101 protein-coding genes and 9 pseudogenes (1 of these 110 only partly in view) are annotated in these 113,454 nt (G+C 69.7%); 59 read left to right on the forward strand and 51 right to left on the reverse strand.

What is annotated here, in order from left to right; all coding sequences use genetic code 11:
* Nucleotides 1-88 (forward strand): annotated as a pseudogene (locus ACFTZC_RS17980) (IS630 family transposase); the annotation flags it as partial.
* 296 nt (nt 89-384) lie between these two features.
* On the opposite strand, the gene ACFTZC_RS17985 reads toward ACFTZC_RS17980, so the two are convergent.
* The 4 genes from ACFTZC_RS17985 to ACFTZC_RS18000 all read right to left on the reverse strand — a co-directional run bounded on the left by ACFTZC_RS17985 (nt 385) and on the right by ACFTZC_RS18000 (nt 4,901).
* Nucleotides 385-831, reverse strand: coding sequence for a hypothetical protein (locus ACFTZC_RS17985; RefSeq protein WP_382890715.1), 447 nt, complete (start codon nt 829-831; stop codon nt 385-387).
* A 16-nt stretch (nt 832-847) separates the two neighbouring features.
* Nucleotides 848-1,594 carry a hypothetical protein gene (locus ACFTZC_RS17990; RefSeq protein WP_382890717.1) on the reverse strand — a complete coding sequence of 249 codons (747 nt, stop codon included), beginning with the start codon at nt 1,592-1,594 and terminating at the stop codon, nt 848-850.
* A 1,360-nt stretch (nt 1,595-2,954) separates the two neighbouring features.
* Nucleotides 2,955-3,266 (reverse strand): hypothetical protein, encoded by a 312-nt coding sequence (locus tag ACFTZC_RS17995; protein WP_382890719.1) that lies wholly within the window; start codon nt 3,264-3,266, stop codon nt 2,955-2,957.
* Nucleotides 3,267-4,484: 1,218 nt separating this feature from the next.
* Nucleotides 4,485-4,901, reverse strand: a complete 417-nt coding sequence (locus ACFTZC_RS18000; RefSeq protein WP_382890721.1) for a hypothetical protein — start codon at nt 4,899-4,901, stop codon at nt 4,485-4,487.
* 240 nt (nt 4,902-5,141) lie between these two features.
* Between ACFTZC_RS18000 and ACFTZC_RS18005 the strand changes: the two genes are divergently transcribed.
* Nucleotides 5,142-5,741, forward strand: a complete 600-nt coding sequence (locus ACFTZC_RS18005) for a TetR/AcrR family transcriptional regulator (RefSeq protein ID WP_382890722.1) — start codon at nt 5,142-5,144, stop codon at nt 5,739-5,741.
* Between the two features lie 243 nt (nt 5,742-5,984).
* Nucleotides 5,985-7,415, forward strand: a pseudogene (locus ACFTZC_RS18010) (MFS transporter); the annotation flags it as partial.
* A gap of 277 nt (nt 7,416-7,692) precedes the next feature.
* Here the strand turns inward: ACFTZC_RS18010 and ACFTZC_RS18015 are convergent.
* The 3 genes from ACFTZC_RS18015 to ACFTZC_RS18025 form a co-directional block, all read right to left on the reverse strand.
* Nucleotides 7,693-8,586: a carbohydrate ABC transporter permease gene (locus ACFTZC_RS18015; RefSeq protein WP_382890724.1), complete on the reverse strand. Its 894-nt coding sequence runs from the start codon at nt 8,584-8,586 to the stop codon at nt 7,693-7,695.
* On the reverse strand, nt 8,583-9,503 hold the full coding sequence (locus tag ACFTZC_RS18020; protein WP_382890727.1) for a carbohydrate ABC transporter permease: 921 nt from the start codon (nt 9,501-9,503) through the stop codon (nt 8,583-8,585). Before ACFTZC_RS18020 ends, ACFTZC_RS18015 begins: the two co-directional genes overlap by 4 nt.
* Before the next feature lie 93 nt (nt 9,504-9,596).
* On the reverse strand, nt 9,597-10,955 hold the full coding sequence (locus ACFTZC_RS18025; protein WP_382890730.1) for an ABC transporter substrate-binding protein: 1,359 nt from the start codon (nt 10,953-10,955) through the stop codon (nt 9,597-9,599).
* A gap of 771 nt (nt 10,956-11,726) precedes the next feature.
* Here ACFTZC_RS18025 and ACFTZC_RS18030 point away from each other — a divergent pair.
* Together ACFTZC_RS18030 and ACFTZC_RS18035 are read left to right on the forward strand one after the other, a co-directional pair.
* A complete protein-coding gene (locus ACFTZC_RS18030) occupies nt 11,727-12,674 on the forward strand; it encodes an alcohol dehydrogenase catalytic domain-containing protein (RefSeq protein WP_382890732.1) in 948 nt (315 codons plus the stop codon).
* 29 nt (nt 12,675-12,703) lie between these two features.
* Nucleotides 12,704-14,023, forward strand: coding sequence for an MFS transporter (locus tag ACFTZC_RS18035; protein ID WP_382890734.1), 1,320 nt, complete (start codon nt 12,704-12,706; stop codon nt 14,021-14,023).
* 97 nt (nt 14,024-14,120) lie between these two features.
* Here the strand turns inward: ACFTZC_RS18035 and ACFTZC_RS18040 are convergent, their stop codons facing one another.
* The 3 genes from ACFTZC_RS18040 to ACFTZC_RS18050 all read right to left on the reverse strand — a co-directional run bounded on the left by ACFTZC_RS18040 (nt 14,121) and on the right by ACFTZC_RS18050 (nt 16,749).
* Nucleotides 14,121-14,891: a GntR family transcriptional regulator gene (locus ACFTZC_RS18040; RefSeq protein WP_382890736.1), complete on the reverse strand. Its 771-nt coding sequence runs from the start codon at nt 14,889-14,891 to the stop codon at nt 14,121-14,123.
* 150 nt (nt 14,892-15,041) lie between these two features.
* Nucleotides 15,042-15,728, reverse strand: coding sequence for a DAK2 domain-containing protein (locus tag ACFTZC_RS18045; protein WP_382890738.1), 687 nt, complete (start codon nt 15,726-15,728; stop codon nt 15,042-15,044).
* Nucleotides 15,729-15,753: 25 nt separating this feature from the next.
* A complete protein-coding gene (locus ACFTZC_RS18050; RefSeq protein ID WP_382890740.1) occupies nt 15,754-16,749 on the reverse strand; it encodes a dihydroxyacetone kinase subunit DhaK in 996 nt (331 codons plus the stop codon).
* 155 nt (nt 16,750-16,904) lie between these two features.
* Here ACFTZC_RS18050 and ACFTZC_RS18055 point away from each other — a divergent pair, with 155 nt between their 5' ends.
* The gene (locus tag ACFTZC_RS18055) at nt 16,905-17,687 is read left to right on the forward strand and encodes a class I fructose-bisphosphate aldolase (protein ID WP_382890742.1); all 783 of its coding nucleotides are present in this window, start codon (nt 16,905-16,907) and stop codon (nt 17,685-17,687) included.
* A gap of 53 nt (nt 17,688-17,740) precedes the next feature.
* The gene (locus tag ACFTZC_RS18060) at nt 17,741-19,099 is read left to right on the forward strand and encodes an FGGY family carbohydrate kinase (RefSeq protein ID WP_382890744.1); all 1,359 of its coding nucleotides are present in this window, start codon (nt 17,741-17,743) and stop codon (nt 19,097-19,099) included.
* Nucleotides 19,100-19,380: 281 nt separating this feature from the next.
* On the opposite strand, the gene ACFTZC_RS18065 is transcribed toward ACFTZC_RS18060, so the two are convergent.
* The 5 genes and pseudogenes from ACFTZC_RS18065 to ACFTZC_RS18085 all read right to left on the reverse strand — a co-directional run bounded on the left by ACFTZC_RS18065 (nt 19,381) and on the right by ACFTZC_RS18085 (nt 22,908).
* On the reverse strand, nt 19,381-19,797 hold the full coding sequence (locus ACFTZC_RS18065) for a hypothetical protein (protein ID WP_382890746.1): 417 nt from the start codon (nt 19,795-19,797) through the stop codon (nt 19,381-19,383).
* A gap of 425 nt (nt 19,798-20,222) precedes the next feature.
* Nucleotides 20,223-20,539: pseudogene (rpsN, locus tag ACFTZC_RS18070) on the reverse strand (30S ribosomal protein S14).
* 6 nt (nt 20,540-20,545) lie between these two features.
* A pseudogene (locus ACFTZC_RS18075) lies at nt 20,546-20,653 on the reverse strand (50S ribosomal protein L28); the annotation flags it as partial.
* Between the two features lie 862 nt (nt 20,654-21,515).
* A complete protein-coding gene (locus ACFTZC_RS18080) occupies nt 21,516-21,656 on the reverse strand; it encodes a hypothetical protein (protein WP_382890748.1) in 141 nt (46 codons plus the stop codon).
* Nucleotides 21,657-21,909: 253 nt separating this feature from the next.
* A complete protein-coding gene (locus ACFTZC_RS18085) occupies nt 21,910-22,908 on the reverse strand; it encodes an AraC family transcriptional regulator (RefSeq protein ID WP_382890750.1) in 999 nt (332 codons plus the stop codon).
* Nucleotides 22,909-22,995: 87 nt separating this feature from the next.
* Between ACFTZC_RS18085 and ACFTZC_RS18090 the strand changes: the two genes are divergently transcribed.
* From ACFTZC_RS18090 to ACFTZC_RS18150, 13 genes are all read left to right on the forward strand, one after another.
* The gene (locus tag ACFTZC_RS18090; protein ID WP_382890752.1) at nt 22,996-24,255 is read left to right on the forward strand and encodes an MFS transporter; all 1,260 of its coding nucleotides are present in this window, start codon (nt 22,996-22,998) and stop codon (nt 24,253-24,255) included.
* A 646-nt stretch (nt 24,256-24,901) separates the two neighbouring features.
* Nucleotides 24,902-25,882 (forward strand): threonine/serine dehydratase, encoded by a 981-nt coding sequence (locus tag ACFTZC_RS18095; RefSeq protein WP_382890754.1) that lies wholly within the window; start codon nt 24,902-24,904, stop codon nt 25,880-25,882.
* A gap of 112 nt (nt 25,883-25,994) precedes the next feature.
* Complete coding sequence (locus tag ACFTZC_RS18100) at nt 25,995-26,915, forward strand: LysR family transcriptional regulator (RefSeq protein WP_382890756.1); 921 nt, start codon at nt 25,995-25,997, stop codon at nt 26,913-26,915.
* A 174-nt stretch (nt 26,916-27,089) separates the two neighbouring features.
* On the forward strand, nt 27,090-28,346 hold the full coding sequence (locus ACFTZC_RS18105) for a flavin-containing monooxygenase (protein WP_382890758.1): 1,257 nt from the start codon (nt 27,090-27,092) through the stop codon (nt 28,344-28,346).
* A 10-nt stretch (nt 28,347-28,356) separates the two neighbouring features.
* The gene (locus tag ACFTZC_RS18110) at nt 28,357-28,827 is read left to right on the forward strand and encodes a RidA family protein (protein ID WP_382890760.1); all 471 of its coding nucleotides are present in this window, start codon (nt 28,357-28,359) and stop codon (nt 28,825-28,827) included.
* Nucleotides 28,824-29,489: a DUF1028 domain-containing protein gene (locus tag ACFTZC_RS18115; protein WP_382890762.1), complete on the forward strand. Its 666-nt coding sequence runs from the start codon at nt 28,824-28,826 to the stop codon at nt 29,487-29,489. Before ACFTZC_RS18110 ends, ACFTZC_RS18115 begins: the two co-directional genes overlap by 4 nt.
* On the forward strand, nt 29,486-30,622 hold the full coding sequence (locus ACFTZC_RS18120) for a M20 family metallopeptidase (RefSeq protein ID WP_382890764.1): 1,137 nt from the start codon (nt 29,486-29,488) through the stop codon (nt 30,620-30,622). The genes ACFTZC_RS18115 and ACFTZC_RS18120 overlap by 4 nt, the downstream gene beginning before the upstream one ends.
* A gap of 260 nt (nt 30,623-30,882) precedes the next feature.
* Nucleotides 30,883-32,403 carry an ABC transporter substrate-binding protein gene (locus ACFTZC_RS18125; RefSeq protein ID WP_382890766.1) on the forward strand — a complete coding sequence of 507 codons (1,521 nt, stop codon included), beginning with the start codon at nt 30,883-30,885 and terminating at the stop codon, nt 32,401-32,403.
* 44 nt (nt 32,404-32,447) lie between these two features.
* A complete protein-coding gene (locus tag ACFTZC_RS18130; RefSeq protein ID WP_382890768.1) occupies nt 32,448-33,389 on the forward strand; it encodes an ABC transporter permease in 942 nt (313 codons plus the stop codon).
* A complete protein-coding gene (locus ACFTZC_RS18135; RefSeq protein ID WP_382890770.1) occupies nt 33,386-35,164 on the forward strand; it encodes an ATP-binding cassette domain-containing protein in 1,779 nt (592 codons plus the stop codon). Before ACFTZC_RS18130 ends, ACFTZC_RS18135 begins: the two co-directional genes overlap by 4 nt.
* Complete coding sequence (locus ACFTZC_RS18140) at nt 35,161-36,033, forward strand: ATP-binding cassette domain-containing protein (protein ID WP_382890772.1); 873 nt, start codon at nt 35,161-35,163, stop codon at nt 36,031-36,033. Before ACFTZC_RS18135 ends, ACFTZC_RS18140 begins: the two co-directional genes overlap by 4 nt.
* Nucleotides 36,034-36,089: 56 nt before the next feature.
* On the forward strand, nt 36,090-38,456 hold the full coding sequence (locus ACFTZC_RS18145; RefSeq protein ID WP_382890774.1) for a beta-glucosidase: 2,367 nt from the start codon (nt 36,090-36,092) through the stop codon (nt 38,454-38,456).
* 152 nt (nt 38,457-38,608) lie between these two features.
* Nucleotides 38,609-40,099, forward strand: a complete 1,491-nt coding sequence (locus ACFTZC_RS18150; protein WP_382890776.1) for a helix-turn-helix domain-containing protein — start codon at nt 38,609-38,611, stop codon at nt 40,097-40,099.
* Nucleotides 40,100-40,471: 372 nt separating this feature from the next.
* Here the strand turns inward: ACFTZC_RS18150 and ACFTZC_RS18155 are convergent, their stop codons facing one another.
* From ACFTZC_RS18155 to ACFTZC_RS18165, 3 genes are all read right to left on the reverse strand, one after another.
* Nucleotides 40,472-41,800 (reverse strand): MFS transporter, encoded by a 1,329-nt coding sequence (locus ACFTZC_RS18155; RefSeq protein ID WP_382890778.1) that lies wholly within the window; start codon nt 41,798-41,800, stop codon nt 40,472-40,474.
* A gap of 170 nt (nt 41,801-41,970) precedes the next feature.
* Nucleotides 41,971-42,426 (reverse strand): RpiB/LacA/LacB family sugar-phosphate isomerase, encoded by a 456-nt coding sequence (locus ACFTZC_RS18160; protein WP_382890780.1) that lies wholly within the window; start codon nt 42,424-42,426, stop codon nt 41,971-41,973.
* 64 nt (nt 42,427-42,490) lie between these two features.
* Nucleotides 42,491-43,486 carry a LacI family DNA-binding transcriptional regulator gene (locus ACFTZC_RS18165; protein WP_382890783.1) on the reverse strand — a complete coding sequence of 332 codons (996 nt, stop codon included), beginning with the start codon at nt 43,484-43,486 and terminating at the stop codon, nt 42,491-42,493.
* 280 nt (nt 43,487-43,766) lie between these two features.
* On the opposite strand from ACFTZC_RS18165, the gene ACFTZC_RS18170 reads away from it, so the two are divergent.
* Nucleotides 43,767-44,132, forward strand: coding sequence for a cupin domain-containing protein (locus ACFTZC_RS18170; RefSeq protein WP_382891059.1), 366 nt, complete (start codon nt 43,767-43,769; stop codon nt 44,130-44,132).
* Nucleotides 44,133-44,412: 280 nt separating this feature from the next.
* Here ACFTZC_RS18170 and ACFTZC_RS18175 read toward each other — a convergent pair whose 3' ends face one another.
* The gene (locus ACFTZC_RS18175; RefSeq protein ID WP_382890785.1) at nt 44,413-44,991 is read right to left on the reverse strand and encodes a TetR/AcrR family transcriptional regulator; all 579 of its coding nucleotides are present in this window, start codon (nt 44,989-44,991) and stop codon (nt 44,413-44,415) included.
* Nucleotides 44,992-45,282: 291 nt separating this feature from the next.
* Between ACFTZC_RS18175 and ACFTZC_RS18180 the strand changes: the two genes are divergently transcribed.
* Genes ACFTZC_RS18180 through ACFTZC_RS18195 form a run of 4 tightly spaced genes read left to right on the forward strand, consistent with a single transcriptional unit; the run spans nt 45,283 to nt 50,081 of the window.
* Entirely contained in the window at nt 45,283-45,855 is a 573-nt protein-coding gene (locus tag ACFTZC_RS18180; RefSeq protein ID WP_382890787.1) for a (2Fe-2S)-binding protein, read from the forward strand.
* Nucleotides 45,852-46,844, forward strand: coding sequence for an FAD binding domain-containing protein (locus ACFTZC_RS18185; protein WP_382890788.1), 993 nt, complete (start codon nt 45,852-45,854; stop codon nt 46,842-46,844). The genes ACFTZC_RS18180 and ACFTZC_RS18185 overlap by 4 nt, the downstream gene beginning before the upstream one ends.
* Nucleotides 46,841-48,958: a xanthine dehydrogenase family protein molybdopterin-binding subunit gene (locus ACFTZC_RS18190; protein WP_382890790.1), complete on the forward strand. Its 2,118-nt coding sequence runs from the start codon at nt 46,841-46,843 to the stop codon at nt 48,956-48,958. Before ACFTZC_RS18185 ends, ACFTZC_RS18190 begins: the two co-directional genes overlap by 4 nt.
* A complete protein-coding gene (locus ACFTZC_RS18195) occupies nt 48,951-50,081 on the forward strand; it encodes an XdhC family protein (protein ID WP_382890792.1) in 1,131 nt (376 codons plus the stop codon). The genes ACFTZC_RS18190 and ACFTZC_RS18195 overlap by 8 nt, the downstream gene beginning before the upstream one ends.
* A gap of 94 nt (nt 50,082-50,175) precedes the next feature.
* Here the strand turns inward: ACFTZC_RS18195 and aztA are convergent, their stop codons facing one another.
* Nucleotides 50,176-50,919, reverse strand: a complete 744-nt coding sequence (gene aztA / locus ACFTZC_RS18200; protein ID WP_382890794.1) for a zinc ABC transporter ATP-binding protein AztA — start codon at nt 50,917-50,919, stop codon at nt 50,176-50,178.
* A gap of 15 nt (nt 50,920-50,934) precedes the next feature.
* Between aztA and aztB the strand changes: the two genes are divergently transcribed.
* From aztB to ACFTZC_RS18225, 5 genes are all read left to right on the forward strand, one after another.
* Complete coding sequence (gene aztB / locus ACFTZC_RS18205) at nt 50,935-51,783, forward strand: zinc ABC transporter permease AztB (RefSeq protein ID WP_382890796.1); 849 nt, start codon at nt 50,935-50,937, stop codon at nt 51,781-51,783.
* Nucleotides 51,784-51,804: 21 nt separating this feature from the next.
* Nucleotides 51,805-53,040 (forward strand): hypothetical protein, encoded by a 1,236-nt coding sequence (locus ACFTZC_RS18210; RefSeq protein ID WP_382890798.1) that lies wholly within the window; start codon nt 51,805-51,807, stop codon nt 53,038-53,040.
* The gene (gene aztC / locus ACFTZC_RS18215) at nt 53,037-54,047 is read left to right on the forward strand and encodes a zinc ABC transporter substrate-binding protein AztC (RefSeq protein ID WP_382890800.1); all 1,011 of its coding nucleotides are present in this window, start codon (nt 53,037-53,039) and stop codon (nt 54,045-54,047) included. The genes ACFTZC_RS18210 and aztC overlap by 4 nt, the downstream gene beginning before the upstream one ends.
* 140 nt (nt 54,048-54,187) lie before the next feature.
* Complete coding sequence (gene aztD / locus ACFTZC_RS18220; protein ID WP_382890802.1) at nt 54,188-55,390, forward strand: zinc metallochaperone AztD; 1,203 nt, start codon at nt 54,188-54,190, stop codon at nt 55,388-55,390.
* A 270-nt stretch (nt 55,391-55,660) separates the two neighbouring features.
* The gene (locus ACFTZC_RS18225) at nt 55,661-56,689 is read left to right on the forward strand and encodes an alcohol dehydrogenase catalytic domain-containing protein (RefSeq protein ID WP_382890804.1); all 1,029 of its coding nucleotides are present in this window, start codon (nt 55,661-55,663) and stop codon (nt 56,687-56,689) included.
* 85 nt (nt 56,690-56,774) lie between these two features.
* Here ACFTZC_RS18225 and ACFTZC_RS18230 read toward each other — a convergent pair whose 3' ends face one another.
* Together ACFTZC_RS18230 and ACFTZC_RS18235 are read right to left on the reverse strand one after the other, a co-directional pair.
* On the reverse strand, nt 56,775-58,187 hold the full coding sequence (locus ACFTZC_RS18230; protein ID WP_382890806.1) for an MFS transporter: 1,413 nt from the start codon (nt 58,185-58,187) through the stop codon (nt 56,775-56,777).
* Nucleotides 58,188-58,327: 140 nt separating this feature from the next.
* A complete protein-coding gene (locus tag ACFTZC_RS18235; RefSeq protein WP_382890808.1) occupies nt 58,328-58,825 on the reverse strand; it encodes an RrF2 family transcriptional regulator in 498 nt (165 codons plus the stop codon).
* Nucleotides 58,826-58,965: 140 nt separating this feature from the next.
* Here ACFTZC_RS18235 and ACFTZC_RS18240 point away from each other — a divergent pair, with 140 nt between their 5' ends.
* The 3 genes from ACFTZC_RS18240 (at nt 58,966) to ACFTZC_RS18250 (ending at nt 61,111) form a co-directional block, all read left to right on the forward strand.
* The gene (locus ACFTZC_RS18240) at nt 58,966-60,084 is read left to right on the forward strand and encodes an NADH:flavin oxidoreductase (RefSeq protein ID WP_382890810.1); all 1,119 of its coding nucleotides are present in this window, start codon (nt 58,966-58,968) and stop codon (nt 60,082-60,084) included.
* A 209-nt stretch (nt 60,085-60,293) separates the two neighbouring features.
* Nucleotides 60,294-60,452, forward strand: a complete 159-nt coding sequence (locus ACFTZC_RS18245; protein ID WP_382890812.1) for a hypothetical protein — start codon at nt 60,294-60,296, stop codon at nt 60,450-60,452.
* A gap of 59 nt (nt 60,453-60,511) precedes the next feature.
* Nucleotides 60,512-61,111 carry a cadmium resistance transporter gene (locus ACFTZC_RS18250; RefSeq protein WP_382890814.1) on the forward strand — a complete coding sequence of 200 codons (600 nt, stop codon included), beginning with the start codon at nt 60,512-60,514 and terminating at the stop codon, nt 61,109-61,111.
* Nucleotides 61,112-61,324: 213 nt separating this feature from the next.
* Here ACFTZC_RS18250 and ACFTZC_RS18255 read toward each other — a convergent pair whose 3' ends face one another.
* Nucleotides 61,325-61,672, reverse strand: a complete 348-nt coding sequence (locus ACFTZC_RS18255; RefSeq protein WP_382890816.1) for a peptidase inhibitor family I36 protein — start codon at nt 61,670-61,672, stop codon at nt 61,325-61,327.
* Nucleotides 61,673-62,221: 549 nt separating this feature from the next.
* Between ACFTZC_RS18255 and ACFTZC_RS18260 the strand changes: the two genes are divergently transcribed.
* Complete coding sequence (locus ACFTZC_RS18260) at nt 62,222-63,151, forward strand: ADP-ribosylglycohydrolase family protein (RefSeq protein WP_382890818.1); 930 nt, start codon at nt 62,222-62,224, stop codon at nt 63,149-63,151.
* Between the two features lie 1,043 nt (nt 63,152-64,194).
* Here ACFTZC_RS18260 and ACFTZC_RS18265 read toward each other — a convergent pair.
* Nucleotides 64,195-64,515, reverse strand: coding sequence for a winged helix-turn-helix transcriptional regulator (locus tag ACFTZC_RS18265; protein WP_382890820.1), 321 nt, complete (start codon nt 64,513-64,515; stop codon nt 64,195-64,197).
* Nucleotides 64,516-64,658: 143 nt separating this feature from the next.
* Here ACFTZC_RS18265 and ACFTZC_RS18270 point away from each other — a divergent pair, with 143 nt between their 5' ends.
* Nucleotides 64,659-65,498, forward strand: a complete 840-nt coding sequence (locus ACFTZC_RS18270) for an SDR family oxidoreductase (RefSeq protein ID WP_382890822.1) — start codon at nt 64,659-64,661, stop codon at nt 65,496-65,498.
* A gap of 586 nt (nt 65,499-66,084) precedes the next feature.
* Here the strand turns inward: ACFTZC_RS18270 and ACFTZC_RS18275 are convergent.
* The 3 genes from ACFTZC_RS18275 to ACFTZC_RS18285 all read right to left on the reverse strand — a co-directional run bounded on the left by ACFTZC_RS18275 (nt 66,085) and on the right by ACFTZC_RS18285 (nt 66,880).
* Nucleotides 66,085-66,261 (reverse strand): hypothetical protein, encoded by a 177-nt coding sequence (locus tag ACFTZC_RS18275; RefSeq protein ID WP_382890824.1) that lies wholly within the window; start codon nt 66,259-66,261, stop codon nt 66,085-66,087.
* Nucleotides 66,262-66,322: 61 nt separating this feature from the next.
* On the reverse strand, nt 66,323-66,610 hold the full coding sequence (locus ACFTZC_RS18280; protein WP_382890826.1) for a hypothetical protein: 288 nt from the start codon (nt 66,608-66,610) through the stop codon (nt 66,323-66,325).
* A gap of 132 nt (nt 66,611-66,742) precedes the next feature.
* Nucleotides 66,743-66,880, reverse strand: a complete 138-nt coding sequence (locus ACFTZC_RS18285) for a hypothetical protein (protein WP_382890828.1) — start codon at nt 66,878-66,880, stop codon at nt 66,743-66,745.
* Between the two features lie 189 nt (nt 66,881-67,069).
* On the opposite strand from ACFTZC_RS18285, the gene ACFTZC_RS18290 reads away from it, so the two are divergent.
* The 3 genes from ACFTZC_RS18290 to ACFTZC_RS18300 all read left to right on the forward strand — a co-directional run bounded on the left by ACFTZC_RS18290 (nt 67,070) and on the right by ACFTZC_RS18300 (nt 69,085).
* Entirely contained in the window at nt 67,070-67,237 is a 168-nt protein-coding gene (locus tag ACFTZC_RS18290) for a hypothetical protein (protein ID WP_382890830.1), read from the forward strand.
* A gap of 203 nt (nt 67,238-67,440) precedes the next feature.
* Nucleotides 67,441-68,784 carry a hypothetical protein gene (locus ACFTZC_RS18295; RefSeq protein ID WP_382890831.1) on the forward strand — a complete coding sequence of 448 codons (1,344 nt, stop codon included), beginning with the start codon at nt 67,441-67,443 and terminating at the stop codon, nt 68,782-68,784.
* 118 nt (nt 68,785-68,902) lie between these two features.
* A complete protein-coding gene (locus ACFTZC_RS18300) occupies nt 68,903-69,085 on the forward strand; it encodes a hypothetical protein (RefSeq protein WP_382890832.1) in 183 nt (60 codons plus the stop codon).
* Between the two features lie 187 nt (nt 69,086-69,272).
* Here the strand turns inward: ACFTZC_RS18300 and ACFTZC_RS18305 are convergent, their stop codons facing one another.
* Entirely contained in the window at nt 69,273-70,055 is a 783-nt protein-coding gene (locus tag ACFTZC_RS18305) for an SDR family NAD(P)-dependent oxidoreductase (RefSeq protein WP_382890835.1), read from the reverse strand.
* Nucleotides 70,056-70,140: 85 nt separating this feature from the next.
* Here ACFTZC_RS18305 and ACFTZC_RS18310 point away from each other — a divergent pair, with 85 nt between their 5' ends.
* Together ACFTZC_RS18310 and ACFTZC_RS18315 are read left to right on the forward strand one after the other, a co-directional pair.
* Nucleotides 70,141-70,992, forward strand: a complete 852-nt coding sequence (locus ACFTZC_RS18310) for a helix-turn-helix transcriptional regulator (RefSeq protein WP_382890837.1) — start codon at nt 70,141-70,143, stop codon at nt 70,990-70,992.
* A gap of 143 nt (nt 70,993-71,135) precedes the next feature.
* Nucleotides 71,136-72,146, forward strand: coding sequence for a hypothetical protein (locus tag ACFTZC_RS18315; RefSeq protein WP_382890839.1), 1,011 nt, complete (start codon nt 71,136-71,138; stop codon nt 72,144-72,146).
* A 122-nt stretch (nt 72,147-72,268) separates the two neighbouring features.
* Here the strand turns inward: ACFTZC_RS18315 and ACFTZC_RS18320 are convergent, their stop codons facing one another.
* Nucleotides 72,269-73,435, reverse strand: coding sequence for a mandelate racemase/muconate lactonizing enzyme family protein (locus ACFTZC_RS18320; protein WP_382890841.1), 1,167 nt, complete (start codon nt 73,433-73,435; stop codon nt 72,269-72,271).
* A gap of 106 nt (nt 73,436-73,541) precedes the next feature.
* Here ACFTZC_RS18320 and ACFTZC_RS18325 point away from each other — a divergent pair, with 106 nt between their 5' ends.
* A complete protein-coding gene (locus tag ACFTZC_RS18325; protein ID WP_382890843.1) occupies nt 73,542-74,234 on the forward strand; it encodes a GntR family transcriptional regulator in 693 nt (230 codons plus the stop codon).
* A gap of 270 nt (nt 74,235-74,504) precedes the next feature.
* Here ACFTZC_RS18325 and ACFTZC_RS18330 read toward each other — a convergent pair whose 3' ends face one another.
* From ACFTZC_RS18330 to ACFTZC_RS18355, 6 genes are all read right to left on the reverse strand, one after another.
* Entirely contained in the window at nt 74,505-75,893 is a 1,389-nt protein-coding gene (locus tag ACFTZC_RS18330; protein ID WP_382890845.1) for an FAD-dependent oxidoreductase, read from the reverse strand.
* Between the two features lie 118 nt (nt 75,894-76,011).
* Complete coding sequence (locus ACFTZC_RS18335) at nt 76,012-76,278, reverse strand: hypothetical protein (RefSeq protein ID WP_382890847.1); 267 nt, start codon at nt 76,276-76,278, stop codon at nt 76,012-76,014.
* A gap of 616 nt (nt 76,279-76,894) precedes the next feature.
* Complete coding sequence (locus tag ACFTZC_RS18340) at nt 76,895-77,890, reverse strand: hypothetical protein (protein WP_382890849.1); 996 nt, start codon at nt 77,888-77,890, stop codon at nt 76,895-76,897.
* Nucleotides 77,891-78,274: 384 nt separating this feature from the next.
* Nucleotides 78,275-78,565, reverse strand: coding sequence for a hypothetical protein (locus ACFTZC_RS18345; protein WP_382890851.1), 291 nt, complete (start codon nt 78,563-78,565; stop codon nt 78,275-78,277).
* Nucleotides 78,562-78,885, reverse strand: coding sequence for a hypothetical protein (locus ACFTZC_RS18350; RefSeq protein WP_382890853.1), 324 nt, complete (start codon nt 78,883-78,885; stop codon nt 78,562-78,564). The genes ACFTZC_RS18345 and ACFTZC_RS18350 overlap by 4 nt, the downstream gene beginning before the upstream one ends.
* Nucleotides 78,886-79,133: 248 nt before the next feature.
* The gene (locus ACFTZC_RS18355; RefSeq protein WP_382890855.1) at nt 79,134-80,063 is read right to left on the reverse strand and encodes a Dyp-type peroxidase; all 930 of its coding nucleotides are present in this window, start codon (nt 80,061-80,063) and stop codon (nt 79,134-79,136) included.
* 451 nt (nt 80,064-80,514) lie between these two features.
* Between ACFTZC_RS18355 and ACFTZC_RS18360 the strand changes: the two genes are divergently transcribed.
* Complete coding sequence (locus ACFTZC_RS18360) at nt 80,515-81,174, forward strand: NAD(P)H-binding protein (protein WP_382890857.1); 660 nt, start codon at nt 80,515-80,517, stop codon at nt 81,172-81,174.
* Between the two features lie 41 nt (nt 81,175-81,215).
* Here the strand turns inward: ACFTZC_RS18360 and ACFTZC_RS18365 are convergent, their stop codons facing one another.
* Nucleotides 81,216-81,794: a TetR/AcrR family transcriptional regulator gene (locus ACFTZC_RS18365; RefSeq protein WP_382890859.1), complete on the reverse strand. Its 579-nt coding sequence runs from the start codon at nt 81,792-81,794 to the stop codon at nt 81,216-81,218.
* Between the two features lie 94 nt (nt 81,795-81,888).
* Here ACFTZC_RS18365 and ACFTZC_RS18370 point away from each other — a divergent pair, with 94 nt between their 5' ends.
* The 4 genes from ACFTZC_RS18370 to ACFTZC_RS18385 all read left to right on the forward strand — a co-directional run bounded on the left by ACFTZC_RS18370 (nt 81,889) and on the right by ACFTZC_RS18385 (nt 86,108).
* Nucleotides 81,889-82,566: a DsbA family protein gene (locus ACFTZC_RS18370; RefSeq protein ID WP_382890861.1), complete on the forward strand. Its 678-nt coding sequence runs from the start codon at nt 81,889-81,891 to the stop codon at nt 82,564-82,566.
* Nucleotides 82,563-83,741: a hypothetical protein gene (locus tag ACFTZC_RS18375; protein ID WP_382890863.1), complete on the forward strand. Its 1,179-nt coding sequence runs from the start codon at nt 82,563-82,565 to the stop codon at nt 83,739-83,741. Before ACFTZC_RS18370 ends, ACFTZC_RS18375 begins: the two co-directional genes overlap by 4 nt.
* Nucleotides 83,742-83,991: 250 nt before the next feature.
* Nucleotides 83,992-84,888, forward strand: coding sequence for a LysR family transcriptional regulator (locus ACFTZC_RS18380; RefSeq protein ID WP_382890865.1), 897 nt, complete (start codon nt 83,992-83,994; stop codon nt 84,886-84,888).
* A 239-nt stretch (nt 84,889-85,127) separates the two neighbouring features.
* Complete coding sequence (locus tag ACFTZC_RS18385) at nt 85,128-86,108, forward strand: aldo/keto reductase (RefSeq protein WP_382890867.1); 981 nt, start codon at nt 85,128-85,130, stop codon at nt 86,106-86,108.
* Between the two features lie 97 nt (nt 86,109-86,205).
* Here the strand turns inward: ACFTZC_RS18385 and ACFTZC_RS18390 are convergent, their stop codons facing one another.
* Entirely contained in the window at nt 86,206-86,610 is a 405-nt protein-coding gene (locus ACFTZC_RS18390; protein WP_382890869.1) for a TetR-like C-terminal domain-containing protein, read from the reverse strand.
* 17 nt (nt 86,611-86,627) lie between these two features.
* Between ACFTZC_RS18390 and ACFTZC_RS18395 the strand changes: the two genes are divergently transcribed.
* Nucleotides 86,628-86,942 carry a hypothetical protein gene (locus ACFTZC_RS18395; protein ID WP_382890872.1) on the forward strand — a complete coding sequence of 105 codons (315 nt, stop codon included), beginning with the start codon at nt 86,628-86,630 and terminating at the stop codon, nt 86,940-86,942.
* Nucleotides 86,943-87,057: 115 nt separating this feature from the next.
* Here ACFTZC_RS18395 and ACFTZC_RS18400 read toward each other — a convergent pair.
* The 10 genes and pseudogenes from ACFTZC_RS18400 to ACFTZC_RS18445 form a co-directional block, all read right to left on the reverse strand.
* A pseudogene (locus ACFTZC_RS18400) lies at nt 87,058-87,711 on the reverse strand (SDR family oxidoreductase); the annotation flags it as partial.
* Between the two features lie 212 nt (nt 87,712-87,923).
* The gene (locus ACFTZC_RS18405) at nt 87,924-88,832 is read right to left on the reverse strand and encodes a cyclase family protein (RefSeq protein WP_382890874.1); all 909 of its coding nucleotides are present in this window, start codon (nt 88,830-88,832) and stop codon (nt 87,924-87,926) included.
* Between the two features lie 276 nt (nt 88,833-89,108).
* Nucleotides 89,109-90,359 carry a cytochrome P450 gene (locus ACFTZC_RS18410; RefSeq protein WP_382890876.1) on the reverse strand — a complete coding sequence of 417 codons (1,251 nt, stop codon included), beginning with the start codon at nt 90,357-90,359 and terminating at the stop codon, nt 89,109-89,111.
* A gap of 189 nt (nt 90,360-90,548) precedes the next feature.
* Nucleotides 90,549-92,180: a CocE/NonD family hydrolase gene (locus ACFTZC_RS18415; RefSeq protein ID WP_382890878.1), complete on the reverse strand. Its 1,632-nt coding sequence runs from the start codon at nt 92,178-92,180 to the stop codon at nt 90,549-90,551.
* A gap of 61 nt (nt 92,181-92,241) precedes the next feature.
* Nucleotides 92,242-92,634 carry a hypothetical protein gene (locus tag ACFTZC_RS18420; protein ID WP_382890880.1) on the reverse strand — a complete coding sequence of 131 codons (393 nt, stop codon included), beginning with the start codon at nt 92,632-92,634 and terminating at the stop codon, nt 92,242-92,244.
* An 87-nt stretch (nt 92,635-92,721) separates the two neighbouring features.
* Complete coding sequence (locus ACFTZC_RS18425; RefSeq protein ID WP_382890882.1) at nt 92,722-93,417, reverse strand: sulfatase-like hydrolase/transferase; 696 nt, start codon at nt 93,415-93,417, stop codon at nt 92,722-92,724.
* A gap of 92 nt (nt 93,418-93,509) precedes the next feature.
* Nucleotides 93,510-93,773 (reverse strand): annotated as a pseudogene (locus ACFTZC_RS18430) (sulfatase-like hydrolase/transferase); the annotation flags it as partial.
* A gap of 54 nt (nt 93,774-93,827) precedes the next feature.
* Nucleotides 93,828-94,424 carry a formylglycine-generating enzyme family protein gene (locus ACFTZC_RS18435; protein ID WP_382890884.1) on the reverse strand — a complete coding sequence of 199 codons (597 nt, stop codon included), beginning with the start codon at nt 94,422-94,424 and terminating at the stop codon, nt 93,828-93,830.
* Nucleotides 94,425-94,809: 385 nt separating this feature from the next.
* The gene (locus ACFTZC_RS18440) at nt 94,810-95,784 is read right to left on the reverse strand and encodes a DMT family transporter (RefSeq protein ID WP_382890886.1); all 975 of its coding nucleotides are present in this window, start codon (nt 95,782-95,784) and stop codon (nt 94,810-94,812) included.
* 65 nt (nt 95,785-95,849) lie between these two features.
* Nucleotides 95,850-96,824, reverse strand: coding sequence for a zinc-binding alcohol dehydrogenase family protein (locus ACFTZC_RS18445; protein ID WP_382890888.1), 975 nt, complete (start codon nt 96,822-96,824; stop codon nt 95,850-95,852).
* 138 nt (nt 96,825-96,962) lie between these two features.
* Between ACFTZC_RS18445 and ACFTZC_RS18450 the strand changes: the two genes are divergently transcribed.
* Entirely contained in the window at nt 96,963-97,304 is a 342-nt protein-coding gene (locus ACFTZC_RS18450; RefSeq protein ID WP_382890889.1) for an ArsR/SmtB family transcription factor, read from the forward strand.
* A gap of 95 nt (nt 97,305-97,399) precedes the next feature.
* Here ACFTZC_RS18450 and ACFTZC_RS18455 read toward each other — a convergent pair whose 3' ends face one another.
* On the reverse strand, nt 97,400-97,819 hold the full coding sequence (locus ACFTZC_RS18455) for a PrpF domain-containing protein (RefSeq protein ID WP_382890891.1): 420 nt from the start codon (nt 97,817-97,819) through the stop codon (nt 97,400-97,402).
* Here ACFTZC_RS18455 and ACFTZC_RS18460 point away from each other — a divergent pair.
* The 4 genes and pseudogenes from ACFTZC_RS18460 to ACFTZC_RS18475 form a co-directional block, all read left to right on the forward strand.
* Nucleotides 97,767-98,393, forward strand: a pseudogene (locus ACFTZC_RS18460) (glycoside hydrolase family 3 protein); the annotation flags it as partial. The gene ACFTZC_RS18455 and the pseudogene ACFTZC_RS18460 overlap by 53 nt on opposite strands.
* 74 nt (nt 98,394-98,467) lie before the next feature.
* Nucleotides 98,468-99,541 carry a glycoside hydrolase family 3 C-terminal domain-containing protein gene (locus ACFTZC_RS18465; RefSeq protein ID WP_382890893.1) on the forward strand — a complete coding sequence of 358 codons (1,074 nt, stop codon included), beginning with the start codon at nt 98,468-98,470 and terminating at the stop codon, nt 99,539-99,541.
* Nucleotides 99,502-99,741: pseudogene (locus ACFTZC_RS18470) on the forward strand (fibronectin type III-like domain-contianing protein); the annotation flags it as partial. The gene ACFTZC_RS18465 and the pseudogene ACFTZC_RS18470, both read left to right, overlap by 40 nt.
* Nucleotides 99,742-100,279: 538 nt before the next feature.
* A pseudogene (locus ACFTZC_RS18475) lies at nt 100,280-100,489 on the forward strand (alpha/beta hydrolase fold domain-containing protein); the annotation flags it as partial.
* 80 nt (nt 100,490-100,569) lie between these two features.
* On the opposite strand, the gene ACFTZC_RS18480 reads toward ACFTZC_RS18475, so the two are convergent.
* On the reverse strand, nt 100,570-101,361 hold the full coding sequence (locus tag ACFTZC_RS18480) for an SDR family NAD(P)-dependent oxidoreductase (protein WP_382890895.1): 792 nt from the start codon (nt 101,359-101,361) through the stop codon (nt 100,570-100,572).
* A 191-nt stretch (nt 101,362-101,552) separates the two neighbouring features.
* Entirely contained in the window at nt 101,553-103,025 is a 1,473-nt protein-coding gene (locus ACFTZC_RS18485) for an MFS transporter (RefSeq protein ID WP_382890897.1), read from the reverse strand.
* A 275-nt stretch (nt 103,026-103,300) separates the two neighbouring features.
* Between ACFTZC_RS18485 and ACFTZC_RS18490 the strand changes: the two genes are divergently transcribed.
* The 6 genes from ACFTZC_RS18490 to ACFTZC_RS18515 all read left to right on the forward strand — a co-directional run bounded on the left by ACFTZC_RS18490 (nt 103,301) and on the right by ACFTZC_RS18515 (nt 111,192).
* Nucleotides 103,301-103,954 carry a TetR/AcrR family transcriptional regulator gene (locus tag ACFTZC_RS18490; protein WP_382890899.1) on the forward strand — a complete coding sequence of 218 codons (654 nt, stop codon included), beginning with the start codon at nt 103,301-103,303 and terminating at the stop codon, nt 103,952-103,954.
* A 634-nt stretch (nt 103,955-104,588) separates the two neighbouring features.
* On the forward strand, nt 104,589-105,854 hold the full coding sequence (locus ACFTZC_RS18495; protein WP_382890901.1) for a cytochrome P450: 1,266 nt from the start codon (nt 104,589-104,591) through the stop codon (nt 105,852-105,854).
* A 20-nt stretch (nt 105,855-105,874) separates the two neighbouring features.
* On the forward strand, nt 105,875-107,062 hold the full coding sequence (locus tag ACFTZC_RS18500) for an NAD(P)/FAD-dependent oxidoreductase (protein ID WP_382890903.1): 1,188 nt from the start codon (nt 105,875-105,877) through the stop codon (nt 107,060-107,062).
* Nucleotides 107,059-108,540, forward strand: a complete 1,482-nt coding sequence (locus ACFTZC_RS18505; RefSeq protein ID WP_382890905.1) for an aldehyde dehydrogenase — start codon at nt 107,059-107,061, stop codon at nt 108,538-108,540. Before ACFTZC_RS18500 ends, ACFTZC_RS18505 begins: the two co-directional genes overlap by 4 nt.
* A complete protein-coding gene (locus ACFTZC_RS18510; protein ID WP_382890907.1) occupies nt 108,537-109,610 on the forward strand; it encodes a zinc-binding dehydrogenase in 1,074 nt (357 codons plus the stop codon). Before ACFTZC_RS18505 ends, ACFTZC_RS18510 begins: the two co-directional genes overlap by 4 nt.
* A gap of 67 nt (nt 109,611-109,677) precedes the next feature.
* The gene (locus tag ACFTZC_RS18515; RefSeq protein ID WP_382890909.1) at nt 109,678-111,192 is read left to right on the forward strand and encodes an MDR family MFS transporter; all 1,515 of its coding nucleotides are present in this window, start codon (nt 109,678-109,680) and stop codon (nt 111,190-111,192) included.
* Between the two features lie 169 nt (nt 111,193-111,361).
* Here the strand turns inward: ACFTZC_RS18515 and ACFTZC_RS18520 are convergent, their stop codons facing one another.
* The gene (locus ACFTZC_RS18520; RefSeq protein WP_382890911.1) at nt 111,362-112,894 is read right to left on the reverse strand and encodes a carboxylesterase/lipase family protein; all 1,533 of its coding nucleotides are present in this window, start codon (nt 112,892-112,894) and stop codon (nt 111,362-111,364) included.
* A 125-nt stretch (nt 112,895-113,019) separates the two neighbouring features.
* Here ACFTZC_RS18520 and ACFTZC_RS18525 point away from each other — a divergent pair, with 125 nt between their 5' ends.
* A protein-coding gene (locus tag ACFTZC_RS18525) for a TetR family transcriptional regulator (RefSeq protein WP_382890913.1) crosses the window boundary here: on the forward strand, nt 113,020-113,454 show its 5' portion. The gene runs 162 nt beyond the window's last position; only the first 435 of its 597 coding nucleotides appear in the window; the start codon lies at nt 113,020-113,022; its stop codon lies off the right edge, out of view.

Consider the following 113,454-nt stretch of genomic DNA (forward strand, 5'->3'; position numbering starts at 1 on the left):
CCGCCGCGGCTTACGGCACATCCAGTACCGCAGCGACCTCATAGACGGCTGCCTCGCCGAGACCGGCCTGACCATCAGACCCACCTGAGCAACCCAGCGACATCACGAGTTCAACCTCAGTAACCGACCACGGCCACACCAGACGGGCCTGCACCGGGAGCGTCCGCCCCGAGTGCAGGCCCTCAGCGCTTCAGAGGACGCTGATCTGCGCGTCCGTGTTCCGCTGACCCGCTGTGCGGCTCCCGGCCGGAGGTGTCCGAGAGCTCCGTGGCCTGGGTACTCGGCAGGGTTCCGTACGCCGGCTGCTTCCGGCATGTGTGCAGCGATGCTTTCAGCAGCCCGACAGGACAGCCTCAGCCGTGACTGCCTGTGTCGCTGAGCGGCTCACGAGCGCAGGAAGACGAGGTTGAGTGCTGTGGCCTTGTCGACGGAGGCGTTGAGGTTGAACGGGATCCTGTCCCAGCCCTTCTCCAGCGAGTCGGTGGCCTTGATGACGTCGATGTCGATGATCTCGCTGTCACCCTCTTCGGCCTCCGTGGTGTACGCGAGGTAGAAGGGGACGGCGTGGCCACCGCCCACTTGCTGGGCGCCGTCGTTGAGATTCAGATCGGGTTGCTTGGACTCGTACACGCGTGACGGCTGTGCCCAGGCCAGGTGGAGGACCAGATTTGTCAGCGCGGCCCCCTCTTCCCGCATGTAGGCGAGATACCGGCCCGTCCCCTTCTCGTTCATGTTCAGGCCGCTGTGCACGAGGGTGTAGCCCGTAGGGACTTCACTGGCGGAGTCGAAGATCCAAAGACCGGTGATTCCTTTTTGCGCGTTCGTGGCCATGTGCTCCTCCTGGGTTTCAGGAACGGGGCTGGACGGTGAGGTGGATGTCTCTGCGCACGTCGGCACGGTCGGGCGAGGTGACCGTGACGGTGAAACTGTCCGGCGTGTCCCCGGCATACAGCGTTGTGGCAGGTGCCACACCGTTGTCATCGGTTCGGGAGGGGTACGTGGTCGCGCCGGTGCCGAACTCGGATCCGGTGGACCCATTGACGGTGAAGATGATGGGCAGCGTGCGCACAGCGACATCGTGGTCGGTGATGCGCACGTCGAGCTTGTGCGTGAATGAGCGGTCGGCCTGCGCTGCCTGATAGTCGGCATCTGAGTCCATCAGCTCCACCGACACCGTTGGAGAAGATGTCGGCACCGAGAAGTGGCGGGGGGTGGAGGCCGGTGAGGTCAGGCCGCTTCTGTGGGCGGTGGCGGTGAGGGTGTGCTGGCCCGGGGTCCAGTCGGAGCTTGGGGTGTAGGTCCAGGCGGTGCCGGTCACGGGCGCCTCAGTCGGCAAGGGCGTGTTCCCGTCGGCGAGGGTCACCTTCTCCACCTCAAGATCGGCCGTTCCGGTGACCTGCTGCCGCAACTCGGTCACCACCGCACCCTCCTCCGGAGAGATGATCACCGGAGCGGCCGGCGCCGACGACACCGAGAAGTGCCGGGGAGCTGAGGCCGGTGAGGTCAGGCCGCTTCTGTGGGCGGTGGCGGTGAGGGTGTGCTGGCCCGGGGCCCAGTCGGAGCTGGGGGTGTAGGTCCAGGCGGTGCCGGTCACGGGCGCCTCACCCGGCAAGGGCGTGTTCCCGTCGGCGAGGGTCACCTTCTTTGCCCAGGGATCGGCTGTGCCGGTGACCTGCTGCCGCAACTCGGTTGCCGCCGCACCCTCCGCCGGGGAGTCGATCACCGGAGCGGCCAGTACCGGTGGTATGACAACGTCGAAGGTCACGTAACTGGGTTTCGAATAAACGGGGCCATAGCCGTCATCGAACTGGGCGGTGTACCCAGCAGTGGCGGAGACGGTGTGGGAGCCTTCCGTCCAGTCCGTCGCCGGAGTGCACGTCCAGGTACCGCCGGAGACCGCATGGCTGCCGAGCGATTTGGCCCCATCCGTGAGGCTGACCCACTGGGCCGGGGAACCGGCCGTGCCGGTGACCGGTTCCCGTGGAGCGGTCGCCCTCGATTTCTCCTGTGGGGAATCGATCACCGCAGCGGGGGGATGAGGCGGGGTGTGCATCGCTTGCTCTTTCATGAGCGGTTTCCCTTGTCCGATGCTCCCGCGAGGGGAATGCGGCTGCGTTGGAGGTTGAGGCGCCTTCTGGGATTGAGCAGGGGTGCGCTGCCGTCGGTTCCGGCAGGTGGTCGCAAGGCGTGACCGCGGGCGTTGGTCCGGTCGCGGCGTCGTTCTCTACGCATCGCTGCCCGATGGATCGGCTCAGGTACAGGTCGCGGCCGGTCTGCAGGACGGTTCGGGAGTCGTCGCAGACCACGGCCCCGGCCGCGTGACACGGGGTGAGGAGGTCCCTCATCCCTGCGGGGACCTGGCAGGTCGCCTCGATGAATGAACAAGGCTCACGGTCAGGCCACTTCACATCACCCATGACCGCAAATCATAGGCGCGCGCACCCCAAGTCGCGGCGGAATCAAGGGGTTTGACGGATTTAGCTCCATGGCAGGCGCGTTTTGTGCGAACACCCGGCACCCGGAACTGGAGGCCGCCGTGAAGCTCGCCGGCTCCCTTCCGCCGTCCATGCCGAAAGCCTCCGGCCGACGCCGACGGGTGCGAGAGGGCCGTCGGCGCGATCGGTCCCTCGCACTTTCCCGCCCGCCTGACGCGCGACGACATCAATCCGGATCGCGCCACGCACGCCGACAACATCCGGGACAAACGAAGCGCACGACCCTGCCCCCACCTCGGTCAGCCCGATGCACGCGCCCGGTGGTGAGACACGGCGTACAGGGAAGCGCCCTTGCCCGCCCTGAGATTGATGCGAATGGCGATGATCACGCTGCCAAGACGTGAGCCAGCCGTGAGGCATCTTGTCGTTGAGACGGGTTGACAGACCGCATAATCCGTACGTCGGCCGCATCCAGGCCGGCACCGTCCAAGTCGGCGGCGATCTCCTCCAGAGACGTGATCACCGCCTCGCTCCACGTTCCGTACCCCGGGCCGCTGACGGGCCCGAAGTACGGGCCCGAAGTACGGGCCCGAAGTACGGGCCCCGCACATCGTGCACGGAGCGGGCGACGGCGCCCATCTGCCGGAAGAACACCGGCCACGCCGTACGCGGATAGGTTCCCAGGTCCTTAGGGGCCGGGACGCCGTCCAGGTGGGTCTGGATCATCCAGTCCCGGCCGATCACCTCGTGCGACCAGTCCAACGCGAGGACCTGCGGCATCAGCGGCGCGGTCACCGCTAGCCACGGCTGACTCGCGTACTCGTTACGCATCAGATGGCGCTCGCTGCGGAACTGGCGGGCCTCCTTCCGGTGCGACCCGCAGGATTACCGGTCGGTCCTGTCCGGCCAGGACCACGCGGTACACGTTGTTGTACCACTCGATGGTGGTGCCGATGAGGCTGGCGGCGACGATGCGCTTCAGATTGGCGGGTGTCGGGGGAGCAGATGCTGCGGAGGCCATGTGCGCCACTTCCTCGTGTGAGGTGGGGACGGGTACGTGTCGGCACACGGTAGAAACACGCAGGTCAGGCGCACATATGGCGGGGCAGCATAGTTCGAGGGTCAGCTATGCGTGCATGCAGCCACCATGACGGCTCAGGGAAGGGCGGTTCAGGGGCTCGAAGGCGGTCGAAACGAGTGCTGTCCGGGACGCGTAGTTCGGGCCGATTTGGCGGTGCGGTGCTGACTCTCGTGCTGACTTGGTGCTGACTACGCTCCGTTGAAGTAGGACCCCTTGGGGCTGATCGGCTCACGGCCCTTGCGTGGTGGCGACCTGGCCACGAGGCCGACCCGGCTTTGCCGGTCGGCTCCGCGGCACGGGCCGGAGAGCACTTGGCCATCCTCTTCACCACGAAACTCGAGCCCGCTGCACTGGACACCCTCCGGGAGTGGGTCGGCGAGTCGCGGATCACGTCGCTGCGGTTTGACGGGGAACCCCGGCGGGTGGCGAATGAAGGGACAAGGCAGGCCGGTCGGATCACCGGTTCTGCCCCGACAAAAGAAGTCCTCTATTGCTGGTCGCCCAGAAACCGGACAAGATCGGTTCGCGCCATGACGCTGGTCGCGTACGCGTGATTGTCACTCGGCGATGTCAACTCCGTACCTGGTCGGCTACTGCTTCGTCGGCGTGGCCCCTCTGTCGTGAGGTCGCAGCCGTTCGTGACAGGGCGGCTGGTGACTGGGCGGCGAGTCGACGTCACCGCGTACGGCGGCCGCCCGTCGATCTTGATCCGTACCGAAGCCCGGGGCCACGGGATCCCGTCCCGGCCTTCGGCCTGGATGTAGCCGCCGAACTCCTGGCTCTCCCCGCCGCTTCCTTCCGCGCCAGGACGTGCAGGTCGGGTCCGTACGCGGTGAGCGTTGCTCCGTTCCCGAAGCGCAGGTGCGTGCGCGCCGGACGACACCGAGGCTGTGATGCGGGATTGGCGGGGAGGTCGGCTCGGAAGGTGACGCTCAACAGCGGGGTTCGCTCGCGGTGGGCTCGCCCGGTCACCAGGACGACGCCCGGGCGATGACGGCAACCAGTTCGTTCTTGGCCGCTGCCGCCAGGAGCGCGTCGGGGTCCGATAAGGACACCTGCCCGCACAGCAGTACGTGGGAGGCGACAACGGGCAGCCCCAACCGCTTACCGGGCATTTTGGTCTCGCCCCGCCACGCCCTGATGTCGTCCCAGCCCTCGATGCCGCGCGGCTCGAACGCGATCAGGGGTGGCGGGCGCCCGTCGGGCATCTCCACGAACCCCAGGTGCGGCCTGTAGGCGCCCCCGCCCGCACCCTCGGTACCGGCGAGCGGGTCGGCGTAGATGGACACGGCGAGGGCTTTGACGCCTTCGCCGCTCCCCCCGTGTGTCGGCCGGTGTGCCTTGCGGCCGAGTTTGGAGGTGCTGAGGGTGGTGACGAGGAACACGTAACGGAGGTGGAGTTCCGGTTCCGTTTCAGGGGTAGGGTTCCGTTGTGCGTAGCGATGAGCCGTCACGGGACGGAGGGCCTCGATGGTCGAATCCGGACGTCAGACCTCATGTCAGGGCACCTTCGCCGTACCGGCGGCGGGCGCGAGCGCTGATGCGGTACTGGTCAGCGGCCGGGGCGAGTCGCGGTGAAGTCGGGCGATAACATCATCGGCTACAGGCCGGAGTAGGGGACGATCTTGCGTAGGGATGCATTCCGTAACCAGGAGCTCATTCTTCGGGCTGCCCGGGAAGTTCTCTCGACGCGAGGGGCGGACGCGGGGATGGATCTCATCGCTGCGGAGGCGGGTGTCGGAATCGGTACGCTGTACCGGCATTTCCCCAATCGCGATGCCATTCTCGATGCTCTGGTCAGGGCGATGTTCGACGATCTGCTGGTGGCTGCGGAGGACGCCCTCGCCAGAGGCGATGGAACTGGTCTTGAGATCTTTCTGCGTGCCATGTGCCAGTCCATGGCGGACCGGCACGGATATGCGGACCGGTTCGCCAAAAGCATCACGTCGGAAGTCGTTCCCAAGTTCTACCGTGCCATCGATGAACTCCTGGAGCAGGCGAAGGCCGCGCACCGCATCAGTCCCGATGTGACGTTGGCGGACCTGCGGGTGCTGATCTTCGGCATCCGTGGTGTCGTCGCGGCGACGGGGTCCTTCGTGCCGCAGGCCTGGGAACGGCATCTGGACATCCATCTCGCGGGTCTCCGGATGGAACCGGTACCCAGCCGCCACCCCAGTCTCACCGCGGAGCAACTCGCGGCGATCTTCGCCGAAGAAACCGCGTAGGGCGAAATCGTGCGGCCGGCAGGCGCACGGAGCTCATTCCTCTTGCGGCCGAACTTCCGCTGCGACCTGTGCCGTCCGTCAGCTCGGAACGGCGAAAGCTGAAGCAAGCACGCATCCGTAAATTCGAAGTATCTCCGCATTCACGCCTCCCGTCGGGCCGTCGCGGACCGTTCCGGTATTTTCCCTGGAGTATCAGCCATGGCAATTCCACCCCATGCGTCTTCCGATCAGCCATCGGAATCCATGAGCTCCACCGATGTGCGGGCTCCTGTCCACCCGGCGGAGTCGACCCCTTCCCGGCCCGGGAGCGGCAGGATCACCGCGGTCCTCGCCTTCGCCGGCATTGCCGTGTCGATGATGCAGACCATGTTGGTTCCCGTTCTCTCCCGCCTTCCCCAACTTCTGGACACCAGCGCGTCCAATGCGACCTGGGTGATGACCTCCACACTGCTGGCCGCCGCCGTGGCCAACCCGATCTTGGGCCGACTCGGCGACCTCTACGGCAAGCGCAAGATGCTGCTGGTCAGTCTTGCCATGATGGTGATCGGCTCGCTGATCTGCGCCACCACGTCCGAACTGGCGGTCATGGTGGCCGGCCGCACACTGCAGGGCTTCGCAGTGGGCGCCATCCCGCTTGGTATCAGTGTCATGCGGGACGAGCTGCCTCCCGAGCGCCTCGGATCTTCGATGGCGCTGATGAGCTCGTCCCTCGGGATCGGTGGCGCGGTCGGGCTGCCACTGGGTGCTCTGGTCGCCCAGTACACGAACTGGCACGTCCTCTTCTACGGTGCGGCCGGCACCAGCGCCCTCGCCATACTGCTGGTCCTCTTCACCGTGGCGGAATCGGCGTACCGGGCACCCGGTCGCTTCGATGTCCTTGGCTCGGTCGGACTCTCCGGCGGCCTGATCGCCTTGCTGCTGCCGCTTTCCAAGGGCAGCGTCTGGGGCTGGTCCAGCGCGACCACCCTGGGGCTGTTCGGTGCCGCCGTAGTGATCTTGTTGGTGTGGGGGTTGCTGGAACTGAGGCTGAGTGACCCCCTGGTTGACTTGCGCACCACCGTGCGCCGTCAGGTGCTACTCACCAACCTCGTCTCGGTCGTGGCCGGAGGTGCCCTTTTCGTCATATCCCTGACGCTGCCGACATTGCTGCAGATCCCCGCCGCCACCGGCTATGGACTGGGGCAGTCGATGGTCTCGGCCGGAGTTGCCATCATGCCGATGGGTATCGCCATGATGCTGATTTCTCCGTTCGCTGCCCGGCTGACCGCGGCTCGCAGCGCGAAGGCCACACTGATCCTCGGCCTCTGCGTGATCGTTCTTGGCTATGGTGCGGGCCTCGGTCTGATGAACACGGTGTGGCAGGTGGCACTGATCTCGGCGATCGTAGGCGCCGGTGTCGGCGCCGTCTACTCCTCCCTGCCAACCTTGATCATCGGGGCAGTGGATCCTTCTGAGACCGGAGCGGCCAACGGGCTGAACGCCCTGATGCGGTCGATCGGCACCGCAATCGCCAGCGCAGTGGTCGGCATGGTGCTGGCGAACCGGACGACGGTTTTCGAGGGGCATGCGCTGCCGAGCATGACGGGTTTCCACATCTCGTTCGCGATTGCGGCTGTCGCGGCGGTCCTCAGCCTTCCGCTCGCTGCTTTCCTTCCAGGTCGTCGTTCGAGGACAATAAAGCCGACCGTGATCGCCTGAAACGCGTCTGACGGTGCACTCGCCCATGCGGAAGGCGCACTACCGGGCTCAGATATGGCCGTAGTCGGCCAGTGTCGGCGGTGTTGTCTCGGCCTGACCCTTGCCCTGTAAGCGGCGCCGTCGGTCGGCAACGGGGAGTGTCGACACGCATGGCCGGCCCGGATGACCTCCGAGAGCGACGCGCCCTTCGGCGACTTGCGGAGCGGCGGCGCGACAGGCAGGCGGACGATCCCCCATACGGATGTCCGGTGGATTACTTGACCGCGCCGAAGAGGAGCCCCCTGACAAGGCTGCGCTGGCAGAGCCAGCCGAGGATCACGACGGGGATGCTGACGACGGTGGCCACGGCCGCGACCTGGGCGGTGTAGAGCTCTCCGAAGGAGAGAAACTTCTGCATGAACAGGGGGAGCGTGGAGGTGGTGGTGGTGAGGTTCACCGCGTAGAAGTACTCGTTCCACGAGAACACGCAGCACAGCAGGGCTGTCGACCACAGTCCGGGGCTGACCAGGGGCAGCACGATGCTGCGCATGACGCGCAGTCGGCCGGCGCCGTCCATGGAGGCGGCCTCCAGCACTTCCTGGGGCACTTCCTGGAGGAAGGAGCGGATCATCCAGACGGCCAGGGGGAGGTTCATCCCCAGGTGCAGGATGATCAGCACGCTGATGGTGTTGAGCATGTTCAGGTGCTGGGCGGCGATGTAGAGGGGGATGATGCCCGCGGCGACCGGCATCATCTTGGTGCTGATGAAGAAGAACAGCGCGTCCTGGGCCTTGCGGACCGGGCGGACGGACAGCGCGTAGGCCGCGGGGACCGCGAGCAGCAGGACGAGCAGGGTCGAGACCGCGGCGACCGCGAACGAGTTGCCCGCGTAGGCCCAGAAGCCGGCTCCGAACACGCCCTCGTAGTGCGCGAGGGTCGGCTTGAAGATCAGCTTGGGCGTGGGGGACGCCGCGTCGGTCTCCGTCTGGAAGCTCTTGAGGAGCATGTAGGCGATCGGGGAGAACAGCAGCAGGGACCCCAGCCAGCCGAGCACGGCCACCGGCCGGCGGGCTGTCTCCTTGTCCCGCTGCCGCGGCCTCCGGCGCACGGGGGCGGTCTCCACCGGAGCGGGTGCGGGCTTGCGGAGTGCGGTGGGCGTGGTGGTCATCGCCGTCCCTCCTGCTGGAAGATGCCGGACAGCAGACGCAGGGCCGGCAGGGCGAGCGCGATGGTCAGGGCCAGCGCGACCAGCCCGTAGGCCGAGGCGGTGCCGAAGTCGAAGGCGGTGAACGCCCGCACGTACACGTAGTACGTGATGTTGGTGGTGCCGTAGGCGGGGCCGCCCGCGGTGAGCAGGGCGATCTCGCCGAAGGTCTGGATGATGTTCATGCTCAGCAGCAGAGCCGTGAGTTCCAGGAAAGGCCTGAGGTGGGGCAGGATCACGGCCGTGAACTGCTGCCACCAGCCGGCGCCGTCGACCCGCGCCGCCTCCAACTGCTCCTCCGGCAGCGCCTGGAGCCCGGCGAGCAGGACGAGCATGGCGAACGGTGCCCACCGCCAGGACGTGATCATGCTGACGGACAGCATCGACTGCTCGCTGAGCCAGCTGACCCGCGGCAGTCCGACGAGGTCGGTGAGCCAGCCGAGCAGTCCGAACGACGGGTCGAACATGGCGCTGCGCCAGAACAGCGCGGCGGCCACCGGCATGATGAAGAACGGGGTGATGGCGAGCGTCCGGGCGATACCCCGTCCGGGGAACTTCTTCTGGAGCAGGATCGCGAGCAGCAGGCCGACGAAAATGCTGGCGAGGGTCGCTCCGCCGGTGAGGACGACGGTGTTCCAGATGGCCTTCCAGAACGTGCCGTCGGTGAACGTGGCCCGGTAGTTGCCGATCCCGGCGAAGCCTTCGCTGCCGGGGCTGAGCAGGTTCCAGTGCCGCAGTGAGTACCAGATCGTCATGACGAACGGGATCTGGGTGAGGGCGAGGGTGACCACGAGGGCGGGCAGCAGGGGGGCGCGCCGGCTCCACGACCCGCTCCGGGCCTTCGGACGGGCCGGGGCGGCCGGGTGGGTGAGGGCGGTCATGGGCCGCCTCCTTGTGAGGGTGTCGGAGAAGGGTTCGGACGGTGGGTTCCCGGGCGGTGCCACGGCGGTGGCCGCGGCACCGCCCGGAGCGGGCTACTTGAGGTATCCGGCCTTCTTGACCACGTCCTCGGTGTAGGCCTGGGACTTCTTCAGCGCCTGTTCCACGGTCTGGTCACCGCTGATGGCGCCCGCGACCTGCTGTGAGACGTAGTCGCCTATGTCGGTGAACTCGGGGATCTGGACGTACTGCACCCCGGTGTAGGGCACCTTGTCGACGGTCGGCTGCTGCGGGTTGGCAGCGTTGATCGACTTCAGTGTGAGGTCCGCGTAGGAGGAAGCGGCCTTCTGGTAGCCGGGGAGGGCGTAGGTCGAGGTACGCGAGCCGGGCGGGACGGAGTCCCAGCCGGACTTGGCCCCGGAGAGTCTGACGTACTCCTTGCTCGTCGCCCAGGAGATGAACTTCCAGGCGGCGTCCTTGTGCTTGCTGGAGCTGGTGATGCCCAGACCCCACGACCACAGCCAGCCCGAGGCATCCGTCCTGTTCACGGGTGCCGGCGCGAAGCCGAGGTTGTCCTTGACCTCGGCCGTGGCGTCCTGCAGCGCCGATCCGGCGAAGACCGTGTCGTCGTACCACATCGCGGTCTTGCCTTGGGTGATCTGCTGGAGGCAGCCCTCCCAGCCGTCCTTGGCGGCATCCTGCTGGCCGTGCGTACGCAGCAGGTCGACGTAGAACTTGACCGCTTCGGTGGTCCGGGGGGAGGTGAGCTGCGGCTTCCAGTTCTCGTCGAACCAGCGTCCGCCGAAGGTGTTGATGACCGTGGTCAGAGAAGCCAGGTTCTGGCCCCAACCGGGCAGCCCGCGCAGGCAGATGCCGGAGACCCCGGACTTCTTGTCGTCCATCTTCGCGGCGGCCGCCGCCACCTGATCCCAGGTCGGCTTCTCGGGGATGGTGACGCCGGCCTTCTGGGCGAGATCCTTGCGGTAGAAGAGGAAGGAGCTCGAACCGTAGAACGGTGCGGCGTAGAGCTTTCCGTCCGCCGAGACGATCTGCTTGATGGGCTTGAGCACGTCGCCCTCGTCCCAGGCGGTGTCCTTGGCGACGTAGTCGCCGAGCGGGACGATCCAGCCGTTCTTCGCCCAGATCGGCACCTCGTAGCTGCCGATCATGGCGACGTCGTACTGGCCGGCCTTGGTGGCGACGTCCTTGGTGACGGCCGGTCGCAGGTCGTTCTCGGGAAGAGTGGTGAACTTGACCTTGATTCCGGGGTTCTTCTTCTCGAAGTCGGAGATGAGGCTCTCGGCGGTCTTCATCTGAGGGTTCGCCGCGAGCGCCACGGTGATGGTGGTGTTGCCCGAGGCGTCCGTCCCGGCCGAGGGGTCGGAACAGGCGGCGACCGAGGTCAGCGCCCCGGCGGCGACGAGGGCCGTGATGACGTGTCTGGTGCGGTCCATGAAGTGCTCCCCGGAAATGGGCAGGGCTGGATGGGTGCGGATGTCCTCGGAGGGATCACGGGCTGGTCCCGGCGGACGGTCAGGGGAGGTGTCGAGTGCTGCCGGAGCGCCGAGCCTGAACGTCGACGTGTGCGGCGACGCCTTGTGTGATCACCGCGTGGTGAGCGGTTGGAGCCTGTGGATCTCGGTCGTGGCGAGTCCCGTGTGTTCCGAAGTGCTCGCGCGGGGCCGGCGGCGCGCCTCCCGGGGCGGGCCGGTGCCTCTGTCGTCGGTTGTGCTCATGGAGGCTCCATAAGGCGATCTCAGAGGCTTTGTACGTACAGGACGGTCAGTCCGAACAGGGTGGACTGTAGGCACTGGGTTTCCGGCACGTCAATAGGTCGTGACGGGGGTGCGAAACCGTGATGTGGCCGGGGTCGGGGGCCGGTTGGCGGCTCCTGTGCAAGGTGCCGCACGGGTCGGCTGCCACCGGTTGGCCCGATGTCGGACCTGTTGTCGACCGGTCTCGCCGTCATGGGCGACTCCATCAAGCCGAACCGGTGCCATCGCGAACGCGTACGGAACGACTGTCGCGAGCCAAAAAGATTGTACGTACAGTCCGGAATGTATGGACACAACGAGGAGGGCGGCTTACGGTGCTGGTTACGCCGGTGTGGGGACACCACCGGCGATCTGTCCGGCTGAGCCTCCTCGCTCAGCCCGAGCCGGTGAGAGGACGCGACGATGCGTGCTGTTGTTCTGGACGGTCGGAGATCCGCGGAGGTCCGACAGGTGCCCGATCCCGATCCGGGGCCCTGTGATCTGGTGATCGCGCCCGAGGTGGTGGGCATCTGCGGAACCGATCTCCACCTGGCCGTCGGCGACTACCCCACCGGCCGGTTCCCGGTCGTACCCGGGCACGAGTTCGCTGGGACCGTGGTGTCGGTGGGGTCCGCGGTCGCGGGGTTCGCGGTCGGCGACCGCGTCTGCGTGGACCCGAACGTCTCGTGCGGGGTGTGCGAGCAGTGTCGCGTCGGCGCCGTCAACCTGTGCCCCGACCTGGTGCCGATCGGGGTGAGCGTCGACGGGGCCTGCGCCGAACTGGTGCGGGTGCCCGCCAAGGTCACCTACCACCTGCCGGACGGGCTGGACTTCGCCACCGGCGCGCTGATCGAGCCCCTGGCCTGCGTGCTGCACGCGGCGTCGCGCGTTCGCCCGATGAAGGACCAGCGCGTGCTGGTCTACGGAGCCGGCTCGATCGGCCTGCTGGCCGTGACCTACGCCACGGCACAGGGCGCGCGGTCGGTCGGTGTGGTCGAGCCCAGCGCGGTGCGGCGGGGCGCGGCGGTGGAGTTCGGGGCGGATGCCGTGCATGCTCCTGGAGAGCGTTCCGGTCGGCACGATGTCGACCTGGTGATCGAGGCGAGCGGGCACCCGTCCGCGGTCGCGGACGCGCTGGACCGGTTGGCGAAGCGGGGCACGCTGCTGCAGATGGGCGTGGTCAGCCCGGAGGTCGCGATCGACCTCTTCGCCTACGACCTTTTCGACCGCGAGCTGTCCCTGGTCGGCTCGCAGTCCCTGGCGAACGCCTACCCGGACGCCGTCGAGGCGGTCGCGCGGCTGCCTCGGCTGGCCGAGCGCATGGTCACCCACACGTTCGGGCTGGAGGAGTACGGGGCGGCGCTGGAAGCGGCCCGCTCCGACACCGCCCGTAAAGTCCATCTCCTGCCCCAGCAGTGACACCGCACATCTCTCGATTGGCACCACAGATGTCCGCAACCACTACCACGGCCCCCGCCCGGCAGGACCTGATCGACCGACTCGGCCTGCCGCGGCCCCTGTTGTGGGGCTTCGTCGGCCTGCTGCTGTTCATGATCGGCGACGGTGTCGAGTCCGGCTACATCGCCCCCTACCTGCGTGACCATGGCGCGGACACGGCGACCAGAGCCGCTGTGGTCATCACCGTCTACGGCGCGGTGGTCACCGCCGGGTCGTGGCTGTCGGGCGCGCTGTCGGACGTGTGGGGCCCGCGCCGGGTCATGATGCTGGGCCTGGGCGTATGGGGCGCCATGGAGGTCGTCTTCCTGGCTGTCGCCCTTCCCTCCCAGAACTACCCGCTGATGCTGGTGGCGTACGGGCTGCGCGGCTTCGGGTACCCGTTCTTCGCCTACGGCTTCCTGGTGTGGGTCCTGGCCGGCAGTCCCGCACACCGGCTCGGGTCGGCGGTGGGCTGGTTCTACTTCGCCTTCACCGGAGGTCTGCCCACCCTGGGCTCGCTCCTGGCCAGCGGCAGTGAACCTCTCATCGGCGAGTACGCGACCCTGTGGCTCTCCCTCGTCCTCGTGGTGCTCGGCGGTGTCCTCGCTCTGGCCGGCATTCGCCGTGCCTCGGGCGGTGAACGCCTCGCGCCGCCGGAGGTGTCCACCCGGCGCAGCGTCGTCAACAGCGTCGCCATCATCTTCTCCCAGCCACGCATTGCGGTCGGCTGCCTGGTCCGGATCGTCAATACGGCACCGCAGTTCGGGTTCCTGGTCTTCCTGCCCGAAGTGTTCTCCGACGACCTGGGCTTCGGTACCGCGGGCTGGCTCCAGCTGGTGTTCGTGCTGGGTGCGGCGAACATCTTCGCCAACCTCTTCTTCGGTGTGCTCAGCGACCGCCTCGGCTGGCATCGCACCCTGCGCTGGTTCGGCTGCGTCGCGTCGGCCGTCAGTTCTCTATGCCTGTACTTCGTGCCCGCCCACGTCAGCGGCCAGTACGGGGTCGCGGTGCTCTGCGCGGCCCTGTACGGCGTCACCCTGGCCGGGTTCACGCCGATCTCCGTACTGATGTCGCTGATGGCCCCGGGACAGAAGGGCAACGCCATCGCGGTGCTCAACCTCGGCGCCGGGGCCGCGACCTTTGTCGGCCCACTGATCGTCGCGCTCTTCCTCGGGGCGATCGGCCCCGGCGGCGTCACCGTGGTCTTCGCCGTCCTCTATGTCCTGGCGGGTGTGGCCGTGCGCTGGCTGACGATCCCCGAAGAGTCCCAGCAGGCCGTCGCGGAGGGCAGGACGCTCCAGGACGCCATGGGTTCCACGCCCGGAACCTGACCCCCGAGCCCCGACCGGGGAACGCAGGCGACCGCCGTGCACAGAGCACGGCGGCCGCCTGCGCGTCGTCACCCGCGACAAGAGCGTGACCGGTCGGTCACGGGTTTCCGGTGGCGTCGACGTTGACCTCCAGGGGCACGATGTTGCTGCGCACCCAGGTGTCGTAGACATCGAAACGCTGCCCCGACGGAGTCCAGGAGGTGGAGCGGATGTGCAGGGTGGGCGTGGTCCGCTTGATGTCGAGCGCCGCGGCGATGTCGGCGGAGGGCGCGACGGCCCGTACGGAGCGGTGGGCGCCGCCCAGGGTGTAACCGGCGGCCGCGAGAGCCTGGCTGAGGGATGCCTGTCCGTCGAGGACCTCCGTGCTGGAGGCGAGGACGGGAACGAGGGCGGGTGGGCTGTAGTTGATGCTGTACAGGGCCGGTACACCGTTCAGGGCGCGTAGCCGGACGAGCTCGTAGCCGGGGGTGTTCTCGGCGATCTCAAGCGCGTGGCAGGCGAAGTCCGGCAGGATGGCGGGACCATGCCTGAGCACTCCGGTCGTGACGGAGTTGTTCTGGTGGCTGAGGGCGTTCTCCAGGAAGCCCTCGGGCTGCTGGATGGTCCAGCCCTCGTCCGCGGCGGGCGGCCGGGTGGCGAAGACCCCCCGGTTGGCGATCTTGGTCACCAGCCCCTGCGACTCCATCACCTGCAGCGCCTGACGGACCGTGGCCCGCGACAGGCCGAACTCCTTGCACAGGTCGTTCTCACTGGGCAGGCGCTGACCCTGGGGGATGTCACCATTGGCCAGACGCTGCTCCAGTGCGTCGACGAGCTGTTGGTAGTAAGGCGTCGACGACTGCCGGTCGATGCTCTTCAATGGCGTCACGTTAACGCTCCCTCCGCGTCACCCCGGCTGCGGCGGCCCGCAGGGGCTCCATCCTATCCGTCGTACGTACTGTCCGTACCGCGACGTCGATCTGCGGGAAAGATGGGTGGGGTACGGCTGTGCAGCCGTACCCCACCCATCTTTCCGGTGTCAGGCGCTGACCCAAGCGGTGTCCAGGGAACCGGTCGCGCCGGACTGGGCGGCTGAGGCGGCTTGCAGCACGATGGCCGCCGCAGCGGCGCCGGGGTCGAGCACACCGCGCGCCACTTCACCTACATAGCTGGCCCGGCCCCGCTTGGCGATCAGCCCGGCGGTGCCGCGTGCCCCCTCCACGGCGGCGTCGGCGGTGCGGGCCAGGGCGTCGGCGGCGTCGGTGTCCAGTGGCAGCAGGGATTCCAGGGTTCGGGCGGCCGGTACGAGCGCGTCGATCATCGTCTTGTGGCCGACCTCGGCCCCGCCGTACCGCTGGACGGTGGCCACGCCCACGCTCAAACCGGCCGAGAACTCGGCCAGGGTGGGTTCACCGGCACCGGAGCAGCGGGCGAGATCCCGGAAGAACATGCCGTACAACGGGCCGCTCGTGCCACCGGTTCCCAGAAAGCCGTGCGAGACGGCGGTCAGCCATCCCCGGTAGTCCTCGGGCGTCCCGGTGTCCGTGGCCTGCTTGGCGCGGCCCAGGGCGGAGGCGATGTTGTTGCCGAAGTCGCCGTCACCGGCGAGCCGGTCGAGACGGCCGAGGTCGTCGGCGCGGCCGCCTAGAAAGGCGTCGAAGAGGATCGCGGTCCAGCGGCTGCCGAAGCCGTCGGCCAGCGGGGTGTCGATACGGGTGTCGGTCATGGCGGGTCCTTTTCTTGTCGGCTCGTCACCAGGTCAGGGCGGGAGTGCGCACGGGGGCGTCCCACAGGGGCAGCAGGCTGTCGTCGGCGGGCAGCAGGGTCACGGACACACCGTGCATGTCGAGGGAGGTCACGTAGGATCCGGCCAGGGACCGGGCCACGGTGATGCCGAGGTCCTTCAGGCGGTGATGGGCGGCACGTGCGGCGACGGAGAGCTCCAGCGGGCTGGTTCCGCCGAGGCCGTTGACGATGGCGATCACCGAAGACCCGCGTGACAGACCCAGGGCCGACACCACGGGGTCGACGAGCCGCGCGACGAGGGTGTCGGCGTCGGCGAAGGGGATGCGACCGGTGCCTCGCTCGCCGTGGATGCCCACGCCGAGCTCAATCTCACCGTCCGGCAGGACGAACGCGGGCTCGTCCGCACCCGGGTGGGTGCCGGCTCGAAGCGCGAGGCTGAGCGTACGGGCGCGGCCCGCGACCCGGCGGCCCAGGGCGGCGACCTCCGCCAGATCGGCGCCGGCTTCGGCGGCCGCTCCGCAGATTTTCTCCACGGCCAGCACGGCCGCCGTGCCCCGCCTGCCCGGTCCGCCGTCGGCGCCGTCGGTGGCCAGATCGTCGTCGACGAGCACCACCTCCGTCTTCACGGACTCGTCCTCGGCGAGTTCTCCCGCGATCCGGAAGTTCAGCACGTCACCGGTGTAGTTCTTCACGATCTGCACCACGCCCCGGCCGGAGTCGGCCGCGATCGTCCCCAGGTGGACCTGGAGCGCCGTCGGGCTGGCGAACAGGGCGCCGGGCACCGCGACGTCGAGCATGCCGGCGCCGACGAACCCGGCATGCAGGGGCTCATGACCGGAGCCACCGCCGGAGACCAGGCCGACCTTGTCCCGGGCGGGCCTGCTGCGCGTGACGATGCCTGCCCGCGGGTCGTACGCGACCAGGTCGGGGTGGGTGAGGACGAGTCCTTCGAGGGCTTCCGCGGCCGCTTTTCCAGGGGTGTTGACGATGTGCCGGTGCATGGCGCCGTGCTCCTTCGCTCGGGTCTTGACCGGCCACACGCTAACGCTTACCGTTCGGACAGTACAGACTGTACGTACAATTTCTTGGCGTGCGGCAGCACCCCGTTTCACCAGGAAGAACTCACGCGTCACACGACGAGAGGGACCAGACAGCCATGTCCATGGAATATCGGATGCGCCGCACGCTCCCCAGCGACCGGGTCGCCATCATCATGCCCGTCGACCACGGCCTGATCTTCAACCGGATCGAGGGCCTGGAGACCCCCTCGGCGCCCTTCGCCACCTGGGGCGACAAGGACGTCACCGGCTTTATGATGACCCCGGGCCAGGTCAAGCAGACCGAAGGCTTCTTCGCCCGCAACCCGCACCTGACCCGGGTGCTCACCATCGACACCTACTACGACTACGCACAGCTCGACGGCGGCGGCTCCCACAGCCTGATCACCACCGTCGAAGAGGCTGTCCGCATGGGCGTAGACGCCGTCAAGATGCTCTTCCCCTGGAACATCTCCCGCGCCGAACAGGCCGCCCTCGCCAAGCGGGTCGGCGAAGTCGTCACCGCATGTGACGCCTGGGACATCCCCCTGGTCCTCGAACCGGTCCTCATGGGTGCCCCCCGCACCGAGGAGACCATCGTCGAGGAGGAGAAGATCGCCCGCATCGCCTATGACCTCGGCGCCCACATCATCAAGATCGCCTTCCCCGGCGAGGAGCGCACCCGGCGCCTCGTCGAGGAACTGAAGGTCCCCCTGGTCATCGCCGGCGGCCCGCTCACCGGCGAGCCCACCGAGACGGTCGACGACATCGCCCAGACCATCCGGGCCGGCGCTCGCGGCGTCATCGTCGGCCGCAACATCTGGCAGCGTGAGCCCGATGCCGCCGAGAAGGTCCTCTCCGAGGTCTCCGCCCTCACCCGCAGCGTCAGCTTCGACGACTGACGTCCTGACACCAGGGACATGAGCCGCAGCGTCGATCGAAGGAGATGAAAACCGTGGGACCCTCGTCGCAACGGGTGGATGCCGTCCTCGGCATCGACATCGGCAGCACGAACGTCAAGGTGGTGGCGCTCGACGCGGCCGGCCACGTGGTGGCCCGTGTGCGCCGCGCCACCCCCCGGCCCGCCGAGGACCCTTCGATCGACGCGGCACTGCTGTTCGACACCATCGAAGAGATGGCCCTGGCCGCCTGCGGTGACCACTACACCGTTACGGCGGCCTGCGCGGCGGGTGTGGGCGAGGACGGCGTCCTCGTCGACACCGCGCTCACCCCGCTCACCCGGGCCCTGGCCTGGTTCGACCCCCGCCGCACCGAACTCCTCCAGGCCCTGCGACCGGGTCTCGGGCCGGACGACGGCATCGGCACCTCCACCGACGCCGCCCGCACCATGATCGGCTGGGCCTGGGCCCGCAGCCTGCCCGGTACCGAGCGGGCGGCGTCGTGGGTCGCCCTCACCGACTACGTCGCCTGCCGCTGGAGCGACACCGCCTTCCTCAGCGACACCCTCGCCGCCCGTACCGGCGCCTGGCGCCCGCTGGCCCGCACCTGGCTCGACGCGCGCGTCGAGGCGACGCTCGGGTCCCTCGACCTGCTGCCCCCCGTCCTGCCCACCGGCACGACCGTCGGCGAACTCAGCTCCCGGCGTCTCACCGAGGCCGGTGTGCTGGCCCACGGAGCACTCGTCGTGGCGGGCGGGCACGACCACCCCGTCGGAGGCTGGGGAGTGGACCGACTCCACCCCGGAGCCGTCCTCGACTCCATGGGAACCGCCGAAGTCGTCGTGGCCCAGACCCCCGCGGCCCCCACCCCCGAGACCCAGGCCGTCGACGTCTCGCCCGGCATCCACAACCCCACGGGAGCAACCGTGCTCCGTGTGGAGGAACTCGCCCGCAACATCCAATGGGCCTCCCGCGACCCCGATGTCGCCCACGCCGTCAACCGGCTCATCTCCGGCAGCGCCGCCCCCGACAGCTGCCTGCACTCCCACGCCTTCCACCCCGGCGCTGCCGGCGGCCGACCGCCCAGTTACGCCCCCGACGCCCCGACCGAACCCCTCTCCCGCGCCTCGGCCGTACTCGGCGCACTGGCTTCACTCGGAGAGAACGCCATCACCGCAGTCCAGGCCCTCACCACGGCCCACGCCCCGGTCTACACGGCCGGCGGCTGGGCCCGCTCCCAGGGCTGGATCGACATCAAACGGGCCGTCACCGGCAGGGAGCCCCAGGTCATCGCGGAACCAGAAGTGACCGCCGTCGGAGCGGCCCTGCTCGCCGCACACGCGCTCGGCTGGAAACCCGACACCGCACGGGCACTCGGTACAAGTCCGAAAACACCCGCGAACACCGCGAGCTGACCTGGCGCACCGGCCGGCAACACGCCGGCCCCCGACCGGCTGCCGCGTCACGCGCACATCCTCCTGACGGCCGGACAGAGCGTGACGCGGCAGCCCACCCTCCTCCGGCGCCACTGGGTGAGCAGCAGATCGCGATCCAGGAAGGAGACGAGACCGGCGCGCCGCTCATCCGCCGGCGCGAACGGTCAAGGGAGAAGATACGAGAAGACCACCACCATCTACCTGGCCGGACTCCACACTGCAGGCATCTACCTCTGGTCCGACCGGTGATCCAATGGGGACTACGATCTGGCGATCTCTTGCCGGAGCTGGTGGGTAAAGCGACGCAGGAGGTCCAACGTCTCTCGGAACTCGGCCCGGCGGTCGTCGTTGCCGTCGGTGGGCCGGGTGCTCCAGACCCGATGCGCGAGAGCATCGGCGAGGTCGACGGTGTCGCCGGCACAGAGCAGGTAGAGGGCTGAGCGTGCTTCCTGCATCCGGTTCGCCAACTCGTTGGCTCCGGGACCGTCGTCACCCAGCTGTGTTTCCTTCAGGCGGTCCAGTAGCTGAACTACGGCCGTGTTGAAGCCGATCCCGGCCTTGAGCTTCTGTTCGCGGAGCCACATGCGGTCCTGTCTGCGCGCGGTGAACCACGAGCCGAACACCGCTCCTATGAGGCCGATAGCGGCCCCGATGGCCACGGACCAAATGTTCTCCACGGTCAGCTCCCCCCCCGACGTACAGCGCCGCCAGGCTACAGAAGGCGCCGGAGGCGCCGCGGTCACCCGTTGGCCACGCGTCCAACCGTCGGCTCGGCCCCTGCGGGCTGCTGCACCAGAGGCTGACAACTCGCCGGTGCGGCGGCCCGTATGGGGGCCGAGGAGTACGTGATGCAGGACGGCGACGTGGTGGAGTTCCGCTTGGGTCCATGCAGGCCACTACGTCACTGACCTGGGCCGTGCCGAGGGGCCGTTTCCCTGGGTGGGCCATCGACGTCCGGTCGTCGAGCGCGGTGAAGCGACGGGCCGGGTTGGCCCGGGACATGCCGGTCCTCGCCGCCAGGGCGGGCACCGCGCGGCGCGAGAGCCGGCCGAAATCCGCGGCGGAGGGGTGCGGCTGGGACCTTGGTGTCAGCGGAGTCCGGTCACCAGGAGGACTTGGTCCCCCCGGGCAGGAAGCCGGCGTGCGCCTGCTCCCGGGCGCGGACACTGGAGAGGCCGAACTTGCGCAGGTAGCCGCGGGGCGGCCGTCCACGCTGTCGCGGTGGCGCACACGGGTGGCGCTGGCGGTGACGCTGGCGTGGCGCGGCCGCCGCCGCAGCTCCGTCAGTGCGGCCCGGCGTTCGTCGCCGGTCGACGAGGGGTGGCGGATGCTCTCCTTGAGTTCGGCCCGCCGGGCGGCGTACCGCTCGACGGTCTCCTTGCGCTTCTCGTTCTGCGCGATCTTGCTCTTCTTCGCTATCGGACCTTCCCCCCCCCGCGCCCGGATTCGTGCCACGGCCGCCTCGATGCCGATCACGTCCACCGTCTTGATCGCCTTGGCGCTCAGAGTCAGGCGGACGTTGCGGCCCTCGCTCTGGACCGCCGAGAGGTCACAGCCGGGATGAACCCCTTCCGGCCGCAGGTGTCCTGGACGATGCAGGTGCCGCCGGGCCCGGTGTGCGGTGCCGGCAGCGTACGGAACCGGCACTGTGGTCCAGCGCGGGGGACGTGGCGTGGGCCGCCTGCGGAGTCGAGGACGTCCGACTCCGGGGTGATCAGTGCGAACTTCCTGTCGTCTCCGCGCCCGTGAGTGTCGCAGGCGAGCCCCGTGGGGGTGAGCGGATTCGCCGCGTCCGGGCGCGGCTTGGTGGCTGCGATGAGCTGGGCGACATCGACCAGTCCCGCAGTGGTGAGCGTGCCGTGGACACCCTGGTCCACGACACGCCTGCCGTCGGCGGTCACTCTGCTGCGGTGGGCCCGGTGCGGACGGTCCTTGATCTTCCCCAGCTCGGGCAGTTTGAGCTCGGCCCCGGAATGCGCGGGGAGGCCCTTACCCGCCTCGGCGCCGGGTCGGACAGGGCCCGCCGGTCGGCGGCGGTGAGCTTCGCGGCCGGTTATGGCTCGGCCGGACGACCTCTCCGGCTGAGAGTCACATGGTCGTTGACCGTCGTCTCACTGGCCCCGCGGTCGGCCGAGCGACATCGGCGGGGCGTTGTCTGCGCTCGCATCGGCGTCGGAGGCGGGGAGAGGGAGAAGAGAGGGCCCAAGCGCCGCTGCGAGGCCGTCGTCCTGCCCGTCGATCGGTACCGGCCACGTGCTGTGCGCCGAACGAGCGCCGCAACCGTCGGCGTAGCGGCGGGACCACTGGCCCTGGGCCCGGGCATGTCCTCGCCTGGGCCCAGGGACCGCCGTGCCGAGGGCGGCCGGATCAGCAGGCTCGGGGCAGGGGAGGCGGGTCAGCGGATGCAGACGGCGCGGCCGAGGAGGGCGACCGTGCCCGCGCTGGATTCGCCACCGGGTGGGATCACTTCGATGACCGGCCCCGAACAGGTGGTGTTCTGGTGGACGAGGGCGTACTCGTCGGTGAAGTTCCACACGCGGAACTTGTTCTTCTCCAGTGGCGCCTTCGGTGAAGGGCTACGGCGGCCCTCCGCTTCTGGCCCCCGAACTGCCCGCGACCCGGCTGAAGCCGAGGAGAAGGGCGTGCTGAGCTGCTCTTATATCGAGAACCTGGAGCAGTTGAGATACCTGTGCAGGCATTGCGTTTCGGGGCGGAGAGTAGTGGAACGGCTGCGAGCAGGAGGGCGCGGGTCCGCCGGGCAGCAGGCCTGTCGCCCGCCCCTCTCCGCGTCAGTTCCCCTCATCGGGAGCCTTGGAACGCGGAGTGTCTCTGCTGGCGCCGGGCGGCAGGCCCGTGACGCGCTTGTAGGCACGGCTGAAAGCCGCCTGAGAGGTGTAGCCGAGGCGTCGTGCCACCGACTGGATCGGCGACCTGTCCTCGGCCAGCCACTGGCCGGCGAGGAGCATCCGCAGCTCCGTGGCGTAACGGAGAGGCGGCATGCCGATCGTGGTGTGGAATCGGTCTGCGAAGACAGACCGGGAGACATTGCACTCGGCTGCCAGTTCCGCCACGGTCCAGTGATGCCCGGGCTGTCTGTGCAGGACCAGGATGGCGCGAGCCAGGCGGGGGTCACGCAACGCGGCCACGAGGCCGGAGGTGTTGTCGCATCCGCATTCGATCCAGCCCCGTACGATCATGGCCGCCGCCACCTCGGCCAGACGAGCGAGGATGCCGGCGAAGCCCACGCGTGCGGAGCAGAGTTCGCGCCTCATCGACGTGAGGATCGGCAGCAGCCCGGGGTAACGCTTCCCTCCGGCATCGACCAGCATGACGTGGGGCATCAGCCGGCTGAGGCCCTGCATTCCGCCGAGGTCGAACTCCATGGAGCCGGTGAAAAGGATCGTGCTGGGAGTCGGTTCGGTGCTCGGGCAGGCGTCCACGTCACTCACCGCGTTGCTGAGGGGAACCGCATCGAAGCTGTCCATGCCCAGGGCCGGTATGTCCGGACCGGAGAGCAGCTGATGGGACTCGCCGTGCGGCATGAATACGGCGTTGCCTGCCGAGAGCTCATGGAGAGTTCCGTCCTCCGTGCGCAGGACGGCGGAGCCGACGGCGAGGAAGTGGAAATAGGCACGGCCGGGCTCGGCTTCGAATCGGAGGCCGAACCGCGGGCCGACATGGACGCGACGATAGCGAACGCCGCGCAGCCGCATGCTGGTCAGCAGTTCGCTGATGAGGTCGGACGACAGGGCGAACTGCCCTGTGGCCCCACCCGGAGTCTCGGTCACATATTGCGGACTTTCTGTCATAGCTCATCCTGAAGTTCGCGTGCAGGCTTGACTCGAACGTCTCATGCGACTCAGGAGAAGTAAAAGTTGAGCAGCGATGTGTGCGGCACCGTGCCCGATACCAACCCCGGCGAAGCGGCCGATGCGGAACTGGTGCCGCCCGAGCAGGCCTCTTCGGCGTGGGCGGCGGTGTTCTCGCTGGCGATGGGTGTTTTCGGGCTGCTGACCGCGGAATATCTGCCGGCCAGCTTGTTGACTCCGATGGCCGCCGACCTAGGAGTGTCGGAAGCTTTGGCGGGGCAGGCGGTCACTGTCACGGCGGTGACAGCGATGCTTTCCGGGCTGTTGACGGCGAGCCTGACCCGGAGGCTCGACCGAAGGGTCGTGTTGCTCGGCTTTACCGTCCTGATGATCGTATCCAACCTGCTGGTGGCCGTAGCCGCCAACATGATGGTGCTGTTGCTGATGCGGATCCTGCTGGGTGTCGCACTCGGTGGCTTCTGGAGCATGGCGGCGGCGGTGGCGATGCGGCTGGTGCCCGCGGCTTTGGTTCCGCGTGCGGTATCGATCATCTTCAGTGGCATCGCGGTGGCGACCATCGTGGCGGTGCCGCTCGGCAGCTACCTCGGCGAGCTGTCCGGCTGGCGCAGCACCTTCCTCGCGGCAGCCGCACTCGGTGTGGTGACGTTGGTGTTCCAGTTGTTCGCGCTGCCCCGGATGGCGCCCCATGGCACGGCACGGCTGGGCACGTTGTGGGAGGTGCTGCGGCGCCCGGGCTTCGGGGTGGGCATCGCCGGGATGCTGCTGGTTCACATCGGGCATTACGCTCTTTTAACCTATATCAGGCCCGCTCTGGAGAATATGGTGAAAGTCGACGTCGACGAGTTGGCGCTGCTGTTGTTCGTCTTCGGAGTGGCGAACTTCGTGGGCACGCTGCTGGCCGGGTGGCTTCTGGAGATCAGCCTGCGGCTGACGCTGGCACTGATGCCGGCGCTGATGGGCGTTGCGGCACTGGGCCTGGCGCTGCTTCCCGCTGGGCGAGCCGGGTACGCGGTTCTGGTGGTCCTCTGGGGCCTGGCCTTTGGCGGTGTGTCGGTGGCATGGTCGAACTGGTCGACTCGCATGGTGCCTGACCAGGCGGAGAGCGCGGGCGGGCTCGTGGTGGTAGGTGTGCAGTCCGCTATCGCCGGCGGGGCTGCCGCGGGCGGTCTGATGTTCGGTATCGGCGGCGTCGTCACCGTATTCACCGTGTCCGGCGTCGTGTTGCTCGCCTCCGCGTTGCTGATCATGCTGCGGGTCGCAGCGCCCGGCAGCGCGCAGGGAGCTGATGCGTCGATGCGGTCCTGAGGGGTGCGGCCGACACGCGAGGACGCATGGCGGGGCCGCCGTCGTGCGCGGCCGATTCGGGGCGGGAACGGCTCACCGTTTTGACGCGGTGGGCAGCTACTCCTGCCGCTGGTCGGCCGACGTACCGGCGTAGGAGGCCAGGCCGTCGGCCATCCTGCGCGAAGCGCGTCAGGAACCACCACCACAAAGGCCTCGCAGCCCGGCCGCAGCAGCGACTGCGTCATCCAATCCGGACACCGTCGTATCCCGTCTGAGCCAGTGCCCCTCCCGGCAAGCTCTGCCCCGTCGCGCCGCCCAGCACGCACGCTCGCCGCGTTGGCCAAAAGCCCTGGTAGCTCCGCTGCAAGGTGGTCGTGCCGATGAGGCCGGCGGCGACAACGCGCTTGAACGAGCCGGGCGTTGGCGGAGCGGATGCCGAGGCAGTCAGGGTCACCACTTCCGGGCGGGGGTCGGGGACGATTTCGTGTCGCCGCACCGTAGAAATATGCAGGTCAGGATCGCCTGTGGTGGGACACCATAGTTCGTGGGTGAGGTTTGCGTGCAGGATCCATGTGAGCGGTCGTCGGACCGCGCAACCCGACGCCCGCACCGCAACTCCTGGGATGTGCCCAGGGAAACAGCATCCGTGGCGCTACGCTGCTGTGCCGTGCAGGAGACGCGTCTCGACACCGCTCGGATCCGGGCAGCCCGCCGGGTCATCGACCCGGTCTTTCTCGACACTCCGCTGTACCGCTGCGAGGCGCTGGAGCCCGGCCTCGGGTGCGCGGTGAGCATCAAGCTCGAAACGGCGAACCCGGTCCGCAGTTTCAAGGCCCGCGGCACCGAGGTGGTCGCGAGCCTGCTGGCCGGCGGTGCCTCGCGTGCCGTGGTGTGCGCGAGCGCGGGCAACCTGGGCCAGGCCCTCGCGTGGTCCGGTCGCGGCCGGGGGCTCGACGTCACCGTCGTGGCGTCCCGCTCCGCGACTCGGGCCAAGTTGGATCGTATCCGCGCCTGGGACGCCCGGCTGGAGCTGGTGGACGGCGACCACGAAACGGCTCGCGAGCGGGCCGCGGCCATCGCACGGTACGACGGCATCCGGCTGGTCGAGGACAGCCTGGACATCGAGACCTGCGAGGGCGCGGCGACCATCGGCCTGGAACTGGTGGACACCGCACCGTCGTTCGACACCGTCCTGATCGCTCTCGGTGGCGGGGCGCTGGCCACCGGCGTGGGGCATGTCGTGAAGGCCCTGGCGCCGGAGGTCGAGATGATCTGCGTCCAGCCGCTGGGCGCACCGGCGATGACCCACTCGTGGCGCCGACGACGTGTCGTCACCACCGACGCGACCGACACCATCGCCGACGGTGTGGCCGGCCGGTGTCCCATCCCCGCCGTCCTGGACAACCTCCTCCTGGTCGCCGATGACGCCGTGCTGGTCCAGGAGGCGTCGATCATCGCCGGTATGCGGATGCTCCTCGATCACGCCGGCCTCGTCGTCGAACCGTCGGCCGCGCTCGGTATCGCGGCGGTCCTCGAAGACCGTGACCGTTTCACCGGCCGGCATGTGGTCACCGTCGTGTGCGGCAGCAATGTCGACATGGACGCTTATCGCCGCTGGGTCGGCGCGGCTCCTGTCCCCAGGTCCTGACCATGGACGGCCAAGGTGGCGCCGCCGCCTCCACGGTGCCGATCGGGCAGACTGCCGTCGACACGGCGGAGGCAGGTCCCGACGCCGACCTGGGCATCGAGAGCGGGTAACCATGAGCAGCATCCCCCATGTGGGCTTCACCTTGGTGCAACTGCGCTATTTCGCCGCGGCGGCCGAACTCGGCAGCATGACCGCGGCGTCGCGGCAGCTCAATGTCTCCCAGTCGGCCGTGTCCACAGCCGTTGCCCAACTGGAGAAGGAACTCGGTGTCCAGCTGCTGCTGCGTCACCACGCCCGCGGCCTGACCCTGACCGCGGCCGGTGAGGACTTCCAGCGCGAGCTGCGCAGCTATCTGGAGCACACGGCCGAGCTGGTCGAGATGGCCAGAAACGCCGGCGAGGTGCTGACGGGCGACCTGTCGGTCGGTTGTTTCTCCACCCTGGGCCCCTTCGAACTGCCCCGCCTCGTCCGCGCGTGCGAGGCCCAGCATCCGGAGATCCGGATCTCGGTGATCGAGGCGGAGCACGCCGCCCTGAAGCAGAGCCTGCGCAGCGGAAAATGCGAGCTCGCCCTCATGTACGCCTACGACCTCGACGACGACATCGAGTATGTCGAGATCAAGTCGGTGGCCCCGTACGCGCTTGTCTCCGGCGGCCACCGGTTGGCCCGGCGTACCCGGATCTCGCTGCGGGAACTCGCGGACGAGCCGATGGTCCTGCTCGACCTCCCGCACAGCGGGAGGTACCTGGAACAACTCGTGCAGTCCGCGGGAGTCCGGCCGCAGGTACGGCACCGGAGCAGCGGGTTCGAGACGGTGCGCGCGATGGTCGGGAGCGGCATGGGCTGGTCGGTGCTCAACCAGCGGCCGGCCCACTCCCTGACGTACGACGGCGGGGAGGTGGTCACCCTCGAACTCGAAGAGCGCTTCGAGCCGCTGCCGATCGTCCTGGCGTCCGTGAAGGGCGTCCGGCTGACGCGTCGGGCGCGGGCCTTCATCGGTTCCGCGCGGCGGGCCGCACACGAGAGCCGCTGACCTCCCGAAACCACCGGTCGGGTGCCCGACACCCCGACCCCGGTCATCTGTGAAACAGATGACATGAAACGAAAACATCTGTTGGACAGGGGTTGTGGGCCTGTCCAAGGATGTCTCCTGCGATGCGAGGTCGACACGACACCGAGATGAACTGTCGCTGGAGTGGAGGCGTACATGCCGAGTGAAGAAACCGAAGTCGTCGTCGTCGGGGCGGGACAGGCCGGCGTGGCGATGAGCGAGCACCTGGGGTCCCACGGCGTACCCCACGTGGTCCTGGAGCGGCACCGCGTCGCGGAGCGCTGGCGTACGGAGCGGTGGGACTCCTTGGTCGCGAACGGGCCGGCGTGGCACGACCGGTTCCCCGGACTGGAGTTCCCCGACGTCGCCCCCGACGCCTTCGCCTCGAAGGAGCAGGTCGCCGACTACTTCGTCGCGTACGCCGAGAAGATCGGCGCCCCGGTCCGGTGCGGTGTCGAGGTGACCTCGGTACGCAAGCACGACGGCCGGCCCGGCTTCCGGGTCGAGACGTCGGAGGGCCCGATCGACGCGCGGTTCGTCGTGGCCGCGACCGGTCCGTTCCAGCGGCCCGTGTTCCCGCCCATCGTCCCGGACGGCGCCGTACCCGTGCAGACGCACTCCAGCGGCTACCGCAACCCGGACCAACTGCCCGGTGGCGCCGTCCTCGTGGTCGGCGCCGGCTCCTCGGGCGTCCAGATCGCCGACGAGCTGCGCCGCTCCGGTCGCCGGGTCCTCCTCTCCGTGGGGCCGCACGACCGTCCTCCCCGCCAGTACCGCGGACGCGACTTCTGCTGGTGGCTCGGTGTGCTCGGGCGCTGGGACGCGCAGACGCCCCCGCAGGGTGCCGAGCATGTCACCATCGCGGTCAGCGGCGCCCGTGGCGGCCACACCGTGGACTTCCGCGCCCTCGCCGCCGACGGCATCGAGCTGGTCGGCAGGACCACGTCCTACGACGACGGCATCCTGCGCTTCGCGCCGGATCTCGCCGCGAACATCGCGCTCGGCGACGAGAAGTACCTTGAGCTGCTGCGGGCGGCCGACGCGTACGTCGAGCGCAACGGGCTCGACCTCCCCGAGGAGCCGCAGGCCCATGTCCTCGGGGCGGCCCCGGAGTGTGTGACCGATCCGCGGCTGGAGCTCGATCTGGCCGGGGCCGGTGTCACCTCGATCGTCTGGGCGACCGGCTTCGCCGCCGACTACGGCTGGCTCGACGCCGACGTCTTCGACGAGGAGGGCCGGCCGGAGCAGCGGCGCGGGGTCTCCGCCGAGCCTGGCGTCTACTTCCTGGGGCTGCCCTGGCTGTCCCGCCGCGGGTCGAGCTTCATCTGGGGCGTGTGGCACGACGCCAGGTACGTCGCCGACCACATCGCGACGCAGCGTGGCTACCTCTCCTACACCGGTACCGACAACTGAGGAGCAGTTGATGATCTCCGCAAGCGAGGGCCGCGAGGTGAGGGCCCCGATCGTCGCCGGCGGGCACACCCGGGTCCGGCCGTTCAACACGCGTGACACCTATCCCGAGCAGAACCTTGACAACGACCTCTGCCAGGCCGTCGTCGCGGGCAGCACGGTGTACGTCCGGGGCCAGATCGGCCAGAACCTCGACACCAGCGAGTCGGTCGGCATCGGCGACGCCGGGGCGCAGGCCGAGCAGGCGATGGCGAACATCGCGATGCTGCTCGAAGAGGCGGGCAGCCGGATCGAGCACCTGGTCAAGCTCACCGTCTATCTGACCGATCCGCGCCACCGCGAGGTCGTGTACCGCACCATCGGCCGCTGGACCAAGGGCGTGCATCCCATCTCGACCGGCATCGTCGTCTCCGCCCTGGCCCGCCCGGAGTGGCTGTGCGAGATCGACGCGATCGCGGTGATCCCCGAGGAGGACCGGGCATGACGTTCTCCCTCGTCGTACGCGACGGCGACCGGTTCGGCATCGCCGTCAGCTCGTCCAGCCCCGCCGTCGCCGCCCGGGTGGCCCATCTGCGGCCCGGCGTGGGTGCCGCGGCCTCGCAGAACATCACCGACCCCACGCTCGGGACCAGGCTGCTGGAGCGGCTGGCCGAGCACGGTGACGCCGGACGGGCACTGAGCGAGGTCACCGAGGCGGCCGACACCATCGCGTACCGGCAGCTGACGGTGGTGGGCCGCACCGGCCCCGGGTTCGCCCACAGCGGCTCCCGTACGTTGGGCAAGCACGCCTCGGCCACGGCGGACGGCGCGGTGGCGGCGGGGAACATGCTGTGCGGCGAGCACATCCCCGGCGTCCTCCTCGATGCCTACGCGCAGGCCACGGGGGAGCTGGAGGAACGGCTGATCACCGCCCTGAAGGCCGCCGTCGACGCCGGTGGTGAGGAGGGCCCGGTGTTCTCCGCGGGCCTGGCGGTCGTCGCGGACGTGGGCTGGCGGGTGACCGACCTGCGGGTGGACTGGGCCGACGACCCCGTCGACCGGCTCGCCGAACTGCTCGGCGTGTGGCTGCCGCAGCGCGACGACTACGTGCGCCGCGGGCTCGATCCCTCCTCCGCACCGTCCTACGGCGTACCGGGCGACCTGTGACGGCGCCGCTGAAGGAGGCCGCCCGGCGCGAGATCGACCGGCATGCCGAGGAGCTGATCAGCCTCTCCGAGCGGCTGCACGCCGACCCGGAGACGGCATGGGAGGAGTACCGGGCGGCGGCGGCCGTACCGGAGCTGCTGGACCGGGCGGGGTTCGACGTCACGTCGTCCTACCTGGGCCTGGAGACGGCGTTCCTGGCCCGGTTCGGCAGCGGCCCCACCCGTATCGCCCTGTGCGCCGAGTACGACGCGCTGCCAGGCCTCGGGCACGCCTGCGGACACAACCTGATCGCGGCCTCCGCGGTGGGCGCCGCGCTCGGCCTGGCCGCCGTCGCCGACGACGCCGGCCTCACCGTCGAGGTGTACGGCACCCCCGCCGAGGAGGGCGGCGGAGGCAAGATCGAGATGCTGGACCGGGGCGCCTTCGCCGGCGTGGACCTGGCGATGATGGTGCACCCGGCGCCGGTCGACGTGGCGGAGGCCCGGCCGTTCGCGGTCAGCCACTCCAAGATCTCCTACACCGGGAAGTCCGCGCACGCCGCGGCCTACCCGGAGGCCGGGATCAACGCCGCCGACGCCTTCACGGTGGCCCAGGTCGCCATCGGGCTGCTGCGCCAGCAACTGCCGGCCTCGGCCCGGGTGCACGGTGTGGTGACCCACGCCGGGGACGCGCCCAACGCCATCCCGGAGCGCTCGACCGGCCGGTGGTACGTGCGGGCGGAGACGCTCGCCGAACTCGCCGAGCTGGAGCCGCGGGTCATGCGCGCCTTCGAGGCGGGCGCCCTGGCCACCGGGTGCGAACTGGCGGTCGAGCCGGAGAGCAGACCGTACGCGGAGTTCCGTACGGACGAGACCGCCCTCGGGCACTACCGGGCCAACGCCCTCGCCCTGGGCCGGGAGTTCGCGCCGCCCGGACAGGCGGCCCGCATGAACCGCGCCTCCACCGACATGGGCAACGTCTCCCAGGTGGTGCCGGCCATCCACCCCTACATCGGCATCGGCTCCCTGCCCGCCACCAACCACCAGCATGAGTTCGCGGCGTTCTGCGTGGGCGGCGGCGCCCGGCGCGCACTGCTCGACGGGGCGGTCGCACTGGCCTGGACCGGGGTGGACCGCGGCGCGCCGGCCGGGTAGGAGTAGTCCGCTCGGACATCTCGCCGCGGCCCTTTCGCCTCGGAAAGCAGCTCCGCAGCGCCATGCGGTGTGTTTTCTCCGAGAGGGCTTCGGTGTGATCCCTCTGCAATGCGATCCCTCTGCATCTGACAAACAGATGCCCATCATCGAAAAACTCGGCTTGATCGATTCTCGAATTCCCCTTTCAATGTTCCGAGAAGCGGACGTGACCCTTTGGCGAACGTGGGCCGAACGCACCGTCCTGGCACCGGGAGAAACCAATGAAGTACAGGAAACGAGGGGCGGCCACCGCCGCGCTCCTGGCGGTGATGCTTCTGCTGGCGGGATGCACGTCGGACGGAGCGGGGCGGGTACGCGATTCCTCGTCGCTGACCTTGGGCACGGTGGTGGACATCGCCTCCTACGACCCGGCGGAACTGCGGTTCGACGGCGAATTCCCTCAGCTGTGGTCTCCCGTGTACGACACATTGCTGCTGCGCCGTTCCGACAGTTCACTGGCGCCGAACCTGGCCACCGCGTGGTCGTACGACGCGAGGAAAACGACACTGTCCCTCACACTGCGTGACGGTGTGAAGTTCTCCGACGGCACGGTGTTCGACGCCGCCGCGGTGGCCGCCAACATCAAGCACTTCCGGGCGGGTACCGGCCACGACCACTACCTCTCCAATTCCATCGCCGAGGTGACCGCGGTCGACACCCGGCGCGTGGACATCCGGCTCAGCCGGCCCGACCCGACCCTGCTGAACAGCCTCAGCGGTTCGCTCGGCGCGATGGCCTCGCCGTCCGCCCTCGGCCGCGCCTCCCTCGCGACGGAGCCGGTCGGGACCGGCCCGTACCTGCTCGACCGCAGCCGCACGGTGCGCGGAGACCGGTACGTCTTCACCCGCAATCCCGACTACTGGAACGCGCGGGCGTGGCCCTACGACAAGATCGAGATGCGGGTCCTGTCCGACGTGAGCGCCCGGCTGAACGCGCTGACGACGGGGCAGATCGACGGCACCCGGCTGAACGTCGACGTGATGGACTACGCCGAGCGCAGCGGTGTCACGATCCATCCCAACCGGGTCGACTGGGTCGGACTGGCCATTCTGGACCGCAAGGGCCGCGTCGCGCCGGCGCTCGCCGACGTACGGGTCCGGCAGGCGATCAACATGGTCTTCGACCGGCAGGGCATGCTCGACGCGCTCGACCTGGGACAGGGCGCGGTCAGCGAACAGATCGTCGGAAGCAGGAGCCCGGCCTACGACCCGGCGCTCGACAACTCCTACCGCTACGACGTCGGGCGGGCACGGAAACTGATGGCGGAGGCCGGCTGGAGCAAGGGCTTCCGGATTCCGATGATGGACTACTCGCGCTACCGCATGTACCAGCCCTTCGTCGAACAGGCCCTGGCATCGATCAATATCGGCGTCGACTGGCACTCCCTGCCCGACGAGACGGCCGTCGACGCTCAATTCAGCGGCGAATACCCGATTCTCATCCTGGGACAGCAGGCGCCCACGTCGGCCTGGGACGGACTCGGCATCGCGTACGACAACGCGCTCAACGTCTTCAAGAGCTCCGATCCCGCGTTCAGCCGGCTCATGGAGAGCGCGCGTACGACGAGCGGGCAGCAGCAGGTGGCGGCGTTCAGGAAGGCCAACGCCTGGCTCGTCGAGAACGCGTGGTTCGCCCCCTGGTACCACCGCGACCTGATCTACGCCACGGCTCCGCGGACCACGGTCGAACCCGAGCCGGGTGTCGCCGGACCGCCGCTGCGTTCCTACGCCCCGGCGCGGTGAGCCGTCATGGCTCGACCGGTCACCCGAACGCAAGGACATGATCTGTGATCCGCTACCTCTGCAGGCGCCTCGCCTTCGGCGTCGCCCTGCTCGCGCTCGTCACGAGCGCCACGTTCTTCGCCGTGTTCGGCAGCAGCCACACGGTCGTCCGATCGCTGGTCGGTGAGCAGGCCACCGAACAGCAGATCGCCGCGCGCACCGCCGAGCTGGGCCTGGACCGGCCGGTGTGGGAGCAGTTCGGCGACTGGGTCGCGCATGCCGTCACCGGCGATCTCGGCACGTCGTACTTCACTTCCGAGCCGGTCACCCAGGCGATCGGCAACCGGCTGCCCGTCACGCTCACACTGATGATCTGCTCGATGGTGGTACTGGCCGTCGTGAGCGCGGTGCTGGGCGTCCTCGCCGCGGTCCGCCGGGGCGGTGTGGTGGACCGGACGCTGCAACTCGTCACCGAGACCCTGAGCGCCGTCCCGAAGTTCTGGCTCGCGCTGATGCTCGTCATCGCACTCGCCATCAACCTGAGGTTCTTCCCGGCCACCGGCTACGCTCCCCTCAGCGACGGCGTCGGCGCGTGGGCGCTCGGCATCGTCCTGCCGACCGCCGCCATCGTGCTGGGCGAACTCCGGATCACCTCGATGGTGCGCGGCGCCGTCTCCGACGAGCTGGAGAAACCCTACGTACGTACGCTGCGCTCGCGTGGGCTGTCCGAGGCCGAGGTCCTGTTCCGTCACGTACTGCGCAACGCGGCCCCGCCGTGGCTGTCGCTGCTCTCGATGAAGGTGGTGGCACTGTTCGGCGGCGTCGTCGTCATCGAGAAGGTCTTCGCCGTGCCCGGTGTCGGTTCGCTGGCGACCGCTGCGGCGACCAGCGGGGACATCCCCGTCCTCATGGGCGTGGTCGTCACGACCGTCGCCATCATCTTCGTCGTGTACCTGGTCTTCGACCTCGTACAGGCGTGGCTCAACCCGAAGGTTCGTCTGTCGTGAGCATCGAGACCACCGCGGCCACCACCGGGCAGCCCCGCCCCGGAGCGTTCCGCCGCTTCCTGTCCAATCCGCTGGGTGCCGGCAGCGCGATCGTGCTGCTCGCCGTCATCGCCGTGAGTGTGCTGGCTCCCTGGATCGCCCCCCACGATCCGACGACGCCCGCGCTCTCCCAGGTCAACTCCACACCGAACGCCACCTATCTGCTCGGCGGCGACAGCGCCGGCCGTGATGTGCTGAGCAGGCTGATCTGGGGCGGCCGGGCCACCCTGGCCGGCGCCGTCGTGGTCGTCGTGGTGGCCGCGCTCGTGGGCATCGTGACCGGTCTGCTGGCGGCCTACCTCGGGCGCTGGACGGACAGTCTGCTGACGTGGGTGTCCGAGACACTGCTGGCGATCCCGAGCCTGATCGTGCTGATCGCCCTGTACGGCGCGATCGGACCCAACGTGCCGGTCTCGATGACGGTGTTCGGGATCCTGATCTCGCCGTTCCTCTACCGCCTGGTGAGAGCCATGGCGCTGGAGGTGAAGAACGAGGCCTACGTCGAGGCCGCGCAGGTCTCCGGTGTCTCCCCGCTGCGCATCGTGTTCCGGCACATTCTCGTGGTCATCCGCGGCCCGATCATCGTGATGCTCGCCGACATCACGGCCACCGCGATCGGTATCCAGGCCAGCCTCGAATTCCTCGGACTCGGCAGTGTCAATTCCGTGACCTGGGGCTCCATGGTCCAGGACGCGTTCATCGAGATCTTCCGGACCCCGCTGAGCGTGGTCTGGCCGGGCCTGCTCCTCACCCTCACGGTCGGGTCCTTCGCCCTGCTGGGCAACGCCGTGCGCGACGCCCTCGTGCCGAGCGCCACGGTGTACCGGAAGAAGCGCGCCCGTGCTGTGTCCGCACCGACCGCCGCGACCGGCGAGACCGGCGGCGAAGCCGCCACCGAGCCGGTCGCCGACGCGCTCCTCGATGTCTCCGGGCTCACCGTCGCCTATCCGAACGGGGACGGGGTACGCACCGTCGTCGACGGTGTCTCGTTCGCGGTCCGGCGCGGCGAGGTGCTCGGTCTCGTGGGGGAGTCCGGATCGGGAAAGAGCCAGTGTGTGTTCTCCGTGCTCGGGCTGCTGCCGCCGCAGGCCGTCGTCAGCGCCGACCGGATCGCGTTCGACGGGAAGCGGACGACACCGGACACACTCGTCGGGCTGCGCGGACGGCGCATCGCCTACGTGCCGCAGGAGCCGATGAGCAACCTCGACCCGTTGTGCACCGTCGGTTCCCAGCTGACCGTACCCATGCGGCGGGTACTGGGCCTGAGCCGGGCACAGGCCCGCGAGCGGGCGCTGGAGCTGCTGGCACGGGTCGGCATCCCGGAGCCGGAGCGGGTGTTCACCCTGTATCCGCACCAGATATCGGGAGGCATGGCACAGCGTGTGCTCATCGCGGGCGCGGTGTCCACCGACCCGGATCTGATCGTCGCCGACGAGCCGACGACGGCGCTCGACGTCACCGTGCAGGCCGACATCCTGGACCTGCTGCGCGACCTGCGGCGCGAGCGCGACATGGGTCTGCTGCTGGTCACCCACAACTTCGGGGTCGTCGCCGACATCTGCGACCGGGTCGTCGTCATGCGCGGCGGAACCGTCGTCGAGCACGGCGACACACCGACCCTGTTCGCCGATCCGCAGCACGACTACACACGGGAGCTGCTCGACGCCTCCCTCGACGAGGCCGAGCCGCGCCACTACACGAGCCCGGTGACGCAGGCGGAAGGAGTGCGCTCGTGAACGGGACACAGCGGGACGGGGTGGTGGATGACGGGCTGCTCCTGGAGGTACGCGGGGCGACCGTCGAGTACCGGGTCCGCGGTGGCGGACGCCGCCCCACGCGCGTGCTCGACGACGTGTCCCTCACGGTCCGCCCCGGCGAGACCGTCGGGCTGGTGGGCGAGTCCGGCTCCGGCAAGTCCACCCTGGGGCGGGCCATTCTGGGGCTCGCTCCGCTCGCCGCGGGCGAGGTCCGGCTCGACGGCCGCGTGATCAGCGGCCTGACCGGCGCCGCCCGGCGCCGGCTCGCCGGTGACCTCCAGGTGGTGTTCCAGGACCCGCAAGGTTCGCTCAACCCGGCGATGACGGTCCGCGACATCGTGCTGGAGCCGGTCCTCGCCGCGGGCGCACGGCCGGCCGACGCCGAACGGGATCTCCGTACCCTCCTGGACCAGGTGAAGCTGCCCGCGGACGCCCTCGACCGCTATCCCGCGGAGTTCAGCGGCGGACAGCGCCAGCGCATCGCGATCGCCCGCGCGCTGGTCCGGCGGCCGAAGCTGATCGTCTGCGACGAGATCGTCAGCGCACTGGACCTCTCGACCCAGGCCCGGATCCTCGACCTGCTGGTGGAGATCCAGGAACAGACCGGTGTCGCGCTGCTGTTCACCTCGCACGACCTCGGCGTGATCCGCGCCGTCTCGCACCGGGTGGCCGTGCTCTTCCGCGGTCGCCTGCTCGAATTCGGCGACGTACGCGACGTGACCGGCGAGCCACGCGACCCTTACACCCGCCGTCTGCTCATGGCCGCCCCGGTCGCCGACCCGCAACGGCAGGGCGAGCGCCGCGCCGCCTACCGGGCCGAGTTCCCCCTCGTCACGCCGGGCCGGTGACCACTTCCCCTCCGGCCGGTCCCCCGGCCGGCGCACGACCTGTAGGAGACCCCGCAGTGCAGCCCGAGAACCAGCCCGTGCCGACGACCGACGAGCGGCTCGCCGCGCTCACCGAGGACGAGAAGATCCAGCTCGTCTCGGGCAACGGCATGTGGCGCACGAACTCCGTCCCGCGACTCGACGTGGCCTCGATCGTCATGGCCGACGGCCCCAACGGGCTGCGGTACTCCCGGGAGCAGGCGGCGGACGGACCCGGAGCGGGGGCCGACTTCGCCGACTTCATCAGCCTGGTCACGCGCCGCGGCGAAGCGGCTCCCGTCCAGCGCGGCCCCGAGCCCGCCACGTGCTTCCCGACCGCGTCCACGGTGGGCACGTCCTGGGACCCGCGGCTGGCGCGGGAACTCGGCAACGCGTTCGCCGCCGAGTGCCGCTCGTTCGGGGTCGGAGTCCTGCTCGGACCCGGCATGAACATCCGCAGGACACCGCTGGCGGGCCGGACATCCGAGTACTACTCCGAGGATCCGCTGCTCACCGGCGCCATGGTCACCGGTGTGACGCGGGGACTGCAGGAGCGTGGTGTCGGGGCGTGCATCAAACACTTCGCCGCCAACAACTCCGAGATCGAGCGCACCTCGATGGACTCCGTGATCGACGAGCGCGCCCTGCGCGACATCTACCTGCGGGCGTTCGAACGGGTGGTACGCGACGCCGAGCCGTGGATGGTGATGAGTTCCTACAACCGGCTGAACGGCCTGCAGGCGGCCCAGCATCCGTGGCTGCTCACCCAGGTGCTGCGGGACGAGTGGGGCTACGACGGCCTCGTCGTGTCGGACTGGCACGGCATCACCGACCGGCCCGCCTCCGTGCTCGCCGGCAACGACCTCGACATGCCGGAGAGCGCCCAGCGCATCGCCCGCCTGCGCGCGGCCGTGGAGTCCGGGGCGGTGCCCGGCGCCGCCCTCGACCGCTCCGCGGGCCGGGTCCTGCGACTCGTCGACCGGGTCACCGCCCACGCCGGCGAGCCGGCCCCGTTCGACACCGACGCCCACCACGCACTCGCCACCCGTATCGCACGCGCCGGCACCGTGCTGCTCGCCAACAACGGCGTGCTGCCTCTCGACGCCGACGCCACCACGGACGCGCTGGTCCTCGGTACGGGAGCGACCGAGCCCGTGATCCAGGGCTTCGGCAGCGCCCGTATGACGCCGACCCGGGTGGACGTCCCGCTGACGGAGATCGGACGGCGGACCGGCGGCCCCGTCCGCCACCTCGCCGGGGTCCCGGCCGGTGAGCACACCGGGACCGAACGACAGGCCGCGCTGGACGAGGCCACCGCGGCGGCGAAGACGTGCGGTGTCGCCATCGTGTTCGCCCACACCCCGCAGAACTCCGACGGCGAGAACGCGGACCGTGCCGACCTCGCGCTGGAGGCGGGCTACGACGAGCTCATCGCGGCGGTGGCGGCGGTCGCGCCGCGTACCGTCGTCGTCCTCACCGTCCCGGACGCCGTCACCATGCCCTGGCTCCCCGACGTCGACGCGGTCCTCGTCCCGTTCTACGCCGGGCAGGGGATGGGCTCGGCGGTGGCGTCGCTGCTCTACGGCGAGCACGCGCCCGCCGGCAAGCTCACGACGACCTTCCCGCGGCGGATCGCCGACATCCCCGCGTTCCTCGGCTATCCCGGCGAGGGCGGACGGCACGTCTACGTCGAAGGCTCCCTCGTCGGCTACCGGGGCTATGACGAGCGGGACATCGCTCCGCTGTTCCCCTTCGGCTTCGGGCTGTCGTACACGACGTTCGCGCTGTCGGACGTCACCGCCGACCGGGCCACGCTCTCGGACGGGGATTCCGTCGCCGTGTCCGTGCGGGTGCGCAACACCGGATCCCGCACCGGCGCCGAGGTGGTGCAGATCTACGCCCAGGCCGAGCACCCCCGGGTGCGGTCGGGCCCGCGGGAACTCGTCGGATTCGCCCGCGTCGAACTCTCCCCGGGCGAAGAACGTACGGTCACGATCCCCGTCGCCGCCGACGACCTCGCCCACTGGGACGTCACCCGGGCCCGCCGCGTACTGTCCGACGGCCCGGTGCGCCTCCTCGTCGGTACGTCCTCGCGGGACCTGCCGCACGCCGTCACCGTGCTGGCCCGCACCGACGTGCCCCGGTGGAAGCCGCTGCGCCGCGACACCGCTCCCGCCGCCGCCCTCGGCAATCCGGTCGCGCGCCGGGCCGTCGCCGGTCTGCTGGCCGGCCGTCTCGATGTCGACGCGGAGACGGCCGACGGGCTGCTGCAGGAGTGCCGGCGCTCGTTCGTGAACGTGTTCGACACCCTGGCGAACCGGTTCCGGCTGGTGCTGGACGAGGCGGAGATCGCCCAGGTGATCGCCGAGGTCGCGGACGAGGAGGCCGGCCGGGCCGGACGTTGATCCACACCACCTGTGTGTACGGCCGGGAGGCAGTACACACAGGTGGTGCCGGCCGCTGCCGTACCGCCACCTCCGCCGCGAGATCCTGTACGGGCCACGCATCGGCGTCCGGTGCGGTGGCGACACGTGACGGGGGCGGGAGGAGTACGGCGGTGGATGGTCAGGGAAGCGCGGGACGGCTCGACGAGCTGTTGCGCGAGGTGCGACGCCAGATGACCCGGGGAACCGGGCTGGAGCCGCGCGCGGTCGTGGACTGGCTCGGCCGGCAGACCCGTACGGAGGTCGCGCTGGTGGCGGGCACGGGCGTGGTGCAGGCCTCCACCGAGGGCTTCCCGCGCGGGCTGCCGGGCTCGATCGAGCCGCTGCTCGCGCGGCTCTCCGGAGGGCGGGCGGCCGCTGCCGCCACCGAGAGCGGATCGCTTCACATACGTCTCGAAGCACTCGGGACGCGGAGCCCGCGCCCCGTGCTGGTGGTGGCCGGCACCTCCGCGCCGACGCGGGACGCGGCGTCGCTGATCTCGCACGCGGCGAGCGTCATCACCCTGCTGGGCCAGGCGCGGGACGCCGACACGACGTTCCACGGCTACCAGTACAAGGCGCGTCAGCTGCGATTCGCGGTGCTCAGCGCCCTGTTGGCGGGAGACCTCACCCTGGCCCGCCGCATGACGACCGGTGCGGTCCCGGCACTTCTGGACGCCGACCGGCTGCGCGTCTACCTGCTGCACTGTCCGACGGAGGACCGGGACCGGCTCGTCCAGCTCCATCAGGACCGCTCGGGCTATCACGGTACGGGCCTGATGGCGCACTGCCCCGCGTTCAAGGAGCACCTCATCTGCCTGGTCACCGAGGACGCGGAGACCGGCGGTCCACACGACCAGGGCACCGTGCTGCGCCGGCTGGTGCGCGAGAACTCCGGGTACGCGCTGGGCATCAGCGGCCCGTACCCGCTCGACTCGACGGCCGAGGCGTACGGCCAGGCCCTGCATGCCCTGGCCGCCGCGCGTACCACGCCCGAGCGGGTGGCCGCCTACCTCGGCCAGGCGCACCTGGTGCGGCTGCTGCCCCGTCAGGCCGCCCTCGCCTGGGCGAGTACCTTCCTGCTGCCACTGGACTCCGTGCCGAAGCCGACCCTCGACATCACGCGTCTCGCCGTGACCTTCCCGCGCTCCGCCGTGGCCCGGCTGCTGGACATCAGCCGCAACACGGTCACCAGCCACCTCAAGCGGGTGGAGACAACTCTCGGGCTGGACCTGGGGGATGTCCGCACCCGTGCCGTACTCGACCTGGCCTTCGCCCTGACCGGTACGCGGTCCGCCGGTGAGAGCGCCGACCGGGAACCGCTTCCGGCCCCGGCGCTGGACGACGTGCTCGGCACTCACCCGGCGCGCACCTGGGCGCGGGCCTTCCTGCACCCCCTTCAGGACACCTCCCGCCGGGACCTGCGCACCACCGTGCGGACCTGGATCGACGCGAACACCGACGCCCAGCGCACCGCCGGGCGCCTCGGTGTCAGCCGCAACACGGTCAGGGCCCATCTGCGGGCCGCCGAGGGCCTGCTCGGCCGCGACCTGCTCACCACCGGTTCGGGCATCCATGACGTCGTCCACGCCCTGCACATCACCCGGGCCCACCCCGCGGACTGATTGAGCACCGTGCACACCCCGGGGCCGGCCTTGCGCACCGTGCACCGTTGCCGCAGGGATATGACGCTTCTAGCGTTGTCCACGCCGCGGTTCAGCGCCGCTGGTCACCGGTCGGCCGGGGGGAACGCCGGGAGCGACGGGTCCGGCGCGACGACGGCCTGCATCACAGGGGAATGCAGGCCGTCGTCGTCCTACGGAGACGCGTGGCGGGCCAGCTCGGCGGCCAGGCGCCGCAGGACCGTGCGGTTGGCGCGCCGCGTCGCGGCCCGGACGACGGGCGCCGGCAGACGGTCGGCGAGAGGGGCGCGCGTTCAGGCGTACGTGAACGACACCTGGCTGCCCGCCGAGCGCACCTTGCTGCCCGATGCGAGGTCAGGCGCGGCGTTCCTCGGCGACCAGGGCGAGTACACGCTCGCGCTCGTCGCGGCCCCAGGTCTCCTTGGTGGCGAGAATTCCGACGAGGCCGATCACGGCGGCGCCGAGGTAGAGCAGGGCGGCGCCCGGCCAGCCGAAGGCGCCCACCAGGGCGGCGGCGAGGAGTGGCGCGAAGCCGCCGACGGCTGCGGCGAGTTGGTAGCCGAGCGAGGCTCCCGAGGTGCGGGTGGCGGTGCGGAACTGCTCGGTCAGCAGGGAACCCTGTGTCCCCGTGAGCGAGGCGTGGATGAGCCCGATTCCGATGATGAACACGGCCACGACCGCTATTGGTTGGCCGGTGTTGGTGAGCAGATACATCGGGAACGCGAAGAGGATCGCTGCCGTGCAGCCCGCGATGTAGAGGGGGCGCCGTCCGATGCGGTCGGTGAGCGTGCCGGCGAGGAAGGTGACCGCGATGGCCAGGATACTGGCGGCGGTGATGGCGCCGAGAGCGACGGGGCGCAGATCGGGGTCGCGTTCGGTGAGGTAGTTGAGCAGGTAGGTCGCGGTGGAGTAGTACGCGAAGGATTCGACGACGCGCAGGGCGATCACCCGCAGGATGCTCCGCCAGTCGTTGCGGAGGGTCGCGAGGAGGGGGTTCTTCTCGGTCGTGCCGCTGGCCTGGGCTTCCTGGAACTCGGGGGATTCGGAGAGCCGGGAGCGCACGATCAGCGCGACGATGACGAGGACGGCGCTGAGCAGGAAGGGAGTTCGCCACTGCCAGTCGCCGTCGAGTGTGGCGCTCCAGGCGAATACGCCGCTGGCGAGGGCGATGCCCAGGGGGTTGCCGGACTGGGGGATCGCGGCGAACATCCCGCGGCGGTGCCACGGGGCGTGTTCGTAGGCCATGGTGATCGCCCCGCCCCATTCGGCGCCGAACGCCAGGCCCTGGATCATGCGGATCGCCACGAGCAGGATCGGTGCGACCACACCGGCCTGCTCGTAGGTCGGCAGCACACCGATGAGGAAGGTCGCGGCGCCCATGACGATCATGGCGGCGACCAGGACGGGCTTGCGGCCGAGCTTGTCGGCGAAGTAGCCGCCGATCGCGCCGCCGAGCGGGCGCATGACGAAGCCGACCGCGAGAGTGGCGAACGACAGGAGTGTGCCGACGAACCGGTCGCTCTCGGGGAAGAAGACGGCTCCGAAATAGAGCGCGGACGCGGTTCCGTAGGCGATGAAGTCGTAGTTCTCGACGCTGGTGCCGACGGCCGCGGCGACCGCGGTCTTGACGCGGTCCTTCGTGCCGAGCACGCTTCGCCGTCCGGCAACGGTGCTGGTGGACATGGGGATTCTCCTTGCGGGTGGTCTCCGGATCGCGGGTGTGTGATGCGGGAGTCCCGGGCCGGCAGGGCCGGGCTTCCTTTCCGGTGATTCCGGGTATGCCGGGGCGACGCACGGCGGCGTTCGGCGGCGTCGTACGGAGGGGATGCGCGGGAGCCGGCCCGCCGGCGGTGTCAGGCCGGCGGTGTCAGTGTGTCGAGCGCGTTGAGCTTGGTGACCCTGCGGCGGGTGTCCTCGTCGTCGTCGAAGGTGGCGGCGAGGAACTCGCGGACGATGTCCGGCACGAGCGCGTGCGGTACGAGCCAGGCGCCCATGGCGATGGCGTTGGCGTCGTCGTGCTCGACGGCCTGGTGGGCGGAGTAGGGCTCGTGGGCCAGACCGCAGCGGATGCCGGGCAGTTTGTTCGCGGCCATGACGGCGCCCTGACCGGTGCCGCACACGAGCACGGCCCGGTCCGCGGTTCCGGCGAGCACCGGGTCGCAGGTGGCCCGGGTGATGTCGGGGAAGTCGACGGGGTCGGAGCTGTCGGTGCCGCAGTCGACGATCTCGTGCCCGAGGTCCTCGATCGCCCGGCGCACGGCCGCTTTGAGCGGGTACCCGGCATGGTCTGCTCCGAGGGCTACCTTCATCGGCTGATCCTTTCGAAGGGGGTTTCGTCTCTGTCGGCGTCGTCCACGACGGTGCCGCGCGTGCTCATCGGACGCCTCCCCGTGACCGGTCGGCGAAGGAGGTGGCGACGCGTTGCCCGGATGCCGGGCGACCGGCGAGGAGGTCGACCAGTCCGCGCACGCCGAGGCGGCCGATCGACGACGCGTCGTTGCGGACCGCGCTGATGGGCGGCGCCGCGAACTCGAACCAGTCGAGGTCGTCGAAGGAGACGACCTCGACGCGGGCGGCCCCCTCCACACCGAGCCGCTCGCGCAGCGCGCGCACGGCCCCGAGGGTGGTCAGGCCGTTCGCGCCGAAGACGGCGGTGAAGGGGACGCCCCGGTCGATGACGCGGCCCATCGCCTCGGCCGCGCCCTCGGCCAGGAAGTCACCGGCGTCGAGCAGCCTGTCGTCGGTGCTGATCCCGTGCTTCTCACGTCCGGCGAGGTAGGCGGCGCGGCGTTCCGCGCCCGTGGAGATCGTGTCGGGGCCGCCGATGAACGCCACGTCGCGGTGGCCGCGCTGCCGCAGCCAGGCCAGGACATGGCCGACGCCCTCCGCGTTGTCGGTGCCGTACAGCGGGGCGTCGACGCCCTCGACCGTACGGTTGAGGAAGACGAGCGGCAGCCCGGAGGCAAGGGTGGCCGCGAGCTGCGGCGAGACCGTGCCCTGCGGGGAGAACAGCAGGCCGTCGATGCGCTGCGAGGCGAAGGTCCGCAGGTAGGCGTCGGCCTGTGCGGCGTCCTCGTTCGCGTTGGCCAGCAGCACGGTGTAGCCGTGCTGCCGCGCCTCCTGCTCCGCGGCGTGGGCGAGTTCGGAGAAGAACGGGTTGCGGATGTCCGATACGAGCAGCCCCAGCACATCGGTACGGGAACGCCGCAGCGACCGGGCGGGGCCGTTGGCGATGTAGCCCAGCTCGGCCGCGGCGGCGAGAACGCGGGACCGGGAGTCGGGCGAGGTCTGGCTGCTGCCGCTGAGCACCCGGGACGCGGTACCCAGCGAGACCCCGGCCCGTGCCGCGACGTCCTTGATCGTGGTCACCGGCTCCACCTCCTCGTGGAAACGTTTCCATAGCGGGAATGCCTCAAAGATCGCACACGGAACGTGAAAGGAGCAAGACCCGTACCCGTCCCGAGGCGGAAGCGCCGCGCGGGAGACGACGACGCCGATCCCCCTGCCTGCGGATCTCACCCGCAGGGGGATACGGAGCCGCTCCCGGCCGCTTTCCGAGACCTTTGCCGCTTCGGGTGGCCACCGGCTCCCCGGCGGCAGCACCATGGAAGAACGAGGGGGGCGCTTGGAGGGATCCCTCATGACGGCAATGATGGAAGTCAAGACGATCGACAAGGCAGATGAACGGCGAGACTTTCCGCGGGGCCACCTCGAAGTTCTCCACCTGACGGGGCTGGACTTCGCCGTGGCCACCTTCGAGCCCGGCTGGCACTGGACCGAGTCCCTGGGCCCGCTGGCCGGCACGGAGAGCTGCGAGGTCCAGCACAACGGCTTCGTGGTCCAGGGCAGGATGGGTCTCCGGATGAACGACGGCGCCGAGTGTGAAATCGGGCCCGGAGATGTCTTCGTCTGCCCGCCCGGTCACGATGCCTGGGTGGTCGGCGACGAACAGGTCATCCTGTACGACTTCGCGGGCCCCATGGCGCAGGAGTACGGCCGGGCGAAGCAGGGCTGAGGACTGCCGGGGCAGTCGGCAGTGACGTCAGGCCCGGCATCCGGCAACTGTCGGATGCCGGGCGCGCTGTGCGTGCGCACCCCGCTCCGGCGGGGAGTCGCGACGCGTTCAGCCGGCTGCCCGACGGCCGGGTGGTCACCCCGGTCAGGGATGGCGGGCGCGCGATGTACGCAGTGGATTATGCCCAGGACATCCCCTTCGTCCTCGACTGCGTCGAGGAGTGCGCCGCCGGGCGCAACCCCGACGCCGGGCGCCGCCCCGGTTCTGACGCCGCCCCAGGTCAGGGCCTCGGTGCCCCGGCGCGCAGGCCGTCCATGACCAGGTTCAGCAGGCGCTCGGCGGGGGACCGCCAGTCCTCGTGGGGGTTGAGCTGCCAGAGTCCGGCGATGGCGAGGATGAAGTCGTCCGCCGTCACACCGGGCCGGATGGTGCCCGCCTCCTCGGCGGCGCGGAGCAGGAGTCCGGCGGCTTCCGTCAGGGGAGTGGGGGACGGTTTCTGAGGACCGCCGGGGGTGCTGGTGGCGAGACGGATCGCGTCGGCCAGACCGGCCTTGGTCATCGCGAACTCGGCGAGCCGGTCCATCCAGGAGCGCAGGGCCTGATCGGGAGCGAGTTGTTCGAGCAACTCGGGCACGGCGTCGGCGACCTGACGCATCTCATGCCGGTAGATCTCCAGAACCAGGGACTCGCGATGGGGGAAGTTGCGGTAGAACGTGCCCTGTCCGACGCACGCCTTCCTGGCGATGACGCTGAGCGGTACGTCCGGGCGGAGCGTGAGTTCCGCGACGGCGACCTCCAGGATCCGTTCGCGGTTGCGCTGCGCGTCCGAGCGCAGAGGCGCGTCCTTCTTCTGTCCCACGGTCACTCCTCGCGAGCCGGTGGCCGAGCTCACCCCTTGTTAAGCGGACAGTTGTCCGTTACGTTTCCGGAGTAGCGGACAGCTGTCCGGACGCGTCCACCATAGCCGTGGGGACGGCTGTCCGGCAGCCACGCACCCGTGCCCTCGTGCCCGACTGTCCTGCCTGTCCTGCCTGTCCGCAGGACAGCTCCACCGAACCCGCCCCTGCCACCGACAGTGCACTCGTTCCATGCCCGGTCGGCCCGCCCGTCGGCGCTCCGACCGTCGCGGACCACGCGAAAGAAGCTGTTCATGGATTTACCGACGTCAAGTGTCATCAGTCTGAACGTCAACGGCGAGAAGCACACGCTGCCCGTCGACCACCGCACCACCCTGCTGGACGCCCTGCGCGAGCGTCTCGACCTGACCGGCACCAAGAAGGGCTGTGACCAGGGACAGTGTGGTGCCTGCACGGTCCTGGTCGACGGCCGCCGGACGGTGGCCTGCCTGCAACTCGCGGTCGCGGCCGAAGGGCGGGAGATCACCACGATCGAGGGCTTGGCCGACGGCGACCGACTGCACCCGGTGCAGCAGGCGTTCCTCGACCTCGACGGCTACCAGTGCGGGTACTGCACTCCGGGCCAGATCTGCGCCGCGATCGGTGTGCTGCGGGAACACGGCGACGGCTGGCCGAGCGCCGTCTCCCCGGACCTCCGGCCCGAGGCCGGGCCGCCACCGCTGACCGCCGAGGAGATCCGGGAGCGGATGAGCGGCAACCTGTGCCGGTGCGGCGCCTACAACTCGATCGTCGACGCCGTGGCCCGTGCCGCGCGGACGGCCCACGAAGCCCCGGTGGCCGCGGACACCGAGGGGGCCGCGGCATGAGGGAGTTCGGCTATCAGCGCGCCCTCGGCGTGCCGGACGCGGTCGCCCTCCTCGACGCCGATCCCGCCGCCCGTGTCCTCGCGGGCGGCACCAACCTGGTCGACCTGATGAAGAGCGGCGTCGAGCGGCCCGGCCGCCTCGTCGACGTACGCGAACTGCCCCTGGACCGCGTCGAGTCCACACCCGGCGGCGGTCTGCGGATCGGCGCCACCGTCACCAACAGCGACCTCGCCGCCCACCCCGACGTCCGGCTCCGCTATCCGGTGCTGGCCCAGGCGGTCCTCGCGGGCGCCTCGGGACAACTGCGCAACATGGCCACCGTCGGCGGCAACCTTCTCCAGCGCACCCGCTGCGCCTACTTCGCCGACACCACCATGCCGTGCAACAAGCGGGAACCCGGCAGCGGTTGCCCCGCGATCCGCGGTGAACACCACAACCACGCCGTGCTCGGCGCCTCCGCGCACTGTGTGGCCGTGCACCCGTCGGACCTGGCCGTCGCCCTGTCCGCCCTCGACGCCGTGGTGCACTACGAGACGGCCGCCGGACCGGGCGAGTCGCCGCTCGACCGGTTCTACCTCCCCGTCGACGACACCCCGCACCGTGAGACATCCCTGCCGGAGGGGGCACTGATCACCGGCGTCACACTGCCCCCGGCCCCGGTCGCCGCCCGCTCCCGCTACCGGAAGGTGCGCGAGCGTGCCTCGTTCGCCTTCGCCATCGGCTCCGTCGCCGCCGCTCTCGATGTCCGCGACGGCGTCGTGCGCGACGTGCGCCTCGCGTTCGGCGCGGTCGCCTCCCGCCCCTGGCGGGCCCGCGCGGCGGAACGGGTCCTCGCGGGCGCGCCCGCGGACGCCGAGACCTTCGCCGCCGCGGCGGACGCCGAACTGACCGCCGCCCGGCCCCTGCCGTACAACGAGTACAAGGTGACTCTGATGCGTAACCTCACCGTGGCCGTGCTGAGCGAACTGGCGCGGGAGGCCACCCGATGACCACTGCCACGAGGACCGGTTCCGTCGGCACCGGCCACATCCGCGTGGAAGGCCGCGACAAGGTCACCGGCGCGGCCCGCTACGCGGGCGAGATCCCCTTCGCCGGCCTGGCCCACGGCTGGCTGGTGCTGTCCACCGTCGCCCGCGGCCGCGTCCGGGACATCGTCACCGAACCCGTACTGCGCATGCCCGGCGTCCTCGCCGTACTGGACCACCGCAACGCCCCACGGCTCCACACCGACTACGCCGGTCTGCTCGGGACCAGCCCCGACCCCACCTGCGCCGTCTTCCAGCACGACCGGGTGCCGCACCGGGGCTGGCCGGTGGCGTTGGTGGTCGCTCGGACACCCGAGGAGGCACGGGAGGCGGCCGACGCCCTCGTCGTGCACTACGAACCGCAGCCGCACGACATCGACTTCGGCGCGGACCGACCGGACTCCCGTCCGGCGGAGGGCCGTACGCCCGCGGTGACGTCCAAGGGCGACCTGGAAGCCGAGCTCGCCGCCTCCGCCGTCGTCCTGGACGCCGAGTACACCACTCCGGAAGAGCATCACAACCCCATGGAGCCGCACGGCGTGACGGCGCGCTGGGACGGCGGCCGGCTCGACGTGGTCGACTCCAACCAGGGCGCCACCTGGGTCGTCGGGGAGCTGGCCGATCTCTTCTCCCTCGACCCGTCCATGGTGCGCGTACGCTCCGAGCACGTGGGCGGTGGCTTCGGCAGCAAGGGCGTCCGCGCCCACCAGGTGGCCGCCGTGATGGCCGCCTCCGTCCTGCGGCGTCCGGTACGCGTCGTCCTGACCCGGCGTCAGATGTTCACGCTGGCCGGACACCGCAGTCCCACCGTCCAGCGGATCAGGCTCGGAGCCGATGCCGACGGGCGGCTGCGCGCTCTGGAACACCGCTCCCTGAGCCGCACCTCCACGGTGCACGAGTTCGTCGAACCGAGCGCCGGGGTGGCCCGGGTGATGTACGACGCCGACGCCCACCGCACGGAGAACCGCGTCGTGGGCCTGGACGTCCCGAGCCCCACCTGGATGCGAGGCCCCGGCGAGGCGCCCGGCTCCTTCGCCCTGGAGTCCGCCCTGGACGAACTCGCCGAGAAGGCCGGCGTCGACCCCGTCCAACTGCGCCTGCGCAACGATACGGACAGGGGGCCCGTCTCCGGTCTGCCGTTCGCCGGGCGCAATCTGCGTGCCTGCTTCGAGGAAGGCGCCCGCCGCTTCGGCTGGGCGCTGCGTGACCCGAGGCCGGGACGGCGCCGGGACGGCCGCTGGCTGCTGGGCACGGGCACCGCGGCCGCCTCCTTCGGCGCGGGCGTCATGCCGTCGACGGCCGCGATCACCGCGCAGCCGGACGGGGGGTTCACCGTACGGATCTCCGCGGCGGACATCGGCACCGGCGCGCGGACCGCCCTCACCCTGGTCGCCGCGGACGCGCTGGACGTGGCGCCGGACCGGGTGCGGGTGCGGCTAGGCGACAGCGCGTTCGGACCGGCGATGATCGCGGGCGGCTCCATGGGCACCCGGTCCTGGTCCTGGGCCGTCACGGCGGCCGCCGCCGAGCTGCGGGAACGGCTCGTCCCGGGCATGGACATCCCGCCCGACGGCATCACCGTACGCTCCGACACCACGGAGGCCGTGGCCGCTCTCGCGCACAAGGAACGTCACTCCTTCGGCGCCCAGTTCGCCGAGGTCGCCGTCGACATCACGACCGGCGAGGTGCGGGTGCGGCGGATGCTCGGCGTCTTCGCGGCGGGACGCATCGTCAACCCGCTGACCGCGCGGGGGCAGTTGATCGGCGGCATGATCTGGGGCATCTCCATGGCCCTGCACGAGGAAGCGGTGCGGGACCCGGCGTCCGGCGGCCTCGTCGGTGCGGACCTGGCCGGTTACCACATCTCCGCCCACGCCGACGTGCCCCGCATCGAGGCGGACTGGGTGGACGATCCCGACCCCGACGACCCCGCCGGAGGCATCAAGGGCATCGGAGAGATCGGCATCGTGGGCGCCGCGGCGGCCCTCGCCAACGCGGTCCGGCACGCGACCGGAGTGCGCCACCGGAGCCTGCCGATCCGCCCGGACCGGGTTCTGCGGGCGGGCCGGGATGCTTGATCTCGCACCCGATCTGCTCGGCTGGCTGGAGGAGGGACGCGATGTCGCCGTGGCCACCGTGGTGGCCGTCGGCGGCAGCGCCCCGCGCGGCCCGGGCGCGGCCCTCGCCGTCGACTCCGCCGGCACCGTCATCGGCTCGGTCTCCGGCGGCTGCGTCGAGGGCGCGGTCTACGAGCTGTGCGAACAGGCCCTCAGAGACGGCGGGAGCGTGCTCGAACGCTTCGCCCACAGCGACGAGGACGCCTTCGCCGTGGGGCTGACCTGCGGCGGTGTCCTCGACGTGCTGATCACCCCGCTGACCTCCGATACGCCCGCCAGGACCCTCCTGCGATCGGCGCTGGACCTGGCGGCGGCCGGCGAGGCGGTGGCCCTGGCCCGTGTCGTGCGCGGTCCGGCCGGACTGCTCGGCGGCGCCCTGCTGGTACGGGCCGGCGGGGCCTGGGAGGGGGGACTCGGCGGGGGAGCGGAACTGGACCGTACGGCCGCGGCCGAGGCGGGGACGGCCCTGGACATGGGCCGCACCGGAACGGTAGAGCTCACGGAGGACGGTGCGCGCTGTCCGGGCGGTCTCACCCTGCTGATCGAGTCGAGCCTGCCACCGCCGCGCATGATCGTCTTCGGCGCGGTCGACTTCGCGGCGGCGCTGGTCGGCGCCGGCAAGTTCCTCGGCTACCACGTCACCGTGTGCGACGCCCGGCCCGTCTTCGCGACCCGGGCTCGCTTTCCGGGCGCCGACGAGATCGTCGTGGACTGGCCGCACCGTTATCTGCGGGGTACCCGGACGGACGCCCGGACCGTGCTGTGCGTGCTCACCCACGACGCCAAGTTCGACATACCTCTCCTGGAGGTCGCACTGCGGACACCGGCGGCGTTCGTCGGCGCGATGGGCTCACGGCGCACCCACCTGGACCGCGACCGCCGTCTGCGAGAAGCGGGCCTGAGCGACACGGAGTTGGCGCGCCTGCGGTCACCCATCGGTCTCGACCTCGGAGGCCGGACGCCCGAGGAGACGGCCCTGTCGATCGCGGCGGAGATCGTCGCCGCCCGCCGCGGTGGCACCGGTGTGCCCCTGACCGGCACGGTCGCCCCGATCCACCGCGAGCCGGCCGCACGGACGGCCTGACGGCCGGGGAGGCCGGTGGTCGGCCGGCGGGCGGGTTGGTCGGTGGGCGGAACAGCCCGCCGTCGTGCCGCCCGGGGCAGCCGGGGCGGGTGCTTCAGAGCAGGTGACGGATTCGGGTCAGCGTCGACGCGGTGAGTACGTGATCGGGGTGTCCTTGTGCGGTGAGGCGGCCGTCCTGGAGCAGGAGGCAGGTGTCCGCCGCGCGTGCGGCCGCCAGGTCGTGCGTGGCGTGTACGACCGTCACGCCGTCCGCGACGAGTGCCGTCAGGAGGGCGCTGATCCGTTCCCTCGCCTCCGGGTCCAGACCCGTGGTCGGTTCGTCGAGGAGCAGCAGGTCCGATTCCTGTGCCAGCCCCTGTGCGATGAGGGCGCGTTGACGCTGTCCGCCGGACAGTTCCCCCAGTTGACGTGGGGCGAGGTCACCGATGCCGAGCCGCTCCAGCGCGGCGTCCACGGTTGAGTGGTCCCGGCGGGTCAGCCGGCGCCACGGTCCGCGCTCGCCCCAGCGTCCCATCTCCACGGTCTGCCGAACGGTGAGCGGCAGGGTGTCACCGGAGGCTCCGCGCTGCGGTACGAACGCCGGTGGCCGTTCTCCGCTGTGCCGGATGTCGCCGGCTGTCGGACGGATCACACCGGCGAGAACGCCGAGCAGGGTCGACTTGCCGCTGCCGTTCGGTCCGACGAGCGCCGTCGTCCTCAACCTCGCTATTTCTGCGGTGAGTTGTCGCAGCACGGGGCGACCGGGGTAGCCGGCGCACAGATCGGTGAAGTGGACGCGAGAAGTCCGGTCCCGGGGCGAGGCGGGCGAGGAAGGCGGTTTGTTGAACATGGTTTTCATTGTAGTGTCCTCGCCATGGAATGGTTGACGGCCCCGTTCGAGGTGGCCTTTGTGCAGCGAGCCCTGTGGGGCGGCATCCTGGTGTCCGCGATCTGCGCGCCGGCGGGCACCTGGGTGGTTCTGCGGGGGATGGCCTTCCTCGGCGACGCCATGTCCCACGGCCTGCTGCCGGGGGTTGCGCTGGCCGCGCTGCTGGGCACGAACCTGCTGGTGGGCGCGGTGGTCAGCGCCGCCGTCATGACGGCCGGCGTCACGGCGCTCGGGCGCACCCCGAGGCTGTCCCAGGACACCGGCATCGGACTGCTCTTCGTCGGCATGCTCTCGCTCGGCGTGATCATCGTCTCCCGCTCGCAGTCGTTCGCGGTGGACCTGACCGGCTTCCTGTTCGGTGACGTCCTGGCCGTCCGCCGGCAGGACCTCTTTCTGCTCGCGGGAGCGTTGTCCGTGGCGCTGGCGGTGTCGGTCCTCGGCCACCGCTCCTTCCTGGCCCTGGCGTTCGACCCGGGCAAGGCCCGGACACTGGGACTGCGTCCGCGCCTGGCCAACGCCGTACTGCTCGGGCTGCTCGGCCTGGCGATCGTCGCCTCGTTCCACATCGTGGGAACGCTGCTGGTCCTCGGCCTGCTCATCGCTCCGCCGGCGGCGGCCCTGCCGTGGGCGCGCGGCGTCGGTGGGGTGATGGCGCTCGCCGCGCTCCTCGGTGTCGCCGCCACGTTCGGCGGCCTCCTGCTGTCCTGGCACCTGGGCACCGCCGCCGGCGCGACCGTCTCGGCCCTCGCGGTGAGCCTGTTCTTCCTCTCCCACCTGGCATCCGGCCTCCGTCACCGTCGTACGCGCCCTGCCCCCGCCCTCGAAGTCAACTGACAGAAGCCTGAGGCGAATGCCATGACCGTCCACAGAAATGTCACTCCGTGGGCTTCGGCCGCACTGGTGCTCACCGCGCTGCTCGCCACGGGCTGCGCGGGGGAGATGGAGCACGACCCACGCCCCCCGGCGAGTTCCTCGTCCGCCACTCCGCACGGGTATGTCGAGGGGGCGGACGAGGCCGCCGAGCAGCAGTCCCGTCTGCTCCTCAACGACCCGCACAGCGGCGACAGCAGGGTTCTCGACCTCACCACCGGCACGGTGCGCACGACGGCCCGGGTGCAAGGCGCCGTCCGGCTGGGCACGGACGGACGATTCGGCTATCTCCACACCTCCGGCGGCACCCACGTGCTCGACGGCGGCGCCTGGATGGTGGACCACGGGGACCACGTCCACTACTACAGCGCGGCATCACGTGATGTCGGCAAGCTGGCCGTGGGCCGCCGGGCGCAGGTGCGCAGCGACAGGGTCGTGACCGCGGTGACCGACGGGGACGGGCGGGCCGTCCTGTACGACCGGAGCAAGCTGGAGAAGGGCGAGATCGTCTCGTCCCGGACGCTCGCGGGCACGTACACCGGAGCCGTCCTGCCGTACGAGGAACACCTGCTGGCCTTCGCCGACGAGGCGGGCACCACCAAGCTCGTCGTGCTCGACCGGAAGGGCAGGCGCGTCGCCTCCCCGGAGGCGCCGTGCGAGGAACCACGAGGAGACGCCGTCACCCGGCGTGGCGTGGTCCTCGGCTGCTCCGGCGGAGCCCTGCTCGTCCGTAACGAGGACGGCGCCTTCACCGTCGAGGAGATCCCCTACGGCGAGGATGTCCCGACGACGGAACGCGCCACCTCCTTCCACCGGCGCCCCGGCAGCGACACCCTCACCGCACCGGCCGGAGACGACGCCGTATGGGTCCTGGACGTCACCGCACGGACCTGGACCCGGGTGGACACCGGGCCCGTCGTCGCCGCCAACACCGCCGGAGAGGGCTCCCCGCTGCTCGTCCTGGAGACCGACGGCTCACTGCACGGCTACGACATCGCCACCGGACGGCAGACCGCCCGGACCGGCCCGCTCCTCACCCGGGAAGAGCGGGCCGACACCGACCACAGCGCCCCCGTGATCGAGATCGACCGCAGCCGCGCCTATGTCAACGACCCTGAAGGCAAGCGGGTGTTCGAGATCGACTACAACGACGGTCTGCGCATCGCGCGCTCCTTCGACCTGGACATCGAGCCGGTCCTCATGGCGGAGACCGGCCGATGAGCCGGAGCGCGGCGAAGCGGCGCCTGCGGGTGGGCGTGGCACGGCTGCGCAGCCTGATCGTGGGCCTGCTCGCCCTCGTCACGGCCGCCGCCGCCTCCGCGTGCACCACCGGTGAGGACCGGCCCCGTATCGTCGTCACGACCAACATCCTCGGCGACATCACCCGGGAGATCGCCGGGGCGGAAGCCGACGTCACCGTCCTGATGAAGCCCGGCGCCGATCCGCACTCCTTCGGGCTGTCGGCGGTGCAGGCCGCCGAGTTGGAGCGCGCCGACCTCGTGGTCCACAACGGCCTGGGGCTGGAGGAGAACGTCCTGCGGCACGTGGACGCCGCCCGCGAGTCCGGCGTCGCCACCTTCGCGGCCGGCGAAGCGGCCGACCCGCTCACCTTCCGGACGGCGGCCGACGGCGGCGGCAAGACCTCGGGGACGGGCCCCGAGGAAGCGGAAGGACAACCCGACCCGCACTTCTGGACCGATCCCGACCGGGTGCGCAAGGTCGCCGGCCTGATAGCCGACCAGGTGATCAAGCATGTCGACGGGGTGGACGCGAGCGCGATACACGCACATGCCGACCGCTACGACGAGGAACTCACGGTCCTCACCGCCTGGATGGAGAAGTCCTTCGACCGGGTTCCCGAGGACAAGCGCGCCCTGGTGACCAACCACCACGTCTTCGGCTACCTCGCCGACCGCTTCGGCTTCGAGGTGATCGGCGCGGTGATCCCCAGCGGCACCACACTGGCCTCACCCAGCTCCTCCGACCTGCGTTCGCTCACCGAGGCGATGGCGGAGGCCGGCGTACGCACCGTGTTCGCCGACTCCTCCCGGCCCACCCGCCTCGCCGAGGTGCTGCGCGCGGAACTGGGCGGCCGGGTCCGGGTCGTGGAGCTCCACTCGGAGTCGCTGACCGCCCAGGGCGAGGGCGCCGACACCTACCTGCGGATGATGCGCGCCAACACCACGGCCATGACCGACGGCCTGACCGCCGCGACGAACGGCGACTGACCCCCCTCAACCCCCCCCGGACGGAAGCCGGTTCAGTCCCCGGACGGAAACCGGCTCAGTCCCCGGACGGACACCGGGCGACCGGACCGGACCCGTCACACCACTCGCCGCCACCGAGCGGCGCGGAAAGGAACACACCGATGAACAAGCCGATACGCGGCAGAGTCCTCACGGGGACGGCACTCGCCCTGGCGGTGTCCACCGTCCTGACGGCCTGCGCGGGGAACGATGCCTCCTCCGACGCCAAGGCCGAGGGCGCCGCGAACGCCACGCCCGCCGCCACGGTCAAGGACCCGCTGGTCGCCACCTTCGACGGCGGCCTGTACATCCTGGACGGTGAGAACCTCAAGCTGACCGGGACCATCGAGATGCCCGGTTTCAACCGGGTCAACCCCGCCGGTGACCAGGACCACGTCATCGTCTCCACCGGTACGGGCTTCCGCGTGCTGGACGCCACCGGGCAGGCCCTCACCGACATCGAGTACCAGGGGTCCAAGCCCGGCCACGTCGTACGGCACGCGGGCAGGACGGCGCTCTTCACCGACGGCACCGGAGAGGTCAACGTCTTCGACCCCGCCGATCTGAGCGACGGCAGGAAGCCGGAAGGACGTACCTACTCCTCCGCCGAGGCACACCACGGTGTCGCCATCGAACTGGCCAACGGCGAACTCCTCAGCACCCTGGGCACCGAGGAGAAGCGGACCGGCGCGCTGGTGCTGGACGAGAACAACATGGAGATCACCCGCAACGAGAAGTGCCCCGGTGTGCACGGCGAGGCCGCGGCCCGGAACGAGGCCGTCGCCGTCGGCTGCGAGGACGGCATCCTGATCTACCAGGACGGGAACTTCACCAAGGTCGACGCTCCCGACGACTACGGCCGCATCGGCAACCAGGCCGGCAGCGACGCCTCCCCGGTCCTGCTGGGTGACTACAAGACCGACCCGGAGGCCGAGCTGGAGCGGCCGACCCGCATCTCCCTCATCGACACGGAGAAGAAGAAGCTGCGCCTGGTCGACCTGGGCACCAGCTACTCCTTCCGCTCGCTGGCCCGAGGCCCGCGGGGCGAGGCCCTCGTCCTCGGCACCGACGGCGCCCTCCACGTCATCGACCAGAACAGCGGCGAAGTCGAGAAGAGGATCCCCGCCGTGGGCACGTGGCAGGAGCCGCTGGACTGGCAGCGGGCCCGGCCCACCCTGTTCGTCCGCGACGGCACCGCGTACGTCTCCGACCCCGGCGAGAAGGCCCTGCACGCCATCGACCTGGCGACCGGCAGGAAGACGGCCTCCGTCACCCTGCCGGAGAGCACCAACGAGCTGTCAGGCGTCGTCGAGGGACCACACTGACTGCGCGGCCCCCCCGCGGCCGTGACGGCCGCGGGGGGCTGTCCAGCCGGTCAACCTGGTCCGGAGGTGATCAGTCGCGATATCGGGGAGTCGCCGTTTCTCGCAGCTCAGGGGCGGTCGACGGGCGTCGTGGATTGCCGTCGGCCTCTTCCGCCTTGAGAATGGAATTCCGGCGGAACACCGTGGGACGCGACCGAGGAGGAGTCTCCCGGAAACAACGGCCCCCGGACGGGCCCGCCGGTCCACGGGTACGACTTCCGAGGAGCGCCGATGAAGGATACGTACCGAGCCGCGGAGGTGACCGCTCCGAACGGCACGCTCGAACTCACCGAGCGGAAGCTGAGGCAGACGGATTCCGGTCAGGTCAGGATTGCCGTGGAGGCATGCGGGATCTGTCATAGCGATGCCTTCTTCGTGAGCGGCGGACTGCCGGGAGTGTCTTTCCCCGTCGTGCCCGGGCACGAGATCGCCGGGCGCGTCGAGGAACTGGGCGATGGCGCCGGGGAGCAGGGCTGGCAGGTCGGTGACCGGGTCGCCGTCGGCTGGTTCGGCGGGAGCTGCGGACACTGCAGGCCGTGCAGACAGGGCGACTTCATCGTCTGCCGGAACCTGAAGGTTCCCGGGTGGACGTACGACGGGGGATTCGCCGAGAAGGTGATCGCCCCCGTCGACGCACTGGCCCGTATCCCCGACGGGCTGACGGCCTCCGACGCCGGGCCCCTCGCGTGCGCCGGTGTGACGGTCTTCAACGGGCTGCGGCGCAGTTCCGCCCGGCCCGGGGACCTGGTCGCGGTGCTCGGGCTCGGCGGCCTGGGGCACCTCGCCGTGCGGTACGCGGTCGCGATGGGGTTCGAGACCGTGGCGATCGCGCGCGGTCCGGAGAAGGCCGGCTTCGCCGAGCGACTCGGTGCTCATCACTACGTGGACAGCACGGCCGGCACCCCGGCTGCCGAGAGTCTGCGGTCCCTCGGCGGTGCCAAGGTCCTCCTGGCGACCGCCGCGAACTCCGGGGCCATCACCTCCGTCGTGAACGGCCTGGCGCCCCGGGGTGAACTCGTGGTCATCGGAGCCGACACCGCGCCGCTGGGCATCAACCCGTCCCAACTGCTCTCGGACGCCTATGTCATCAGGGGCCACCCCTCCGGCACCGCGCAGGACGTCGAGGACACCATGGCGTTCAGCACCCTGCACGACATCCGGCCCATGACCGAGCCCGTGCCGCTGGACCGCGCGGAGGAGGCATTCCAGAAGATGCTCGCCGGCAAGGCCCGCTTCCGGATGGTCCTCACGGTGGGGTGACCCGGTACGTTCGCGACCCGACGGCGCTGTTCCACGGGCCCGTACGGTTGCCCTGAGCCGCGGAGACCGCCGCCGCGCGCCCCACTCAGCCGGGGGAGTGGCGCGGGGTCTTCCGCGGGATACAGAAGAGCGCGAGGGCTGCGGCCGCCACGTACGCCGCCGCGCCGACGGCCATGCTGGTCCGCAGCCCGGCGGTGAAGCTGGCCGCGGCGGCCAGCAGGGAGCCTCCCAGCGCGACGCCCGCGGCACTGCCCACCTGGCGGGTGGTGTTGAACAGGGCGGAGGCGGTGCCCGAGTACGTGTCCGGGGCGGCCGACATCACGGTGGTGGTCGAGCCGGTGAGGGCGAAGGACGTCCCGAAGCCCGCCGCCATCATCGGCACCACGAGCAGTGGATAGGCCGGGTCGGATCCGGCCGCGGCCCAGCCCGCCAGGCCCGCCGCACCCAGGAGCATGCCGGTGACCACGAGCGGGCGGTGTCCGGTACGGCGTGCGAGTCGCCCGGACAGGACAGAGGCGAACATGGTCATGGCCACCGCGGGGAAGAGGGCGAACCCGGTGCGCAGCGCGGTCAGGCCCCGCTGGTGCTGGAAGTACAGGCTGGCGGTGAAGATCATGCCGTAGAAGGCGAAGTTGAACAGCAGGCCGATGGCCGCTCCGCCGCTCATCGGACGGGAGTGCAGCAGCCGCAGGGGCAGCATGGGCGTACGGGCCAGGTGCTCGCGCAGGACGAACACGGCGGCCGCGAGCAGGCACAGGCCCGCCCCGGTCAGAATCAGTGGGTCCGTCCAGCCACGTCGTCCGGCCTCGTTGAGGACGGCGGTGAGCAGGGCCACCACCGCGATGACCGCGCACTGGGCCGGCCAGTCCACGGGTCGGTCCGTGCGCCGGGCCGAGGCGGGTACGCGGCGCAGTGTGAGCAGCAGGCAGGCACATCCGACGGGCAGATTGATGAAGAACACCCAGCGCCAGCCCACGGTGGTGACCAGGAGCCCGCCCAGGAGGGGACCGGCGGAGGCGGCGATGCCCGCCATGGAGCCCCACAGGCCGAAGGCCCGGGAGCGCTCGGTGGGAGAAGGGAAGGCGTGTTGGAGGAGGGCGAGGGAGGCGGGCACGATCAGTGCCGCGCCCAGCCCTTCCAACAGCCGGGCGGCGACCAGGGTGCCGGTGCTCCAAGCCAGTCCGCAGCCGGCTGAGGCGACGGTGAACACCGCCACCCCGGTGCAGAAGATCCGGCGGTTGCCCAGCCGATCCCCCAGCGCACCGCCGGTGAGCAGCAGGCCGGCGAAGATCAGGGTGTACCCGTTGGTGATCCACTGGATCCCGGTGAGGGACGCCGACAGCTCCCGTCCCACCACCGGAACGGCGACGTTGATGACGGTCACGTCCAGGATGACCATGAAGTAGCCCGCGCAGACCGCGAGCAGCGGAGCGAGGGACCGGCCCGAAGGCGCGGACCCATCCTGCCCTTGGGTAGGGGGACCACCGGCGCGCACCATGCGAACACGGTATTTCACGAATTGCGCATTCCATGGCAGCCCGGCGCCGTGCCCCGAAGGGGTGCCCGAGGGGAAGGTCCGGGGACGTGGCGAAGGTCCGGACGCCCGTTCCGTACCGATGGTGAGGCGACGTCAGCGGATCACGCCTGAGTCCGTGTACCGCCGGTGTGGGTCAGGCCGGTGGCCGGACCGGCCGGACGGGTGTGGTGGTGGTCCGTGCAGCGCAGCTCGTGCATGGCGTTGGCCAGCGTCTGGTCGCCGAGCGTCGTGAGTACGGCCTGCTCGGCGCGCTCGGTCAGCTGGGCGAAGTACCCCGCGGTGTGCGCCGACACCTGGCAGGTGTGCTGGCCCTCGGGGCGGCATGTCCACAGTGGCTTGTCGCCGATGACGCTGACGTAGACCTCGGCGAGCGGGATGTCCTGCGGGGAGCGGGCCAGTCTCGCGCCGCCGGTGCGCCCCTTCACCGAGTCCACCAAGCCGTCCCTGACGAGGGGGGCCAGGAGCTTGCGGACCAGGCTCGGGTTGGTGTTCAGGTGCTCGGCGAGCTGGCTGGAACTCACCACCGCAATGCCCTCCTCGGCTGCGACGCCGAGGAACACCAACGTTGTCAGGGCGCTGGAGAACCGGACGTCCAACACGGGGCACCACCCTTTCTCCTCAAGTGCAGCCTATCGGACATCCCACCCAGGCCTTAAAGCGTACTCGTCACAGTTGCGCTTTGCTGCAAGATGTGTACCTTTGAAAAGTACATATAACTCGTCCCTAGGAGTACGCCCTCATGCCTTCGCCCGTAGCTCAGTACCTGGCCAGGCCTTTCACGCTGGGTTCCATGGAATTGCGGAACCGGATCGTGATGGCTCCGATGACCCGGGCCCAGTCCCCGGGCGGTGTGCCGGGGGAGAATGTCGCCGCCTACTACGCGCGGCGGGCCGCGGGCGGAACCGGATTGATCGTCACCGAGGGCACCTATGTCGATCACCCGAGCGCGGGCGACGTGGAGAGCGTGCCGCGTTTCCACGGCGAGGAGCAGCTCGCCGGCTGGCGCGGTGTCGTCGACGCCGTGCACGCCGAAGGCGGCCGGATCGTGCCCCAGTTGTGGCACGTCGGCATCACGCGGAAGGCGGGCAGCCCGCCGTTCGCCGACGCCCCGTCGGTCGGTCCGTCCGGCATCGCGCTCGACGGCACCCCCGGAGCGGGAAAGGAGCTGTCGCTCTCCGACATCGACGACATCATCGGGGCCTTCGGTGACGCCGCACGCGAAGCCGAAAGCATCGGGTTCGACGGTGTGGAACTGCACGGCGCGCACGGCTACCTCATCGACGAGTTCCTGTGGCAGCGGACCAACCGGCGTACCGACGCCTACGGCGGCAATGTTCTTTCGCGCGTGAAGTTCGCCGCCGACATCGTCGCCGCCGTCCGTGAACGGGTCTCGCCCGACTTCCCGGTGATCCTGCGCTTCTCCCAGTGGAAGGCGTACAACTACGATGCCCGGCTCGCCGCCGGTCCGGACGAACTCCAGGCGCTGCTGGAGCCGTTGGCCCAGGCCGGTGTCGACGCCTTCCACGCCTCGGGCCGCCGCTACTGGGAACCCGAGTTCCCCGAGACCGGGCTCGACCTGAACGTGGCGGGCTGGACGAGGAAGCTCACCGGCAAGCCCGTCATCACCGTCGGCTCGGTAGGGCTGGACGCCGTCTTCGACCCCAGCACCCTCGGGGCCGCGCGCGTCGGGGTGGACGGCGTCGAGCGCCTCCTGGAACGACTGGAGCGAGACGAATTCGACCTCGTGGCCGTCGGCCGGGCGCTGCTGGCGGACCCGCACTGGGCGAACAAGGTCCTCGACGGCAAGGAGTCCGAGCTTGTTGCCTTCGGCGCCGAAGCCCTCCAGACCCTGAACTAGCGGACGCCTGCGACTCGAAGACGTACTACAGCCCGCGGGCGCGTCGATCCCCCCAGGCCGTTGACGCGCTCGCCGAGACCCTGTTCAAGGGCAGCACCAACAGATTGACTCACCCGACTCACCCAACTCCCCTGACGGGATCCGGGGGCGGCCGACGCCATGTTCCGAGCGGCGGTACGGTGGCTGTCAGATCTGCGGTGGGGGTGGACGTGGCACGAATCTGGGTCGGGCTGGCCGTGGGCTTCGCGGCGCTCGCCGTCGGCAGCATCGCATCCAAAGATCCCGGTGTGCCGATTCGCGGCGGCGACCTGGTGACCACCGGGCTCCTGGCCTGTCTCGCCTGGGCCTGCTGGAGAGCCCGACGGTGACGGCACGGCCTTCCGGCGGACCGCGCGTCAACTCCTGATCGTAGAGAGGCCATCAGTACGTGGACCTGGGCATGATCGGACAGGCGGCCGGCCTGTTCGCCGTCACCAACATCGACGACATCCTGATCCTGTCCCTGTTCTTCGCCCAAGGCGCCGGACACCCCGGATCGGCCCGCCGGATCGTGCTCGGCCAGTACCTCGGCTTCGCCGCCATCCTCGCCGTAGCGGCAGTCGCGGCGTTCGGTGCGACCTTTCTTCCCGAGGCCGCCATTCCCTACCTCGGACTACTCCCTCTCGCTCTCGGTCTCAAGGCGGCTTGGCAGGCCTGGAAACAGCGGAGCGAGGAGAACGACGAGGAGAAGTCCCCGTCGGGCGGCGGCCCGGGCACGTTGGCGGTCGCCGCGGTCACCTTTGCCAACGGCGGCGACAACATCGGCGTCTACGTTCCCGTGTTCGCCACCGCCGGCGTCGGCGGCATGTCTGTCTACGCCATCGTCTTCCTCGTTCTGGTGGCGGTGTGGTGCTTCGCGGGACGGTTCTTCGCCACCCGCCCGGTCATCGCCGAGGCACTCAGCCGATGGGGCCACATCCTGCTCCCGCTGGTGCTCATCGCCATCGGCCTGCTCATCCTCGTCGAGGGAGGCGCCTTCGGCCTGTGAGCCGGAACCCGTACGCCACCCGCATCCGCGAACGCGCGCTTCGCGCCTGAGTGGGGGCCAGGAAGGGCCGGCCCGCGCGGGAGGAGAGGCGAACGCACGCCCCATCTCCGCCCAGGCCCGCCAACGCCATGCTGGCGGGGTGCCGCTGCGCCGTTCGGAGCGGTCCGGGGTCCGGCCGGTTCGCCGGTCGGACCCCCTCGTGTTCCCCGGTGGTCAGCAGTTGTCCCCGACCGCGTCGATCATCTTGCCGAAGCCAGTGCTGTAGTCGTTCGAGAAGTCGCCCTTGCGGACGTTGCGACAGTTCTTGACGCCGCCCTTCCAGTCGATGAACGCGCCGTTCCTGTTGGCCCGGAAGGAGAACGTGTGGTCGCGGAACTGGGAGGGAAGGTCGACGTACCCGGCCTTCCAGGTGAACAGTTGGCCACCGCCGTTCTTCTCCGTCCAGAGGCAGATCGCGTTGCTCGCGCACGTCGTCGCGGCGTGGGACGGGGTGGCGGTGGCGATCGTAGTCAGCGCGGCAGCCACGGCGACGAGCGCGGTGCGTGTGTGATGCGTCCTCATGGGTTCCCTTTCCATGACGTGAGGCGGATGCCATGAAAAGTGTTCCGCCAATGCCGACAAACCGGTAGATAGCTCTTTTGTTCGGCCATACCTGGTTCGAGGCGGTGTACCGGAAAACCCATCAGTCCGGAACGCGGTGCACCCGTCGCGCGCTCCACGGTTCGCTCAGACCGGCATCGGCCGCTTCGGCCAGATCTCCTGGCCGACGGTGTCCTCACCCACTGCTGAGTCTCCTTTCGATGTCCTGCGATTCCTCACGAGACACCCTCGGCATGCCGCACACGCTGTCGCTCACCGGCCGGCCAGAAGGCAACCCTCTTCCCACGTCGGCGGCGTGAGTGCGAATCCGTGTGTGGCTCCACCGCGAGAAGAACAGGATCTGCTTCAGGACCCATGGCCCGGCGGGTCGTCAAGAATGCACCGCCCGCGACATCGCCGCCCTCCTGCGTACCTGGCCCACAAGCTGACCACGCCCTGCGGACCGACTGCCCGCGCTCGCCGCCCACTCAGGCCGCGCGGCCGTCGGTGCGGCGCAGATAACCTGCGCGGATGAAGCGGATTCAGCGGGCAGCCGGCGTGATCGTCGGCTCAGCGGTGGGTGACGCCCTGGGCGGCCCCTTCGAGTTCGGTCCGCAGGGAGCGTTCTCCGCGCGGTTTCCCGTGCCTGGTGCCGGTGGCGAGATGTGCGGAGGCGGTGGCTGGGACCCTGGCGAGGCCACTGACGATACGCAGATGGCCGTCCTGGTCGCGGAGTCGCTGCTGGAGCGGGGCGGACTGGATCTGCCGGACATCTTCGCCCGCTTCCAGCGGTGGGCGGCATCGGAACCCAAGGACATCGGTTTGCAGACCGAGGACGTCCTGACCAACGGCATGCCCTGGGACCTCGCCGCCGTGACACATGTTCGGGTCAACCAGCGAGTAGCGGGAAACGGCGCCTTGATGCGGGCATCGACCTCCGCGGTCTCTTTCGCGGCCGCCGGTCAAGAGGCCACCATGGACGCGGCCCGCCGCATCGCTGCACTCACCCACGGTGACCGCGCGGCCTGGGAGGGTACCGCGATCTTCCACGAACTCGTCCGCGTCGCGTTCGAGGACACCGACCCTCTCACCGCGCTCCCGCACATCCTGGCTCTCGTCCACCCCGGCCACCGCGGCCGCTACGCCACCGTCCTCGCGCCCGACTGGCACCCCGATCAGGCGACCGAGTTCAACGGTGCCGTCTGGCCCTGCCTGGGCTCGGCCATCTGGGCCCTGCGGACCACCACCGGCTTCGAAGACGCGATACGCGCGGCGATCGACCTCGGCGGTGACACGGACACCGTCGCCGCGGTGACCGGAGGCCTCGCGGGCGCGTACTACGGGCTGGACGCAATCCCCGCCCACTGGACCCAGCCGCTCCATGTCCCCCTCCCGGGGTTCGACGGACGGGTGTTGCATCTGGCAGATCTGCTCCATCTCGCACACCGCCTCGCAGGCTGAACCGAGCCCTGTGAAGTTGCATCCCTGTGGAGCTGCGCCAAGCGGGAGATCAGAAGGCGGAAGTGTTTCCTGCGGTCGTGCGCACCGCGACGCCCGCCGGGCCGGGCACGACGAACGTCGCGGTCAGGGCCCGAGGAGCCGCCACCCACCCTCACCGGAGCCTCGGGAGTGGCCGGCGTCGCGGTTCGGTGCGGCCGGGTGGTGGGCCCGCGCGGTTGGTTGTTGCTGCGCTGCCCGGCCATTCCGGTATTCGGTCGGAGCCATCCGGTATCGGGTGCGGAGGCCACGTGCGAAAGCGGCGTGGTGGGCGGTGGCGATGGTCGCCGGGGCGTCCGAGGTACGCAAGGAACTGCTCTCCTGGGCAAGCCGGCGCAGAACCCGGCCAGCAGACGCCCTACGCCCTCTCGGCCCGACGGGGGCCGGGTCACGAGGCCATCGGCCTTGGTAGAGGGGAAAGGAAGCAGGGCCCGGGGAATCTCGAAGCACAGGGCGCGGAAGTCCGGGACGCCCATGCCCACAGCGGCTTCGAAGGGCCGCGAACTGTCTCCGACATGCATGTCGGTGGGGCGGGCACATGCCTTCCCGCCTCGCCTGCGAGAGTGCTTCGGAGCCGCGCAACATCAGGGTGAGGTTGTACGTCCCCCGATCCGTCTGCCGGATCAGGCTGGGGGACCGTCGCAGGAGAACCGGTGCCCCAGATACGCCGTACACCAAGCTGGCCCCCAGCGGCAGTACCACAGGCAAGCCGTGTAATCCGCAGCATGGTTGCTGACCACCTCTCCAGGGCACGTGCGCCATGGCCAGCTGCTCACGGAAGGCATCGAAGCGGTCCGCCGTGGGCAACTCATCTGTGGCGAAGGTCTGGAACACGGCGTCTCCCCGGTGCAGTGGCCGCGCCCTGCCCGGTTCGCGACGGTGACGTCGAGCAGGGCAAGGACCGCGTCCGCCGCAGGGTCGCTGTGAACCAGCCCACCCGCACTCTCCTCAATCCGGCTCAGCGACCTGTCCACGGCGTCGCGGATGTGGACCCAGCCACCACCGTGCTATTCCGCGTTGCGCGGCGGCAGCCGCCGGGTGATCCGGTTGAACAGATCCGTCAGCGGCTCGCCGATGTCCCGGCCGAACTCGGTCAGCCCGTAGGTGACCTGGGGCGGTGTCGTCGGCTCGACCTCCCGCCAGACCAGGCCGTCCTGGACCAGGGCGCGCAGGGTCTGAGCGAGCATCTTCTCGCTGATGCCTCGGATGCTCTCGCGCAGCTCGTAGAACCGGAGGTCGTTGTTCCGCAAGGAGATCAGCACCCAGATGCCCCACCTGCTGGTCACATGGTCGACCACATCGCGGGCGGGGCAGTCCGTGTGAAACACGTCATACCGCTCCGTCGCCTCAGCCTGGCTGTGCTGCACGCTTCCTGTCACGTCATCAGCTTACCTCTGGGTATGTCCTTACCAAGAGTTAGCCAAGGCTCCTAGCGTGAAGGCCACAGAAGACATCCGACAAGGAGCTGATCATGATCGCGGTGACCGGGGCTACCGGAAATATTGGCCGGCCGTTGACGCAGGCTCTGGCCGAGGCGGGCCAGCAGGTGACTGCGGTGTCACGGCGCACGGCCGTGGTGCCGAACGGCGTCCGCCATGTGGTGGCCGACCTGGCCGAGCCGGCCGGCCTCAAGCCCGCGCTGGAGGGGGCGAAGGCGCTGTTCCTGCTGTTGTCCGGCGACCTGCACGCCACGGGAGCCCGCCCTGCCGACATCATCGGCGAAGCCGCGGACAGTGGGGTCCACAGGGTCGTCCTGCTCTCCACTCTGGGTGTGGTGACCAGGCCCTTCGGGCCCACGCGGATGGCGATGCGCGCGCTGGAGGACATGCTGCGGGAGTCCGGCCTGGAGTGGGCCATCCTGCGGCCGGGCGGCTTCGCCTCCAACGCCCTGTGGTGGGCCGAGTCCGTCCGCACACAACGGGTCGTCGCCGCGCCCTTCGGTGACGTCGGTGTGCCGATCATCGACCCGGCGGACATCGCCGCGGTCGCGGCGGCCTGCCTGCTGGACGACCGGCACACCAGTGGTGTGTTCGAGCTGACCGGCCCGGAGGTGATCACTCCGCGTCAGCAGGCGGAGGCCATCGCCACCGTGCTGGGCTCGCCGGTGAGGTTCCACGAGCTCACCCGTGACGAGGCCAAGGCCGGCATGACCCAGAGCATGCCGGCAGAGCTCGCCGACGACACTCTGGACATCCTCGGTTCCCCGAACCCCGCCGAGGTGCGCGTCAGCCCGGACGTCCAACGGGTACTCGGCCGCGCTCCGCGCCCCTTCGTCGACTGGGCCGCCCGCCATGCCGCCGCGTTCCGCTGAGACCGGTCGGTGTCGCCGGAAGCGCTCTTCGCGGTCGGCGATCTGCTGCTGACAGTCGAGGAACCTGGCCCGAAGCCGACACTGCAGCCGCAGCTAAACGCCGTGCGGCCAGCCCTGTTGGCCCTTTGGACTCGCCATCGTTTGCCGACGGACGGCGGAAGCATCCACTGAGCCCGGACCATCCGAGGGGCGAGTTGGTGTCCATGGTGGAGTTCATGGGCGGTCGCCGCCCGGCCACCCCGGCCGGGCGGATCGACACGGTCCGCACCGCGTACGGGGGGCCGCCCCATCGCCGCCCTGGCCCGCGAACACGGCGTCAGTCGCGGCGCCATCCGCGCGGCGAACCGGGGCCGGCCGAGCGAGCCGACCTCGACCACGGCATGACCGTGCGGTGCGGTCAGGGTTATGCCCTGGCCGCGTCACCGCCGCCCCTCCAGGCACAGCGGACTCCCCGCTCACCGCCGGCCCCTCGACGGCAGCCAAGGCGCTCCGGCGGTCCCGGCCCGGCGCACGGCCCGTTGCGAGTACGGGAGCCGGGTCCCTCATCCCGACCTGACCAAGCGGGCCGCGGGTCCGCGCCGGACCTTCAACTGCGCCTGCCCGAGGGAAGGTCCGTGTCGCCCAAAGCGGCCCGCGCCGCCGACGTGAAGCTGCCGAGGGGCTCGGAGACCATGGTCACCTCGACAGCGTGACGCTCGACGAACTCCACGCTGCGATCCGGGGCGCCCGAGGAGTCGCGCCGGGCGAGAAGAGTCGTATGCATCGAGTGGAGCCCACACCGGACCAGCCTCGACCTGCCCGCCCGCAACCTTCTGCGACACGCTTCAGGAAGTGCCGAGCACCCAGATGAGAGCCACGGTGCCGACGAATCCGGCGGCGCCGAGGACGGTCCCCGCAACGGCGGTCCACAGACGGCCGATTCCGTGGAGGGCGTAGCGGATACCCGCCGCGCCGAGAGTGACGGCGAGGGCTCCGGCGATGACCGCCCAGGGGAACAGGAAGAGCGCAGGCACGCACACGCCCACCGTGGAGAGGGCGCCGAGAACAAGTGCGGTGGGCCCCAGGGCATCGGCGGGAGTATCCGTCCGGACGGGCGTGGTCGGCTCGGGCATGACCTGTTCCCCTTTTTGAACGGGTTCAAATTACCGGTCGATCGTACCGGCACAAGGAGTCGGCCGGAGCGGTGGGTGGTCCAGACGGCCGTCGACGAGGCGGGCCGGGTGTGGTGCCCCGGGCTGTGTACGTCAGGGCCCGCTCCTGCCGCGCCGGGCCGGGGGCAGCGGCAGCACGGCCTTCGGCACGTCCACACCGGTGGCCTCGATACGCTTGCCACGGATGTCCAGCCGAATCTCGAACGGCCGCGAGGACTCGCTGGTACGCATCCCCAACGGCCCGTAAAGACTGTCACCCCCGATCGATGGTCAGACCCACCGTGCCGAAGGAATCGGGCTTCGACACGTACACCGACACCCTGCCCAGCCCGAAGCACCGCTGGTACGCGCTGAGTTCCTCGCCGACGTGACAACTTGGTCGAAGGGGCCCTTGTCAGTGGCTGCCTGTTTACTTGGCACATGATCGACAAGACGAGTCACAGCGATGTCCGGCGCATCACGGATCCCGCAACCCACATGGCACTTGAAGGTGGTCAAATGCCGGCATGCCCGTCGAGGCGCCGGCTGAAGACAATCCAGGTCCGGCGGCCGGAGTCGACCATAGGCACCATCATCGTCGAGGCATGAAACTGCTGGTGAGCCTCTTCGGTCAACACCCTTCGCGGGGGCGCCGGTTCGTGAAGAACAACCGGCACCCTGTGCCGGCGGTCCCCCTCTCCGACAGGGCCGGAAAACCGGGGAGCGGTGGCGTTCCTTCCGTGTGATGATCCTTCAGGTGCGCCGGGTTCGCCGGCGCGTCAGTCGCGTGACGACACCCTTGGGGGGTAGCAATGAGACTGTTCTCCGCTGGACGCCCGGTACGTCTCAGATCCGGCGCCGCCGTGGCGGTGGCAGCCGGTCTGCTGACGGTCGGCCTCGCCGCGCCCGCGTTCGCTGACGACGACTCGCCGCAGACCGACCAGTTGTGGATCAACCAGCCGTACGAGCAGACGCTGCCGCTCGGAACCGACGGCGGTCAGCCTCAGTCCCGCACCCTCGGCGTGGGCATCTATCACGACAACGACAACTTCACGGTGACCGACGGCAGGCTCAGCGTCGACGTCTCCGACCTCGCCGGGGTCGCCGAGGTGACCTGGCCCGACAACTGCACGCCGAGCGGCACGAGCGCGGTGTGCGACGTCCCCGTGGTGCCCGTGATCGGGGGCGACTACGAGGACCAGGTGTTCCTGACGGTGCGCGCGGCCGACGGTGCCGAAGCCGGCGCGCGAGGCAGGATCACCTACGAGGCGACGGCCACCGGCGGCCCCGACGGCACGCTCACCGCGCCGCACGAGAGCTTCGACACCACGCTCACCGTCGGCGCCGGGCCCGACCTGGCCATCGAACCCGTCGCCGACATCGAGGACGGCCGGCCCGGCGACGTGCGGACGATCCCGTTCAAGGTCACCAACAACGGCAACCGGAGCGCGAACGGGTTCACCGTCGCGCTGTACGCCACGTACGGCCTGACGGATCTGACCCGGTACGACGCCTGCACCTACACCACGGCGGACGGCGACGACTCTGCCCTGTCGACCAAGGTTGACTGTGCATTCGACCAGGTGCTGGCGCCGGGCGACTCCTTCGAACTGCCCGAGCCGCTGACGGTGCGACTTGCCCCGCACGCGCTGAACGAGCGGCTGGACATCGACGTCGAACCGGGCGACGGCGCCCAGGACATCGACTCCCAGAACGACTACGTGGCCCTCCAGATCGGCGCGGAGAACACCGCGGACTTCTCGGTGACGGGCGACGCCATCTCCGGCGCGGCGGGCGAGACGGCCACGGCGGAGCTGACGTTCAAGAACAACGGCCCGGCCTGGTTCGGCAACATCGGCTCCGGCGACCCGGTCGCCCAGGTCCGCCTGATCGTGCCCGAGGGCACCACGGTCACCGGCGTGCCGTCCGGCTGCTACCCGAAGCGGACGGGCGCCCCGCGCTACGACTGCGACCTGCCGTACTGGGTGCTGGAGGACACACAGCGTACGTTCGCGTTCTCCGTGCGTGTCGACACCGTGGTGCCCGGCGCGACCGGTGCCGTGAGCATCCACCCCGCGTTCGGCGAGTTCGGCCAGTACCCCTTCGACTTCGACCCGGATCTCACGAACAACAGGGCGGTCCTGGCGGTCAACTGACCTGCCGGAGGGTTCGGAGCAGCCGTCCGAGCGCAGCTCCGAACCCTCACGCGGCTGCGGGTGCGCGTACCGCAGTTGTCACGGCGCCCTGGGCCGCGGACAGCCCACGGTCGCGGAGTTGGCCGAGGCCCTGAGCATCCTCGGAGCGGGCAGGCCGTGGATGCTCGGCTGCGCCGATGCGTGTGTACCGCGAACGGCGGTGCCGACGCTGGAGAAGGTGATCGGTGCGCGCAAGGCGGTCTTCGGCGTTCCGGAACGAGCAGGTGATGCGGCATCCGCCCAGACCGAACCGACCGCCTGACCAGAGCTGTGATCTCGCCGGTCGAGGCGGTGTTCCGACCCTGCTCCCGGGCTCCTTCGGGCGATCACGTTTCGTAGCCGGATGACGGAGGCTGCCGCTGTCGTGGTGCTGCGGATGACATGGCCCTGTCTGTCATGGCTCGACTGCTTTTCGGCGGGACCGACTGCTCCTGCCGGGGGCGGTCTTCTCAGGCGCCGGCCCCGCCGTCGACCGGGATGATCGCGCCGGTCACGTACGATGCCCGGTCGCTGAGCAGCCATGCGGCCGCCTCGGCGATCTGCCGTGGCTCGGCCATCCGGCCGAGCGGGATCGTCGCGGTCAGCCGCTCGACGGTGCCGGGCGTGGCCGCTTCCCAGGCGTCGATCATTTCCGTGGCGGTGCCACCGGGCGTGATGCCGTTCACCCGGATGTTGTCGTGGGCCCAGTTCACCGCGGCGGTTTCGGTGAGGCTGTTGAGCGCGCGTTTCATGGCCCCGTACGCGGGCAGGGCGGGATTCGCGCGGCGGCTGCCGATGCTGGAGGTGTTGACGATCGCTCCGCCGCCGCTTCGCCGCATGAGCGCGGCCTCGGCGGTCATGGCCGTCCAGTGCGAGCGGAAGTTCACGGTGAACTGCTCGTCGATGTCCTCGTCGCTGGTGGTGTCGACCGGGCCGGGCCGCTGGATCGCCGCGCCGTTGTTGAAGGCGCCGTCCAGCCGTCCGTGCAGCTCTTCGACGCGGTCGACCGCGGCGCGGATGCTCGCCCGATCGGCGAGGTCCAGAGGGACGGCGTCGGCGACACCGCCGTGGGCGCGGATCTCGGCGGTGATGCGGTCGAGGGCGTCCGTGCCGCGGGCGGAGAGCACGACGGCGGCGCCCTCGGAGGCGAAGAGCCGGGCCGCGGCCGCGCCGATGCCGCGGCTGGCGCCGGTGATGAACACGACCTTGCCGGTGAGCAGGCCGATGGGTGCGGTGGTGGTGTTTTCTGTCATGCCACCACCGTGGTTCCGGATCGGTACCGGATACAGGCACAGCCGGTACTACGATCCGCTGCCGGCCAAGGCGCACACTTCAGGTATGGACAAGCAGGAACTCGGGGCATTCCTCCGCAGCCGACGTGAGCGGCTCCGGCCGCAGGACGTCGGCCTCCCCTCAGGCCCGCGGCGCAGGACCCCGGGGCTTCGCCGCGAGGAGGTCGCGGTGCTCGCGCACATCTCCACGGAGTACTACGTCCGGCTCGAACAGGGCCGGGCACCGAGGCCGTCGGGCGAGGTTCTCGCCGGGATCGCGGGCGCGCTCCGGCTGACCGACGAAGAGGCCGACCACCTCCACGTCCTCGCGGGTACGGCGCCGATCCGTACCCGGCTGCACCGGCGCGACGTCCGCCCGAGCATCCTCACCCTCCTTGAACGGCTGCCGCAGACGGCCGCCTTCGTGATGTCCGCCGTGTTCGAGGTCCTCGCGTGGAACGACCTCGCAGCCGCGCTCATGGAGGACTTCGACGCGCTCGCCCCCAAGGACCGCAATCTCGCACGCAGGGCGTTCACCGGGGCGGAGATCACGGAGAGGCCGCTGTACGGGATTTCCGACGCTGCCGAGTTCCGCCACCGCGTGGTGGCGGAACTCCGGGTCGCTCTCGCCCGCTACCCCACGGATCCCGCGGTGACCGGCCTGGTCGACGAGTTGCGCGACGCCGGTCCCGAATTCGCCCGGCTCTGGGAGCGGCACGACGTGCAGTCCACACCGACGCTCACGAAGTCCTTCCGGCACCCGGTCGTCGGGGAAGTCACCGTCGACTGCGACACGCTCACCCTCACGGACCGCGACCAGCACCTCGTGCTCTACAGCGCGCCGCCCGGATCCCCGGGCGCCGAGGCTCTGGCTCTCCTGAACGTCCTTGGAGCCCAGGCCGGTGATTACCAGCGGTAGAACCGGGGGACCTGCGCGTACCGGGCCGGAGGTGTGGACTTCCGGCCGTGCCGCCGAGGCCGTGACACGAGAGGAGAACCGTGCCCGGCCCGCCCGACGTCCTTCTCCGGAACGGATCCGGAAATGTACAGAAGGCTTGCCCCATGCGCACACAGCACGACCGCCCGGTGCCATCGACGGGCGGAAGCCCGGAACGCGGCGTCACCGCCACGGCGTTCGCCGTCCTGCGGCGGCACCGGGGCACTCTGGCGGGTGCGACGGTACGCGTCGTCGGCCTGACCGGGCTGGCCGGGCTGCTGATGACGGCCGCGATATTCGCGCTCGCCTGGCCCCTCTTCACCCATATGCGGAACCAACGCATCTGGTACCGCTACATCGAGGACCCCTACTCCCACGACCACACCGACCTGGTACGGGTCGCCCTCTGCACGCTCCCGCTCTTCCTGGCCCTCCTCGGCGTCGGCAGCGCGGCCTTGCAGAGCGTCTGCTCCCGGGCCGTCGCGGCAGGGGCTGAAGGGCCCCCGCGAACGGACCGGTCACGTGCCGCGGTCCTCGCGCGGCTGCGACCGGTGTTCGCCGTGTATGCGCTGCGCGGCCTGATCGTATGGCCCCTGCCGCTGATCGTCGGAGCCGTGGCGAACAGTCTCACCGGCAACCATCTCGACACCCCGCTGCCCCTGGAACGGGGATCGTGGCCCTACACACTCGTCGCGGCCTCTCCCGCCGTCGCCGTGTTCGCCGCCGTGCTGCTGCGCCTCGCGCTCGCCCTCGCTCCGGCCGCCGCGGCCCGAGGCCTCGGCCCCCGCGCGGCCCTGCGCCGTTCCTGGTCGCTGACGTGGACGCGCGCCGGAATGACCCGTGTCCTCGCTCTCGCCCTGCCCTTGGCCGCGCTCGCCGCCGGGCTGGTCCGGCTGGTGACGCAGCTCGCCCTGCCGCTGCGCCCGCTGGTACGAGCCTTCCTCGAACAGGCCACGGGTAACTTCTTCGCCGCGTACTACGCCGGCATCCTCGCGCCCGTCATCGTCGGCATCCTGGTCACCGCGGCCGTGGCCCTCCCCGTCACCTGCACGGCTTTCGCGGCCCTCCACGACCACCTGCGGCCGCCCCGTACCTCACCGCGGCGTGCCGAGGACACAGCGGACGTCACCGTCTGACGCACACGAAGCCGGGACCCTGCCCAGCGGGACGGTCATCGAGCAGGAGACGCTGGGGGTGCTCATGGGGAGGGCCCTCGTCTGTCCTGGTGCACGGCGCCCGAGCGCGTTTGTGATGCCGGTCAGCTGTGCAGGGCGCGCAGCACCCGGTGGAAGGCGGCCTTGCTCTCGAAGCCGATGCCGGGGGTGTCGGTCAGGCCGACGCGGCTCTTCTCGACCACGGCGTCGTCGGCGAAGCCGCCGGTGGGCTGGAACTCGCCCGGGTAGGATTCGTTGCCGCCGAGCTTGAGGGCGGCGGCGATGTGCAGGGAGAACTGGTGCCCGCCGTGCGGGATGCAGCGGCGCGACGACCAGCCGTGCCGACGCAGCATCTCCTGGATGCGGAGGTACTCGACCAGCCCGTAGGAGAGCGCGGGATCGAACTGCAGGGTGTCGCGGTCGGGGCGCATGCCACCGTAGCGGATCAGGTTGCGGGCGTCCTGCAGGGAGAAGAGGTTCTCACCGGTGGCGATGGAGCCGCTGTAGTGCTCGGCGACCGTGGCGTTGAGGTGGTAGTCGAGCGGGTCGCCGATCTCCTCGTACCAGAACAGTCCGTACGGCTCGATGGCCCGGCCGTACTCCAGCGCCGTGTTGAGGTCGAAGCGGCCGTTGACGTCGACGGCGAGCCGGGAGCCGTCGCCGTCCAGGACCTCGATGACGGCCTCGATGCGCCGCAGGTCCTCGGCGAGGCCGGCGCCGCCGATCTTCATCTTGACGACGTCGTAGCCCAGGCCGAGGAAGCCGCGCATCTCGTCCTGGAGATCGGAGAGGGTCTTGCCGGGGGCGTAGTAGCCGCCCGCGGCGTAGACGAAGACGGAGTCGTCGGGCTGCCCGTCGCCGAAGCGTTCGGACAGGTACCGGTAGAGCGGCTTGTCCTCGACCTTGGCGGCCAGGTCGAACAGGGCCATGTCCACGACGCCGACCGCGACCGAGCGCTCTCCGTGGCCGCCGGGCTTCTCGTTGTTCATCATCACGTCCCACGCCTTGGCGTGGTCGAAGCGGCCCTCCTCGTCCAGGAGGCTGCCGGGCTCGGCCGCCGTCAGGCGGGGCAGGACGCGGCGGCGCAGGATCTCGCCGGCGCTGTAGCGGCCGTTGGAGTTGAAGCCGTAGCCGACGACCGGCTTGCCGTCGCGGATGACGTCGCTCTCGATCGCCACGATCGAGCAGTCCATGGAGCTGAAGTCGATCCAGGCGTTGCGGATCGAGGAGTTGATCGGGACGACGCCCTCGTACACGTTGGTGATCTTCATGGCTCCGCTTTCTAATATCTTATAAGATGCCTCGATGTTAGGGTGAGGTGACATCACGGGCAGTGTCAAGGGGGTGCGAGCACCCGGGAAGGATGCACAGGGCGCAATGGCCGGCACGAACCTGTTCGTCAGCAAGAGCGACCTCGCCTATGCGGAGCTCCGCAACCAGATCCTCACCGGCACCCTCTCCGCCGGCACCCGGCTCGCGCAGTACGCGCTCGCGGAGTCCCTCAACATGAGCATCACGCCCCTGCGCGAGGCGATCCGGCGCCTCAGCAGCGAGGGGCTGCTCACGGTCGAGACCCACCGCGACGTCCGGGTCTCCGTGATGAACTCCGTCGAGGCCCGCCAGCTGTTCGAGGTCCGCCTGTCCCTGGACCCGACCGCCGCCGAACTCGCGGCAGCGCGCCGCACGGCCGACGACCTCGCCACCATGCGGGCTGCCCTCGACAAGCTTCTGCCCGTCACCCGGCAGTGGGGGGAGGAGGCGCTCACCGCGCACCGGGCCTTCCACCAGGCGCTGTACCGTGCCTCGCACAACGACGTCCTCATCCGCCTCCTGGACGACCTGTGGGACAAGTCCGACCGCTACCGACGCCTCGGCCTCGAACTTCCGCCGGGCGACGGGCCCCGTACCCGCGATCTTCAGGAGCACCATCGGCTCGTCGCACTGATCGAGGACGGCCGCGTGGCCGAAGCGGCCCAGCTGATGCGCGACCACATCACCCACAGTCTGACCGCCACCGCCATCGGCGCCCTCGAAGACCGTGAAGGCGTTGCGGGCGGTGTGAGGCCCTGATGGACATGGCCGGCCGGCTTCGTCGCGACCGTCTACGCCGGCGGCTTCGACACCGCCTTCCGGACCTTGGCCGACGACCGCGATGGAACCTCCGGGCCGGGCAGCCGGGCGGCTCGCGATAGCCAGGTTCAGATCGCCGCCCACCGGGCGGGGCGCCCGGTGGCAATGACGTGCGGTGGCGATGACCGTGGCGCGGAAATTCCGTCGAGGCGTGCCCGGACGGGGATTCGGCTGTCGGCGGGACAAGCTCGCGGCAGGGCGAGGAGCCGGTCAGAGCTGCCGCTTGATGACAGCCACCGCTCGCTCCAGCAGCGCGGGGTCGGCCAGGGTGTCCGGGTGGCGGAGCATGAAGGAGACATTGTTGAAGGCCTGGGCGACCGTGCTGTCGCTCATGGCGGCGGTCATGATCTGTTCGAGGGCCCATCGCCGGCGGCGGACGTCCTCGGGCACGTCGGTTCCGTTCAGCGCGTCGAGGCGTGCCGTGTCGCCGCCGGCGGACACGGCCCACGCGGCGTCCACGACCACCTGCTGCAGATCGAAGAACGCGGTGGCGGGGGAGTCGAAACGGTGCCCGCCGACCAGGTACCGGGACAGGCACGAGGCGTGCAGCGCCGCCGAGGACATGCCCTGGCCGTAGATGGGGTTGAACGAGGCCACGGCGTCCCCCACAGCGACGAGCCGCGCCGGCAGACGGTTCGCGCCGACGAAGTCGCGTCGGCGGCTGTCGGCCTGTCGGTAGGTGACGACGTCGCGGGTGACGGCGCCCTTGGTGGCCTCGCGCCAGATCTGGGGCATACCCGCGCACACCTTGCGGAACTCGTCGGTGGTCGCACCGGGCCGGTCCTCGCCGAAGCCCACCAGCATGACGATCCACTGCTCGTCCTCCACCGCGGACACGGTGGCGATGGACACTCCGTCGGCTCCGTACTGCGGGGTGAAGGTCCCGAGTGCGGTCGACACCTCCAGATCGACCGCTCGCTCGGGACGCTCGAAGAGGGCGGTCGCATAGTTGATCGGGCTCTGCAGCCGCTCGACCGCCGGCTTGTCGAAACCGTCCTGCTCCAGCCACTTCGCCAGCCTGCTGCCGCGCCCCATCGCGTCGACGACGAAGTCCGCGGCGAGGACCCCGGGTTCGTCGCCGACGTACCGCACCGCGCTGACGGCGTCGTCACGGTACTCCAGCCCCGCCACCCTGGCGCGCAGGACGGACACGTTGGGCAGGGCCGTCACCGCCTCGCGCAGACGGGCTTCGAGGAAGGGCCGGCCGGCCGTGAGCAGGGAGTGCGCCACGGAGCCGCTCGGCCGGTAGGAGCCGTCGTGGGTGATGAGCACCTGAGCGGGAGCGCCCAGGACCGCGCCCTTGTCCTGGGCGTCCTGGGTGAATCCCGGCAGCCAGCGTTCGATCCACTGCAAGCCGGCCGGCACCAATGCGTGTACCTGCTGGACCTGCGGCACTCCCGCCCGTATCGCGACTGCGCCGTCGAGGTTATCGCGTTCCACGACGACCACCCGGCGTGCGTGGTCGGACAGGACCCGCGCGGCCAACAGCCCGGCGACGCTGCCGCCCAGGACACAGGCGGTGTCGAACAAGGGGGTACCGGCGTCCGGTGGACCGGCCGCGACGAGCTCGTCGAAGACAGATGTCACGGAGTCGACCATGAACGTACTCCTTGGTGATGCGCGCTCTCGTGCACCGCGGCCCGGCCACCGGAGCGGGCAGGTGGTCTGATCCGCGCCGTGCAGGGCACTGTCTGCGCGGGGAATGAAGAGATGGGTTTCAGCGAGAGGAGGGACGGTCCGCTGCGGTCAGTGGTATCCGCGTGCCGATGGCATGGCATCCGAGTGTCATGCCCTCCGTACGGGCGTCACGCCGGTGTGTTCGGCGCTCACGGCCAACTCTGCGGCGCCGCACGTTCGATACGTTCGATGTCTCGCCGAAGTGCTTCTTGTACGCCCCCACGAAATGGCCGGCGTCGGTCGGCACGAGCGAGGTCTCCTCGCCGGCGAACGCGCGGTACAGGGTGCGGACGGACACGTGCAGCATCGACGTGACCGTACGGGTGGCTGAGTTCCGCGTCGATGAGCAGCCGCTCCTCGATGCACATGGCGGCCTGCACGAGGGCGGGAGAGACCGTGTCGCTGAGGAGTCCCTCGGTCCCGGCCTCGGCGGCGGTGACGAACTCGCGTAGCTGCTCCCGCGAGGCATCACGCCTTTCCTTGCCGTCTTTTTCCCGACGGCAGTTGTGGGCGGGGAGGCCGGCAGCGGCACCGCGCGGCGAGTTCGTCCGGCTCGTCAGGCTGCCGGTGAGATCGCAGGTTGTCCGGGCCCGCCCGAAGACCGGCCCTGGTCCGGCTCGCGCTGTGTGCATAGGTGCGCTCCCTGGAAGTAGATGCTGCCGCAGCTTCTCCCAGGCGCCCTGACGCTCGCATCGGCGATTGCTGCCTAGTACAACTCGCCGCCGATGCCTACGGACCGGACGAATTCAGCCGACCGCGATTGCTCCACCCTTATGGATGCGGCCCAGCCTCGGCACCCGCTTTCCGACGCGCCGCCCCACCCTTCCAGGTTCCGCTTCGCCACCCGTGACGTGCCCGGCTCGTGCACGATCCACCTGGAGCCCGGCGGTGAGTTGAATGTCCTCGCAGTGGGCTGCGCACAGCTAGGGACCAAGGTTGCTTACGGCGACACGCGCCAGATTCTCGGCGGAACGGGCCAGGTGCGACAACGTCTTGTCTTCCTCCAGAGCCCGGACCATGTAGGTGATGATGAGGATGACGTTGTCGACGCGTACGACGTTGTTTACGATCAGGGCGGTTTCGGGCATGCCGGAGTCGCCGAAATAGATCACCGTGAAGGCTTCGTCTCCGAGCCCTTCCGGGTATCCGGTGTATTGGGGTTTGACAACATTAATGGAAAGCAGCGGGTCGTGCTTCTCCAGCCTCCCCTGCACCTGCGTTTGGAGGCGCTTCTCCGCGTGTTGCACTGCGCTGGCCCCGAGGTCAGGAACGAACACCCGGGCCTCGAGTATGACGTCCGCCTCTATGGGGATCGGTCGCTCGTTGGCCCACCAGCACTTGTCGCCGCCGTCCGGCTGGCTGACGATGTCCGGTTCGGGGAGTACGGTCGTGAGAGCTTTCCGGCCGAGCAGTTCACAGGCCGGCCGGATCAGCACATGCGGTCCGGGGGGTCCATCCGACAGCGCTATGGAGAGCACGGTGAAAACGGCCAGGAATGCAAGGGCCCCCAGGGCGAACCCGGCCATTCCTGCCCGTGTGCCGACAGCGGCCAGGAGCGGCCGACGGGGTCTCTGCGCTGGTGCGGGAGGGGTCGGAAAAGGCTGAGCCGCAGCACGGATGGCGAGCCTCTCCTGCAGCCGGGCATGCCGGAATTGGTAGTACGCGCCGGACTGCCGCAGGATTCCGTGGCGGTGGGCGGCCTCAAGGAAATCCATCAGTTTCCAGGGGGCCTGCCCGGCGAGCCATGGCAACACTCTGGCGGCTGTGAAGGTGCCCCAGGCGGAAACGCTCACCGCGAACACAGCCAGGGCGGCGATCGACGCACCGCTGGTGACGGCCCAGTCGACAGGGCTGACGGCGTCGCGGCCCGCGTTGGCCTTCCAGGCCATCAAGGCGACGACGGGCAACAGTATGGGCACGGCGGCCCTCGGACAGGGGCCGCCGCCCTCCCGCAGGTTCCCCAGTCCGAGGGAAGCGACCGAGATTTCCCTGCGACCCGAGCGCCACATCGGCCACCGACACGAGACTCATGAGCACTACCGGTACCCACACCGGCAGACCGAAGACTGAAGCCGGCGTATCGTCGAACGACCACCGCATGACGGTGACGGACACGGCGAGTGCCGACATCACCCCGAGCGTCCGCAGGACGCCCGCGGCTCGCCGACTGAGCTGCTTTCGCCGTTCCTCGGAGATCCAGCGAACCGGCAGCGGACTGGGATGCTGCACCTTGCGCAGCCTTTCCTCGGCTTCCCACTGCGGGCGCAGTGCGCTCGCGAGACGCTGCGCCGTGCGGTCCAGACTCACAAGCCCGCGATCAGCGATATCAGTGCCAGGGGGCAGCTATACAGATTCCTCGGATCGAACCGTCCCACCCCGACGAGCGCCGCGCATCCGCAGAGCAGGAGCAACGGGCCACTGAGCACCCGAAGAGCATCGGCCATTCCCTTGTGGCGGTCATGCTTGTCGTCGGCCACTGAGCCGGACTGCGTGACGTGGATATCCCTGCTCGATATGTAGACCTGGGCGCTGTCACCAGCTTGAGCCTCGATCCGGACGCCGGTCGGGTCCGGATCGCGGGCGGGTGTGCTCATGAGCGCGCGATGTGCTGGTCTCCGCCCGCCATATACACGCGGGAGTTGTCCCGCGCCTCGACCCTCATGACGACCGACCGGACCCCGGCCTGTTCATTCGCCGGGAGAGCCGGGGTGAGATGCTCGTCGAGCAGTTGTCGCAGGCCGGCGGCGATACTCGGATTGTCGCGCAGGAGTTCATGCAGCCGCAGCCGCCAGGCCCCGGCCAGCGCCTGTTCGGTGTCCGGGTCCCCGGCCTCCCGCACCGCGAGCACCTGAGCACGGAGTTCGTCGAGTTCGGCTCCGATGCCGTCGGCACGGCGGGCTGTATCCGACGCCACAGGTCGACCGTCGCGGTCCGGGCCTGCTGCCAGACGTCCGTGGCCATGGCGCCCATCCCGTCATCACTGTACGGCGGATGGCCGCAGGGTTTCTGAGCCTCAATCAGTTCGTGATGTGCCGACGAACGTCGCACGATCACGCCTCCTCCGACGGACGTGATCGGCGCATGCGGAAATCCGCCGAGGTAGCCCCCGTTCACCGTGGACCGGGCTACCGGGCGGCGACAGCGGAGGTGTGAAACCGAAGGTTACGGCGTGGGTGGCTGATCGGTCAGGAACGACTGCGGGGGGAGGAAGAACATCCCGCCTGTGACCGCTGTGGAGAAGTCGAGCAGCCGGTCGTGCGGGGCGTCGTCGGTGCCGAGGAACATGTTTCGCAGCATCTGTTCGGGTATCGCGGGGGAAGCGGCGTAGCCGATGAAGTAGGTGCCGTACTCGCCGCGTGCGTGGTGGAAGAACGGCATGCTGCGGCGCACGATCTTGAGTTCCTTGCCGTCGGCGTCGGTGATGACGTTCAGTGCGACATGCGAGTCGGCAGGCTTGGCCTCGTCGGGCAACTCGATGTCGTCGGCCTTGGTGCGTCCCACCGCCCTCTCCTGCTCGTTCACGGTGAGGGCATTCCAGCGGTCGCGGTCGTGCAGGTACTTCTGTACGAGGACATACGAGCCGCCGGGGAAGTCGGGCTCCTGCTCCGGTCCGGCGTACGCCCACGCCGCGGCTTCCTCTCCTTCCGGGTTCTCGGTGCCGTCGACGAAGCCGAGCAGGTCGCGTGAGTCGAAGTACCCGAAACCGTGGGTCTCGTCGACCGTCTTCACGTAAGGCCGCAGTCGCGCGAGGATCTTGTCGGCCAGTTCGAAGCACAGGTCCATGCGTTCCGCACGCAGATGCAGGAGCAGATCACCAGGGGTGGACGGGGCCGTGTGGACAGGGCCGCGCAAGGCGGTGAACGGGTGCAGGGAGGTCGGCCTCGGACCTGAGAACAGCCGGTCCCACGCGTCCGAGCCGATCCCGGCAACGCAGCTCAGGCTGTCCGGTTCGGTGCCGAGGGGTGCCACCGAACCGCGCAGTGCCGCGATGTCCGCCAGCGTCTCACGGCAGGTCTTCTCCCCTCCTTCCTGGAGGGTGAGCGTCAGGAAGACCGCAGCCTGGGTCGAGGGGCTGACGATGTTTTGCGTCATGGGCCGGAAAGAAACCATGGGGATACCTCCTGCATCAAGGGCGCGACAGGTACGCGTGTCGGTGGGGAGGGGAATTCCGGCGATGACCGCATTCGATGAACGGTTCGCCGTCGGTCGGAGCGTAGCACCGCTCCTCCGTGCGGCCGGTGTGTACTCGATTGCTCGTACTGGCGCCGTTGACCAGCGCATATACCCCCATAGGATGGTCGATTGGCATTCTGCATGACCGAATCGAATGCATCGATTTTCCTTACCGCGGGGGAGGGGGCACGATCCCATCAGCGGCCAGGAGTGGCACGTCGCTGTACGACGGACAAGTGCGAGGGGCGAGGACGGTTATTCTCCTCGCCCGGCCGGTCATACCTAGGAATTCCGGGTGTTCGCCGGGGACTTCCAGGTTCTCGGCGTCACCCCTCATCCAGGCGTGTTCCGCGGAGAGGCGAAATTGATCATGAAGGTGTTCCAGATCGGAGCCGCCGGAGGTGTCGGGGCCCGGCTCGCTGGGCTGCTCACCGCCCGCGGCGACCAGGTGACCGGAATGCACCGCGGCGCTGACCAGGCCGGCACGGTCCGTGCGTCGGGCGCCACCCCGGTGACCGGTGACCTGGTCCACGACACCGTCGAGGAGCTGGCGGCGAAACTCGCTGACCACGATGCGGTTGTCTTCTCCGCCGGTGCGCATGGCACCGGAATGGACAAGACGTCGCTGATCGACGGCAAGGGCCTGGAGAAGGCCGCCGACGCCGCCGCGCTGGCCGGGGTGTCGCGGTTCGTGCTGGTCTCGGTGTTCCCCGACGCCCTGCGCGACGGAGGGCACAGCGAGGGCTTCGAGCACTACATCAGGGTCAAGAAGACCGCCGACGTGTATCTGACCCGCACCGGTCTGCACTGGCTGATCATTCGCCCCGGCACGCTCCTGGACGCGCCCGGCACCGGCCGTGTGACGGCCGGCCCCGCGGTCGAATACGGCGACGTGCACCGCGACGACGTCGCCGCCTTCATCGGTGCCGCCTTGCACGAGCCCGGTCTCAGCCGCGTGATCGTCGAACTCACCTCCGGTGACACCCCTGTTGCCGATGCCGTCGCCGCCCTTACGGCAACGGCTCCCTGACCCCGGCCGGCCCCGGCATTACCGACAGGACCGCGCACCGCTCAGCGCGAGGAGCAATCACAGGTATGTGTCAGCAGGCGGGACGCCGCTTGTCTGGCGAGGTCCGCGGTGGTGGTGTCTCCGAGGCTGACGCGTGTGCAGACCGCCCCGTCGGCGAGTGTGAGGACGATGGCGGCCGCTCTCCCGGGGTCGTCCTCGTGTGCGGCGGTGGCGAGGCCGGTCAGGTAGCTGAGGATTTCACGTTTGTGGTCGCGGATGGCGACGCGGACGGGGTGGCCGGGGTCGGGGTATTCCGCGGCGACGTTCACCAGGTCGCTGCCACGGTAGGAAGGGTCGGCGAACTCCTCGCCGAGAAGGTCGAAGATCGCCAGGAGCCGGTCCTGCGAGGTGTGCGCCGCCGCGGCACGGTCGCGCAGGCGTGCGCACCACGCGTCGTTGCGGCTGCGCAGAACGGCGGCGACCAGTTCGTCCTTGGAACGGAAGTGCTGGTAGAGGGTCGATTTGGCGACCCCCGCGCTACGCCAGATCTCGTTGATGCCCACGGCGCGTACGCCGCTGCGGGTGAACAGGTCAGCCGCGGCTTCGACGATCTTCGTGCGGGTGGCTTCGGGGGCGGGCATCGGTACCTCCGGTGAGGGATGGGGTGGGGTGGGAATGGAGACGGCTGCGGCGCCGTTGCACCGAACAGACTAGTCGGTTCGATTGGAGGATTTCATGGTCACCCTGGATGTGTTCAGCGATCTGATCTGCCCGTGGTGCTACATCGGCGGCCGTCGGCTGGAGAAGGCTGTCGACATCGCTCGGGAGCGCACGGGACAGGACTTCCGTATCCGCCACCACGCCTTCGAGCTGAACGCGGAGATGCCGGCGGGCGGAATGGACCGCCGTGCCTACCGCAGCGAGAAGTTCGGCAGCTGGGAGCGGTCACAGCAGCTCGACGCGGGCACGGTGCTCGCCGGGCGCGAGGAGGGTGTCGCCTTCGACTACGCGGCGATCACCCGCACCCCGAACACCCGGGCGGGGCACCGCCTGATCGCGCTGGCCGAACGGGAGGCGGGCAAGGGCTGGGAGATGGCTGACCGTCTGCTGGCGGCCTACTTCTCCGAGGGCCAGGACGTGGGCGATACGGCTGTGCTGTCCCGCATCGGCAGGGAGATGGGGCTGGGCGAGCACGTGGCCGAGCGACTGACGGACCCGGGTCTGGAGACGACGGTGGCGGAGGACGAGCAGCTCGCCGAGTATCTGGGCATCCGAGGTGTTCCGCTGCTGGTCATCGGGGACAAGGCGGTCAACGGTGCGGTGCCCGTCGAGACGCTGGTGGAGATCCTCGAACAGCAGGCCATGGAGGTTCCGTCCGGGGCCGCCTGCGAGAGCGGGGTGTGCTCGGCGTGAACGCACTGTCCGGCATCAGGTCGGTCGGGGTCGTCGGCGGTTCCCTGGGCGGCCTTTTCCAGGCGGTCGCCCTCGCCGACCTCGGTCTGGACGTCACCGTCTGGGAGCGGTCGGCGGGGCGGCCCCACGACCGCGGCGCGGGCATCGTGCTCCAGCCGAGCGTCGCCTGGTTCCTGAAGATGTTCTGCGGCGCCGACCCGGACCGGGTGAGCGTCCCGGTCACCCACCGGCAGTTCTTCACTGCGGACGGACGCAGCCACCGCACCCCCATGCGGCAGCAGATGATCTCCTGGGGCTCCATCTACCAGCCCCTGCGGGACAAGCTCGACCACGGCCGGTACCGCGAGGGGCAGTTGGTCGACGCCCTCACGCCCCGGCCCGACGGCGTCGACATCCACACCGGTGACACGGTCCGTCCCGTCGATCTGGCGATCATCGCGGAGGGCTCCTCCTCCCGCCACCGGGAGCTCGTCACACGCGGCGGCGACCCGTGCTACGCCGGATACGTCGCCTACCGCGGGGTGATCGACGAGGCCGAGCTTCCCGAGGCGCTGGGCGCGGTCTTCCGTAACCGCTTCAGCTTCTTCGACGGTGACCGTACACAGTTCCTGTGCTACTTCATTCCCGGCGCTCTCGGCGCGGTCGGCCCCGGAACGCGCCGGATGAACTGGGTCTGGTACGTGCGGGCGGACGAGGCCGAACTCGACCGCATCACCACGGACCGGAACGGCGCGGCTCGTGGGCTGTCGCTCCCGCCGGGACTGATGGCGCCGCCGGTGCACACCGAACTCCTCGACCGGGCGCGGCGGGTGTTGCCGCAGCCGATGCGTGAGCTGGTCGAGCACACCCGGGAGCCCTTCGCGCAGGCGATCCTCGACGGGCGCGTCCCGCGGATGCGTACGGACCGCATGCTGCTGACCGGGGACGCCGCGTTCGTCGTACGGCCGCACACGGCGGCCAGCGCCATGAAGGCCGCCGAGGACGCCATCGCTCTTTTCACCGCCCTGCAGCAGTTCCCCTCCCCGGAGGCCGCACTGGACGCGTGGGCGCAGAACCGCATCGCCGAGGGAACGGCCCTCCACCACCGCGGCGTCGCTCTGGGACGGCGCCTGGGGCTCAACGGCCCCGGAGGCACACCATCGCGGCTTCCGAGGGAAGGCCGACGGCCGCTGTGAGTGCGTGGATGCAGTAGGTGGCGAGTTCTCCGGGCGTGACGTCGCCGCGCACCGCCTGGACGGCGGCGGCTTGCGTAATCACGTCCTCGAAGAGTCACTGAGGTGGCGTTGTGCCTGCTTGACCGTCTCTCCGCGGAGGAGCAGCGCTGCGAGCTCCTCCGTCCTCTCATTCCGAGAAGTTCTGCCGGCGTCGCCCCGGCCAGTAGAATGAAGCAAATCAATGGCCCGCATATCAGGATTGGGTAATTCGATGGGTGTGACGTTGCGGCAACTGCGGGTGCTGGTGGCGGTCACCGACCACGGGGGCTTCGGCGCGGCTGCCGCCGTACTCGGCATGAGCCAGTCGTCGGTATCCCACTCACTGGCCTCGCTGGAGCGCGCGGTGCAGGGCCGGCTGGTCGACCGTACGGCCCCGGTCCGGCCGACCCCGCTGGGCGACGTACTGCTGCCGCACGCCCGCGCCACCCTCTCCGCCGCCCGCACCTTCAGTGCCGCCGCCGCGGCGCACGCCAGTGCCGCGGTGGCCGGTTCGATCGGGCTGGCCGTGCCGCCCACCGCCGCCCGCGGTCTGCTGCCCGGCCTGCTGCGCCTGTGGCACGAGCAGCTGCCCCATGTAGAGATCACGCTCTTCGAGGGGCTCGACGAGGAGATCGGCCAGTGGCTGGAGAGCGGCACGGTCGACGCGGCGATCCTGATCGACCCGGACCCGCTGCCCCACGGTGCCCTGCACCTCGCCACCGACGCCTACGAGGCCGTCGTACGCAGCGACCACCCGCTGGCGGGTGAGGAGTCCGTCGAACTGGCGGACCTGCTGGAAGACCCACTGCTGGCCACCACCTCCGGCTGCGAGGCACAGGTCAAGCACCTGCACGCGCTGACGGGCCTGCCCTACCGGCCCACCCAGCGCATCCGCGAACTCACCACACTGCTGTGCATGGTGGAAGCCGGCCTCGGCGTCGCCATCGTCCCCTCCCTCGCGGCGAGCATGCTCTCCGACACCCTCGCCCTGATCCCTCTGCGCCCCCGCCTGGAGCGCCGGCTCGTCCTGACCGGCCCCGCCGGCCGGCCCTGGCACCCGAACGTCACGGCTCTCCGCGATCTCTCGGAGAAGCACGCCGCCACCCCGCCCGTACTCGCGCAGGACTGACCTCCGCCCGCGGGCTGCGCCCCGCGTATATCGATTCCATGCATCACATGATGTACACGATCGATTTGACTCATTTCGCGGGCCTGGACAGGCTGAAAGCGGATGCAGACACAGACACAGACACAGACACAGACACAGACGCAGACAGAGCCGGTGCTGTGCGGCAACCGAATCGACCCGGCGCAGCTTCCCCCGTTTCAAGCTCCCGGCTCCCACCCCATCGACAGAAGGACGCGATGATGTCCATCAGCTATTCCCGGCTCGGCAGCTCGGGCCTGACGGTCTCCACCGTCGGTCTCGGCTGCAGCAACCTCGGCAGGCCGAACACCGCCAGCGCGACCCGCGAGGGCAGCAATGCCGTGGTGAGGGCGGCTCTGGACGCCGGGATCACCTTCTTCGACGTCGCGGACACCTACGGAACACCTCCCGGGACGAGCGAAGAACTCCTCGGTGACTCGCTGAAAGGCGACCGCGACGACGTGGTGATCGCGACCAAGTTCGGCATGGACGCGGAAGGCGCCAACGGACGCGACTTCGGCGCCCGGGGCTCGCGCCGCTACATCGTGCGTGCCGTGGAGGAATCACTGCGCCGGCTGGGAACCGACCACATCGACCTCTACCAGTTCCACACCCCCGACCCGCTCACACCGGTCGAGGAGACCCTGACGGCGCTCGACTCCCTGGTCCAGCAGGGCAAGGTGCTCTACATCGGCCACTCCAACTTCGCCGGATGGCAGACCGCCCAGGCCGAATACCTCGCCCGCCACCTCGGGACCACCCGCTTCGTCTCGGCGCAGAACCACTACAACCTGCTGGACCGCCGAGCCGAGCTCGAAGTACTGCCCGCCGCCCAGGCGTTCGGTCTTGGTGTGCTCCCCTACTATCCGCTCGCCAGCGGGCTGCTGACCGGCGAGTACTCCTCCGGTAAAACCCCCGAAGGGGCGCGGCTCACCCACTTTCGCCAGGACGACCTGGAGAACGCCGACCCGGCCCAGCTCGCGGCCTTCGGAGAGTTCACGGCCGCACGAGGCATCAACGAGGTCCAGGCCGCCTTCTCCTGGCTCGCCTCCCGTCCTGCTGCCGCATCGGTCATCGCCGGTGCCACCCGGCCCGAGCAGGTCGCCCAGAACGCCGCCGCCGTCGGATACGAGTTCAGCACGGCCGACCTCGCCGAACTGGACGAGATCTTCCCTCCGCTGCCCTCCATCGCGCTCTTCTGACCGTGAGCCGTTTCTCGATGCCGGGGCGACGCGCCGGGCGTTCGACCGCGCCGGTCGCACCGCTCGTTCGACAGGCCCCCCGCCCTGCGGATCGACGCTAGCGGACGGCTGCCTTCAGCGCCGCCTCGGTGGCCGTGGTCAGTGTTTCCAGGTAGTCGTCGTCGCTGCGGTCCTGCATGAGCAGCATGCGGAAAACGAGAGGTGCGATGAGCAGGTCGGTGGCGAGTTCCAGATCCAACGTGGGTGGAAGTTCGCCGTGGTCGATCGCGCCTTGCAGCAGCGCGCGTGCTGCCCGCCGCCGCGGGGCGGTCACTTCTGTGTAGAGCATCTCCGCGAGGGCGCGGTCGCGGCTGGACTCGGCGAGCAGTTCGGTCCCGATCCGGGCAAGGAGCGGATTGGCCAGTTGGCTGCGGAAGGTCGCGAGCAGTTCGCGGAGGTCGGTGTGCAGGGCGCCGGTGGCGGGCGTGTGCGGGAGTGTGTCGGCGACCTTGTCGTGGATCAACTCGGTGAGAGAACACCATGGTGCGATGGGTGGTGCGCAACGGCCGGTGGACCTTCGGCGTGTCCGACTTCGACGAACTGGTCGAGGCGACCGAGGCGTACACCCTGGCGGGTATCGCCGACCGCATCACCTGCCCGACACTCGTCCTCGACGCCGAGAACGATGTGTTCTTCAAGGGCCAGCCGAAGCGTCTGATCGCCGAGCTGACCTGCCAGAAGGAACTGATCCTCTTCCGTGAGGACGAAGGTGCCGGCGAACACTGCCACGAGGGTGCGATTTCCCTCTTCCACCAGCGCACCTTCGACTGGCTCGACACCCTGCTCGCCGACTGAGGAGCACGTCACGGGTCTTCGGCTCGCCGTTCGGGCGATTCAGTAATGATCCGTAGGAGGCCGCGGTGGCGATGTCCTGCGCGGTGCCCGGACGCCCCAGCGGGTAGGACATCTCGATGTGCCGGTCATGCGCGTCGCGCTGCTCATCGGTCATGGGGGCCAGGCAGGAGCGTTCGTAGTGGGGGGTGTGAACGGCGCCGGGGGCTATGGCGTTGACACGTACGCCTTGGGGGCCGAGTTCGTTGGCCAGGGCCAGAGTCATGGTGTTGAGTGCGCCGCGGGTGGCGGAGGAGGCGGCCGAGTGGCGGTCGGCGACCATCTTGTGGGCCCAGTAACTGCTGATGTTGCCGCCGGCGTTCACGAGGGCGGGCAATAGCTGCTGGCTGAGCAGCAGTGGTGTCTGTATGTTCAGGTGCCACACCGTGTTCATGGCTTCGACTGCGGTGTCGGCGAGCGAGGCGAAGTGGGCGGTGCCGAGTTTGTTGACGAGTGTGTCGACCCGGTCGCTCAGATTGCGGACCCGGTCGGCGATCTCGGCGGGGACCGACAGGCTGAGCAGGGCTGTGGGTGTGCTGGGGGAGTGGCAGAACGACGGGCGCCGGTGCAACCACATCCGGGGGGACCTGGGCTGCTTCCGGCGGTCAGGACGTGGAGCCGGGACGGACGGATTCTCGCCGTCGGACTGCTGGATGGTTCCGGGCTGTTGCGGCTGACCCTCCTGCCGGCAGCGGGCCCGCACCCGCCCCGCCGCCACCACACTGGTGGGCATGCCGGCCGCCGACAGCTCTGCAGCCTTCGCCTCCTCAAGCGCGGTGATCGACGAGGCGTGCAGGCTGCCGCGGCTGCCCGCGATCCGTGAGCGGTTCGAGAACTGGCCACCGACGCCCGCCGCGACCAGTTCTCCTCCCAGCAGTTCCTCGCCGACCGTATCGCCACGGCGAAAGTGCCACCGGCCGCGGGCAACACGCCAGAAGTCTCCGTTCAGAAGATCGCCAGCGGATTGACCGGGACGCCGGTCATGCCGTGGATGCGCGGGGGTGCCACCGTGAGCAGGAAGGCGTAGCGGTTCAACTCCGCGCAGACTGCGGCCAGTTCTTCCAGTTCCGCGACGTCGATCAAGGGCATGCCCAGCAGCGGCAGAGCGACACGGTGCAGCGGTCCGGGAACGGCGGGATCCAGCGGCGGGTGGGCGTCGCCGAGGTCGCCCGCGTACAGGGACACGCCGCGCCGGTGCATCCACCGCACCGCGTCCAGGCTGATGCCCGGCATCGGCCTCTCGGGGTCGATGGTGTAGACCCACCCGCAGCGCACCACCAAGGCGTCCCCGGACTCCAGCCGTACGCCCTGGCGCGCCTCGGCCGCCTCGAAGTCCTCCGAGGTGATCGGGTGTCCCTCGGGCAGCGAGCCGTCGAAGGCCAGGTCGAGCAGGACACCCCGGGTGACGATCCCGGCGGCGAACGCTGCCGTGGAACCGTGCCGCACGCCGGCCGGTGTCACGCTCTCCGCGAGGGGACGCCCCGGGTAGACCTGGCCGTCGACGATCTGGTGCCCCAGGGCGTCGAGGTGGGTCGAGAGCACGTGATGGTTGGTCACCAGCATCACGTCCGCCGTCGCGGGTGCGCCTCCGGTGTACTGCATCAGCTGCTGGACCGGCGAGGCGTCACGGGTGGTGGGCGCGAAGGGCCCGCTGACGAGCGGCGCCGGCTGGATCGGCTGGGCCAGCGAGACCGCTCGTCCGGTACGGGCCTCCGCAGCGCCCCTGACCCGGGTTTCCTCGGTGATCAGGTTGAGCGTGCCCAGCTCGTCGTCCGCACCCCATCGGCCCCAATTGCTCGGCATTTCCGCCGTGTTGGCCGTTCCGGTGATGCCGCTCTTCGGTTGCGTACTCATGGCGGTGAACCTACTGGAAAGGATCAGCCGCCTTTCCAGTGGGTGCGCCGCAACCCCGTCGCCCACGGCCGGCCTTTGGCGGGTGCCGGCCCTCAAATGGCGGTGGCGGGGCAGACCGCAGCGGCGTCCCGGACAGCCGTCCACTCGGCCTCGGGCCGAGCAGAAGGACGACGCCGTCCTCGTCGCGCTGGTCGAACATTTCGGGTGCGGCCGGTACGCAACTTCCGGCGCCGCGGCACTTGCCCTCCAGCACTGCTCGCGCAGCCGTTTCCAGGGCTACCAGGTCACTGGCAGTTCGTAGACGCCGTAGACGAGTCCGTCCTCCTTGAAGGGGAGATTCTCCAGGCCGGTGGCGAGGCGGAGGGTGGGGATGCGGCGGAAGAGGGTGCCGTACACGACTTGGAGTTCGAGGCGGGCCAGGGGCTGGCCGAGGCACTGGTGGATGCCGTAGCCGAATGCCTGATGGCGGCGGGCATCGCGGTGGATGTCGAGCCGGTCGGGGTCGGAGAAGATGTCGTCCTGCCAGTTGGCGGTGATGCTGGGAAGGATCATGCCCTCCCCGGCGCGGATCGTCCGGCCCCCGATCTCGATGTCCTCCAGGGCGAGACGGCGGTTGCCGATGTGGATGATGGTCAGGTAACGCAGCAGTTCGTCCGCCGCGCGCGCCAGGACTTTCGGGTCGTCGGTTTCGCGGATGATTGCGAGCTGGTCGGGATGTTCCAGCAGGGCGACGGTGCTCAGCGCGATCATGTTGGCAGAGGTCTCGTGCCCGGCGCCGAGCAGCAGCAGGCCCATGGTCGAGGCCTCCTGGTGGGTGAGGTCTCCGTCGCGGACGCGGGCGGCCAGCTCGGACAGCAGGTCGTCGGCGGGGCGGGCGCGTTTCTCGTCGATCTGGCTGGAGACGTATTCCAGCAGCGCGCGCCTGGCGGCTCCTGACACTTCGGGTGAGACGTCGTGACGTAGCCCCACTTCGCTCTGGTGCTGGAAGAACTCGTGGTCCTCGTAAGGTACGCCGAGCAGTTCGCAGATGACCAGCGAGGGCAGGGGCAGTGCCAGGGCCTGTACGAGGTCGGCGGGGGCCGGGCCGTCCAGCATGGTGTCGATGAACTCGTCGGTCATGCGCTGGACGGCGGGCCGCAGTGCCTCGACGCGCTTGATGGTGAACGCGCCGCTGAGCATGCGGCGGATCCGGGCGTGCTCAGGGTCGTCCATATTGAGGAAGGACGGCTGGGTGCCACGCCGGCCAGACTCCCGGAACGCCGGGTTCATGTAGGGGAAGCCGGGCTGTCGGAGGTCGACACTGCAGCGCTGGTCGGAGAGCAGGGCTCGCTGGTCCTCGAAGCGGGTGATGAGCCACGGTGTGCTGCCGTCCCATATCCGGACCTTGGTGAGTGGCTGATCGGCACGCAACTGCTCGGCGTGCAACTGGCGGAGCTGAGGCGGAGGGGCGAAAGGACATCCAGCATCCCTCGGCATCGGGAAGTCGGGAACAGCTTCGGCCGAGGCGTCGGAAAGCGCGTGGTTCATGTCACTCCTCATGGTGGGGGAGGGGGCGGCGGCCCTGTGCGGATGCCGCAGAGCAACTGAGGGGCTGTGGCCGCGAGAACGGCGGACGGCCCGGGTTGTGCGCCGGGTCGGCCCGGCGCCCGGGCGGAGCCCGTATCCGGTCCGACCATGCGTCCGCCCTGTGGGAGGGCGACGGGCAGGTGAGGGAGGTCATGCCGCCTGCCGGACCGGGAGGATGATGGCGGAGGGGTGCTCCGGGTCGTGGAAGACCTGCTGGTCGGCGGGGCGCAGGGTGGTCGCGGTGGCGCGGGGTTCGCCGGTGCCGGGGTTGCGGTTGTAGCGGGGGAAGGCGCCGCTGGAGACCTGGACGCGAATGCGGTGGCCGCGCCGGAATCGGTAGGCCGTCGGCCACAACCGCACGGTCGCGAGGGTGAGTTCGTCGGCATCGGTGAGGCTGGTCAGGCCGTCGCAGACGTTGAGGGAACGGCCCTTCTCGTCCACGTCGCACAAGCGCACGAAAATATCCGCGTACGGCAGGCTGGAGCGGAAGAAGATCTCCGCACCGACCTCGCCGATGACCTCGATGTCCTGGGTCAGGGTGGACGTGGTGTAGGTCACGACATCGGGTCGGGCCTCCAGCGCTGCCTGGTCGAGGGCGCCCGCTTTGGCGGCGAAGGACATGCGGGCGCCGCCGAGGGCGGGGGTGGGGTCGGCCGGGTCGTAGCGGTAGCCGTCGGGTGCCGCGTCGGCGGGCGGCGGATCGGTGGCCAGGGCGGCGCCGGGGCGGAGGTGGAAGCGCTGGGGTGTGTATCCGGGTGGCGGCCAGGAGGAGAAGTCGCGCCACTTGCCCTCGCCCATGACGAACAGGCGTACCGGGGCGCGTTCCGCGGGCTGCTCGCCCCGGCACAGGGCGAGCCCGAAGTCGACCGCCTCGCGGGCCGCCCACCCACCCACCTCGAGGTTGGTGTGGGGCCAGGGGCCGACGGTGAGGCGCAGGGGGCCGGAGTGCCCGGTGTCCTGCAGGACCCGGTAGTCGCGGAGCTGGCCTGGCAGGAAGATGTCGTACCAGCCTCCGATCAGGCTGGCCGGCATGGAGATGTCGGCGACCCGGTGGCGGTGGTCGGCCGCTGACCAGAAGGGGGCGTCGGCGGGATGGGCGAGGATGTCCTGGAGGTACTCGAAGCGGTACCCCAGTGCGGTGGTGTCTGCCTGGTCCAAGGGCAGCGTGCTCAGGGCGCGCAGGGTCTTCTTCGCCCCCAGCAGTTGGCGGGGCATCGCGAACCGCTCTTCCTGGGTGGCGACCATGACGCCCCAGTTGAACGGTGTCTCCAAGGAGAATCCGTCGGAGCGGAGAAAATCCAGAGTGAGGGCCGATTCGGACACCACGGGGATCATCGCCTTGACCTGGGACGGTACGGCGTCGGCGACCGCCCACTGGGTGAAGCCGCTGTAGCTGGCCCCGAAAAGGATCATCGACTCGCCGAACCAGGGCTGCTTGACCACCCAGTCGATGGTGTCGAGGCCGTCGTCCCGCTCGCAGCGCATCGGGTTGAAGGGCCCGTCGGAGCCGAAGGTGCCGCGGGTGCTGTGGATGAGGACCTGAAAACCGCGCTCGGCCAGCGGCCGGACCATCGGACCCGCGGTCGTGCCGGCCCTGCCGTAGGGGAGGCGGACGAGCGCGGTCGGCAGGTCTTTGCCGCCGCTTTTCGGGGCCCAGCGATCGGCCAGCAACACGGCCCCGTCGCGCATCGGGACGCGTAGATCGTGCTCGACGGTCAGGTCCCTGGTCGCAGGGGGAGGCAGGCGCAGTATGCGCTGGAGGAGGTGGCTGCTGAGGTTCATAGGATGCGGGCTCCGTCGGCTGACAGCGGTGAGGGGGTGAGGGGGAGGGGCGACGCAACATTCAATCAATGGATTGATTTAAACTTATGGTAGCGGAGCCGCCGCGCAGCGCCGAGAGCTCCTCCGCGAGCACGCGCAGTGTCTTCGTGGGGAACATGTCGCCGGACAGCGCGGCGCTCACGGGGGCGTCGTTCGCGCGTAGCAGCTCGACGAGCAGGCTTGCCATGCGGAGTTCCACGGTGTCATCGACGATCGGTGCGCGCTGCTCCGGATCGGCCCGCAGGTCGTAGAGGAGCGTGCCGGACCGGTACGGGTTGAAGAAGGTCCGTCCGGCCACCCGGATCGTGCGGACGCCCTTCGTGAAAGCGAAGGGCTCGGCCAGTTCGAAGTCCGCCAACTCTTCGGCACTAAAGCGTCCGCGCATGCGGGTCGGCATCAACGTGTGCTCGAACAAAGGAGAGTTGTCGGCCGAAATAGGGGCGTGCCTGTAGACGTACCGGCCGTCGGTGACGTTGACGTGCCCGCCGTGTATGCCGAACAGCTACGCCTCGCACACCGGTTCGTCGGAAGCGACCGGAGGGGGGGCGCCCTGCACATCGGCGGGGCGGTCCACGCCGAAGAACTCCAGCAGAGTGGGGGCCAGGTCGATGGTCTGCACGAGCGCCTCGCGGCGCTCCCCGGCGATAGCCGCCCGGGGGGCCCAGACGAACAGCGGGAGATGGACCAGCTCGTTGTACCAGGGCTGCACCGACTTGCCCCACCAGTCCTTCTCGCCGAGCAGCAGACCGTGGTCGGTGCAGACGATCAGCAGCGTGTCGTGCCACAGGTCGTGCTCGTCCCTCACGTCGAGGACGCGGCCGAGCGATCTGTCGCACATGGACAGCAGAGCGGCGTACTCAAGCCGGGCGTGCCCGACCTGCGCGTCGGTTTCGGTGACCTGCCGGTAGTCGGGCCAGTCGGAGTGCGGGCCGTCGTAGCCGTGCGGGTAGAGGTCCTTGTACTGCTGGTGGCTGAGGAACGGTTCGTGCGGATCGAATGTCTCGATCTGCACGAACCAGCGGTCCTGGGAGTGATTGGTGCGGATGAACTCCAGTCCCGCGACGAACGTGAGTGTCTGGGAGTGGCGGTCCTCGGTGCGCATGTGGGTCCGGTTGACCCAGTCCTGCCGGTATCCATCCAGTCGGAGTTCCCTGACGTCTTCGCCGGGCATGGGCGGCTCGGCGACAGCCCCTTCCACGGGTCACCTTCCTGACCGCGGAAGAACTCCCAGGTGCTGTACCGGCCGTGATAGGTCGCTCCGCCGTCCTCCCAATAGTGGGGATGGTCGCTGGCCAGGTGCGTGTGCACACCGCTGCGCCTGAGCAGTTCGGGCATGGAGTCGTCGAACGGCTCCAGTGGTCCCCAGCCGCGGTGCAAGAAGTTGTGGCGCCCGGTGTGAATCTCACGCCGGGCCGGCATGCAGGGCATGGAGCCCGCGTAGCAGTTGTCGAAGGCGGCGGTCCGTCCGGCGAGCCGCGCGAAGTTCGGGGCGTGGGGCCAGTCGCAACCGTACGGCGGCAGCATGTGACGGTTGAGGCTGTCGAACATGACCATGATGGCTTTCACGCTGGGGTGCTCCTTTGCGTGACGACGGTCGGTCGCAGGTATTCAAGCCCTCCGGGCACAGCGGAACCCGGTATGGGCCCTGGCCCCGTCGGGTGTGCCAGCAGCGCGGGCCGCGACACGGTAGCGGTTGCAGTAAGACTTGTGACAGAGAAGGGAACCTCCACGGATGACCTTGTCCCGACCCCGCGCGGGGCCCTTCGGGTCGGTCACCAGGCTTGAGGCGTGGTCGAGGGTCCACCAGTCGGCGCACCACTCCCAGACGTTGCCGAAGGTGTTGTACAGGCCGTATCCGTTGGGCTCGAAGGCGTCGACGGGGGCCGTGCCGCGGTATCCGTCGGCAGCGGTGTTCTTCGAGGGGAACGTGCCCCGCCAGATGTTGCAGCGGTAACCATCGGGGTCGAGTGCGTCACCCCAGGGATAGCGCCGCTGCGCCAGGCCGCCGCGTGCCGCGTACTCCCACTCGGCCTCGGTGACGTAACCGGTGGCGTCGACGAACCCGGCGAAGCGGTTGTTGCTGACGGCGTGGATGTCGTTGCGGAACGGGCTGAGGCGTACGGGACGGACGGGCCCCTCGCCGTCCTCCGGCCCCCCCGCGTCGGCTGCGCCCATCAGGAACTCGCCGCCTGGCACGAGCACCATCCCGTCCCCGGGGCGTCAGTCGGTCTCGGCCGGCACTTCCATCGGGTGACCCGGCGCCCGCCCGGTCGGCGGCGCGCAGCAGGCGAGGTGCGGGGTCGAACGAGGGTCCATCGTGCTCTGCTACTGGTCGGAGGCATCGGGGCGCGGCCCGTCGATGAAGCGCTGGGCCGTTCACGGGCTCATACCGCGGGAACTCCGAGCAACCCTAGCCGTTAAGTTTTATGGACGATAGATTTTTGATGCCGGAATATTCCGATGCCGAGTGAAGGTGTACTGCGAGGGGAAGCAGGGGCGCCCGCAACGGTCCTGTGCCTCCTGCGACGGAGCCATGCCGTGGAGGTCATGTCCCTGCCGACCAGCGCGGTGTCCGGAGTGAACGCCGGACTCACCGTGACGACCGCCCCGTCAGGTCGTCGCTCTCGATCGGGGAAAGCTGTCCGCCGTGAGACGGTCCGTCGTGTGCCTGCACTCGTGAACTTCTTCGTTCCCCGGCTCCCAGGAACGTGGCGGCGACAGAAGCGAGGGCGACCGCGGCGATGCCGAGCCACTGGGGCCAGGCGAGCCTCTGTCCGAGGATGAGAAGCCCGAAGACAGCGCCGGCGGCCGGTTCCAGGCTCGTCAGCACGCCGAAGACACGCGGGGGAATCCGGCGCAGTGCCTCCAGGTTGAGTGAGTACGGCAGCACACTGGAGGCCACCGCCACCAGGGCCGCCACCCACAGCACATGGGGATCCAGCAGCGCGCTCCCGGCGTGGGTGATGCCGTAGGGGGCGCTGAGCAGTGCCGCGATCAGCACCGCCACTGCCAGACCCTGGCCGCCGCTGAGGCGCCGCGCCATGCGAGAAGAGACGAGGATGTAGTCGGCCCAGCAGCATGCCGCCACCGAGGCCAGCGCGAGACCGCCGGGGTCGAGGGGGACGCCGCCTCCGCCGAGCAGGAGAACACCGCCGACCGCCAGGCACGCGGGCAACAGATCGACGGCTCGCCGTGATCCGGCGAGGGCGATGGCGAACGGACCGAGGAACTCGATCGTGGCCACGGCTCCCAGAGGGATGTGCTTCACCGCCTCGTAGAACGCGAGGTGATGAGCTGCCAGGAGAACCCCGGCGCCGATTACCGTCCACCAGGCGCCCTTGACAGAGTTCCATGCCTGCGGGCGTGGGCGCCACATCGCGCACAGAAGCACACCGGCGATCAGCAGCCGGAGGAACACGACGCCCGGAGCGCCCACCTGCGGGTAGATACGGGGCGAGAAGGCCGCACCGAACTGGATTCCGCACACGCCACCCAGTACGAGTCCAGGAGCGGGTATCTTCGCCATGGCTCCGGAGAACCCCTGGGCCACGCTGTTCTGCTTCATTCCTTCTCCGAGCTTCCAGGCTGTCCTGCCACGGGCGGGGCGCACGGTCTGCGCGTCCTGGTCCCTCAGTCGGCCACCCGCAGCAGCAGCTTTCCGGTTGACGTACGCCCGCCCATGAGCCGGTGCGCCTCCGCCGCCTCCGCCAGCGGGAATTCCGCCGTGACCGGCAGGCTCACGGTGCCGTCGGCGACCTTGGCGAAGGCGCGCTCGGTGAGCGCGCGCAGAGCCTCGGGCGCGGCCTGCGCGAGAGCGAGGATGGAGAAACCCCCGACCGTACGTCCGTGTGCGTAGAGCTCGGGCTGACCGACCTGCCAGGGCTCGGCCCCGCCCGCGTTGCCGAAGGACACCAGGCGGCCGAAGACCGCCAGCGCGTCGAGGCCGCGGTACAGGGTGTCGCCGCCGACCGGGTCGAGCACCAGGTCGACGCCCCTGCCGCCGGTGGTACGGCGGACGTCGGTGAAGGTGTCGGCGGTGAACACTTCGTCGTAGCCGTGTGTGAGGGCGTACTCGGCCTTGGCGGCGGAGGAGACCACGCCGTACACCGCACCTGCGCCCGCCGCACGGGCCAGTTGCCCGGCCGCTGTGCCAATGCCTCCGGCCGCGCCCTGCACCAGCACTGTCTCTCCGGCCCGCAGACGGCCCACCTCGTGGAGCAGGGCATGCGCCGTCGGCACGACGGTGGGCAGCGCGGCCGCGGTCCGCAGGTCCAGGCCATCGGCAAGTGGGAAGACCGTTGCGGCGCCTGCGACGACGACCTCGGCGTAGGCGCCGCCGTCGACGAGCGCGGCGACTTCCTCCCCCGGAACCAGTCCCTCGACCCCTTCGCCGACAGCGCGGATCCGTCCGGAGACCTCCAGGCCCGGCCGGAAGGGCAGCGACTGTACCCGGTAGCCCTCGGCGCGGGCCTTGAGATCGGCGAAGTTCACTCCGATATACACGGTGTCGATGGTCACCTGTCCCGGCCCGGGATCAGGGGCGTCGGCCTGGACGACCTTCAGTACGTCGGGGGCGCCGTACTCCTGGAACTCGACTGCGCGCATCTGCGGAACCTACCCTTCCGTGAAATGTTCAATGGGGATCGAACACTGGGACTGTAAGATATCGATCGAACACTCAGCAAGCGGTCGGGGAGACTCCGAGTGGTCTCCCCGCAGGACACGCGTGGCGACGGGAGCAGCATGTCGAACCGGGCAGTGGGCGGTAGTCACCGTGCGGCACCGGTGCATACGGATCCCGGGGAGGTGTCCCTGCTCACGGCGCTGTCCGCGGTTGCCGACCCCGTGCGCATCCAGCTGATCCGTGATCTGGCGGGCTCCGCCGACTGGACGAGGAGCTGCAGCAACTTCGACGTGCCCATCGGCAAAGCCGCGCTCAGCCACCACTTCTCGGTCCTGCGCGGCGCCGGTCTGGTCGAGCAGCGCGACGAGGGGCCCCGGAGGGTCAACCGGCTGCGTCGCGAGGAGTTCGAGGCCCGCTTCCCGGGGCTGCTCGACCTGCTCCTGCATGCCGACACGGAGTGATTGGTCGGCCCGCGCACCGGCGCCCACCTTGGGTACGCACCACACCGCAGGTCCGTTGGTGAAGCCGCCCGGGTAGTTGAAGTAGAAGAGCCCGCCTACGAGTTCGCTGTGATCGGCACCAGGTTGTTGTGGGCCGTGCACAGAGCGAAGGCGGTGGCGCAGTTGCTGCAATTGCTGGCCCACTCCACGCGCTCGTCACCGATGCCGACCTGCGCGAAGGTGTATTCGACGTCGATGCCCGGCTCGGCCGACGTCTGGACGATCGCGGCCTTGGAGGTGGTGGAGGAAGCGCGCCGCCGACGCCGTCGATCCGGCGGGGATCGGCGGCGTTGTAAGCGGTCAGCAGCAGGGTGTCGGCGTCCACGCCGGTCGCCGCGGACGGTGAGGTCACGATGGAGGGCGCGGCCGGCGCCTACTTCCTGGGGGTGTCTTCGAGTACCGCAAGACCTTCGCCAGGCAGGTGTGCGTGAAGCCTCCCCGTTCGGAATCGGCGCACTGGTCCACAACGAGGGCATCAACGGCTTCCTGCACGCCTCCGGTTCGCACTTCCCCACCGCCTGGGCACAAGCCGCAACCTGGGACCCCGCGCTGGTCCGGCGGGCCGCGACAGTGACGTCCGCGCACATGCTCGACGCCGGGATCCAGCTGTTGTTCGCCCCGGTGATGGACATCAACCGCGATCCGCGCTGGGGCCGTGTGCACGAGACATACGGCGAAGGTCCGGAGCTGACGGCACAGATGTCCGTCGCATTCGTACAGGGCGCACAGGCCGAGCCCGGCGTCCTCGCGACCGGCAAGCACTTCCTGGGCTACGGAAGCTCGGAGGGCGCCCTCAACCAGGCGGCGACCCAGCTCGGCCGCCGGGCCCTGATCGACGAGTACGCCGGGCTGTTTCGCCGCGCGATCGCGGAGGCAGGCCTGAGATCGGTGATGAACTCGTACAACGAGATCGACGGCGTTCCCGTGGCCGCGAACCGCTGGCTGCTCGCCGACTTCCTTTGTGAAACCCTCGGATTCGAGGGCCTGGTGGTCAGCGACTACGGCTCGGTCAACATACTGCGCACCCACCACCGCACCGCCCGCACCGAAGGTGAGGCGGCCGTCCAGGCCTTGTCCGCCGGCCTGGACGTCGAACTTCCGGGCCATGCCAACTACGCGTCCTGGTGGAGGAGGTCACCGCCGGACGCCTGGACGAGAAGGCCGTCGACGTGGCCGTGGCCCGCGTCCTCGCCGCCAAGGCCCGTGTCGGACTCGTCCCCGGCTTCGGGCCGCCACCCGCGCCGGCGGTGCGCCCGGACCGCGAGGAAGCCGCCGACGTCCGTTGTGCCATCGAGACCCGCAGCACTGTCCGGCTGCAGAACGACGGCATCCTGCCACTGGCCCCGGGCGAGCGTCGCATCGTCGTCGTGGGACCGGCCGCCGACGAACTGCGCGTCCACTTCGGCGCCTACACCTCCATCTCCAACGCCGAGATGCCGCTGGGCATGATGGCGGTCATGGAGGGCGAGGCGCCCGGTCTGGACCCGGCGTCCTTCGTGTTCACCGACATCTTCCATACCCGCATGCCGGGTATGGACCCCACGTTCGAGGGCGTGGCGCGCGGCCTGCATCCCGAGGCGCTGACCGTGCCGGACGCCGTGCGCGAACTGGACGCGAAGGTGGAATACGCGTCCCTGGGCCGGTTCGAGAAGGACGGCTCACTCGACGCCGCCACCGTGCAAGCCGCAGTCGCGGACGCCGACCTGGTACTCGCAGTGCTTGGCGAGCGCACGGGCTGGGTCGGCAACAACACCGCCGGAGAAGGCCAGTCGACGGCCTCGCCGTCGCTGCCCGGCGACCAGGAGGACCTTCTCGACCACCTGGCCGCAACAGGCAGGCCACTGGTGACCGTCATCGTCGCCGGCCGCCTGCTGCTGGAAAAGGCGGCATCGGCATCCGACGCCGTCCTGCCCGCGCCGCTGCTCGGCGAGGAGGCTGCCACCACCATCGCGGACACCCTGTTCGGCCTGGTCAACCCCAGCGGCAAGCTGCCCAGCACCTTCCCGCGGCACCTGGGACAAATTCTCCTCTACCACGGCCACCACCACGGCAGCGGCTACGAACATCCCACCGGCACCCGCCACGGCTACGGCGACCTCAGCGGCCAGGGCCCCTCTACGCCTTCGGCCACGGACTGTCGTACAGCACCTTCGAAGTCATGCTCGACGAGCGGGAAGGACGTCCGGCGGTCGACCTGACCGACGGGGTGATCCGGACCCGGGTCACGGTGGCGAACACCGGGGGCATCGGTGGCGAGACGGTCGTACAGGTCTACGCGCGCGACGAGTTCGCCGCCGTCGTCCGCCCGGTGCGGCAGCTGATCGCGTTCGCACGCGTCAGTCTTGCCGCGGGGGAGAGCAGGACCCTCGTCCTGGAAGCACCCGTGGAGCGGCTCCACTACACCATGTCCGACGGGCGCCGCGGCATCGAGGCGGGCGAGGTGACCGTACTGGCCGGACTCGCCGCCGACGCACTCCCCTGCACGGTGATGGTCACGATCGGCTGGGCAGCGGGCCGGAGAGTCCTGCGCACAGCTACTTCCACGAGCGCTACCGAGACCTCGCGGCCGAGGTCATCAAAGACTTCGGGGAACAACAGCGGACCGGCGGAATCCGTGCTGACGAACCGGCTGAACACCTGGCCAGGCGCTGCTGGCAGTGCTGGACGGCCTGCAGATTCAGTGGATGCACGACCCCACGGTGGACATCGCCGCCATCGCGGAGACGTTCACGCGGATACTGGCGCCCTCGGACGGCTCCGGGCAGGAGACGAAGACCGCCGGCTGACCGCGTCACTGCAGGAGTAGCCATGCCACTCACCCCTACCTCGCTGAGAGGTCGCACCTCCTCGAAGGCCTCGACCGGGAGGACGCCCTGTCCGCCCCGGAGGCCATGGCCCGGTGCGTGCAGTACTTCCGCGATCCCGGCGAGTGGACCATGCCGGCCGTCTCGGTCGAGAACCGCGCCGTCCCGAGCCCACACGGGGATGCCCCCGTCCGGCTCTACACCCCGGAGAAAGAGCCCCGCGCCGCGGTTCTGTGGCTTCACGGCGGCGGGTTCTCGGGCGGCGATCTCGACATGCCGGAAGCACATCTTGTCTCCGCCGAACTCGCTCACAGGGCACGGGCGTTGGTGGTCTCCGTCGACTACCGCCTACCTCGACCTGCCGTTCGCCTTTTTCCGCACAGGGCGACTGAACTCTTTCCCCACCGCCTCAGGCGCCCCCCTCAGGCGAGCTTGACAGACCAGCCGCCGTCGACGGGGACAATCACCCCGGTCACGAACGAGGCGCGGTCCGAGGCCAGGAACGCGGCGACGTGCGCCTGCTCCTCCGGCTGCCCTGCCCGGCCCAATGCTGCTCTGCTTCCCAGATCCGCCATGATCCCGGGCGGGACCGCGTGGTTCTTCTTGCTGAGGGTGAAGCCCGGGGCGACCGCGTTGGCCCGGATGCCCCGGGCGCCGTACTGGACCGCGACCGCCTTGGTGACGGCGTTGACGCCGGCCTTCGCCGCGGAGTAGGCGGGCGAAATCCTTCCGTCCACGTTGAAGGAGGCGGCGGAGGAGAAGTTGACGATGGCGCCGCCGCCTGTGGGCAGCATCGTCCGGACAGCGTGTTTGTTGGTCAGGACCGTGCCGAGCAGATGGACGGAGGTCAAGGACGCGAACTCCTCGACCGTGACCTCCTCGCCGCGGCGCCCGCCCGGGTTGCCGGCCACGTTCACCAGGATGTCGATGCGCCCGAACACCTCCAGGGCGTGCGCGAACATCGCTTCGACATCCCCCTCACGTGTCACATCGGCCCGGAACGAACTCGCTGAGGGCCCGAGCGCGAGGGCCGTCTCGATCTGCCCGCCGCTGATGTCGGCCGCGAGGACCTGCGCACCCTCCTCCACGAATACCGCCGCGCAGGTGGCGCCGATCCCCTCGGCCACACCGGCGCCGGTGATCACTGCCACCTTGCCCTGAAGCAAACCGCCTGACGGGTACTGCGGGTTCATCACGTGGTCCTTGGTGGTCATCTTCTACTCCGGTTCTGGTGGACTTCGCCGGAGTCCGAAGACGTTCCGGCGCGGGGGCGGTGGGATCGATCAGGCGGTGGGTGTGTGCGAGAGGTGATCAAACGGGCCTGGGCACGCCGAGCGGGAGGCCGTGGCCGGTGTCAATGTCCTGTGGACGGACGGACGGACGCAACGGAACCGGCGAAGGACATCTATGCCTTCTGGGCTGGGGCCAACTCGGCGCTGGGGAGCCTGTCCGCGGTGGCGTCCGCGCGCCGCCGGGGGAGGAAGGAGGCCAGGAGCAGGGCGAGGAGGGCGGCGCCGCAGCCGATGCCCATGATCACCTTGAAGGAGTTCTCGGAGGGCAGGGCGTGGCCGGCGAAGTCGATGGTCATCTGGGAGATGATGACGCCGCAGGCGGCGCTGGCCAGGGAGCTGCCGACGGACCGCAGCAGGGTGTTGACGGCGTTCGCGGAGCCTGTCTCGGACACCGGCACCGCGCTCATGATGAGCGTGGGCAAGGCGCCGTAGGCGAAGCCGACGCCGGCGCCGACGATGCAGGAGATGAGGACCAGCTGCCAGACCTCGCTCATCATGAAGATGTTCAGGGCGTAACCGGCGGCGACGATGACGGCGCCGATCATCAGGGTGTACTTCGCTCCGAAGGCCCGGGAGATTTTCGAGGACAGGGGGGCCGCGATCATGACGACCAGGCCCTGGGGTGCCAGGACCAGGCCCACGGCCAGCAGGTCCTCGCCCAGGCCGTAGCCGGTCTGCGCGGGCAGCTGCATGATTTGCGGAACGATCAGCTGGAGGGCGAACAGGGAGAAGCCGAACGCCAGGCCTGCGAGGTTGGTGAACAGCACCTGGGGCTTGGCGGTGGTCCGCAGGTCGACCAGCGGCTGGGCGGTGCGCAGTTCGAAGAAGCCCCAGGCGACCAGGACGATCACGGCGGTGGCGAAGAGACCGACGGTGGTGCCGCTGGCCCAGCCCCAGGCGCCGCCCTTGGAGATGGCCAGCAGCAGGGCGACCAGCCCGCCCGCCAGCCCGATGCCGCCGAGCAGGTCGAAGCGCCCGCCGGTGCGCACCTTGGACTCGGGCACGAGCAGAGAGACGAGCGCGAGGGCGAGGACGCCGAGGAGGCCTGAGGCCCAGAACAGGGCGTGCCAGTCGAAGTTGTCGGCGACGAAGGCGGCGACAGGCAGGCCGAGGGCGCCGCCGATGCCGAGAGAGGCACTCATCAGGGCGGTCGACGCGCCGAGGCGCTCGGCGGGCATCTCGTCACGCATGATGCTCAGGCCCAGTGGGATGACGCCGGCGGACAGCCCCTGCAGAAGGCGTCCGAGAATCATCGGGGTGAGGGAGTCGCTGAGAGCGACGATGAACGAGCCGGCGGTCACCATGGCCAGGCTGAGCAGAAGCATGCGGCGCTTGCCGTACATGTCACCGAGGCGCCCCGCGATGGGGGTGGCGACGGCGGCGGCGAGCAGTGTGGCGGTCACGGCCCATGCGGTGTCGGAAGCCGGGGCGTTCAGGTACTTCGGCAGTTCCGGGACGATCGGGATGACCAGCGTCTGCATCAGTGAGACCACGATCCCGGCAAAGGCCAGCACCGCCACGATCACATTCGGGTTCCGGGGCGCGGGATCTGTGCTCGCCGCGGGTGGGGTGGGGATGTCGGGCATGGCTGGTCTCCGTCTGGACAGTCAGGGATGGGGATGGTCCCGTATTTAAATCAACGGGTTGATTTAAAATGTACCCCTGAGGATCGGCCAAGTTCAAGTCGAGCCGGCCGCATCCGGCGCGGCGACGCGCGTCGAGGTGCAGGAGGATGGCCTGAACCGGTCGTGTCATTGCGTAGGCTTTCGTCATTTGATCTCGTCGTTCCTGACGGGGATCCGCGGTGGTCTGGGGGACGGGCTCCCGCGGACCGGTGTGATGTCCCGAAGTGGTGGTGGCGATGTCCGACAGGACGAGACGGGACGAGCAGGTCAACGCGACGCGTGAGGCGCTCCTGAGGGCGGCGGAGCGGCTGTTCGCCGAACACGGGGTGCATGCAGTCGCCAACCGTCAGATCAGCGAGGCCGCAGGGCAGGGCAACAACGCCGCGGTCAGTTATCACTTCGGCACCAAGGTCGACCTGGTCCGCGCCCTTGCGCGCCGGCACGCGGAGGGGATAGAGGCCGGCCGCCTGCGCATGGTGGCCGGCGTCGGCGGCTCCGCGGAGCTGCGGGACTGGGTGGCCTGCGCGGTTCGTCCGGTCACCGAGTATGTGGAGGGGCTGGGCACTCCCAGCTGGTACGGCCGGTTCATCGCCCAGGTCACCGCCGACCCGGCCCTGCGGGCCGTCACGACGGAGGAGTTCGCGGCCGCCTCGCCGTCGATGCGCAAGCTGCAGGAGGGCCTGAACCGCTGTCTGCCCGACCTGTCGGCCGAGGTGCACGCCGAACGGAGCGCCATGACGCGTCACCTCGTCACGCAGATGGTCGCCGAACGCGAGCGCGCCCTCGCGGCTGGTGACCCGACTCCTCGCGCCGACTGGCGTGGGACGGCGGATGGCCTGATCGATGCCGTCGTCGCCCTGTGGCAGGCGCCGGTCACGCGGGAGGGGTGACCGAGGGGCGGCTTCGGTTGAACCGAAGGGCCCGGCCCGCCCAAAGATTAAATCAATGGGTTGACTTAATTTGCTGAATGGTGTTGCCTGAATCTCCGAGGAGCTCAAGTCGAAGGAGACGGGATGGCCCGAAGCGACTGCGGACCGGCCTCGCGCCGTCCCGGGGCGGCGGCCGTCGGACGGCCACCACCAGGAGGCCGTGCTTCGAACGCCCCGGGCACGGCGGTTGAGTTGACGCGGGGCGTGGTGAAGCGCTTGGCCACCGGACACGCGGGTGACGGTCGCCACCCCGCCCCGGCACGCCGGCCGCCCGACAGCGGAACAACCCCGCCCGCGGCCGGCTGACGGGCCGCGTCGATGCCGGAGCGCGGAAATGGCCCCCGGCGCCCTCGCATGAACACCCCCCTGGGCGGCACCCGTCCTCTCCGTGACCTCTTGGTCGAAGCGTCCTGCGCATCCTCGACGATGCGGCAGGTCAGCGGCCCTCTCCCGCGTACCCGAGGGCTCCCAGCTGCGCGGCACGCTCGACACGCGCACCGCCGTGGCCGCGCGCCGATGTACACACGCCCCCTGCCTGAACCACGCATACAACAGCTCGGCGATCTCTCGATGGCCGTTTCCCGAGGAGGAATCAGTGACCAGCGCCATAGGCAATCCGACGAGTGGGACCCCGACCGAGATCCCGGAGTACGACATCAGCAGGTCCGCGCGGTGCCCGCTGGACCCCGCGCCCGCGATGAGCGCACGGCAGTCGGAGGGCCCGCTGACGCGGGTCCGGCTGTGGGACGGCAGCACCGCCTGGCTGGTGACCGGTTGGAACGAGCACCGGGCGGTGCTGTCCGACCAGCGGGTCAGCGTGGACCCCATGCGCCCCGGCGCCCCGAAGCTCTCCGCCGGGGAGGCATCGATGGCCGAGGCCTTGAGGAAGCAGGGCAGGAGCACGACCGGCATGAGCTTCATCATGATGGACGACCCCGAGCACATCCGACTGCGGCGGATGGCGACGTCCGCGTTCACCATCAAGCGGGTGGAGGCGATCCGCCCGCCCACCCAGCGGGTCGTGGACGACCTGATCGACAAGATGCTCGACGGCCCGAAGCCGGCCGATCTCGTCGAGGCGTTCGCACTGCCGGTGCCCTCGCTGGTGATCTCCGAACTGCTCGGAGTGCCCTACGACAGCCACGAATTCTTCCAGACCAACAGCAAGGCCATCATCAACCGGAACACGTCCGGTGAAGACCGCCTCGCGGCACGCCAGCAGCTGATCGATTACCTGGACGAACTGCTGGGCGAGAAGCTCACCAAGCCCGGTGAGGACCTGCTCTCCGGGCTTGCCGAGCGCGTCAAGGCCGGCGAATTGACCCGGCGGGAAGCCACCGAGATGGGGGTACTGATGCTGTTCGCGGGGCACGAGACCACCGCGAACATGATCGCACTGGGCACGCTGGCCCTGCTCCAGCACCCTGACCAGCTGGCCCTGGTACGCGACAGTGACGACCCGAAGGTGATCGCCTCCGCGGTCGACGAACTGCTGCGCTGGATCACGATCACCCACGGCGGACTGCGACGGGTGGCGCTGGAGGACATCGAGATCGCCGGCGAGGTCATTCGCGCCGGCGAAGGCATCATCACGGTCAACGAGACCGCGAACCGGGACGCGTCCGTCTTCCCCGACCCCGACCGGCTGGACATCACGCGTGACGCCCGCCGTCATGTGACCTTCGGCTACGGGATCCACCAGTGCCTGGGCCAGCCCCTCGCCCGCATGGAACTGCAGGTCGTCTACCCGGCCCTCCTGCGGCGGATCCCCACCCTGGCACTCGCCGCCGACCTGGAAGAAATCCCGTTCAAGCACGACGGGTTCATCTTCGGAGCCTATGAGCTGCCTGTGACGTGGTGAGGAACGCCACGCCCCATGACGTGGTGATCGTAGGGGCTTCGGCAGCCGGACTGACCACAGCCGAAGCCCTGCGCAACAAGGGATACGACGGCGCACTCACCCTCATCGGCGATGAGCCACATCTTCCGTACGACCGGCCTCCGCTGTCCAAGCGGATCCTCTCCGGCGCCTGGGAGCCGGAGAAGGTGCGACTACGCGACCACCAGGCCATCGGCAGACTGGACGCGGACTTCCGGCTGGGACGGACAGCCGTCGCACTGGACGCCCCAGGACGGAAGGTGCTGCTCAACGACGGCGCTCAGGTGGCATTCGACGCCCTGGTCATCGCCACCGGAGTCACCCCGCGCCGGCTGCCCGGCGACGGCCTGGCGGGCGTGCACGTCCTGCGCACGCTCGACGACGCCCTCACACTCCGCACCCACCTGCTGGCCCGGCCCAAGGTCGTGGTCGTCGGCGCAGGATTTCTCGGAGCCGAGGTGGCGGCGGTCGCCCGCATCATGGGGCTGGACGTCACCCTCGTCGACCCACTGCCCGTACCGATGCGCCGCCAGTTCGGCGACCCGATCGGGAGACTCGTCGGGCAGACGCACAGCGATCACGGGGCCACCCTGCGCCTGGGCGTCGGTGTGGCCCGGTTCCTGCAATCCGCCGGCCGGGTGGCCGCCGTCGAACTGGCCGACGGCACGAAACTCGACGCGGACGTGGTCGTGGTCGGTGTGGGTTCCACACCGGCCACAAGCTGGCTGGCCGACTCGGGACTCCCTCTCGGGAACGGCGTGGAGTGTGACGCCCAATGCCAGGCCGCCCCCGGCATGTATGCCGCCGGAGACGTCGCGTCCTGGTACAACCCGCACTTCGGCGTGCGCATGCGCGTCGAACACCGGCTCAACGCCACCGAACAGGGCGCGGCAGTGGCCGCCAACATCCTCGGCGAACAGCGTCCCTTCGCCCTCGTCCCCTACTTCTGGAGCGACCAGTACGACGCCCGCATCCAGGCCCATGGCATCTTCCCCGAACACGCGGACGTCACGGTCGTGCACGGCAGCCTGAACGACCGCAAGTTCGTCGCCGCCTACGGCCACGAGGGCAAGGTCGTCGGAGTGCTCGGCTGGAACAGCCACCGCGAACTGCGCACACTCCGCCAACTCGTCGTCGACCACGCTCCCTGCCCCAGCGCACGCACAACGGAAGGAAGTCAACAGCCATGAAGGATCACCTGATGTACCGGCGCGAGTTCTCCATAGGAGGCGAGTGGGTCAAACCCGCGGGCACCGCGGTCCTGGAAGTCGTCTCCCCGTCGTCCGAGGAGGTCGTGGGCGAGGTTCCGATCGCGACGGTCGAGGACATGGACCGGGCCGTGGCGGCGGCTCGTGCCGCGTTCGACGACGGCCCCTGGCCCCGGATGACACCGGACGAACGAGCCGATGTCCTCGCCCGAGCCGCCGAGTTGTTGCGGCAACGCAACGCCGAGATCGCCGAAGTGCTCACCGACGAGATGGGCGTGGCCAGCAGCCAGGCACCCCTCCAGACGGGGACGATCGCCCCGGTGTTCGACTACTACGCCGAGATGATCCGCACCTTCGCGTTCGACCGCGTGGTGCGCTCCGGCGACCTCGTCGGTCTGGTGGTCTCGGAACCGGTCGGCGTGGTCGGGGCGATCGTGCCCTGGAACGCCCCCGTGACGCTGGCCGCGTGGAAGGTGGCTCCGGCGCTGGCGGCCGGCTGCACCGTAGTGCTGAAGCCCCCGCCCGAGGCGCCGCTCAGCAACTACATCCTCGCCGAGGTGCTGCACGAGGCGGGCGTGCCGGCCGGAGTGGTCAACGTCGTGCCCGGCGACCGGGAGGTGGGAGAGCATCTGGTGACCCACCCCGGCACCGACAAGATCGCCTTCACCGGTTCGACCGCGGCCGGGAAACGGATCATGAGTCTGTGCGGCGATCGGATCAAGCGGGTCTCCCTGGAACTCGGCGGGAAGTCCGCGGCGCTCGTTCTCGACGACGCGGACGTGGAGACCATCACTGCCAACATGGTCCGTGCCAGCATGCACAACTCCGGGCAGGTGTGCGCTGCCGTGACGCGCATCCTGGTGCCCCGGGCACGGTACGCCGAGGCACTCGAAGCGGGGGCGGCCCAGTCGTCGGGCATCCCTGTCGGGGATCCGCACGACCCGGCCACCGTGGTGGGCCCGCTCGTCGCCGAGCGGCAGCGCGACCGTGTGGAGGGCTACATCGGGCTGGCGGCCGAGGAAGGCTTCCGGGTCGTCGTCGGCGGTGGCCGCCCGAGCCATCTGCCCAAGGGCTGGTACGTCGAGCCGACGATCCTCGGCGACGTCGACAACTCGATGCGGGTGGCGCAGGAGGAGATCTTCGGACCGGTCGTGTGCGTGATTCCCCACGACGGCGACGATGACGCGGTCCGCATCGCCAACGACTCCCGGTACGGGCTGTCGGGAAGTGTGTGGACGGGCGATCCCGCCCGCGGCCTAACGATCGCCCGGAGGCTGCGCACCGGGGGAACCGTTGTCAACGGTGGTATCCCTCCTCAGCCGTTCGTCCCCTTCGGAGGCTTCAAGGAATCGGGCATCGGCCGTGAACTCGGCGTCGAAGGCCTCCACCAGTACCTCGAACCTCACACCATCGGCATTCCCCCCGCCCTCGCTCCGACCATGAAAGGTGACGCACGATGAAGGCCGCTGTGGCGTACGAGCCGAACAAGCCGCTGGTACTGGAGGAGGTGCCCACGCCGGCCATCGGCCCGCGGGACGTGCTGGTGAGAGTCGAGGCCAGCGGCATCTGCCACACCGACCTGACCTCGATCAACCGCGCCGAACGGACCGAGCCCATGGTGCCCGGCCATGAGGCCTGCGGCACGGTCGAGGCCGTCGGCCCCGATGTGCGCCGGGTGGTGGTCGGCGACCGCGTGCTCGCCTCCGTCTCACCCGCCTGCGGTCTTTGCTGGTGGTGTGTCAATACGATGTCCCACCACTGCGAGCGCAAGGCGCTGAGGTTCATACCCCGGTACGACCTGCCCGGCGGGAAGAAGGCATCGGCTCTCTGCGGCTGCGGCTCGTTCGCCGAGGCCATGGTCGTGGACGAGGCGACCATCGTGCCCGTACAGACCGACCTGCCCGACGAGCAGCTCGCCCTCCTCGGCTGCGGTGTCACCACCGGCCTGGGCGCCGCCCTCAACACGGCCGTGGTCAAGCCAGGGTCGAGCGTGGCCGTCATCGGCTGCGGCGGGGTGGGCCAGTCGGTCATCCAGGGGGCGCGCATCGCCGGCGCGGCCACCATCATCGCCATCGACCTGTCGCCCGGCCGCCGCGAAGCGAGCCTGCGGGTGGGCGCCACGCACGGTGTAGACCCGGCCGACGGCGACCCGGTCGAGCAGGTCCGCGCCCTCACCGGCGGGCGCGGCGCCGACTACACCTTCGAGGCGGTCGGGCTGCCCAAGCTCCTGGTGCAGGCCTTCGACATGGCGCGGCTGGAGGGCACGGTGACCTACATCGGGATGCCCGCGGAGCGAGAGGCGACCCTGACCATCCCGGCGGTATCCGCCATCTTCACCGGCAAACGGATCCAAGGCTCCGTCGTGGGCGGTTCCCAGATCCTGCGGGACTTCCCCCGCTTCATCCGCCTTGCGGAGACCGGCCAGTTGGACCTCGGCGGGATGGTGTCCCGGCGTATCACGCTCGACGAGATCAACGAGGGTATGGAACTGCTTGAGCGCGGGGAGGGCGTCCGCACCGTGATCGTGTAGCCACGGACCGGCGCCGGTCCGACGATTCAGCCCTCCCTCCTTCGACAGTTCCTGGAGTTCCCGCGCGATGAGCACAGCCGCAGTCAATGAGTCCGGCACCACGGATGAACAGCCCAAGGCCCAACGGCAGGTCCTCGTGGCCCTCAGTGGCTTGCTCATCGCGCTCTTCGTCGCGACCCTGAGCAGTACGGTGGTCTCGACCGCGCTGCCCAAGATGATCGGCGCGTTGGACGGCTCGCAGACGCAGTACACCTGGATCGTCACCGCAACCCTGCTCACCACGACCGCCACCACCCCGATCTGGGGCAAGCTGGCCGACCTGTTCAGCAAGAAGAACCTCGTACAGGTAGCTGTCGCCGTCTTCGTACTCGGTTCGGTGGCGGCGGGGGTGAGCCAGTCCGCCGGGCAGCTCATAGCCGCTCGCGCCCTGCAGGGCATAGGCGTCGGCGGCGTACAGGCCCTCGTCCAGATCGCCATCGCCGCGATGATTCCCCCTCGCGAACGCGGCCGGTACAGCGGCTACCTCAGCAGCGTCACCGCCCTGTCCACCATCGGCGGTCCGCTGCTCGGCGGTTTCATCGTGGACACCTCATGGCTGGGCTGGCGGTGGTGCTTCCTCATCAGCATTCCGTTCGCCGCCGCGGCACTGGTTCTGCTTCAGCGGACGCTGCGCCTACCGGTCGTCCGACGTGACAACGTGAAGATCGACTACCTGGGCGCCGCCCTGATCACCTCGGGCGTCAGTGTGCTGCTCATCTGGATCTCGTTCGTCGACAACTCGTTCGCCTGGGGTTCCTGGCAGACCGCCGCCATGGTCGGTGCGGCACTGGTTCTGCTGTCTGTCGCCCTATGGGTGGAAACTCGCGTTGCAGAGCCCATCGTGCCGCTGCACATCATCAAGCAGCGCACCACCGTGCTGGCCATCCTCGGCAGTCTCGCCTCAGGTACGGCCATGTTCGCGGCCTCGGTCTACCTCAGTCAGTACTTCCAGGTCAGCCGGGGTTACACGGCCACCGAGGCAGGAATGCTGACGATTCCGATGATGGGCGGTGTCCTGGTCTCCTCCATCCTCGCGGGCCGTATGCTCAGCAGGACCGGAAAGCTCAAGCCGTTCGTCGTCATCGGTTCTGTCCTGCTCACGACCGGGTTTGCCGGACTCGGCACCATCGACCACCGGACGTCTCTGGTCTTTATGAGCGTGGCGATGCTGTGCATCGGCACCGGGGTCGGCATGACCATGCAGAACTTCGTCCTCGTCGTGCAGAACTCCGTCCCGCTGAAGGACATCGGCACGGCCAGCACCGCCGTCACGTTCTTCCGGTCTCTGGGCGGCACGTTCGGCGTCACCGTTCTCGGTGCGATCCTGGCCCGTCAGGTTGCCGACGGGATCGCGCAGGATCACGAATCCGCCGCTGTCGCCTACGGCGACGCGACGGGAACCATCTTCCTCATCGGCTCTGCCGTCGCCGCGCTCGGCATCATCGCGGCGGTCCTGTTGAAGCCGGTAACCCTGCGAACCAGCCTCGACACGTCCGAACCGTCTCCCGTAACCACCGCCGAAGCGGCCGGCACCGGGCGGTGAGGCTCGGAAGCCGGGTCGCCCGGTGGAATCTTCCCGCGAGCGATCCGTGATGTCGGCCTGATCGCTGGTCACCACGGGGAGTTCTTGCGAACACCGGCCACGGCCACCAGCTACGGCGGGGCCCGCGGGCGTCCGCCGGTCGGCTCGTCCGCGGGCCCCGCCGATGTGCTCAGGCGGTCGGCAGAGGAAGCGCCTTGAAGGTGTGGTTCTGCCACAGCCGGCGCGAGATCTCATGGGGGTAGGCGGTGACCGCCGGCTGTGCGTCGAAGACCTGGGTCAGGCGGTGCCGGGAGTCGTATGCGGGCCAGCCCGGGCCGCCCGAGGTGGCGAAGGACGTCCACGCCGTGCGGATCTGGGAGGTGAGGACGCGCGCCTCGGCAGTGTGCTCGGGGCCGATGGCCACCGGCCCCAGGTGGGCGTCGTAGGTGCCGAACAGCAGCGGGCCGTCCAGACCGTGGCAGGCACGCAGCAGGCCCTCCTTGCCAGGGGACTGCCAGGCCAGCTCGTACAGGTGCGCTCGACCGCCACCGGTGACCTGGGCCTCGGCCAGGTGCAGGGCCGGCATGCGGAAAAGCCAGTCGGTCTGTACGAGTTCGAACAGGTCCTCGGCGGACTTGTCGGGGAACGCCTCGCGGTAGGCGCGTTCCCCGTCCTTCCCCGGGCCGAAGTGCCGCAGCACCTCTGCCGTCTGCTCCTCGGTGACCGTGCCGAACAGGTTGCCGAAGAGGAAGAACGTGCGCCACTCGTCACGGTTGTGGCCGATGATCAGCTCCACGTCCTTTCCGGCGCCGCGCGCCAGCCCTTCCCAGGGAGCCACCGGCAGCACCTCGCCGTCGACGACGGGCGAGAAGAGCGTGAGGCTGTGCGCGAATGAACCCCAGCGTCCCTCGTACTGCCGCATCTTTGACCCCAGCGCGTGCCCGACCGCCGGGAGTTCCCGTGGATCCACACCGGACAGTTCCCTGACCGTGGGACGGAGCCCCGCTTCGGCGGCGATGGCGGTCGAGACGTCCCGGGCCAGGGCGTCGGAGAGAAAGGTGCCCGGCAGGCTCTGTCCGATGGCTCGCCGGAACAGCCCTTTCGCCCTCGGCATGACCATCAGGGAGGCGATGGATCCGGCGCCGGCGGAGTCGCCGAGGACGGTCACCTGGTCGGGGTCGCCGCCGAACGCCGTGATGTTCTCGCGCACCCACTTCAGGGCGGCGACCTGGTCGAGGAGACCACGGTTGGCGGGCGCGCCGTCGATGGGGGAGAAGCCCTCGACGCCGAGGCGGTAGTTCAGCGACACGAAGACCACGTCGCCGTCACGGGCGATGTGCCGGGCGTCGTAGCCCGGGCTTCCGGAGAAGCCGTGCTTGTAGGCGCCGCCGTGGATCCACACCATGACCGGGCGGCGAGCGGCCGGATCCGGAGCAGGTGTCCAGACGTTGACCGTCAGCCAGTCGTCGCCCGTGCCCATGAGGAAGTCGCCGCCACTGCGACCGCCCATGTTCGCGTCCTGCGGCGGCGGCGGACCGAAGGCGTTTGTCTCCCGCACGCCGTCCCAGGCGCGCGCCGGCCGGGGCGCCTGAAAACGGGCCTCGCCGAGCGGGGGTTCGGCGTACGGGATGCCGCGGAAGACGGCCAGGCCGCCCTCCGCGCGGCCGCGCACCACACCGGTGGTGGTACGGACCTCGGGCTCTGGGGTGTTGACTGCGGGCATGGGAGCTCCTCATCGAAGTAATAAACCGAGTGATTTAACAGTTGCCTATTTTTTGACACTTGTCTAGTGTCGAAGGCATGCCGGAACGACAAGACCGTCGGGTGCTCCGCTCCCGCGCCGCTCTGATGGCCGCCGCGGTACGCCTGGTGTCCGAGCGTGGTACGACCGCCCTCCCGGTCGGCGACCTCGCCGACGCCGCAGACGTCAGCCGGCAACTGGTGTATCTGCAGTTCGGGGACCGTGACGCGCTCCTGGTGGCGGCGGCGGCCGACCTGGTCGAACGCGATTTCCTGCCGGACATCGGGGACGGTGGCGAATCGCCTCACGCGCGCGTGCTGGCTATGGCCCGGCATTTCGCCGGGCGCCGCCCCTTCTACCGTGCGATGCTCACCGGATCCTGTGCCTTCGCGATGTCCCGGGCCCTGAACAGGCTGTTCGGGTCGCTTGTCACTCCGGCGGGCCTGAGGGAGGCATTCGGCGACCTCGACGAGACCACCGCACAGGACTTGGCGGCACTGATCACCGGTGGCACGGGCGCGATCGTCAATGACTGGCTGATC

The organism is Streptomyces sp. NPDC056987 (genome assembly GCF_042673865.1).
Taxonomy (GTDB): domain Bacteria; phylum Actinomycetota; class Actinomycetes; order Streptomycetales; family Streptomycetaceae; genus Streptomyces.

Bases quoted from the DNA above. Each gene is read 5' to 3' on its own strand.
- ACFTZC_RS18035 (WP_382890734.1), top strand. From the start codon at position 12,704: ATGTCCGCAACCACTACCACGGCCCCCGCCCGGCAGGACCTGATCGAC.
- ACFTZC_RS18405 (WP_382890874.1), bottom strand. From the start codon at position 88,832: ATGAGTACGCAACCGAAGAGCGGCATCACCGGAACGGCCAACACGGCG.
- ACFTZC_RS18025 (WP_382890730.1), bottom strand. From the start codon at position 10,955: ATGGACCGCACCAGACACGTCATCACGGCCCTCGTCGCCGCCGGGGCG.
- ACFTZC_RS18415 (WP_382890878.1), bottom strand. From the start codon at position 92,180: ATGAACCTCAGCAGCCACCTCCTCCAGCGCATACTGCGCCTGCCTCCC.
- ACFTZC_RS18280 (WP_382890826.1), bottom strand. From the start codon at position 66,610: ATGCCCGAGCCGACCACGCCCGTCCGGACGGATACTCCCGCCGATGCC.
- aztB (WP_382890796.1), top strand. From the start codon at position 50,935: ATGGAATGGTTGACGGCCCCGTTCGAGGTGGCCTTTGTGCAGCGAGCC.
- ACFTZC_RS18355 (WP_382890855.1), bottom strand. From the start codon at position 80,063: ATGACGCAAAACATCGTCAGCCCCTCGACCCAGGCTGCGGTCTTCCTG.
- ACFTZC_RS18160 (WP_382890780.1), bottom strand. From the start codon at position 42,426: ATGAAGGTAGCCCTCGGAGCAGACCATGCCGGGTACCCGCTCAAAGCG.
- ACFTZC_RS18100 (WP_382890756.1), top strand. From the start codon at position 25,995: ATGAGCAGCATCCCCCATGTGGGCTTCACCTTGGTGCAACTGCGCTAT.
- ACFTZC_RS18195 (WP_382890792.1), top strand. From the start codon at position 48,951: ATGCTTGATCTCGCACCCGATCTGCTCGGCTGGCTGGAGGAGGGACGC.
- ACFTZC_RS18385 (WP_382890867.1), top strand. From the start codon at position 85,128: ATGTCCATCAGCTATTCCCGGCTCGGCAGCTCGGGCCTGACGGTCTCC.
- ACFTZC_RS18315 (WP_382890839.1), top strand. From the start codon at position 71,136: ATGCGCACACAGCACGACCGCCCGGTGCCATCGACGGGCGGAAGCCCG.
- ACFTZC_RS17985 (WP_382890715.1), bottom strand. From the start codon at position 831: ATGGCCACGAACGCGCAAAAAGGAATCACCGGTCTTTGGATCTTCGAC.
- ACFTZC_RS18325 (WP_382890843.1), top strand. From the start codon at position 73,542: ATGGCCGGCACGAACCTGTTCGTCAGCAAGAGCGACCTCGCCTATGCG.
- ACFTZC_RS18345 (WP_382890851.1), bottom strand. From the start codon at position 78,565: ATGAGCACACCCGCCCGCGATCCGGACCCGACCGGCGTCCGGATCGAG.
- ACFTZC_RS18185 (WP_382890788.1), top strand. From the start codon at position 45,852: ATGAGGGAGTTCGGCTATCAGCGCGCCCTCGGCGTGCCGGACGCGGTC.
- ACFTZC_RS18435 (WP_382890884.1), bottom strand. From the start codon at position 94,424: ATGGTGCTCGTGCCAGGCGGCGAGTTCCTGATGGGCGCAGCCGACGCG.
- ACFTZC_RS18335 (WP_382890847.1), bottom strand. From the start codon at position 76,278: ATGCTGCACGTGTCCGTCCGCACCCTGTACCGCGCGTTCGCCGGCGAG.
- ACFTZC_RS18395 (WP_382890872.1), top strand. From the start codon at position 86,628: ATGGTGCGATGGGTGGTGCGCAACGGCCGGTGGACCTTCGGCGTGTCC.
- ACFTZC_RS18260 (WP_382890818.1), top strand. From the start codon at position 62,222: ATGAAGCGGATTCAGCGGGCAGCCGGCGTGATCGTCGGCTCAGCGGTG.
- ACFTZC_RS18270 (WP_382890822.1), top strand. From the start codon at position 64,659: ATGATCGCGGTGACCGGGGCTACCGGAAATATTGGCCGGCCGTTGACG.
- ACFTZC_RS18520 (WP_382890911.1), bottom strand. From the start codon at position 112,894: ATGCCCGCAGTCAACACCCCAGAGCCCGAGGTCCGTACCACCACCGGT.
- ACFTZC_RS18125 (WP_382890766.1), top strand. From the start codon at position 30,883: ATGAAGTACAGGAAACGAGGGGCGGCCACCGCCGCGCTCCTGGCGGTG.
- ACFTZC_RS18170 (WP_382891059.1), top strand. From the start codon at position 43,767: ATGATGGAAGTCAAGACGATCGACAAGGCAGATGAACGGCGAGACTTT.
- aztC (WP_382890800.1), top strand. From the start codon at position 53,037: ATGAGCCGGAGCGCGGCGAAGCGGCGCCTGCGGGTGGGCGTGGCACGG.
- aztA (WP_382890794.1), bottom strand. From the start codon at position 50,919: ATGAAAACCATGTTCAACAAACCGCCTTCCTCGCCCGCCTCGCCCCGG.
- ACFTZC_RS18445 (WP_382890888.1), bottom strand. From the start codon at position 96,824: ATGCGCGCAGTCGAGTTCCAGGAGTACGGCGCCCCCGACGTACTGAAG.
- ACFTZC_RS18115 (WP_382890762.1), top strand. From the start codon at position 28,824: ATGACGTTCTCCCTCGTCGTACGCGACGGCGACCGGTTCGGCATCGCC.
- ACFTZC_RS18510 (WP_382890907.1), top strand. From the start codon at position 108,537: ATGAAGGCCGCTGTGGCGTACGAGCCGAACAAGCCGCTGGTACTGGAG.
- ACFTZC_RS18290 (WP_382890830.1), top strand. From the start codon at position 67,070: ATGATCGACAAGACGAGTCACAGCGATGTCCGGCGCATCACGGATCCC.
- ACFTZC_RS18180 (WP_382890787.1), top strand. From the start codon at position 45,283: ATGGATTTACCGACGTCAAGTGTCATCAGTCTGAACGTCAACGGCGAG.
- ACFTZC_RS18365 (WP_382890859.1), bottom strand. From the start codon at position 81,794: ATGCCCGCCCCCGAAGCCACCCGCACGAAGATCGTCGAAGCCGCGGCT.
- ACFTZC_RS18330 (WP_382890845.1), bottom strand. From the start codon at position 75,893: ATGGTCGACTCCGTGACATCTGTCTTCGACGAGCTCGTCGCGGCCGGT.
- ACFTZC_RS18490 (WP_382890899.1), top strand. From the start codon at position 103,301: ATGTCCGACAGGACGAGACGGGACGAGCAGGTCAACGCGACGCGTGAG.
- ACFTZC_RS18320 (WP_382890841.1), bottom strand. From the start codon at position 73,435: ATGAAGATCACCAACGTGTACGAGGGCGTCGTCCCGATCAACTCCTCG.
- ACFTZC_RS18050 (WP_382890740.1), bottom strand. From the start codon at position 16,749: ATGCACCGGCACATCGTCAACACCCCTGGAAAAGCGGCCGCGGAAGCC.
- ACFTZC_RS18380 (WP_382890865.1), top strand. From the start codon at position 83,992: ATGGGTGTGACGTTGCGGCAACTGCGGGTGCTGGTGGCGGTCACCGAC.
- ACFTZC_RS18045 (WP_382890738.1), bottom strand. From the start codon at position 15,728: ATGACCGACACCCGTATCGACACCCCGCTGGCCGACGGCTTCGGCAGC.
- ACFTZC_RS18310 (WP_382890837.1), top strand. From the start codon at position 70,141: ATGGACAAGCAGGAACTCGGGGCATTCCTCCGCAGCCGACGTGAGCGG.
- ACFTZC_RS18485 (WP_382890897.1), bottom strand. From the start codon at position 103,025: ATGCCCGACATCCCCACCCCACCCGCGGCGAGCACAGATCCCGCGCCC.
- ACFTZC_RS18305 (WP_382890835.1), bottom strand. From the start codon at position 70,055: ATGACAGAAAACACCACCACCGCACCCATCGGCCTGCTCACCGGCAAG.
- ACFTZC_RS17995 (WP_382890719.1), bottom strand. From the start codon at position 3,266: ATGCGTAACGAGTACGCGAGTCAGCCGTGGCTAGCGGTGACCGCGCCG.
- ACFTZC_RS18155 (WP_382890778.1), bottom strand. From the start codon at position 41,800: ATGTCCACCAGCACCGTTGCCGGACGGCGAAGCGTGCTCGGCACGAAG.
- ACFTZC_RS18450 (WP_382890889.1), top strand. From the start codon at position 96,963: ATGTCGAACCGGGCAGTGGGCGGTAGTCACCGTGCGGCACCGGTGCAT.
- aztD (WP_382890802.1), top strand. From the start codon at position 54,188: ATGAACAAGCCGATACGCGGCAGAGTCCTCACGGGGACGGCACTCGCC.
- ACFTZC_RS18230 (WP_382890806.1), bottom strand. From the start codon at position 58,187: ATGGTGCGCGCCGGTGGTCCCCCTACCCAAGGGCAGGATGGGTCCGCG.
- ACFTZC_RS18410 (WP_382890876.1), bottom strand. From the start codon at position 90,359: ATGAACCACGCGCTTTCCGACGCCTCGGCCGAAGCTGTTCCCGACTTC.
- ACFTZC_RS18225 (WP_382890804.1), top strand. From the start codon at position 55,661: ATGAAGGATACGTACCGAGCCGCGGAGGTGACCGCTCCGAACGGCACG.
- ACFTZC_RS18455 (WP_382890891.1), bottom strand. From the start codon at position 97,819: ATGCCCTCGTTGTGGACCAGTGCGCCGATTCCGAACGGGGAGGCTTCA.
- ACFTZC_RS18440 (WP_382890886.1), bottom strand. From the start codon at position 95,784: ATGAAGCAGAACAGCGTGGCCCAGGGGTTCTCCGGAGCCATGGCGAAG.
- ACFTZC_RS18015 (WP_382890724.1), bottom strand. From the start codon at position 8,586: ATGACCACCACGCCCACCGCACTCCGCAAGCCCGCACCCGCTCCGGTG.
- ACFTZC_RS18190 (WP_382890790.1), top strand. From the start codon at position 46,841: ATGACCACTGCCACGAGGACCGGTTCCGTCGGCACCGGCCACATCCGC.
- ACFTZC_RS18480 (WP_382890895.1), bottom strand. From the start codon at position 101,361: ATGACCACCAAGGACCACGTGATGAACCCGCAGTACCCGTCAGGCGGT.
- ACFTZC_RS18255 (WP_382890816.1), bottom strand. From the start codon at position 61,672: ATGAGGACGCATCACACACGCACCGCGCTCGTCGCCGTGGCTGCCGCG.
- ACFTZC_RS18240 (WP_382890810.1), top strand. From the start codon at position 58,966: ATGCCTTCGCCCGTAGCTCAGTACCTGGCCAGGCCTTTCACGCTGGGT.
- ACFTZC_RS18275 (WP_382890824.1), bottom strand. From the start codon at position 66,261: ATGCATACGACTCTTCTCGCCCGGCGCGACTCCTCGGGCGCCCCGGAT.
- ACFTZC_RS18370 (WP_382890861.1), top strand. From the start codon at position 81,889: ATGGTCACCCTGGATGTGTTCAGCGATCTGATCTGCCCGTGGTGCTAC.
- ACFTZC_RS18105 (WP_382890758.1), top strand. From the start codon at position 27,090: ATGCCGAGTGAAGAAACCGAAGTCGTCGTCGTCGGGGCGGGACAGGCC.
- ACFTZC_RS18285 (WP_382890828.1), bottom strand. From the start codon at position 66,880: ATGCGTACCAGCGAGTCCTCGCGGCCGTTCGAGATTCGGCTGGACATC.
- ACFTZC_RS18505 (WP_382890905.1), top strand. From the start codon at position 107,059: ATGAAGGATCACCTGATGTACCGGCGCGAGTTCTCCATAGGAGGCGAG.
- ACFTZC_RS18295 (WP_382890831.1), top strand. From the start codon at position 67,441: ATGAGACTGTTCTCCGCTGGACGCCCGGTACGTCTCAGATCCGGCGCC.
- ACFTZC_RS18110 (WP_382890760.1), top strand. From the start codon at position 28,357: ATGATCTCCGCAAGCGAGGGCCGCGAGGTGAGGGCCCCGATCGTCGCC.
- ACFTZC_RS18210 (WP_382890798.1), top strand. From the start codon at position 51,805: ATGACCGTCCACAGAAATGTCACTCCGTGGGCTTCGGCCGCACTGGTG.
- ACFTZC_RS18020 (WP_382890727.1), bottom strand. From the start codon at position 9,503: ATGACCGCCCTCACCCACCCGGCCGCCCCGGCCCGTCCGAAGGCCCGG.
- ACFTZC_RS18515 (WP_382890909.1), top strand. From the start codon at position 109,678: ATGAGCACAGCCGCAGTCAATGAGTCCGGCACCACGGATGAACAGCCC.
- ACFTZC_RS18055 (WP_382890742.1), top strand. From the start codon at position 16,905: ATGTCCATGGAATATCGGATGCGCCGCACGCTCCCCAGCGACCGGGTC.
- ACFTZC_RS18360 (WP_382890857.1), top strand. From the start codon at position 80,515: ATGAAGGTGTTCCAGATCGGAGCCGCCGGAGGTGTCGGGGCCCGGCTC.